The organism is Stenotrophomonas maltophilia (genome assembly GCF_023518235.1).
Taxonomy (GTDB): domain Bacteria; phylum Pseudomonadota; class Gammaproteobacteria; order Xanthomonadales; family Xanthomonadaceae; genus Stenotrophomonas.
The window spans coordinates 4,385,011-4,499,212 of sequence record NZ_CP090423.1 but is presented as its reverse complement, the minus strand read 5'-3'; the positions used below and the strand labels follow the sequence as shown (position 1 = coordinate 4,499,212).

Below are 114,202 nucleotides of genomic sequence, written 5' to 3'. Positions count from 1 at the left end.
CCGGCGCCACTCATGCAGTGGCCCGCGGCACGCTCACCAATCCGTTCCAGCTGCGTGTGTTCGACCTGCAGTTCGCGCTCAGCGGCCAGGACCTGGCCGATCTCTACCCGTTGCTGGGCATCGCCATCCCGCCCTCGCCGCCTTACGCCCTGGACGGACGCCTGAAACGCGACCACAACGTGTGGCGCTACGATGGCTTCACCGGCAAGGTCGGTGACAGCGACCTGGCAGGCAACCTTCAGTTCGAAGTGGGCGGCGCGCGGCCGCGGCTGACCGCCACGCTGGAATCCAGGCGCCTGGATTTCGATGATCTGGCCGGCTTCGTCGGCGCGCCGCCGAAAACCGGGGGTGGCGAAACGGCCAACGCCGAACAGAAGGCTGCGGCCGCCCGTGTCGCGGCCAGCAGCCGGGTGCTGCCGGATACGCCGTACAACCTCGGCAAGCTGCGCGCGATGGATGCCGATGTGCGCTGGAAGGCCCACCGCATCAATGCGCCGTCACTGCCACTGGATGACATGGATGCGCATCTGCTGCTGGACGACGGCGTGCTGCGCCTGGACCCGCTGAACTTCGGCGTGGCCGGCGGCGATATCCGCAGCACGATCCGCATGGACGCGCGCCAGGCGCAGATCAGCACCGCGCTGAAGGCCAGCGTGCGCGGCGTGCAGCTGGGCCAGCTGTTCCCGGACGCGAAGCTGGCCGAACAGGCCAAGGGCGGCATCGGCGGCGAGGTGGACCTGAGCGGCCGTGGCAACTCGATCGCCGCGATGCTGGGCAGCAGCAGCGGCAAGGTCGGGCTGGCGATGGGCCGTGGCCACGTCGGCAACCTGGTGATGGAACTGGCCGGGCTGGATATCACCGAATCGCTGAAGTTCCTGGTGACCGGAGACAAGCAGATTCCCCTGCGCTGCGCCTTCGCCGACTTCGGCGTGCGCGACGGGCTGATGACCAGCCAGGCACTGGCAGTGGACACCACCGACACGATCCTCATCGGCGAGGGCACGGTCAGCCTGCGCGACGAAACCCTCGACCTGCTGCTGAAGCCACGCCCGAAGGACAAGAGCATCCTGGTGCTGCGCTCGCCGCTGCACATCGCCGGCACGTTCAAGGACCCGTCGTTCCGCCCGGATTTCAAGGCGCTGGGCATTCGTGGCGCGGTGGCGCTGGCGCTGGGCAGCATCGCCCCGCCGGCGGCGTTGTTGGCGACGATCGAACTGGGGCCGGGCAAGGATGCCGACTGCGGCGGGCAATATGCGAAGTAGGAGCGTTCGTTCGCCGCGCCTCATTTTCCGCGCGTAGAGCCGGAGCAAGGCGACAAGCAGGACACGCCGTAAATACGTCCCTGTAGGCTCGGTCGGCGCATCCATGCGCCTCACGGTCCTGCCTGCCGCCTTGCTCCGGCTCCGGACAGTTTCCTGCGCGCGCGCAGCGAGAGCGAAGAAATTCAAAGTCAAAAGAAAAAGCAAAGTCAAAAGCTGTTGCCAACCAAGGTTGGCAGCTACCAAAGGCGAGGCACCGCGCATGTACGCACCGCGCCCGCGGAAATGTTTCCAGAGGCGGAGGGCATGGGCGTGCAGGACCGTTGGCGCCATGGATGGCGCCATCGAGCCTACAGGGACGTACTTGCGGCGTGTCCTGCACGCCCATGCCCTCCGCCTCTCCGACGTATCAGGAAGGCGCTGCTTCTGCTTCTGCACTTGCTGTTGGCGGGCCGGCGGGCCGCAGGCCCGCCAGCGAAAAACTCACCCGGCAACGATGTACTGCTGCAGATGATCCAGCTCGCGCCGCTGCGCATCGATCACCGACTTCACCAGGTCACCAATGGAAATCACTCCCAGCACCTGCGCGCCCTCCACCACCGGCAGGTGGCGGATGCGGTAATCGGTCACCAGCTGCAGGCAGTGCTCCACCTGCTCGCCCGGTGACACCGTCACCACCTGCGCGGTCATGATCTCGGCCACCGCCGTATCGCGTGAGGAACGATCGCGCAGCACGATCTTGCGCGCGTAATCGCGCTCGGACAGGATGCCGACCAGTCGCGGGCCATCCATCACCAGCACCGCCCCGATGCCCTTCTCCGCCATCAACCGGATCGCATCGATCACCGCCGCATCCGGCGCGACCGCATGTACTTCAGGAGACTTGCCGTCCAACAGTTGCCGTACCGTGGTCATCCGCCTGCCCTCCGAGGGTGGGTTGCAGGGTCGAGTCTGCCACGGCCGATGCTAGCCAGGCGTCAACCAGGTACAGCGGTCGCTGCTTGGACTCTTCATACAACCGCCCCAGGTATTCGCCGATCAGCCCCAGCGCGATCAACTGCACCCCGCCCAGGAACAGGATCACCGCCATCATCGTCGGCCAGCCGGCCACGCGATCCCCGTACAGCGCCGCCTTCACGATCACCCACAGACCAAAGACGAACGCCACTGCCGCCGTCGCCAGGCCCAGGTAGGTGGCGGTGCGCAGCGGTACCGTCGAGAACCCGGTAATGCCCTCCAGCGCGAAGTTCCACAGCCGCCACAGGCTGAACTTGCTGCTCCCGGCCACCCGCGCGTGGCGATGGTAAGGCACGGCAATGCGCTTGAAGCCGACCCAGCTGAAAAGCCCTTTCATGAAGCGGTGGCGCTCGCGCATTTCGCGCAGCGCGCTCAACGCACGCGCCGACAGCAGGCGGAAGTCGCCGGTATCGGCGGGAATCGGCGTGCGTGACAGGCGCCCCATCACCCGGTAGAACATCGCCGCCGTGGCGCGCTTGATCCAGGCCTCCCCATCGCGGGCCATGCGCGTGCCGTACACGTTGTCATGGCCCTCGCGCCAGCGCGCGACGAACTGCGGCACCAGCTCCGGCGGGTCCTGGCCGTCAGCATCGAGGATCATCGCCGCGCCTTCGCGCACCAGGTCCAGGCCGGCGGTCAGTGCCGCCTCCTTGCCGAAGTTGCGCGAAAGCCGCAGCGCCGAAACGCGCGCATCGCCCTCGGCCAGCCCGGCGATCACCTCCCAGGTGCCATCGTGGCTGCCGTCGTCCACATACAGGATGTGGCCGTCGAGATCGGGCATGCCGTCGAGCACCGCACACAGGCGCGGATGCAGCAGGGGCAGTGCCTGCGCCTCGTTGTAGGCAGCGATGACGAAAGTGAGCCGTTCGCGGGTCATGCCCCGATTGTACGTTGCATGGGCGCACGCCATGCGCCGGCCAGGCGGTACGCGCACTCAGTCCTCGGCCAGATACCCGGCCCCGCCCAGCTGGCGCGCCTGGCGCTGGATCCACGCCGCGCGGCGCTGCACATACGGCCCAGGCGCGGCCGCGTTGTAGCGCCGCGGTGCCGGCAGCACCGCCGCCAGCCGCGCGCTCTCGGCCGGGCTCAGGCGCGCGGCATCCTTGCCCCAGAATTTCTGCGCCGCCGCCTGCGCGCCATACACCCCATCGCCGAATTCGGCGATGTTGGCGTACATCTCCAGGATGCGCTGCTTGGGCCACATGGCCTCGATCAGCACGGTGTACCAGACCTCCAGGCCTTTGCGGATCCAGCTGCGGCCCTGCCACAGGAACAGGTTCTTGGCCACCTGCTGGCTGATCGTGCTGGCCCCGCGCAGGCGCCCGCCGCGGGCGTTGTGGTCGCGGGCCTTCTCGATGGCCTGCAGATCGAAGCCGTTGTGCTCGGGGAAGCGCTGGTCTTCCGCCGCCACCAGTGAAATCGGCAGGCTCGGCGCCATCTGGTCCAGGTCGCGCCATTGGTAATGCAGCCGGTAGGACCAGTCCGCCTCGCCCAGCGCCTCGCCGTAGCGCCACAGCATCACGGTGGACCCGGGCGGGTCGATGAAGCGCAGCACCAGCACCTGCAGGCAGCTGAACGCGGCCAGCAGCAGTGGCAGCCACAGCAGGTATTTCCAGCGCCAGCGCCGACGGCGCGGCGGCGGCGCCACGGCTTCTACCTTGTGCTGCTCTCCCCCTGCCCCCATTACTGGTGCATCCTTCTTCTGTCTGGTTGTCGGCGCATTATCCGGCAACCGCCCCCGTTTACGCGCGATGTGAGCCGATGACCGCCAACTCCGATTCCCTGATCCGCTTCCTGCTGCCCGACGCCGGTGTCCGCGGCGTGCATGTACGCCTGCAGGCCACCTGGCAGGAAATCCTGTCCCACGCCCAGTATCCGGATGCCGCCGCCGAACTGCTGGGCGAGGCCTGCGTGGCAGCCGCGCTGTTCACCGGCCACACCAAGATCGACGGCCGCCTGTCGATCCAGCTGCGCAGCAGCAGCGCCCTGCGCACCCTGTTCGCCGAGTGCACCGCGACCGGCACCCTGCGCGGCATCGCCCAGCTCAGCGACGGCGAAGACGCCCCGCGCGACCTGTCCGCCCTGGGCAACGACGCCATCCTCGCCATCACCATCGAAAACCCCGGGCTGGACCCGCGCGAACCGCAGCGCTACCAGAGTCTGGTCGGGCTGACCGCGCCGGAACTGGATGAAGCCTTCGAGGACTACTTCCGCCAGTCCGAACAGCTGCCGACCCGCCTGCTGCTGGCCGCCGACCGCAATGGCGCGGCCGGCCTGCTGCTGCAGAAGCTGCCGGGAGACGAGGGCGACGAGGACGGCTGGGCACGCGCCAGCGCCCTGTTCGAGACCCTGGGCAAGGCCGAACTCCTGGCCACCCCGGCCGAACAGCTGCTGCACCGGCTCTTCCACGAGGAGCACCCGGAACTGATGGGCGACAAGCCGCTGTCCTTCGCCTGCTCCTGCTCGCGCGAGCGGGTCGAGGCCATGCTGCAGTCGCTGGGTGAGGAAGAAGCACGCACCGCTGCCATGGACACCGGCGCGGTCGAAGTGCGATGCGAATTCTGCGGGCGTGAGTATCACTTTCCATTGACGGAGTTCGGCATACTGTTCCACGGCGCCAAGGGGGCAGTACCGGCGCCTGAACGGCTTCAGTAAATGGCAGTCTTGTACCTGGGGAGGATCAAGGCTTGTTAAGAATTCATAAACACCCTAGGATCGAGTTCCCGTCCCCACGGGAACTTCCGTTGTCCGTCCCTGTCTGAACTGGTCCGATGCGTACTTTCCTGCGTCTACCGCTGGCCCTGCTGATCGCCCTTGGCGCGATCACGGGCGTGCACGCGCAGAGCAAGGACACCCGCACCGTGCTGCCGGTGTGGAACAAGGGCAGCGGCAAGGTCGAGGCTCTGCTGTATCTGGAGCCGACCGGCGAACAGTCCGCCGGCGCCCGCTGGCACTTCGGCCGCAATTCACTGGACGCCGCTTTCGGTCTGTCCTCCGGCGATTCGCTCGGCCTGCTCTGCAACAGCAGCAGCGGTACCAGCATGAGCGGCCTGGCCAGCCATTGCATGCTGGCCAGCCTGGGTGATGACGACGACCTCAACAGCCGGCGTTTCACCGGCACCGCCGCATTGAACCGTGGCAACAGCCGCCTGGGCATCACCGCCGGCACCGGCCGCGAGACCCTGCCGGCGTGGCTGGCCGGGCCGAACAAGACCCCGTCGCTGCGCACCGAACAGAACGATCTGACCGTGTTCGCGCAGAAGAACATCGGCCGCGAAGGCTTCGTCTCCATCGCCGGCACCTACGCCAAGGCACGCCTGGTGCCGCTGGCCGACGCCTCGCCGGCACTGGTCGACCGCTGGGACAGCAAGAGCCTGAGCATCGGCGCCGGTTATGGCAATTTCACCGGCAGCATCATCGGCCGCGTCGTTGATGTGCCCGGCAAGCCGGGTAAGTGGGAAGGCCTGGGCATCGGCCTGACCTGGCGCACGCCGTGGTCCGGCCAGCTGACGGTCGGTGCCGAGAATGTGATCAGCCGTGGCAAGAATCCGTTCTCGCCGCGCAATGAAAGCAACGACGACGGCACCGTGCCGTACGTGCGCTACGAACAGGATCTCTGATCCGTTTCCACGGCCCTGGCCGTATCCCCGTTGTTCCCTGCCGGGCGCCGAAAGGCGCCCGTTGCGCATGTGCGCTGCATACCTTTCGCTGCATACCTTTCAATGCACGCGTCAAGGGCTTGGGATACCTGGAATAACGCGATGACATACTGCGGTACATATCAAACGTAACTTTTTTCATCATTCTGCGTTAACAAACGAGGCACGGCTATATAGCCACATGAGCAACTCATTGATTTCAATGAAATAAGAGGTGATTTACCAAAATCACAGACTTGATTAACACAGCTTTAATTCTTGGCGAGCGCCCGCTACTATCGGGTCAGCCTCGCGATTTGGGAGCGCTCTTTCGCTCCCCCGCCGGGCATAAACCCCAGCCAAGATTTCTTGGAGAGAGAGAGCCAATGAAACTCAAGTCCAGCCAGCTGCGTGACGCAGTTGTGATCGCGCTTGTCGCCGGTGCCAGCACCGCGACAGCCCACGCCCAGGAAGCCACCAACCTCGACCGTATCGAGGTCACCGGTTCGCGCATCCGCCAGGTCGACACCGAAACCGCACAGCCGGTGATGACCATCAGCCGCGACCAGATCGAGAAGCAGGGCTTCAAGTCGGTCGCCGACATCCTGCAGAACATCCCGGCCGCTGGTTCGCCTGCCATCAGCCGTACCTCCCCGCTCAGCTCGGGCGAAGCGGTCGGCGGTTACTACATCGACCTGCGCAACCTGGGTGCCAACCGCACCCTGATCCTGATCGACGGCCGCCGCCTGGGCATCACCAACGACGGCCTGCAGGACGTTGCCTCGATTCCGTCGGCGATGGTCGAGCGCATCGAAGTGCTGAAGGACGGCGCGTCCACCATCTACGGTTCGGACGCCATTGCCGGCGTGGTCAACATCATCACCCGCAAGGACTTCGAAGGTGCCGAAGCCAACGTCTACATCGGCCAGTGGGACCAGGGCGACGGCAAGCGCGAGAACTACGATTTCATCATGGGCTTCCGTGGTGAGCGTGGCTCGCTGACCGCTGGTGTCGAGTACACCAACGAAGATCCGGTGTGGGCCAAGGACCGCTGGTTCTCCCGCGACCGCTTCCCGACCGGCGAGAAGAGCGCACCGCGCCCGGGCGGCCTGTCCGGTACCTCGCAGTGGGGCCGTTTCGTCTACAACAACCAGCTCTACACGCTGCGCCGCGACGTTCCGGGCCTGGATCCGTCGCAGTTCTCCAGCTACCGCCTGGTCGACCCGACCATCGACGTCTCCAACCCGGCGCTGGCCTCGACCGTGTACAGCGGCATCAAGCGCAAGTCGGCCTTCCTGAACGGCCGCTTCGACTTCACCGACAACGTGCGCTTCGACACCAGCGTGCTGTACACCGACCGTGATTCGTTCGCGCAGAACGCGGGCTATCCGTTCTTCAGCGACGACTTCGCCCTGAGCGCCAATGGCCTGTCCGCTGACAGCGTGTTCAACCCGGTCGGCGAAGACGTCCAGTACGTGCGCCGTGGCTGGGAAGTGCCGCGCGAAGTCCGCAACAGCCTGACCACCACCCGCTTCACCGGTGTGTTCAGCGGCACCTTCCAGACCGGCGAGCGCTACTGGGACTGGGAAGCCGGCTATCTGTACAACCAGAACAAGGGCACCCAGATCAGCACGGGTAACCTGAACACCTACGCCGTTGGCCAGGCCACCGGCCCGTCCTTCATCAATGCCAACGGCCAGGCGCAGTGCGGCACGCCGGACTCGCCGATTCCGCTGGGTACCGGCCCCGGGTCGTGCACGCCGTGGAACCCGCTGATCGCCAACGGCTACAACGCGCCCAACAGCCTGGCCGATCCCAACGTCCAGGCCTACCTGTACCAGCCGGGCCAGGCGCTGTCGCGCACCACCACCAAGAACTTCTTCGCCAACATCGCCGGCACCATCGCAACCCTGCCGGCGGGCGATCTGGGTGTAGCGCTGGGCATCGAGCGTCGTGAAGAGAGCGGCTCGTTCTCGCCCGATGCACTGGCCCAGACCGGCATCTCGACCGATCTGGCCGCCGGCCCGACCCAGGGTGGCTACAACCTCAACGAAGCCTACCTGGAACTGCAGGTTCCGATCCTGGCCGACCTGCCGGGCGCGAAGGAACTGACCCTGACCGCGGCCACCCGCTACTCGGATTACGACACCTTCGGCAATACGCTGAACAGCAAGTTCGGCCTGAAGTGGAAGCCGATCGACTCGATCCTGGTCCGCGGTACCTGGTCGGAAGGCTTCCGTGCGCCGACCGTGGCTGACCTGTACGGCGGCATCTCGCAGACCTTCCCGAACTACACCGACCCGTGCGACACCAGCTTCGGCCCTGCGGCCGGCAATGCACGCTGCCTGGCCGATGTGCCGGCCGGCTTCCGCCAGCCGAACACCTCCTCCAGCGGTCCGGCCCCGGGTCCGGGCGAGGCCAGCAACACGCCGTTCGTCACCGGCTCGACCCCGGGCCTGACGCCGGAAACGTCGAAGTCCAAGACCATCGGCATCGTGTGGAGCCCGGGCTTCCTCAGCGGCTTCAACACCTCGCTGGACTGGTGGAACATCCGCATCGACAACACCATCGTTGCCGATACGCCGACCGACCTGCTGAACGACTGCTACCTGCGTGGCATCGAGTCGCGTTGCGTGGGCTTCACCCGTAACGCCAACGGCAACATCACCCAGCTGGACTTCGCGCTGCGCAACGCCGGCTACGTGGAGACCGAGGGCTTCGATTTCGATGTGAACTACCGCTTCGAAACCGGCTTCGGCAACTTCACCACCTCGCTGCAGAACACCTACGTCACCAAGAACGAGATCAAGTCGGACAACACCGACAATCCGCCGACCCAGCTGAACGGCTTCGAGGGCAACTTCCGCCTGCGCTCGAACCTGACCGTCAACTGGCAGCTGGACAACCTGTCGATCTCCTGGACCGCGCGTTACTACTCCGGCACCAAGGAAGACTGCTACTTCGACGACCGCTGCACCCTGCCGAACTTCAGCTCGCCCGATACCCTGGGCCAGATCACGCCGAAGAACGAACTGGGTTCCAACACCTTCCACGACCTGCAGGTGTCCTACAACCTGCCGTGGAATGCGACGGTGGCCGTTGGCGCCAACAACGTGTTCGACCACTGGTCGGCACCGGCCTACGCGCAGCCGAACTCGGGCTACTCGTACTACGGTGGCTACGACATCGGCCGCTTCGTCTACATGAAGTACCAGCAGAAGTTCTGATCGGTTGATTGATCGATGACTTCAGCAACGGCCCCGAAAGGGGCCGTTGTTCTTTGCGTGGCCCGCAGCGTGCGAAGGCCATCGGCCCCAGCAAAAAGGCCGCGGCAATGCCGCGGCCTTCTGGTGACCTCATCGTGTGGCGCTCATCCGTTCGGGATCAGCGTCTCGATCAGGTGCTCGACGTAGGCTTCGAAATCCTCACGCGCCTGCTTGGGCTGCTGCAGCTGCAACGACAGCTGCAGGAAGCCGACGTAGGCCGCATAGGCCAGGCGCGCACGGTGCCGCGCATCGGTCGAGCTGAGCCCGGCCTGGCGGAACGAGGCGACCAGATAATCGAGGCGGCGCTGCGAGACGCGGTCGATCACCGGCCGCACCATCGGATGATCCAGCGCCTTCAGCAGCTCGCTGTAGATGATGTGCGGCTGCACTTCATGCGCCACCATCTGGAACAGCTGGCGCAGGCGTACGCGCGGGTCCGGCACGTCTTCCAGGCTGCCGAACACCTGTTCCTGTTCGAACAGCTCCCAGCGTTCCAGCGCCGCCTGCAGCAGCGCATCACGCGAGGGGAAATGCCAATAGAAACTGCCCTTGGTGACCCCGAGACGGCGCGCCAGCGGCTCTACCGCGACGGCGCCGACACCTTGTTCAGCAATCAGATCGAGGGCCGCCTGGGCCCAGTCTTCGGCACTCAGGCGGCTGTTGCGGCCGGCGCGCGGTTCGCCGGCGGAAGCGTCAGGTTGATTCATGGGCTGATTTAACCATACGGCGGGGTTCGTTGCAGTACGCGGTTGCGGCCGAAACCGTCGCAGGGCCACGTGGAGCGCCTGCCGCGATGCACCATACTGCGCAGTATTGACTTCCCTTCGAAGCACTCCATACTAGCAAGTATGGTTACATCCCCTACTTCCGCTGCATTCCATGATCTGCGCCTGGACGCAGCCCATGGTGCGCGGCTGGCGGCCACCGCCAGCGACCACGGCCGCCGCGGTCGCGTGTTGTTCGCGCATGGTTTCGGCCAGACCCGGCATGCCTGGAACGCCACTGCCCGGGCCCTGTCCGCGGCCGGCCTGCAGACTCTGGCCTACGATGCGCGCGGCCATGGCGACTCGGACTGGAATGCCGCCGGGCTGCCCTACCACGGCGAACAGTTCGCCGATGACCTGATCGTGCTGGCCGGCGAGCAGCCGCGTCCGCCGGTGCTGGTGGCAGCCTCGATGGGCGGCCTGTTCGGCCTGCTGGCCGAATCACGCTGGCCGGGCCTGTTCTCGGCGATGGTGCTGGTGGACATCACCCCGCGCTGGGATACCGCCGGCGTCGAACGCATCCTGGCCTTCATGACCGCCCATCCCGATGGCTTCGCCTCGCTGACCCAGGCCGCCGACGTGATCTCGGCCTACATGCCGCACCGTCCGCGCAAATCCGAACAGTCGCTGCGCGCACTGCTGCGCGAGGACGATCACGGGCGCTGGCGCTGGCACTGGGACCCGCGGCTGGTGGCCGAACTGGCCCGCGACAGCGAACAGCACCAGGACGCGCTGGCCGAGGCCGCACGCCAGGTGAAGTGCCCGCTGCTGCTGGTCAGCGGCGGCCGCAGCGACCTGGTCACGCCGCAGACCGTGGCCGAATTCCTGGCGTTGGCGCCGCACGCGCGCCATGTGCAGCTGCCGCAGGCCACGCATATGGTCGCCGGCGATGACAACGACGCCTTTACCGCTACTGTGTTGGACTATCTGGACGTGTTGCCCGCAGCGGATGCTGCAGCTTCGTCCGCCACAAACGAGCACGTCACCGGAGCACGCTCATGAGCATCGTTCTTCCCTTCCTCGCCCTGCTGCTGGCAGGCGCGTTCGTCGCCTACCACCGCATGCGGCTGGTTACCTGGACGCTGATCAGCGTGGCCCTGCTGGCCGCCTGCTGGTTCATTCCCTACGTCAGCCAGACCGCCACGATTGTCGCCGCCGCCGTGCTGGCGGTGATCGCCGTGCCGCTGCTGCTGCCGTTCATCCGCAAGCCGCTGCTGACCGGCCCGATGATGAAGGTGTTCCGCAAGGTGCTGCCTCCGCTGTCGCAGACCGAGCGCATCGCGCTGGAAACCGGATCGGTCGGTTTCGAGGGCGAGCTGTTCACCGGTGATCCGGACTGGAACATCCTGCTCAACTATCCCAAGCCGCAGCTGACCGCCGAAGAACAGGCCTTCCTGGATGGGCCGGTCGAAGAGCTGTGCACCATGGTCAACGACTGGGAAATCACCCACGTCCACGCCGACCTGCCGCCGGAACTGTGGGCCTTCATCAAGAAGAACAAGTTCTTCGGCATGATCATTCCGAAGGAATACGGCGGCCTGGGCTTCTCCGCGCTGGCCCACCACAAGGTGATCCAGAAGCTGGCCTCGGTGTCCTCGGTGGTCAGCTCCACCGTGGGCGTGCCGAACTCGCTGGGCCCGGGTGAACTGCTGGTGCACTACGGCACCCAGGAACAAAAGGACCAGTACCTGCCGCGCTTGGCCGATGGCCGCGAAGTGCCCTGCTTCGGCCTGACCGGCCCGTTCGCCGGCTCCGACGCCACCTCCATTCCCGACTACGGCATCGTCTGCAAGGGCGAGTGGAACGGCGAGCAGGTGCTCGGCGTCAAGCTGACCTTCGACAAGCGCTACATCACCCTGGCCCCGGTCGCTTCGCTGATCGGCCTGGCCTTCCGCATGTACGACCCGGACGGCCTGATCGGCGATACCCGCGATATCGGCATCACCCTGGGCCTGCTGCCGCGCGACACCGCCGGTGTTGAAATCGGCCGTCGCCACTTCCCGCTGAACTCGACGTTCCAGAACGGCCCGATCCGCGGCAAGGATGTGTTCATTCCGCTGACCCAGCTGATCGGTGGCGCGGCCATGGCCGGCAAGGGCTGGAACATGCTCAACGAGTGCCTGGCCGTGGGTCGCTCGATCACCCTGCCCTCCACCGCCAGCGGCGGTGCCAAGGCCGGTGCTGCCGTGACCGGCGCCTATGCCCGCATCCGCAAGCAGTTCGGCCTGTCGGTGGGCCGCTTCGAAGGCGTGGAAGAAGCACTGGCCCGCATCGGCGGCAAGGCCTACAAGATCAGCGCGCTGTCGCAGGCCACCGCCGCCGCGGTTGACCGTGGTGACGTGCCGTCGGTGCCGTCGGCGATCGCCAAGTACCACTGCACCAACATGAGCCGCGAAGTGATCTCGGACATGATGGACGTGATCGGCGGCAAGGGCATCATCCTGGGGCCGCGCAACTTCGCTGGCCGCAGCTGGCAGGCCGCGCCGATCGCGATCACCGTGGAAGGCGCCAACATCATGACCCGCAGCCTGCTGATCTTCGGCCAGGGTGCGATCCTCTGCCACCCGTGGGTGCTGAAGGAAATGAAGGCTGCGCAGGATCCGGATACCCGTGCCGGCCTGCAGGACTTCGACCGCAGCCTGTTTGGCCACATCCGCTACGGCATCTCCAACGCCGTGCGTTCGTTCTGGTTCGGCCTGACCGGCGCACGTTTCGGTGCCGCCCCGGGCGACGCCTACACCCGCCGCTACTTCCGCAAGCTGGACCGTTACTCGGCCAACCTGGCGCTGATGGCCGACATCTCGATGATGACCCTCGGCGGCAAGCTGAAGTTCAAGGAGTCGCTGTCCGGCCGCCTGGGCGATGTGCTGAGCCATGTCTACATGACCAGCGCCATGCTCAAGCGCTACCACGACGAAGGCGCACCGCAGGCCGACCAGCCGCTGCTGGCCTGGGCCTTCCATGACAGCGTGCACAAGATCGAAGAGTCGCTGTCGGCCGCCCTTCGCAACTTCCCGATCCGTCCGATCGGCTGGCTGATGTGGGCGCTGATCTTCCCGCTGGGCCGTCGTGCCGAGGCCCCGGGCGACCGCCTGAGCCGCCGCGTCGCTGCCCTGCTGATGGCGCCGAACGAAGCGCGTGATCGTCTGGCCAGCGGCGTATTCCTGACCCCGTGCGAGAACAACCCGGGTGGCCGCATCAACAGCTATCTGAGCAAGGCGATCATGGCCGAGCCGGTGGAGCGCAAGTTCCTGAAGGCGCTGAAGAGCAAGGGCATCGAGGCGCTGGACTTCAAGGCGCAGCTGGACGAGGCCGTGGCCGAAGGCGTGATCACCCAGGACGAACGCAGCCTGCTGGAAGAGCTGCGCACGTTGACCCTGGACACCATCACCGTGGACGACTTCGACACCCACGAACTGCGCGCGGCCAGCTACTACGACCGCCAGCACAAGGACCCGCATTCGCAGGCGGCCTGATCGCCCGCGACACGCGTTGCCTTCGACGGCGGGCCTCGGCCCGCCGTCGTTCTATCCGACGACCGGAAATCCACCATGTCCACGCCCCTGCTTTCGCTCTACCACCGCCTGCAGCGCTGGCCCGCTGGCAACTGGCTGTTCTCGCGCGCGGTGTGCCTGAAGGCCCCCTACTTCGCCAGCATCGCGCCGCGCATCACCCGCCTGGAGCACGGCCGCTGCGAAGGCACGCTGGCCGACCGTCGCAAGGTACGCAACCACATCGGCACAGTGCATGCGATCGCGATGTGCAACCTGGCCGAGCTGACCGCCGGGCTGATGGTCGATGCATCACTACCCAAGGGCATGCGCTGGATCCCGAAGGGGATGCAGGTGCAGTACCTGGCAAAGGCGCGCGGCACGCTGCAGGCGGTGGCGCTGCCGGCGCAGCCGATCGTGGCGGCGGCCCAGGGTTACGCGCTGCCGGTGACGGTGAGTGTGCGCGATCGCGCGGGGACGGAGGTGTTCAGCGCGGTCATCGACATGTGGGTGTCGCCGGCGAAGTGAGGTTCCCGCGAACGGCGCAGCCCCTCGTGAGTGGACGCTGGAAGCGGGTCATGGGTTGGGCCGGAGGGCTGGGGCCAGGCGGGGACGCCGCAAGTACGTCCCTGTAGGCTTAGCCGCGCCATCCATGGCGCGGATACCCCGCCCGGCCCCAGCCCTCCGGCCTCTGACAGTTCCCTGCGGCGTCCACCCACGCAAGAGAAAAAAGAAGGGCAAGAGCAAAAGCAAAAGCGGCCCTTCGGCCGCTTTTTTCATGCGCGCAGAACCCACGAGCGCAGCGACCCGCTGTTGCCCTTGATCTTCTTTTTCTTCTCAGTGGGCTGGCCGCACACGGAAACTGTCAGGGGCCGGGCGGATGGGCTGGGCAGGGGTGTCCGCGGCATGGATGCCGCGGCCAAGCCCCCAAGGATGGGTTTACGGCGTCCCCTGCCCAGCCCATCCGTCCGGCCAAATCCACGACCCGCATTCCGCGACCCACCCACGAGGGGCTGCGCCGTTGGCAGGAAATCACGCCACCGCGCGAAGCAGCAGCGCCAGGATCGCCGGCACCGCCTGGATCATGAAAATGCGCCGGCTCACGCTGTAGGCGCCATAGCACCCGGCCACCACCACGCAGGCCAGCGAGAACGTCACCAGCACCGGCTGGTCGATTACCAGGCCCACCACGATGCCCGCCGCCAGGAAGCCGTTGTACAGCCCCTGGTTGGCTGCCAGCACGCGTGTGGTCTCCGCCTTCTCCGGCGTGTTGCGGAACGTCTTCAGGCCCAGCGGACGGGTCCACAGGAACATCTCCAGCACCAGGAAATACAGGTGAAGCATTGCGACCAGCACGGTCAACAACAAGGCAATCAAGCTCATATCAAGTCCGACCTCTGCAGGGAATTCCGATCAACGCTGCGTTGCTCCTTTCGGCACCCATCCCCTCCTGGGCGTGCCATCGGGATGGGGTAACGTCCACGGGCCCATCCCAGACTCTTCCAATGGCGAGAATTCTTCAACAGCCAGTGGCAGGAACTCGAACTTGCGCATATGCACCCTGGGATGCTCCGAGAGCTGCTCCAATGCGCCCCACTCCCGTCCCCCTTGTCCCGTGACCCGGACGATCGCAATCTGGACCCTGCGATAGCGACGGAGCAGGCGCGTGATGACGTGACAGCAATCCTCGCAGGGCCGTCGCTCTGTAAAGAGGTACACCACGCCTTCGATCCGCCTCCAGAACGAAAATCGATAAAGGCGCCGCATTGCCAGGTCGAAGTAGTTCAAGAGCAGGAATTCCGAGTCGTGATAGACCTTCTCGCTGCGCAGTTCCTCCGATCGCTTCTGCGCGATCCGCGATCGCGCTGCCGCCCGGGGGCTGTCCAAACGACGGGTGGGGCGCCTGAACGCTTGCTGGAAACGAGGCCGAAACCGCGGCGCAGTCAACTGGGGAACGCTGCTGAGCCATGATTCGGGCTCCAGATCGTTGCCTCTACGCAACACATTCAGCCTTCCCCGCCGCGTACAGGTAAGGACATCAAACTCCAGCTCCCGGCGGGCAACCTTGATCATCCTTGCCAACGCCCGGGAGCTTGGTCCAACCACGTCTGAGAGGATGAGCCGATCACCGAAGGGGCGCGCGGCAAAATTCACCAGCCCCAGATTGCCCTTCAGCGGCCTTCCAATACCCTCCTGTCCGGAGAGCGCGTCGGATATCAGCGTTCTCTCCAAAGCTCCCTTGCGAAGCCGGCTGACCAGGTCAAATGCATGGAATGCCCATGCTTCCAGCTGGTCTTCATCCAGCGCCTGCCGCTGCGCACTCCTGTTGGACATTTCCATCTCCCGCTTCCAATGCAATCAATGCAATCCATGATCCTGCCCGAGTCCGTCGGCTCGCAGCAGCGGCCCGCCATCGCCGGATCAGCGGTCGCGTGGCAGTTTCTTTTCTTCGCGCAGCACGCCAAACGCGGCAGCGGTCATGCACGCGGCCACCAGCATGCCGCCGATGAACACCACGTGCGAGCCGAACAATGACAGGCCCTTGTGCACCCATGCGAAGCTCAGGTCGGCACCGCGGTACACCACCGTGTCGATCGCCGCACCGGCCTTGTAGCGCCACTGCCGGTCCACACGGGTGTAGATCGTCTCGCGTGCCGGCTTGGCCAGCGCGAACTCGCTGGCGCGGGTCATCACCTGCACCACCGCCACCATCAGCGGCATCGGCGAGGCGGCCAGCGCCGAGAAACCGATCAGGATCGCGAAGCCGGGAATCAACAGTGCCGGGGCGATGCCGTGGCGCGACAGCAGCCAGCGGGTCAGCCCCAGCTGCATCAGCAGTGCCAGCGCATTCACTGCCAGGTCGATGCGTGAGAAGAACGCGGTGCTCGCTGCGGGATCGGTGAACGCCGCACGCACGATCGCAGCCTGCTGGTTGTAGAGCAGCGTTCCCACGCCCACACCGAATACCACCATGATCGCCAGCCAGCGCAGCAGGGGTTCGCGCACGATCAGTTTCAGGCCATCCAGCACACTGCCGCCCATCGGCTTTTCGCCCGATACCAGCTGCTGTTCGCGCTCGCGCAGCACCGCCCAGTGCCGCAGACGCCAGATGCACAGCAGGCACACCAGCAGGAATCCGGCCGAGACCAGCATCAGGTTGGCGATGCCCACGCGCTGCACCAGTGCGCTGGTGATGATCGGGCCAAGGAAAGCACCGATGGTGCCGGCCGCGCCGATGTATCCATAAAAGGCCCGGGCCTGCACGTTGGAGAAGACGTCAGCCATGAAGCTCCAGAACACCGCCACCGCGAACAGGTTGAAGACGGTGATCCAGAAGAAGAAGGCCATGCCGCGGCCCGGCACGCCGCTGTCGAACATCACGTAGAACCCCAGCAGGGTCACGATGAAAAAGCCGTACACCGCAGGCAGGAACACCCGGCGTGGGAAGCGGCTGACCAGCCAGCCGTACACCGGCTGCAGTACCAGCATGATCACGAACACGCAGGAGAACAGGAACTGCAGCACGAAGTCCTTCAGCGCGATGCCGTGGCTGGCGAACCAGGCAATCAGCACCGGCGGGAACACGGTTTCCAGATCCGCCGAGGCGGCCATGGCCTCGCGCACCGGGCGCAGCACGTAGTAGCCACTGAGCAGGCAGAAGAAGTACAGGAACGACCACCACAGCGCGGGCGACTCGCGCAGCGCCACCATCAGCCCCCGCAACGGCCCCTTGCCCGGCGTCGCGCTCACGCAGCGCCCCTCGCCCACAGACGGCGGTTGGACAGCGGCATGGCAGGCTCCGGGGCGGTGAAGCGCGTACGTTAGCCAATGCACTGCAACATCGCCAGCGCGGCACGTCATTCCCTCTGCAGAGAGCCCTCGCAATGGCCTCCGATGACACGTTCGGATACACACTTTCGGAGCGTCAAAATTCCAACTTTTTCAACGAGATGCGCATTCATCTTCGCTTTGTTTGTGCACAGGGGAAAAGCGGCGCTAGAATCGCCATCAGCAGTCGCGCACGGGTCCAACCGATGAAAAAGAACAGCCTGCGTCGTCCGATCCGTTCGGCGGCCACCGGTTTGCTGGGCATGTTGATGCCCGTTGCCTTGTCCACCACCGCGCAGACCCCGCCGGCGTTGCCACCGATGCCGGCCAACATCGAATCCGCTGCGGCCGGCGCCGTCGCCCACACCCAGCCGGCGGCGTACCGCACCGGCCTGGTGCCGCAGATGCAGGCCCCGGCGGCCGGCTTCAACGTCGCCAACATCGAGTCGATGGCGCAGCAGCTCACCTATGGCGAGCGCGTGCCGGGCATGGCGGTGGCCATCGTCCAGGGCGGCCGTGTGCTCAGCGCGCGCGGTTATGGCGTCACCGACGTCAACAATCCGCTGCCGGTCGATGCGCACACCGTGTTCCGCCTGGCCTCGTTGTCCAAGGCCTTTGCCGGCACCATGGCCGGTCTGCTGGTGAACGATGGCACGCTGCGCTGGGACAGCAAGGTCACCGACTACGTGCCGGGCTTCCGTCTGAACTCGCCCGAAGCCACCGACCGCCTCACCGTGGCCGACGTGCTCAGCCACCGTGTCGGCCTGCCCTACAACGCCTACGACCGCGACATCGAAGGCAACGCCGAGTACTACTCGCTGACCCAGAAGCTGGCCAACACCAGCCTGAAGTGCCTGCCGGGCGACTGCTACGCCTACCAGAACGTGGCCTTCAGCCTGATCGGCGACGTCGTCTATGCGGCCTCGGGCAGCTTCTACGAGCAGTCGGTCGAACGCCGCATCTTCAAGCCGCTGGGCATGAACGATGCCAGCCTCGGCCTGGCCGGCATCCAGGCCAGCTCGCGCTGGGCGCGTCCGCACGTGCGCAGCCGCAACGGCTGGGTTTCGCTGACGCCGAAGCCGACCTACTACCGTGTCGCCCCGGCCGCCGGCGTCAACGCCAGCGCCAGCGACATGGCGCAGTGGCTGCTGGCCCACACCGGCCATCGCCCCGACGTGCTGCCCGCACCGCTGCTGGCCACCCTGCATTCAAGCCTGATCAACACCCCCGGCGAGATGCGTTCGGGCTGGCGCCGCGAGCGCCTGCATTCGGCCGGCTACGCGCTGGGCTGGCGCACCTTCGACTACGCCGGCCACGATGTGGTGTTCCATGCCGGTGCGGTGCAGGGCTATCGCGGTCTGGTCGCGCTGGTGCCGGAACGCGACCTGGGCATCGCGATCATGTGGAACGGCGAAAGCGGCCTGCCCAGTGGCCTGCTGCCGACCGTGCTCGATTCGGCGCTCGGCCTGCCGGCGCACCGCTGGCTGGATGTCGATACCGACTTCGGCAGCGACAACCTGATGGCCGAGGGTGCAAGCCCGGCACAGCAGGACAAGCGCAAGGGTAAGGGCGCCTCGAGCAACCGCGCGGTGGCCTCGCCGCGCTGATCAGGCGGGCTCGGCCGCAGACATCAAGGGCGACCTGCGGGTCGCCCTTTTTCTTGTTGCTTTTTGTAGAGCCGAGCCATGCTCGGCTGACCGGCTGTAGAGTCGAGCTTGCTCGACTGATCCAAGCAGTCGAGCAAGCTCGACGCTCCCCATATCCGGCTAATGCGCGAAGTAGTGCATGCCACCATCCACCGGAATCACCGCGCCGGTGATGTAGCCGGCCAGCGGCGAGGCCAGGAAAGCCACCAGCGGCGCCACTTCCTCCGGCTCGCCAAAGCGCCCGATCGGAATGTTGCGCGCAATGAACGTGCGTCGGCTTTCCTCGGTAGGGTGCAGGCGATCGAGGATCTGCGGACTGTTGATCCGTCCCGGCGCAATCGCATTCACCGTGATGCCCTGCGCGGCCACCTCGGACGACAGGCCCTTGCTCCACAGATGCAGCGCCGCCTTCGCCGCCGTGGCCGCATTCACCGCGCGCGGCTCCATCGAACCACTGAAGTTGATCACCCGCCCCCAGCCCTGTGCCTGCATCGCGGGCAGCAATGCCTGGGTCATCCGCCGTGCTGCAGAGAAGTTCAGCGCCACAGCCTCCTCCCAGACCGCGTCGGCGGCATCCACCGTGGTCGGCCGCGAACCACCGGCCGCGTTGACCAGGATGTCCACCCGCTGCAGCGCCCCCAGGGCTGCGTCGGCGATGCGGCGCACGTCCCCGGCGTCGGTGACATCGCCGAGCAGGATGATCGGCGCCGCCGCACCCGCCGCTTCGATCTCTGCCGCCAGCGCCTGCAGTGGTTGTGCACGCCGCGCACTGATCGCAACGCGTACCCCCTGTGATGCCAGCCTCCTGGCGACTGCAGCACCGATGCCACTGCCGGCACCGGTGACCAGCGCGGTACGTCCTTCAAGATCCAGATCCATGATGTTCTCCCAATCGCCTGCCGGCACCTCCGGCGCGTGCCCTGCATGCTGTTTGATCACCCTCGATTGATAAACTCCGCGCAGGTTTCAGCATTCAACACCCGGAGTGTCAGATGAACCTGCTGGAGAGCATGCAGGTCTACGTGCTGATCGTGGACAAGGGCAGCCTGAGCGCGGCGGCGGAGGCGATGGACATCTCCGCCACGATGGCCGGCAAGCACCTGCGTGCACTGGAGGCGCGACTGGGCATGCAGCTGCTGAGCCGCACCACGCGACGCCAGCACATGACCGCGTTCGGTGAGGACTACTACACGCGCTGCCGGGAGATCCTGCGCCTGGTGGAAGAGACCGATGCACAGGCCCAGCACCAGCAGCTGGCGCCGGCAGGCACATTGCGCATCAGTGCACCGGTGATCTTCGGCACGCATGCGCTGGTACCGGCGCTTGCCGACTACATGGCGCGCTACCCGGAGGTGCAGGTCGAGGCGACACTGACCGACCGCGTGGTCGACCTCACCGAAGAAGGCTTCGAAGCCGCCTTGCGCATCGGCACACTGGCCGACAGCAGCGAGCTGGTGGCGCAGCCACTGGCGCCCTACCGGTTGATGATGTGTGCATCGCCTGGATACCTCGACCGGCATGGGACGCCGCACACAGCGCAGGACCTTGCCGGGCACCAGTGCCTTTCTTTCGAACCCACTGCGCTGGCCCAGTGGCTGCAGGCCGCACCTGGCGGGCTCGAGCGTGTGTCTGGCGGCCGGCTCCACATCAACAACGGCGAAGCGCTGCGCGCAGCAGCACTGCACGGGCTGGGCATCGTGCTGCAGTCGGCGTTGCTGCTGGCCGCGGACGTGGAAGCCGGGCGACTGGTGCAGCTGCTGCCCGGCCATGGCCACGCCGGCAGACCGATGCATGTGGTCTACGCCCACGACCGTTACCGCTCCACCCGCCTGCGCAGCTTCCTGGCGTTCCTGGCCGAGCGCTTCCCGCCGGAGGGCACCGCCTTCGGCACCGATATACGCCCATAAAAAAACCCCCTCCCCGCTGGGCAGCCGGGGAAGGGGGTTTCAGGATGCGGCTATCGGGAAGTACTTAGATCAGCGGCGCCGGGGTTGCCGGCAGAGCGACCGGAGCGGCCTTCTTCTTGCGGGCGGCCGGCTTGCGCTTGGCAACCTTCTTCGCTGCCTTCTTCGGGGCAGCCTTCTTGGTGGCCTTCTTCGCCGTCTTCTTCACTGCCTTCTTGGCGGTCTTCTTTACTGCCTTCTTGGCAGTCTTCTTTACCGCCTTCTTGGCGACCTTCTTGGCCGGCTTGCGGGCCGTTGCCTTCTTGGCAGTCTTCTTGGTGGCCTTCTTGGCTACCTTCTTGACGGCCTTCTTCGCGGTCTTCTTGGCAGCGGACTTCTTGGCTACCTTCTTTGCCGCCTTCTTCACTGCCTTCTTCGCAGTGGTCTTCCGGGCGACCTTCTTCGCAGCCTTCTTCACTGCCTTCTTGGCGGTTGCCTTCTTCGCGACCTTCTTCACTGCCTTCTTGGCAGCGGCCTTCTTCGCGACCTTCTTCACCGCTTTCTTGGCGGCGGGCTTCTTCTTCGCAGCTTTCTTGGTTGCCATGGGATGGCTCCTCGTCAGTGATAGGGAGTTGAAACGCCCAGGTGGATCAAACCCGCAGATGCTGCGTGCGGGGACCGCCGGCGCGTCAGGCGCGCCGTTACGGATGCGGCAATGCCTGCCTCGATCGGCGGAGCAGGCATTGGAACGGGAGTTGCCTTGCGTTTCTCCGGGGGAAGCGGGGCCATGTCCACCGTCATCAGGGTCGCGGTGGTCTTGAAGGGGCTGCTTCGCATCGGACGATTGATTCTGCGCACTCGGTTGGGCAGGCAAGGTCTGCTGAGGCGAAACCTAATCACGGTTTTTTTTACTGTCAACAACCCCCGCGAAAAATTTTCACATCCGCACCATCCCTGGCACCGTCCGCGCCACCGCGCTGCTGCGCCTGCAACGCCCCTTGAAGCGACGCACGCGCGCATCGTGCGCCATGACGTCGATCCAGACATTGAACAAAAAACACTTGAAATAAGCACTCTGCGCAGATAGGCGCAGATGCGGCACGACATCGCGCGTGCGTGCCCGATAGTCGCCCGCACCGCCGCCAACGCCAGCACAACGGCGCCGCAACGGGGGGCGAAAAGTTTTCACATCCGGACGTGCCGACGCGGGGTGGAAACGCGGTTTTGCGCAAAACTGCGCATGCCCATCGGCACCGTTCGTCCGCTCGCTGATACCGCGTCGAGGGTGTGCAGCGAACCGGCCGTCATGAGTCCGACGCGGCGCCAAAACAAAAACGGCCACCCGAAGGTGGCCGTGTCCGAACCGGAAAGCGACGACTCAGTGGTCGTCGTTCTCCAGGGCTTCGGCGTACGCGTCCGGGTCCAGCAGGTCGTTGACCTCTTCGGCGTTGGTCAGTTCGACCACGAACATCCAGCCTTCGCCGTAGGCATCTTCGTTGATGGTTTCCGGCTTGTCGGACAGGGCCGAGTTGACCTCGACAACCTTGCCGCTGATCGGGCTGTAGACGTCCGAGGCGGCCTTCACCGACTCGACGACGGCAATCTGTTCGCCGGCCTTGGCGTCGGCCCCGACTTCGGGCAGCTCGACATAGACCAGGTCACCCAGCAGGCCCTGGGCGTGGTCGGAAATACCGACGGTGACGCGGCCATTGCCTTCGACACGGGCCCACTCGTGGGACTTGAGGAACTTGAGGTCGCCGGGGATCTCGCTCATGGGACTGCTCCAGAGATATGCAGGGGTGGAAAAAACGGGGCTAGTGTAACCAACCGGCCGCCACTGCTGTCAGTGACGTCCGGCATGTTTGGATCAGGCGTCGGCAAGCACGCCGGGCTGGGCCTGGCCTTCGCGCACGAACGGGAACTTGACCACGCGCACCGGCACCTGCCGGCCACGGATGTCGACGGTGACATCACCCAGCTCGCCGGCCGGCACGCGGGCGAAGGCGATGCCCTTGGCCAGCGTCGGCGAGAAGGTGCCGGACAGGATCTCGCCCTGGCCGCCGGCGGTGGTCACCGCCTGGCCGTGGCGTAGCACGCCCTTCTCGTCCATCACCAGGCCGATCATCTGGCGTGCGTTGCCGGCGGCCTTCTGCGCTTCCAGCACATCGCGGCCGATGAAGTCGCGGCCTTCGTCCAGCGACACAGTCCAGGCCAGCGCCGCTTCGTACGGGCTGATCTCCTCGTCCATGTCCTGGCCGTACAGGTTCATGCCGGCTTCCAGGCGCAGGGTGTCGCGCGCGCCGAGGCCGGCCGGCTTCACGCCCGCCGCCAGCAGGCGGTTCCAGAACGCGACCACCGCGTCCTGCGGCAGCAGGATCTCGAAGCCATCCTCACCGGTGTAGCCGGTGCGGGCCACGAACAGTTCAACGCCATCGTCGGACTGTGCCTGCAGGGCGGCGAAACGGCCCAGCTTGGCCAGCGCGTCGCGGTCGGCGTCGCGCGCCAGGCCGATCACGCCCTGCCGTGCCTGCGGGCCCTGCACGGCGAGGATGGCCAGGTCCGGGCGCTGCTCGACGCTGACGCCGAACGGTGCTGCCTGCTCGCGCAGCCAGGCCAGGTCCTTCTCGCGGGTGGAGGCGTTGACCACCATGCGGAAGAAGTCATCGCCCAGGTAGTAGACGATCAGGTCGTCGATGACGCCACCGCGCGGATTCAGCATGCACGAGTACAGCGCCTTGCCCGGCACCTTCAGCTTGTCGATCGAGTTGGCCAGCAGGCGGCGCAGGAACGGCTTGACCTGATCGCCGCGCAGGTCGACCACGGTCATGTGGCTGACGTCGAACACACCGGCTTCGCGACGCACCAGATGATGCTCATCAAGCTGCGAACCGTAGTGGATGGGCATGTCCCACCCCCCGAAATCGACCATCTTGGCGCCGAGGGCGCGGTGGGTATCGTTGAGCAGCGTCTTCTGGGTCATGACCGGGTCCGGCAGCAGAGGAAACAAGAATCCCCATTATCCCAGATCGGTCGGCGGCAGGTGTGCCGCAGCGCAGCGGCGGAGCTGCAGCGCCGAGCCCACGCCCGGCTCCCGCACGAAGAGCAGCCGAGCGCGGGCTCGGCGCTACACGGGGCGGTCTGCCGCCTCGACCACCAGCGTGCTGCCCTGCACCGCCACCACCCGTACCAGGCTGCCGGCCTGCAGTTCCGGGCCGCTGACCTGCCAGTACGCGTCATCGATGCTGACCTTGCCCTGCCCGCCGACAATGCCCTGCTGCAACGGCACCACGCGCCCGACCAGCTGCTCGGCGCGGCGGTTGAGCAGGGGCTGGTCGCTGGGCCGCGCCCGTGATCTGCCCCAGCGCCGGTAACACTGGATCGACACCACGCTCAGCACCACGAAGGCCACCACCTGCCACAACAACGGAATGCCGCTGAACACGGCCACCAGCACGAACACGGCGGCCGCGCCGATGCCGATCCACAGCATGAACGCGCCCGGCGCCAGCGCCTCGGCGGCGAACAGCAGCAAGGCCAATGCGCCCCAGCCCACGACGTCCCAGCGCATGTCAGCCTCCGATCGGCGGCGGCCGCTTGCCCGCGGCCTTGTTGTTCTGGTCGCCCAGTGCCTGCTTGGCCAGTTCGGCCACGCCGGCGATCGAGCCGATCACACCGCTGGCTTCCATCGGCATCAGCACCAGCTTCTGGTTCGGCGAGCTGGCCAGCTCCTTGAACGCTTCCACGTACTTCTGCGCGATGAAGTAATTGATCGCCTGCACGTCGCCCTCGGCAATCGCCGCCGAGACCACCTGGGTGGCCTTGGCTTCTGCTTCGGCCAGCCGCTCGCGCGCCTCGGCGTCGCGGAATGCAGCCTCGCGGCGGCCTTCGGCTTCCAGCACGGTGGCCTGCTTCTCGCCATCGGCACGCAGGATTTCCGACTGTCGCGAACCCTCGGCTTCCAGGATCTGCGCGCGCTTCTCGCGCTCGGCCTTCATCTGCCGCGCCATCGCGTCGAGCAGATCGCGCGGTGGCTGGATGTCGCGGATCTCGATGCGATTGACCTTCACGCCCCACGGATTGGTGGCATGGTCGACCACGCTCAGCAGCTGGGCATTGATCACCTCGCGCTGGCTGAGCGATTCATCCAGGTCCATCGAACCGATCACGGTACGGATGTTGGTCTGCACCAGGGCGATCATCGCCACTTCCAGGTTGGCCACCTCGTAGGCCGCCTTGGCCGCGTCCAGCACCTGGAAGAACACCACCCCGTCCACGCGCACGGCGGCGTTGTCCTTGGTGATCACTTCCTGGCTGGGCACGTCCAGCACCTGTTCCATCATGTTCACCTTGCGGCCTACCCCGTAGACGATCGGGATCAGGAAGTGCAGGCCGGGGGTCATGGTATGGGTGTAACGGCCGAACCGTTCGACGGTCCATTCGTAGCCCTGCGGCACCATCCGCACCGCCTTGAACAGGATCACCACGGCCACGAGGGCCAGTACCACGGTAAAGAACATGGTCGGGAACATCGCGCTTTCCTTATCTATGACGTCCGGGCCCCAGCATAGCGCGTGAATGCGGCGTGCACACAGCGCTACCAGCGCACCCGGCCGCGCAGGATGTCGGCGAACATCACCCAGTCACCGATGAATGAGTACAGCGGGTGCCGGAAGGTGGCCGGGCGGTTCTTCTCGAAAAAGAAATGGCCGACCCAGGCAAAGCCGTAGCCGCACAGCAGGGCGAGCAGCAGCAGCATCGGCTGACCGCGCAGGACGGCGGCGGCCACCAGCAGCAGCACCATGCAGCTGCCGATGAAATGCAACCGGCGCGAGACCGGATGGCGGTGTTCACTGAGATAGAACGGATAGAACTCGCGGAAGCTGGCGAAGCGCGACATCGGCATGCTCCGGGGCCATGGTCAGGCCCATGATGCGCCTTTCGCGGCCCCTACGCTGCCGGTGTACATGGAACCGTCGAGCACGCCCTACGCTACGGTGCGGCGGCGCGCGGGCCGAACATGATCACCGCCATGCCGGCCAGGCACAGCGCGGCGCCGACCAGGTCCCAGCGGCTGGGGCGGATGCCATCGACCAGCCACAACCAGAACAGCGCGGTGCCGATGTACACGCCACCGTAGGCGGCATACACGCGGCCACTGGCGGTCGGGTGCAGCGTCAGCAGCCAGGCGAACAGGGCCAGGCTGGCCGCCGCCGGCAGCAGCAGCCAGGCGCTCCCGCCCTTGCGCAGCCACAGCCACGGCAGATAGCAGCCGACGATCTCGGCCAGCGCGGTCAGCAGGAACAGGCCGAGCGTCTTCACGCCTTTTCCGCTGCCTTGGCGTGCTGCCACAGCGCTTCCTGTGCATCCAGATCCAGTGCGGCCAACGTTCCGCCCTGCACTGCCGCCTGCGCTTCCATCGCCCGGAAGCGGCGCTCGAACTTGTGGTTGGCCCCGCGCAGCGCGGCGCCCAGATCGAGGTCGGCATGCCGGGCCAGGTTGGCACAGACGAACAGCAGATCACCCAGCTCTTCCTGCAACCGTGCCTTGTTGCCGGCAATGTCGCCGCGTTCGAATTCCTCGCGCAGTTCCTGCAGCTCCTCGGCGGCCTTGTCCAGCACCGGCAGCGGACCGGGCCAGTCGAAGCCGACCTTGGCCGCGCGCGACTGCAGCTTCACCGCCCGCTGCCATTCCGGCAGGCCGCGCGAGATGCCGGCCAGCGCGGAGGGGTCCTGCTCGCCCTTGGCCGCACGCTCGGCACGCTTGATCGCCTCCCAGTTGCGCATCACCCCGTCGGCGTCGTCGACGCTGACATCGGCGAACACGTGCGGGTGGCGGCGCTGCATCTTGTCGCTGATCGCGCGCGCGACCTCGGCGAAGGCGAAGGCGCCCTGCTCTTCGGCCATGCGCGCATGGAACACCACCTGCAGCAGCAGGTCGCCCAGTTCGTCGCAGAGATCGTCAAGGTCGCCACGGTCGATCGCATCGGCCACCTCGTAGGCTTCCTCGATGGTGTACGGAGCGATGGTCGCGAAGTTCTGTTCCAGGTCCCACGGGCAGCCACCCTGTGGATCACGCAGGCGCGCCATGATCGCCAGCAGGCGTTCCAGTTCCTGGGCAGCGCTGCCGGGGGTGGGGGTGTCGTGCGCGCTCATGCGGCCTCCAGGGTCAATCGGACAACCAGTCGCGCCATGGCAGGCTGGTATCACCAAGGGCAATGAAATCGCCGTTCAACAGGGTTTCGCGGCGGTTGTAGCGGAACGGCTTGCCGGTTGCCGCCGACAGTACCGCGCCACCGGCGGCGTGCAGCACGCACTGGCCGGCGGCGGTATCCCATTCGGAGGTCGGGCCCAGCCGCGGATAGACGTCCAGGCCGCCTTCGGCGATCCGGCAGAACTTCAGCGACGAGCCCTGGGCGATGGTTTCGATGCGCCCCATGCGCGCCAGCAGCGCCTCGGTCTGCGGCGAGCGGTGCGAGCGGCTGGCGGCAACCCGCAGCGGAGCGGTGGCCGGTGTGCGGGTGCGCAGCACGGTGTCGTGCAGGCCCTGGCGGCGATAGGCCAGCTCGCCGCGCATGGCGTGCCAGACGATGCCGGTGACCGGCGCCAGCACCACGCCGAACGCCGGTGCGCCTTGGTAGATCAGGGCGATGTTGACGCTGAATTCGCCGTTGCGCTTGACGAACTCGCGGGTGCCGTCGAGCGGGTCGACCAGCCAGTACGCGCCCCAGTGGCGGCGCTGCTCCCAGCCCACCTGCAGCGACTCCTCGGACAGGATCGGCAGGTCCGGGGTCAACTGGCGCAGACCCTGCTCGATGACCTGGTTGGCGGCCAGGTCGGCGGCGGTGACCGGGCTGTCGTCGGCCTTGACCTGCACCTCGAAACCATCGGCATACACCTGCATGATGGCCTGCCCGGCCTGCTGGGCGATGGCGATGGCGGTCTCGCGCAGGTCCGTGGTCAGCTTGATCATCGGCTTCCCTGCAGCCACTGCCGGGCGATGAACAGCGCCGCCAGCGAGCGTCCCTCGGAGAAGTCCTCGCGCAGCATCAGCTGGTCCAGCTCGGCCAGCTTCCACGGCACCACTTCCAGTTCCTCCGGCTCGTCGCCGGCCAGCTTCTCCGGATACAGGTCGCGGGCCACCACCAGCCACGACTGGTGGCTCATGTAGGTCGGGGCCAGGGTCATCGCGCGCAGCACGTCGACCCGACGCGCACCATAACCGGCCTCTTCCTTCAGTTCGCGATCGGCGGCCTGCTCGGGGCTCTCGCCGGCGTCGATCCGGCCCTTGACCAGGCCCAGCTCGTAGCGGTGCATGCCCGCTGCGTATTCACGCACCAGCAGCACGGTCTGGTCGTCGAGCATCGGCACCACCACCACCGCACCATGGCCGCGGCTGACCAGGCGCTCGAAGCGCCGGCGTTCGCCATTGGAGAACTCCAGGTCCAGGTGCTGGCGCTGGAAGGGGCCGTTCTCCTCGTCGGTGATCCGATGGATGATCGGCAAGCGACGGCCGCCACGGTCATCGTTCATGCGGAAACTCCGCGGCGGCCGGCGCACGCGCCGGGGCCGATAGAATGTGCAGGCAGCAACATGTTCATGAGCCCGAAATGCTAGCAGACCCAACCCCCTCCCCGCTGGCCCAGCACTGGCGGCAACGCGACCTGCAGGTGCTGTGGCACCCGTGTACGCAGATGCGCGAGCACCCGCACACCCTGCCGCTGGTGCCGATCGCCCGTGGCGAAGGCGCATGGCTGATCGATCACGATGGCAACCGCTACCTGGACGCGGTCAGCAGCTGGTGGACCAATCTGTTCGGCCACGCTGAACCGCGCATCGGCGGCGCCATCGCCGCCCAGGCCGGGCAGCTGGAACAGGTGATGCTGGCCGGCTTCGGCCACGAGCCGGCGATCACCCTGGCCGAGCGCCTGCTGGCGCTGGCGCCGCGCCAGCCCGGCCGCGCGCCGCTGGCCAAGGTGTTCTACGCCGACAACGGTTCGGCCGGCGTGGAAGTGGCATTGAAGATGGCCTTCCAGTATTTCCAGAACCGTGGCGAGTCACGGCGCACCCGCTTCGTCGCGCTGGAGAACGGCTACCACGGCGAGACCCTCGGCGCGCTGGCGATGGCCGACATCCCGCTGTATCGGCGCGTGTATGCCCCGCTGCTGGCCGAGGGCCTGTTCGCCCCCTCACCCGACGCTTACCTGGCCGAGCCGGGCCAGAGTGCCGCCGACCGTGCGCGGCAGGCCGCCGATGGTCTGGCCACGCTGTTCGACCAGCATCCGGGTGAGATCTGCGCGGTGATCCTGGAGCCGCGCCTGCAATGCGCCGGTGGCATGCGCATGCACGACCCGGTGTACCTGCAGCGGGTGCGCGAGCTGTGCGATGCACATGGCGCGTTCATGATCGCCGACGAGATCGCCACCGGGTTCGGCCGCACCGGCACCCTGTTCGCCTGCGAGCAGGCCGGGGTGATGCCGGACCTGATGTGCCTGTCCAAGGGCCTGACCGGCGGCTTCCTGCCGCTGGCCGCGGTGCTGGCCACGCAGGCGCTGTACGACGCCTTCCTTGACGATTCACGCGAGCGCGCCTTCCTGCATTCGCACAGCTACACCGGCAACCCGCTGGCCTGCGCCGCTGCGCTGGCGACGCTGGACATCTTCCGCGACGACGATGTGATCGCCCGCAACCGTGGCATCGCTTCGGTGATGGGCACGCTGGCCGCACCGTTCAACGACCACCCGCACGTGGCCGACGTGCGCCAGGCCGGGATGGTGGTGGCCTTCGAGCTGTCGCGCGACGGCAACAGGCGCACGCCGTTCGACCCGGCACTGCGGCTGGGCCTGCACGCCTACAAGGCCGCGTTGAAGCGCGGCGTGGTGCTGCGCCCGCTGGGCGACGTGCTGTACTGGATGCCACCCTACTGTGTGGATGATCAACAACTGGAGCTGCTGGCACATACCACGCTGGCCGCCATTGACGAGGCCATTGCATGCGCGTGACCCGCTGCCCCATCGACCTGCCGCTGCACAGCGGACAGACCGTGACCCTGCCCGAAGAAGCCGCCAACCACCTGGTCCGCGTGATGCGCCTGCGCGAAGGTGACAGCTGCGTGCTGTTCAACGGTGACGGCCACGACTACAGCGCGACGCTGACCGTGGCCGGCAAGCGCGAGGTGCAGGCGCGCATCGACGCGGTGCAGGCGGTGGACAACGAATCGCCGCTGGCGATCACCCTGCTGCAGGGCATCGCCCGTGGCGAGAAGATGGACCTGATCCTGCAGAAGGCGACCGAACTGGGTGTGGCAGCGATCATTCCGGTCAATGCCGAACGCACCGAGGTGAAGCTCGACGCCGCCCGCGCAGAGAAGCGGGTTGCGCACTGGAACAACGTGGTGACCTCGGCCTGTGGCCAGTCCGGGCGCGCACGCATCCCGCAGGTCGGTTCGCCGCTGTCGCTGGCGCAGGCGGCGACAGCGCTGCCGGCCCAGACCCTGCGGCTGACCCTGGACCCGCAGGGCGCGCATCGCCTGTCGACGCTGGATGCGGCGCCGGCCGGTGGCATCGTGATTGCGATTGGCCCGGAGGGCGGCTGGTCACCGCGCGACCGTGACCAGCTGGCGGCGGCGGGGTTCCAGGGGCTGCAGCTGGGCCCGCGCATCCTGCGCACGGAAACCGCAGGCTTGGCCGCGATCGCGGCGCTGCAGGCAACGCTGGGGGATCTGGGGTAACACCGATTCGTGGTGGTGCCGGCCGCTGGCCGGCATCCACGGGATCATGAGGTTGCCGGCCAGCGGCCGGCACTCCCGGGAATCCGGAACGCCTCCGGTAGCGCCGGGCCATGCCAGGCGGGTTCCCGATCAGGCGGCCAGCGAATCCAGCGCCGCTTCCAGCGCATCCAGGTTCGGCAGCAGCGCACTCTGCTCGCCCAGCAGCACGCGCATATGCACGATCTGCGGCAGGGTCTCCTCGGAGGCGTCGGCCAGCAGGCCGTCGCGCGGCACCGAGATCAGCTGCGGAAAATTCTGCGTCAGCAGTGCGTAGTACGGGCGCTGGACGTTGCCGCTCAGGGCCTTGAGCACCACCACCTTGTTATGACCGGCCACCGCCTCCTCGCCCAGCCCGGACAGGCGCGCGAACGACACCAGTGGCACCTGCCAGCCATGCCAGCCGATCTCGCCAACCAGCCAGCGCGGCGCATCGGCCACTGGCTGCACCGGCACGCGCGACATCATTTCCGCCACCGTAGCATTGGGCAGCAACACGCGCTCATTGCCGGCCTGGATCAGGACGCCGCGGATTTCATCATTGCTGGCATAGCTCACGGTGCTTCTCCGTTGTCGTCTTCCCCGCCCCAGCGCGCAGCAATCGCCTGCGCCAGCGCCTGTGGCTCGCCGGGCACACCGCCGGCGGCAACCACGGCCGTGGCTGCAGCCGGGTCATAGCAGCCTTCGCCAACCTGCCCGGCCACCCACGCACCGGCAGCGGCCAGATCCAGCGCCGGGCCGACATGGCCCAGGTCGGCACCGCTGAGCAGCACCAGCGCGGTGTGCTCGGCCGGCAGCGCCGCGATCGCGATGCCGTCGGCATCGGTCCGGAAATGCAGGCCATCACTGGCTACGTGTACGCCGATGTCATCGGCCAGAACGTGCACTTCGCCGGGCACGGCGCGCTGGCCGGCTTCTGCCAGCTGCACCGGCAGCGGCGACACCCGCGCCATCTGCTTGACCAGGTTGCCGTAACGGCCCCCATCAAGGCGCATATGCACCAGCACCGGCACGCTGAGCGTGGCCGGCAGCGCGCCGAGCAGGCGACGCAGCGCGTCGGGGCCACCGATGCCGGCCAGCACCAGCAACGATGCAGCGCGGGCGCCCACCGGCGCCGCCGCGTCCAGATCGACCAGGCTCAGGTGATCGGTATCGAATGCGGGCGATGCTTGTTCAGCCGCCGTGTCGCGCGAGCCGTCGGCAGATGCGTGGTCGCCCGAGGTGTCCTCGACCAGCGACCACGCGGTGTGGTCGAAGGAAATCGGCGGCGCCACCGGGAGCGCGGGCGTGACCTCCGGCGGCACAGGCAGCGGCGGTGCTTCAGGCAGTTCGGGCAGCACCGGCTGCAGTGCGGACAACGCCTGCTCCAGCGCGATCGGCTCGCGCAGCTGCGCCGGTGGCGAGTACAGGCCGTCCGCGGGCACCTCGTCGGCCCAGGTTGCGGCCTGGTCCAGGTGCGGCTGCAGGGCTTCCTCGCGCGGTGCCGGTGCAGGCGCCGGGTGACCCGGTTCCAGCTGCAGGCTCGGTTCTTCCTCTGCGCCGGGCGGCAGCACCTGCTGGTGGCCGTGCAGCTTGGCAGCCAGATGGCGGCCCCAGCGCTGCGCTTCCCAGCCGTCCCGGCGCGCGGCCAGTTCGGCTTCATCGAACACCAGCGTGAGGTCCGGCGCGGACAGCAGCGGCTCCAGGCGCTCCAGCGCATCCTCGATGGCGGCCTCCAGGGCAATCACCACGAACTGCGGATGCGCGGCCTGCAGCGCCTGCGGTTCCAGGCCGTTCGGATCGTCTTCCAGCACCAGCTGCACATCGGCGTGCGCCAGCGCCTCACGCAGGCGCTCGCGCGCCGCGCCAGGGCGGGCCAGCAGGGCAACGGCCGGAGCCGGATGGGCTTCACTCACGGACACGGGCGATCCCCAGCAGGTCGTACACGTTACGCATCAGGTCCAACTCCTGGTACGGCTTGCCCAGGTAGCGCTGGACACCAATCTCGAAGGCGCGCTGGCGGTGCTTGTCGCCGCTGCGCGAGGTAATCATCACGATCGGCACATCCTTGTAGCGCGGATCGGCGCGCATGGCGGTGGCCAGCTCATAGCCATCCATGCGCGGCATCTCGATGTCCAGCAGCATCAGGTCGGGCACGCGCTCTTCCAGCCGTTCCAGCGCTTCCACGCCATCGCGGGCGACGCTGACCTCGAAGTTGTGGCGTTCGAGGATGCGCCCGGTGACCTTGCGCATGGTCAGCGAGTCGTCCACCACCATCACCAGCGGCACCTGGCGCTCCTGGCGCGGCGCGTTGGCCAGCACCGGCAGCGTCGGGTTGGCCAGGAAACGGCGCACCAGCGGCGCGACGTCCAGGATCACCACCACGCGGCCATCGCCGGTGATGGTGGCGCCGTAGATGCCCGGTACCGAGGCGATCTGCAGGCCGACCGGCTTGACCACGATTTCGCGGTTGCCAAGCACCTGGTCGATCGCCACCGCAGCGCGCAGGTCGCCGGCGCGGACCAGCAGCAGCGGCACCTGGTCCTGGCCATCGGCACGCGCCGGGGCCTGCCCGACCAGGCTGCCGAGGTCGTACAGCGGGTAGTCTTCGCCGCTGTAGCGGTAGCTGCTGTCGGCCGCTTCGAAACGCTCGCGCGACAGGCGGCCGATACCACTGACCGAGGCCACCGGCACGGCGAAGGTGGTTTCACCGATCTGCACGAACACCGCCTGGGTGACCGCCAGCGTCTGCGGCAGGCGCAGGGTGAAGCGCACGCCCTGGCCACGCACCGACTGGATGTCGACCGAGCCGCCGAGCTGGCGTACTTCGTTGCGCACCACGTCCATGCCCACGCCGCGGCCGGCCAGCTGGCTGACCTGGTCGGCGGTGCTGAAGCCGGAGGCGAAAATCAGGTTGTCCAGTTCCTGTTCGCTGGGCTGCGCGTCGGCGCCCAGCAGGCCACGGTCGATGGCACGGCGGCGGATCGCTTCGCGGTCCAGGCCGGCGCCGTCATCGGCCACTTCCAGCACGATTTCCGAGCCTTCACGATGCAGGCGGATGGCGATCTCGCCTTCCTCCGGCTTGCCGGCGGCACGACGCTGTTCCGGCGCTTCCAGACCGTGCGCCACCGAGTTGCGCAGCATGTGTTCCAGCGGCGCGACCATGCGGTCGAGCACATTGCGGTCCAGTTCGCCGTGGGTGCCTTCCAGGGTCAGGTGCACCTGCTTGCCGGTGTCCATGCCGGACTGGCGGACCACGCGGCGCAGGCGCGGCACCAGGCCATCGAACGGCACCATGCGCGCACGCATCAGGCCGTCCTGCAGTTCCGAGCTGACCCGCGACTGCTGTTGCAGCAGCGAATCGTACTGCCGCGACAGATCGTCCAGCACACCCTGCAGGCCGCCAAGGTCGGCCGCCGATTCGTTCAGCGCGCGGCTGAGCTGCTGCAGGGTGGAGAAGCGGTCCAGCTCCAGCGGATCGAACTTCTGGTCGGCCTGGTCCTGCTCGCGCTGGTAGCGGGCGACGATCTGCGCCTCGGTTTCCAGGTCGAGGCGGCGCAGCTGGTCGCGCAGTCGCGCATTGGTGCGTTCCAGCTCGCCCATCGCGCCACGGAAGGCACCCAGCTGCTGTTCCAGGCGCGAGCGGTAGATCGCCACTTCACCGGCATGGTTGACCAGGCGATCAAGCAGGTCGGCGCGCACGCGGACCTGTTCCTGCTGCGGACGCGCGAGCGGATCTTCATCGACCACGCCCTCGACCGGCAGCGGTGCCGACAACGGCGCATCCAGCAGTGCCGGCACCGAACCTGCGACCGGTGCCGATGCGGTTTCCTCGACGCCGGTCGCGATGGCTGCGCTGGCAGCCGCCGCGGCTGCGGCGATATCGGTAGTGGTGCGGACCTCAAATGCCTCCACCAGGTCCTGCGCCGGCTCCACCACGCGATGGGCGCCGGTACGGGTCAACATCTGGTGCAGACGGTCGAAACCGCGCTCGAGCAGCTGCACGTCGCGGCGCTCGATCTCGGTACGGCCGGCGGCCACTGCTTCCAGCAGCGATTCGATGCTGTGGCCCAGATCGCCGATGGCGTTGATGCCGGCCATGCGCGCGCCACCCTTCAGGGTGTGCAGGTCGCGCTGCAGTCCTGCCAGCGCCTCCCGGTCCTGGGGTGCGTCGCGCAGCTCGCTGATCAGGCCATCGCAGTGGTCAAGCAGATCCTTGCCTTCCTCGACGAAGATGTCGACCAGTTCGCGGTCGTACACGCTGAAGTCGAGTGCATCGGCGCTGTCGTCCAGCGCCGGGGCGGCCGTGGCGGCGATGACCGCTGCGTCGATCGTGGCGGCGTCAGCAGACGGCAGGACCGGCACCAAGGCCTCAGCGGTGGGTGCATCAGCCGCCGGACGCGGCTGGCCTGGCGCCTCTTCCAGTTCGAAGAAGCGCACCGGCGCGAGGGTGTCCTGCGGTGCGTCTGCGGCGCTGTCTTCATCCACCGTGGCCGGGGACGGCTGGTCGGCGCTCTCTCCTTCACCGACCGCCGCCGCCCCGCCGACGTCCGCATCCTCGGCAAAGGCATCTGCCTCGCCCGGCGCGAGTTCGCTGGCCTGCAGGCCGAGCACGGGCCATTGCCCGTCGTCGGCCAGGGGCTGTTCTTCGTCGATCACGTGCAGGCCGGCCTCGAGCGCGGCTTCCAGCGAGACCGGTTCGGCAAACCCCGGCGCAGCCATTTCATCCTGCAGGCTCGACAGCTCGCTGTCGAGTGGCAGTGCAGCAGCGTCGTCGTGGCCTTCATCGTCGGCAACCTCAACGTCGCCGGGCGAACGCCTATTCAGGCCAATTGCGTCAACTTCGTCGACCGCGACAGACTCGTCCACATCGCGGTCATCCACCGGCAGCGCGCTGGCATCGAGATACGGCGAGAGGTCATCGATCACGGTCAGGTCAGCCGCGTCGACCAGCGACGCCGCGGGCGCTGCTTCCAGCACGTCTTCGGCGATGTCGGCATCGCTGCCCTGCACCTGCAGTGGATCGATCTCAATCGATTCATCGACGGCCGCCGAAGGCTCGCCCTCGGCAGGCTCCGACGGCCATGCAGCGTCGAAGTAGCGCGAGAGATCATCGCTGCCGGTCAGTTCGACGACCTGCAGATCGCTCTCCTCGACCGGCGCGGTGGTCTGCTCCGGCGAAGCATCGGCTGCAACCGGCTCCAGTTCCGGCGCGGCCTGCGCATCGACGTCGGCGTCCGCGTCCAGCGCCAGATCGCCCTCGTCCTCTTCCAACCCGGCCATCGGCCAACGCGCTTCGGGCAGCTCGCCGGCCAGCGCCAGCAGGCGCTGCACCAACGCCGGCTGCGGCGCGATGCGCGGCTGCTCGGCCTGCAGCGCCTCCATGGTGGCGGTGATCGCCTGCGCGGTGGCATCCAGCGCGGACACGCCCTCGTCTCCCGGCACCACGTCTGCGGCCAAGGCACGCTTGATGTACGACTCGGCACCGCCGGTAACCGCGGTGATTTCCGGCACCTCGGTCATTGCGAAGGCGCCGTTCATGGTGTGCACCGCACGCAGCAGTGCATCGCTGACCGGCTGCGGCGCGTGCTGGGCCGAGCGCAGCCAGTTCAGCAGCGTCGTCTGGTGCACCTCGACTTCGGCTTCGAGGATCTCGCGCAGCACGCTGTCGATATTGGCCGGCGTCCCCGCCGCTTCCAGCGCCGGGTCCGCCTCCGATCCGGGCTGCGTCGAAGCGATGGCTTCGGCCTCGAGCAGGCGGCTGATCTCATCCTCGCCCTCTACCTCGGCCTCGACCTTCGGTGCGACAGGCGCGGCCGCAACCGGCAGCGGCACGTAGAAGGTTTCCTCACCGGCACCCACGCGGTCGGCAATGGCCTGCATCGCCTGCAGGTCGACGCTGATGCGCTGGCCATGGCGCAACGCGGCGTTCAGCTGCGGCAGCGCGGCATGGGCATGATCGACCATCGCCAGCACCGCCGGCGAGGCCGGACGCGTACCCTCGAGCACGCGGTTGAGCATGCTCTCGATCTTCCAGGCGAACTCGCCCAGAGTGCGTGCGCCCACCAGGCGGCCACTGCCCTTCAGGGTGTGGAAGATGCGCCGGATCGGACGCAGCCGGTCGGTGTTGTCCGGCTGCATGCGCCACGCCGGCAACAGCGCGCCGAGGTTGGCCAGCTCATCATCGAACTCTTCAAGGAACACCTCACGGATGTCCTCGTCGATGTTTTCGGCATCGTCATCGAAACCGGCCTCGAAGCCGGCTTCGGTCGCGGCGCCGGCTCCGGCATCGGCCGGTACAGCCGCCGCCTGCGGGTCGAAGTCGGCCGCAGCCGCGCTCAGCTCGGCGAAGAACTGGGCGTCGGCTTCGCTGAAATCAATCGGGGCGATGGTGTCGATGTCGATCACCGACACCGCCGGTGCCGGCAGCCCGTCGGCAGCGGCATCAGCTACCGCCGCCAGTGGCACGTCGTCGACCGGCAAGGCGGCTTCGGCATCGACCTGCTGCAGCGGCACATGCAGACCGGTGTCGTCCTCCAGCGCCAGCGTCTCCATCGCATGCAGCGACAGCACGTCGTCGGCATTGTCCAGCGCGTCGGCGTCGAAGCGGAACACCACCTCATCGGTCGCGGCAGCCGCGTCGTGCTCGGCCATCACCGGATCGAACACGGGTGCGGCATCGATCGCGGCGACACGGGCTGCCGGTGCGGCAACCGCGTCGTCGGCCACCAGCGTGGAGACCTCGTCCTGCACCGGCAGCGGCGCTTCGGACAGCGTCCACTGCGGCGTGGCGTCCTGCCCGGCGTCGGCCAGCTCGAAGCTGACCGGATCAAAGCTGGCGAAGGTCGGGCTGCGTTCGTCGGAAGACGGCGCGAGCGGTTCGGCATCCGGATAGAACGGCGCCAGGTCCCATTGCGGCACCTCCGGTGCGGGCGCGCTGGAGGCAGCAAACACCAGCGGCGACTCGGCATCGGTCGTGGACGCCGTTGCGATGGCCGCGGCAACCGAATGGCCGGCAGCATCGAACATCAGCGGGTTGTCCGCCACCACCGGCGGCGGATCGAAGGTGAAGTCCGGCAGCGGCAGCGGCACCGCGCCCGGAGAGGGAGCGGCCTGCTGCACGGGGATATCAACGTGCTCCGGCTGCAACGGGCTGCCGTGCAGGTCGATCGGCTCGCGCTCGACCGCCTGCAGCGTGGCGGCCGCCGGTGCGCTGGCGGTGCGCTCGGGCAGTGGCCAGTAGCGCAGTGCTTCCAGGCTGCTGCGGGTGATTTCAAGAATGTCCTCACGGCCCGGCCGGCGGTCACGCAGGGCTTCGAGGTAGTACTCCAGGCTGGCCATGGCGTCGGCCAGGGTGTCCAGCTGGCGGCCACTGGGCACGCGCTGGCGGCCGATCAGTTCGGCCTCGATGTACTGCTGCACGCCGCGCAGGTAGTCGGCGGCGGTGCCCAGATCGAGCATGCGCAGCGCACCGGCGACATCGCCGAGCAGGCGCGGCACGTCCTGCAGTTGAGCATGGTTCCAGCTGGTTTCGATGAAGGCGACGAAGTGTTCGCGCGCCGCGGCGAAATTGGCGATGGCTTCGTGCGCCAGCACCTCCACCGTACGCCGGTTTTCCACTGCGCTCGGGTCGTCCTCACCACTGCCACCGGCGCCCAGGTGGGCGACCTGGTCATCCAGCGACGCATCGACGTAGAGCAGCGCGCCGGCGATATCCAGCAGCAGGCTCTCGTCGATCTGCTGGCGGCCCTCGACCACGCCACGCAGCGCGTCGCGCTGCTGCACGACCACGCCGCGGGCCACGCCCAGGCCCATCATGCCCAGCGTATCGGCCACCGCGCCCAGCTCGTTGGCCTGGGTCTGCAGCTGTTCCGGCGCGCCGCCGGTACGCAGGTGCAGGTCCAGCGCATCCTTGATGCGCAGCAGTTCTTCCTTCACCGCGCTGCCCACGGTATCGAGCAGCTCGCGGTTGCGGCCACTCAGGCTGCCACGGGCATGGTCCAGCTCGGCTTCGGTGGCGGTGATGCTGTCCGGCGCGAAGGCCAGCAGCACGCTGTCATGCACGCCCTCTTCGCCGCGCGCGGCGCGGATCTCGTTGAGCAGCGGCATCAGCACGATCGGGATGTCGCGGTGACCGTTCTGCAGACGCTCCAGGTAGTCGGGCAGCAGCACGCTGCCGCGCATCAGGGTCGCGCACGCTTCATCGCGATCGGACACATGGCCGCCGCCGATGGCGTTGGCCAGCTGTTCCAGCTCCTCGGCCACCATCGCCGGGGCGTACAGCTCGACCATGCGCAGGGTGCCCTGCACCTGGTGCAGATAGCCGGCGCAGATGCGCATGCGGCTGGCATCGGTCGGATCTTCCGCGTAGTACTCGACCTCATTGCGCACCTGGCGCAGGGTCTCGTCCAGCTCGGGCTTGACCCAGCCCAGCGCTGCGTGGCTCATCGCATCGCGCAGACTGCTCATGGACGCGCTCCGTTCGCCGCCGCGCGGAGGCCGCGCGAGTTCTGGCGTGGGGAATGGAAATGCTTCATCGAGGGATTCCTTGCTCGCCGCCCTGCCCGCGTCACGCCGGCAGCTTGAAGTCGGCGACCGAACGACGCAGGTCCGCCGCCAGCTGCGCGAGGTGGCCGATTGACTCGGCGGTCTGCCCGGCACCCTGCGAGGTCTGGCCGGTGATCTGCCGGATCACGCCCATGGTGCGGGTGATGTCCGACGCCGCGGCCGACTGCTGCTGGGCGGCGATGGAGATGTTCTTGATGAGGGTGTTCAGGGCGTTGGACACGCGCTCGATCTCGGTCAGCGCGGTGCCGGCGTCCTCAGCCAGGCGCGCACCGGACACCACTTCGGCAGTGGTCTGCTCCATCGATGTCACCGCTTCATTGGTATCGGCCTGAATGGCCTGCACCAGGTTCTCGATGCGTCGGGTCGCACCCGAGGTACGTTCTGCCAGGCGCTGCACTTCGTCGGCCACGACCGCGAAACCGCGGCCGGCTTCACCGGCCGAGGCCGCCTGCACGGCGGCGTTCAACGCCAGGATGTTGGTCTGCTCGGAAATGTCGTTGATCAGTTCCACGATCGAGCCGATTTCCTGCGACGACTCGCCCAGGCGCTTGATGCGCTTGGAGGTTTCCTGGATCTGGTCGCGGATCTGGTCCATGCCCTGGATGGTCTCGCGCACCACGCCGGCACCCTCGGCGGCGATCACCACCGAGCGCTGTGCCACGTCGGCCGACTCGGCCGAGTTGCGCGACACCTGTTCAATGCTCGCCGCGATTTCGCCGATGCGGTCCGAGGCCGAGGTGATCTGGTTGGCCTGGTGGCCGGCAGCCTCTGCCAGCTGCATGGCCGTGGCCTGGGTTTCCTGGGTGGACACGGCAACCTTGGCCGAGGTGTCGTTGATGGTGGTCACCAGGTGACGCAGTTCATCGACGGCGTAGTTGATCGCGTCGGCGATGGCGCCGGTCATGTCCTCGGTCACCGAGGCCTTGACGGTCAGGTCACCCTCACCCAGCGAGGAGATTTCGTCCAGCAGCCGCATGATCGCCTGCTGGTTGCGGCTGTTGAACTCCACCTGGGTCTGGTAGCGCAGTTCCTGCTCGCGTGAGCGGCTGCGCACGTTGGTGGAGACGAAGCCGATGATCGCGATCAGCGACAGCGCACCGGACACCACGCCGATCCAGAAGTTCGGGAACAGGCGGGTGTCGGACACCGAGCCGAACGAGGAGAAGGCATCGAACAGCTTGCGGCTGTCATCGAGCATGTGCGCCGAGCCCTGGCCCAGCGCGGTGGCCGCCGACTGCGCCGCAAACAGCTGGCGCGAGCTGGCCAGGATCGCATCGGCGTCCTGCTTCATGGCTTCCCACTTCTGCTGCGACTGCTCCAGGGCGGCCACGGCGGCGGCACCACGCACGGCGGTGATGCCCAGCTCCTCGTTGCCGTTGCGCAGGCCATCGAGCACCTGCGAGAACACGGTGATATCACGCGCCAGTGCATCACCGGAGGTCGCCGCGGCGCTGCCGCCGGCGCGCATTTCGGTCACGCGGCGGGCCATCGAACCGGCCACCACCACCTGCTGCAGTGCGCTGTACACCTGCGCCGACGGCGCACCGGAGGCGGACATCGCGCGCACCAGCTCGTTCAGCTGGGCCTGCAGGCCCGGCACTGCGCCGGTGAAGTTGTTGGCATTGCCGGCCAGGGCCAGCACCGCCGGCTCGCTGGCCACCAGCTGGCCGGCCTGCTTGCCCAGCGGCGCCCAGGTTTCGCCCAGTTTGGCGATGGCCCCGGACACGCCCGGTTCCTTGCCGTAACGGCCCTGCAGCGTCGACACATTCTGTTCGATCGCGTTGCGGGTGGCCTTGAAGGCGGTAAAGGCCTGGGCGTTGCCGCCGACGGCATCACGGCCCTGGTTGGCCAGCTGTTGCGACAGCACCTGCAGATCGGCGGCCTTGGAGCCGGCGTCGGCCAGGCGGCTGCCCTGCCAGGTGGCGACGCCGGTGTTGACGCCGAACAGGATCATCGATGCCAGCAGCAGGAACAACCAGAGGTTGCTGCCGCCCAGCCGCAGCTTGCCGGTCTTGGTGGCGTCCGAAGCAGTACTCATCGTTCAACCTCGATCTTCAATGCAGGGGGCGATGCCCGGCCTCAGGCCGCGGCTTGCCGGAATTCAGGGGTGCGCGACAGCAGCGAGAGCGAGAACACGCCCCAGTCATGGCCGTCGGCATGGAAGGCACGATCGACGAAGTGGCCATAACGCCCTTCGGCCAGCGTACCGGCCGCGATCTGCTGGTCCTGTTCGAAGCTGCGCTGGCCGAACAGTTCGTCGATGGTCAGTGCAACGTCGCCACCGGCCTGGCGCATGATCAGCACGCGCTGGCCTTCCTGCTGCACGGTGCGCGTGCCTTCCAGGAAGTACTTCAGGTCCACCACCGGGAACAGGTTGCCGCGCAGGTTGCCCACGCCCAGCAGCCAGGGCTGGGCACAGGGCACCGCGGTGACCGGCGGCATCGGCACGATCTCCACCACTTCGCGGAAATCGGACACCAGCCGGCGCTGGCCGACGCGGTAGCCCACGCCACGCCACAGGTCCTGGGCGAACTGGCGTTCGGGCAGCTGCACCGCATGGGCCAGGCTGCGCCGTTCGTAGGCTTCCAGGATGTCGAAGGGCGAGCGCATCAGGTCACCAGTTCGTTGATCCGCGCGATCAGTTCATCCTCGCGCGGCGGCTTGACGATGTAATCGGCCGCGCCCTGGCGCAGCCCCCAGGCCTTGTCGGTTTCCATCGCCTTGGTGCTGACGATGATCACCGGGATGTGCTTGATCGCCGCGTCACGGGCCATCGCCCGCGTCGCCTGGAAACCACTCATGCCGGGCAGCACCACGTCCATCAGCACCAGCTGAGGCACCTGGTCACGCACCAGCTGCAGGCCGTCTTCGGCGTTGTCCGCTTCCAGCACTTCGTGGCCGGCACGGCGCAGCCATTGGCTGAACACCGCGCGGTCGGTCGGTGAATCCTCGATCAGGACGATACGAGCCATTGTGCCTTTCCCCCCTGGTCAGGCGTTGACGTATGTGCGGATGGCACCCAGCAGTTCTTCGCGCGTGAAAGGCTTGGTCAGGTACTGCTCCGAGCCGACGATGCGTCCCCGCGCCTTGTCGAACAGGCCATCCTTGGACGACAGCATGATCACCGGGGTCGCCTTGAACAGCTGGTTGCCCTTGATCAGCGCGCAGGTCTGATACCCGTCCAGGCGCGGCATCATGATGTCGACGAAGATGATCTGCGGTTGCTGGTCTGCGATCTTCGCAAGCGCCTCGAAGCCGTCGGTGGCGGTGACCACCTCGCAGCCTTCGCGCTTGAGCAGCGTTTCCGCAGTCCTGCGGATGGTCTTCGAATCATCGATGACCATCACCCGGAGTCCTGCGAGTTCCCCGCCCGCAGTCGTGTTTTCAGTCATTGCCTATCCCCAAGCGAACGGCCCGATCTTTGGCGGGGGCCGCTACGAAAGCGTATCTATATCGCACTTTCCGCGCCCGCTTCAAGGCCGCCCCACCACGCGGGGCGTGGCGCCCTGCTGAACGTGACCGGGTTCGCAATGACTGCGCTGCCGCCAGGCGGACGCTGCGTTGCGGTGCGGCAGGCAGGCACGCGGGCGGCGTTGCCGCTACCATCAACGCCTTGCCTGACAGGTGCGCCCATGCCGTTGAACGTCATCGTGGTGATGGACCCCATCGCCCACATCAAGATCGCCAAGGACACCACCTTTGCCATGCTGCTGGAAGCCCAGCGCCGCGGCCATGCCCTGCACTACGTGCGGCCGGGCGGACTGGCCCTGGAAGGCGGCGTGGCGGTGGCCCAGACCGCGCCGTTGCAGGTGCGCGACGACCCGGCCGGCTGGTATGAGCTGGGCGCATTCAGCCGTACCGAATTCGGCCCCGGCCAGATCGTGCTGATGCGCAAGGATCCGCCGGTCGACGCCGAATACGTCTACGACACCCAGGTGCTGGACGTGGCCGCCGCCGCCGGCGCCTGCGTGGTCAACAACCCGCAGGGGCTGCGCGACTACAACGAGAAGCTGGCCGCCCTGCTGTTCCCGCAGTGCTGCCCGCCGACCCTGGTCAGCCGCGACGCCAAGGCGCTGAAGGCCTTCGCCCTGGAACACGGCCAGGCCGTGCTGAAGCCGCTGGATGGCATGGGCGGGCGCTCGATCTTCCGCAGCGGCCAGGGCGATCCGAACCTGAACGTGATCCTGGAAACGCTGACCGACGGCGGCCGCAAGCTGGCGCTGGCGCAGAAGTTCATTCCCGATATCAGCGCCGGCGACAAGCGCATCCTCCTGGTCGATGGCGAACCGGTGGACTACTGCCTGGCGCGCATCCCGCAAGGTGACGAGTTCCGCGGCAACCTGGCCGCCGGCGGTCGCGGCGAAGGCCGCCCGCTGAGCGAGCGCGACCGCTGGATCGCCGCCCAGGTCGGCCCGGAGATGAAGCGCCGCGGCATGCGCTTCGTCGGTCTGGACGTGATCGGCGATTACCTGACCGAGGTCAACGTGACCAGCCCGACCTGCGTGCGCGAGCTGGATGCACAGTACGGCCTGAACATCGCCGGCACCCTGTTCGACGCACTCGAGGCCGGCCTGCGCTGATGCACGCCGCGTCTGCCGTCCTGCCCCCGCCGCCACGCGAAGCGCAGCGGCTGGGGGCGACCATCGCGCTGTCGGTGCTGGTCCACGCGCTGCTGATCCTGGGCGTGGGATTTGCAGTGAAGGGCGACGCGCCGCTGGTGCCGACGCTGGAGGTGATCTTCAGCCAGACGCGCACCGCACTGACCCCGAAGCAGGCCGATTTCCTGGCCGCGGCCAACCAGGAGGGCGGTGGCGAGCATGACCGCGCGCAGCGACCGCGTGACAACCAGGCCGGCATCGTGCCGCAGGCGCAGGCGGGTCTGAGCCCGGTACCGCAGCAGCAACAGGCGGCCGCGCCCGTCCCGCCGACGCAGGCCCGCGTGGTCAGCAGCCGCAATGGCGAGGAAACGGTGGCCCAGGCCCAGGCCCGGCCGACACCTGACCAGCCCGAACCGGATGCGCCCCTGACCGCGCGCGAGCAACGCGATGCGGAGATGGCACGGCTGGCGGCCGAGGTGCATCTGCGCTCGGCACAGTACGCCAAGCGCCCGAACCGCAAGTTCGTGTCGGCCAGCACGCGCGAATATGCCTATGCCAACTACCTGCGGGCGTGGGTGGACCGTGCCGAGCGGGTGGGCAACCTGAACTATCCGGACGAGGCGCGGCAACGCCGGCTGGGTGGCCAGGTGGTGATCAGCGTGGGCGTGCGCCGCGATGGCAGCGTGGAGAGCAGCCGCATCCTGCGTTCAAGCGGGACGCCGTTGCTGGATGAAGCGGCGCTGCGGGTGGTGAAGCTGGCCCAGCCGTTCCCGCCGTTGCCGAAGACCGAAGATGCGATCGACATCCTGCAGGTCACACGTACCTGGGTATTCCTGCCCGGCGGCGAACTGCGCGACGACCGGTAGGGGTTTGTTGCCCGGGCCTGCGGCCCGGGACCCGCTGCGAAGCCAGAGCAACGGCAACAGCCAAAGCAGCGGTCGGGATGTTGGGCTTGGCGGGGCGGTGTGGGCTTGCAGGACACGCCGTAAACCCATCCATGGGGGCTCGATGGCGCCATCCATGGCGCCAACGGTCCTGCAAGCCCACACCGCCCACCTCTGACAGCTCGCGGCGCCTCATTGCTGTTGGTAGGTGTCGACCTTGGTCGACACATCCACGCCATGCGTGGATGCGAGCGAAGCGATCGGCTTTGACTTTGACTTTGACTTTTCTTTTTTTTGATTTTCCGTGGCGGACACGCACGGAAACTGTCAGAGGTCGGGCGGGGTGGGTTCGCGGGGGTGTCCGCGGCATGGATGCCGCGGCCAAGCCCCCATGGACGGGTTCACGGCGTCCCCCGCGAACCCACCCCGCCCGGCCAAGCGCGCAGCCCTCCAGTCGAGCAAGCTCGACTCTACGCAGTCGCCGCCACGAGGGGCTCAGCCGTTGGCCTTCGCCTTGGCCTCGCGCGCCGCCTGCTGCTCGACCAGGGTCAGCGCCACGTTGTCACGCAGGTAGGCCGGCTCGACCCACTCCGGTGCAATGGCCTCGCCACGCGCGAACGCCGGCACCGCCAGCGCCAGCACGTCCGATGCCCGCGGCAATGCCGTAGCGTCGAAACCGCGCAGGCCATCACCCAACTGCGCCACCAGCGCGCCGTCGGCCGCACCAAAGCCGGTGCCGACGCCATAGGCCGAAAGGCCATCGGGCAGCGCCACCGCATCCGGTGCACATACGCGCTCGGCATCGCGCGCCACCGGCAAGCCATCCACGCGCTCGAAGCGCGCCACATACAGTTCGCCCATCCGCGCATCGATCGCCGACAGGATCTGTGTTTGTTCGGCCGGCGCACGCAACGCCAGCACCTGCAGCGTCGAGACCGGCAGCAGCGGGCGGTCCAGCGCCAGTGCGATGCCCTGCGCAATGGCGATGGCCAGGCGCACGCCGGTGAAGGCGCCCGGACCACGGCTGAGCGCGATGCCATCAAGCTGGCGACGGCTGATGCCGGCCTCGGCCAGCAGCGCCTCGGCCCACGGCAGGCTCAGCTCGGCGTGCCGGCGCGGCGCGATCTCGAAGCGTTCCAGTACCTGCCCATCGACATGCAGGGCAACGGAACAGGCTTCGGTGGCGGTTTCAAAGGCGAGCAGTTTCATCGGATCAGGTCAGAACAGGGGGAACGTGGCACCGGGCGCCGGGTCCGCCGCAGGGGCGGCCGGTACGGCATCATCGGCCACGGGAGCCCATTGTGGCGCAAAGAAGGCCTGCACATCGGCCAGGGCACGGGTGCGGCGGAACGGTGGCAGCGAATCGAGGAAGACCCGGCCGTAGCCCCGGTTGAGCAGGCGCGGGTCGCACAGCACCAGCACGCCGCGGTCGCTCTCGCTGCGGATCAGGCGACCGACGCCCTGTTTCAGCGCGATCACCGCCTGCGGCAGCTGTTCGTCGCGGAACGGATTGCCACCCTGGCTGCGGATCGCCTCCAGCCGCGCCTCGTACACTGGGTCGTCCGGTGCGGCGAAGGGCAGCTTGTCGATCATCACCACACTCAGCGCCTCGCCGACCACATCCACGCCCTCGCGGAAGCTGGCCGAGCCCAGCAGCACGCCATTGCCCGATTCGCGGAAGCGCTGCAGCAGGGTGGCACGCGGCGCCTCGCCCTGCACGAACAGCGGCCAGGGTCCGTCACGCAACGCTTCGGCCGCTTCGCGCAGCGCACGGTGGGAGGCGAACAGCAGGAACGCCCTGCCCTGCGATGCCTGCAGGACCGGCCGCAACGCCTGGATCAGCGCGGTACCGAAGCCGCGTGCGGCGGGATCAGGCAGGCCCTCGGGCAGGTAGCACAACGCCTGCTCGGGCCAGTTGAACGGGCTGGGCTGCACCAGCGTGTGCGGATCATCCAGGCCCAGGCGCGTGGCGATGTGATCGAAACCACCGCCGACGGTCAGCGTCGCCGAGGTGAAGATCCACGCCGCGCGGCTGCGCTGGCGATGCTCGCGCAACGGGCCGGACACATCCATCGGCGTGCGCTGGCAGCGGAAACCACGCGGCGTCAGCTCGTACCAGAGCACATCGGCCGCACCTGACACTTCGGTGGGATCGGTGTCGAAATCCAGTGTGGGCTCGTCATCGCCCAGCCATCGGCTCAATCGCGAAACCGCTTCGCGCGCACGCGCATGGCAGGCATCGAGGCCTGCGGCCGCTTCGCGCAGCGGCCGCAGCGCCTGTTCCAGCGTCACCAGGCCGGCCATCACCGTATCGAAGCCCTCGCGCACCTGGGGCATCGCCAGCGCACGCCATTGCGTGCCGCGCGGCGGCAGGCCCTCCATCGCCGAACGCAATGCAAGCAGCGCCTGCTGCAGCTGATCGACCGGCTCCTGCAGGGCCGACTGCGCGCCGCCCACGCCGCGTGCCTCGGCCAGGCAGTCGCGACCCAGTTCCTGCCAGGGCCGCATGCCGAAGCCCTCGCCGAAGAACTGCGCGGCCAGCTCCGGCAACTGGTGCGCCTCGTCGATGACGAAGGCCTGCGCGCCCGGCAGCAGCTCGCCAAAACCGTCCTGCTTCAACGCCAGGTCAGCCAGCAGCAGGTGATGGTTGACCACCACCACGTCGGCGGCCTGCGCACGTTGGCGGGCGCGCACCACGAAGCAGTCGTCCCAGAAGGGGCAGTCGGTGCCCAGGCAGTTGTCGACGGTGGAGGTGACCATCGGCAGCAGCGGCGAATCATCGGCCAGCCCGTCCAGCTCGGCGATGTCGCCAAACTCCGAGCGACCGGACCAGGCCAGGATGCGCTGGAACTGCGCGGCCTGTTCGGGGCTGGAAAAGCGCGGTTCGCCGCGCGCCTGCTGCAGGCGATAGCGGCACAGGTAGTTCGCGCGCCCCTTCAGCAGCGCACTGCGCAGGCCGACCCCCAGTGCCTGCCGCACACGCGGCAGATCGCGGTGGTAGAGCTGGTCCTGCAGCGCGCGGGTGCCGGTGGAGATGATGGTGCGCAGGCCGGACAACAGCACCGGCACCAGATAGGCAAAGGTCTTGCCGGTGCCGGTACCGGCCTCGGCCAAAAGCAGGTCGCGCTGCTGCAGCGCATCGGCGATGGCTTCGGTGAGGCGCAGCTGGGCCGGGCGCGGAACGAACGCGTCCAGGTGCGAGGCGAGCGCGCCGCCGTCGCTGAGGGCTTGGCGGCTGGCATGGACAAGGTCGGACATCAGAGGGAAAGGATACCCGGCCGGGCGCTGCCCGGCACCCGTTTCAAGACAGAGCACCAGCAAAGGCAACGGCAACAGCGTGGTTCATGGCTCTGGGTTTCTACGTGCTGGGCGGGTCGGGAGGGGCAGGCAGGACACGCCGTAAACCCATCCATGGGGGCTCGATGGCGCCATCCATGGCGCCAACGGTCCTGCCTGCCCCTCCCGACCCGCCTTCGACAGTTTCCCGGTGACGGAGGGACGCGCTTCGTAGCGTCGAGCCTGCTCTACTGGCAGCTCGGAAGCGGTGGAAGGAACGGGAAAAGAAGATGGATTACTGCGAGCGCGCGCAGCGCGCGACCCGCTCTTGATTTTCTTTTTCTTTTCCGTGGCTGGCAGCACACGGAAACTGTCAGAGGCCGGGCGGGGTGGGTTCGCGGGGGTGTCCGCGGCATGGATGCCGCGGCCAAGCCCCCAAGGACGGGTTCACGGCGTCCCCCGCGAACCCATCCCGCCCGGCCAAGCGCAGCTTTTGCTTTCGGCGGCCAAGCAGCCAGCCACGAGGGGCTGCGCCGTTGGCTGGAAATTCAGTACCGCTTGATCCCCGGCACCGTGCAACCTTCAATCTGCGCATGCGCCGACACCGCGTTCTCCTTCTCGCCGCGCGCCAGGCGCGACTGCTCGATCGTCGCCCAGTGCCGGCGGCACAACGGACCGGTCTTCGAACCCAGATCCACCGCCTTGCGCGCAAATGTCTCCGCCTGCGCCCACTGGCCCTGCAGCAGCGCCAGCTCGGCACGCTCCTGCAGCACTGCCGGGTCGTCGGCCACGATCTGCAACGCATGGTCCAGGCTGCTGGCCGCACCGGCCAGATCGCTCGCCTGGCGCTGTGCCTGTGCGGTCAAGCGCAGATCCTCCACCTGCGAATCACGCAGCGGTTGCACCGACAACTCCTTGTCGTCCGGACCCGCCGCCGCCTCGACCGCCGCCAGTCGCTGCGCCGGGGTGGTGGTGGCGACCGGCTTGACCACCGGAGGTGCGCTGCTCACGCAGGCAGCCAGGGCCAGGCTGAGTCCAGCCACGGACAGCGGGTGCAACAGGTTTCGGATGTTCATCGGTTTCATCGGCTCGGAGGGGGAGTGGCCGCAGCCGGGGCTGCGGCAGGTTCTGCGGGCGGATCCGGCTTGCGATCCAGGCCGAACCAGCTGCGCCAGCCCCCGCCCTCACCTTCGGCACCCTCCTGGGCCTCGGGCGAAACGGCGGGCGCACACGGCGCATAGGCGGGCGCATAGCCCACCACGAACGGGAAGCGGCGTGCGCCGGGGCAACCGTCGTCGGTGCTGTTGATGCCCGTGGCCGCCACCGGCTGCCAGTCCAGCCCCTTGTTGCTGACCCGCAACGGCGCGCTCGGCAGGCGCTGGAAGATGCCCGACCACACCCGCATCGCGCCGGTGGCGCCATACAGCCCGGCCTGCTCGTTCTGGTCATTGCCGATCCAGATCACCGCCAGATGATCGCCGGTATAGCCGGCATACCAGCTGTCGCGGCCATCGTTGGTGGTACCGGTCTTGCCGGCCGGTTGCAGCCGGCCCAGCCCGTCGGCATTCAGGCGCTGCGCGGTACCGCTGGACACCACCTGCTGCAGGCCGACGCTGATCAGGTTGGCGGCGATCGAGTCGCCTTCCTGTGCCGGCGCCGGGGTCTTGTCATAACGCTTGAGCAGCTTGCCCTGCGGATCGAGCACGCCACGCACCGCATGCAGCGGCTGGATCTCGCCGCCGGACGCCAGGAACTGGTACAGCTGCGCCATCGCGTACGGGCTCTGGTCGGTAGAGCCGAGGATCACCGCGGGGTTCGCCTCGGCCTTGATGCCGGCCAGCACGTGGATCAGCTGGGTCACGCGTTCGGGGCCGACCTGCATGCCCACCCGCACCGTGGCCTGGTTGTAGGAATGGGCCAGCGCATCGATCAGGCGCACGGTGCCATGGCTGCGGTTGTCCGCGTTGCCCGGGCTCCAGTTGCGGCCACGGCCGAGCTGCACCGTCACCGGCGAATCGTCGACCCAGCTGGCCAGCGAATAGCGGTCCGGCTGCGCCAGCGCCAGCAGGTACACGAACGGCTTGAGCAGCGAACCCACCGGACGCTGCGCTTCGATCGCGCGGTTGAAGCCGACCTCGGAGACCTCACGGCTGCCGATCACCGCCAGCACATCACCGTTGTGCACGTCGGTCAGCACCATGCCGGCCTGCAGTTCGGGCCGACGCTTGCTCTCCAGCGATTTGACGGTACGGGTCACCGCACCTTCGGCATAGGCCTGGGCAGACGGTGACATGCCGCTCATCACGCTCAGGCCGGCGCCCTGCAGCGCCGATTCCGGATAGTCATGGCCCAGCTGGCGGCGGACCAGATCCACATAGGCCGGGAAGCGGTTGGCCGCAACCAGGCCCGGTGTCTTGGGCACGCCCAGCGGCGCCTTCAGGGCGCGCTGGTACTCGGCATCGTCGATCAGTGTCGCCTCGTGCAGCTTGCCCAGCACGAAGTTGCGGCGGTCCAGCGCGCGCTCGGGGTTGCGTCGCGGATCGTAGAACGACGGCCCCTTCACCAGGCCGATCAGCAGTGCGATCTGTTCGGTTTCCAGTGACTGCAGGTCACGACCAAACCAGAACTCGGCGCCGGAGGACATGCCGTGGATGGCCTGGCTGCCGCGCTGGCCCAGGTACACCTGGTTGAGGTAGGCCTCGAAGATGGTGCGCTTGTCGTAGCGCGCTTCCATGATCAGCGCGTACAGCACTTCGTTGAACTTGCGGGTGACGGTCTGTTCCTTGCCGATGCCGAGCAGGCCGCTGCGGGCCAGCTGCTGGGTCAGCGTGGACGCGCCCTGGCGGCTCTGGCCGCCGGAGCGCACGGTCACCCACACCGCGCGCGCGATGCCGGACAGGTCGATGCCGTGATGGCGGTTGAAGTCCTTGTCTTCCACAGCCTGCAGGCCGGTCACCAGCAGGTCAGGCGCCTCGTCCATGCGGATCAGGCGGCGTTCTTCCTGCTTCTGGCCATACAACGTGGCAATGCGCGCCGGGTCCAGCCGCGCGGCCTTCAGGGCCTTGCGGCTGTCGGCATCGCGCAGCGAGGCCACGCCACCGTCGGCCAGCGACAGTTCCACCCGGCGCGGGGCCACCCGGCCATCGACATCGTTGTAGCCGCGGCTGGAGATGACAAAGCGCCCGCCGTTCACCGCATAGGTGGCCGGCTCCTTGCCCTGCCCATCATCGCGGTAGGCCGAGGCCGCCAGTTCGGTCTTCAGCGTGGCCGCATCCATCGCCTTGCCGGGCGCGAGGACCAGCGGGCGCGCGTAGACCCGTGTCGGGATCTGCCAGCGCAGCTCGCCGAAGCGCTGGGTCACCTGTTGGTTCAGGTACAGCGTGTACGGAATCAGGAAGCCCAATCCCAGCGCGACCGCCGCCATGCTCCAGGTGATCAGCCGGCGCCGCCACAGCGGGCCACCGTCCTGCGGGTCGTCGTCGAAATCGTCGATGTCGTCGGAATCGTAGCGTCGGGGCACGGGAATGCGAGAATGTAAGGTCTGGCGAGTCTACCCCAGCCACTGCGGCTGGCGGATTCCCGCCGATTCCCCTGCTTAAGCTGGAGTTGCAACCGGATGGCGATGTCCCTGGCCGAGATCCGATACCTGATCAACCGCCTGAGCGGCCTGGCCCGGCGCAGTCTGGCCAGCCTGCGCACCCGTGGCTGGCGGGCGACCTGGCAACGCATCCGCGTCCATACCCAGCGCGCCGTCCCCGCCCCGCGCACGCCGCTGTACCTGCCACCGGCCCAGGCGTTCGCGCCGTTCGCGGTGCCGTTCAGCCAAACACCGATGGTGAGCATCATCATCCCGGTCTACAACCACGTCGAGCACACCCTGGCCTGCCTGCGCGCGCTGGCGGCGCATCCGCCGGCCGCCGCGTGCGAGATCCTGGTCGTGGATGACGGCAGCAGCGATGCCACCACGCACTGGATGCCGCAGGTGACCGGGCTGCGCTACGAGGTGCGCACGCACAACGGCGGCTTCATCGACGCCTGCAACGACGGTGTGTCGCGCGCACGCGGCCGCTATGTGGTGCTGCTCAACAACGATACGGTGCCGCAGCCGGGCTGGCTGGATGCCCTGCTGGACACCTTCGGCAGCGTGCCCGACGCCGGTCTGGTCGGCAGCCAGCTGCTGTACCCGGACGGCCGCCTGCAGGAGTCGGGCGGGGTGATCTTCGCCGACGGCAGCGGCTGGAGCTACGGGCGCTTCGAGGCCGCCGACGACCCGCGCTTTGCCAGCCTGCGCGACGTCGATTACTGCTCCGGTGCCGCCGTGATGCTGCCGCGTGCACTCTGGCAACAGCTGGGCGGCCTCGATACCCGCTACCGGCCGGCCTACTACGAAGACACCGATCTGGCCTTCAGCGTGCGCACACAGGGCCTGCGGGTGCTGGTGCAGCCGGCCAGCCGGGTGATCCACGACGAAGGCACCAGCAATGGCACCGACACCGGCAGCGGGGTAAAGGCCTACCAGGTGCGCAACCAGGCCATCTTCGCGGCCAAGTGGGCGGCCGAACTGGCCCGCCATCCGGCGGTCGGTGAAGTGCCTTCGCCGGCACTGCTGCTGCGGGGCCGCCGCCAGGTACTGATCCTGGACGAAGAAATCCCGCAGCCGGACCGCGATTCCGGCTCGCTGCGCCAGGTCAATCTGATCCGCCTGCTGCTGCAGGGCGGTGCCCATGTGGTGTTCGTGCCGACCCGGCGCGAGCACGCCGGTGCCGCCACCGAAGCGCTGCAGCGGATGGGCGTGGAGGTGTGGTACGCCCCCTTCCTGGACGGTGTGGCCGGCTGGCTGCGCAATCACGGCGCGCGCTTTGATGTGGCCCTGCTGGTGCGCCATCACGTGGCCCACGAGTGCCTGCCGCTGCTCAAGCGTTACGCCCCGCAGGCGCGCACCGTGTTCGATACCGTCGACCTGCATTACCTGCGCGAACGCCGTGGCGCCGAAGTCGCCGGCGATGCCACCCTGCTGCGTGCGGCCGAGCGCACGCGCAGCAGCGAGCTTGCGGTCATGGAGCAGTGCGACATCACCGTACTGGTCAGCGCCGCCGAGCGTGAGCAGCTGCAGGCCGATGCGCCCGGCGTGCGCGTGGAACTGATCTCCAACCTGCACGAAGTGGCCGGCGCCGGCGCGCCTTACAACCAGCGCCACGACCTGGTCTTTGTCGGCGGTTTCCGCCACCCGCCGAACCTGGATGGCATGACCTGGTTCATCGGCGAGGTGTTCGGGCGCATCCGCGAGCGCCTGCCGGAGGTACGCCTGCACTGCATCGGCGCAGCCGCACCGGAGGCATTGCGGGCGCTGGCCGAGCGCCAGCCGGGCGTGCAGATGCACGGGTTCGTCGAGGACATCACGCCTTACATGGACGGCGCGCGCATCGCCATCGCGCCGCTGCGTTTCGGTGCCGGCGTAAAGGGCAAGATCAATCTGAGCATGGCCCACGGCCAACCGGTGGTGGGCACCACCTGCGCGGTCGAAGGCATGCACCTGCATCCTGGCCAGGATGTTCTGGTGGCCGACGATGCCGCCGGCTTCGCCGAGGCGGTGGTGCGCCTGTACCAGGACCCGCAGCTGTGGCAGCAGCTGTCCGATGCCGGCTTGGCCAACGTGGCCGAGCATTTCTCGCTCGATGCGGCCCGGGCGACCGTACAGCGGGTGTTCTTCGCCTAATCGGCGCGTGCACCGGCGCGGCGCAGGCGGTCTTCGAACGCGGGCAGTTCGGCCAGGTCCGGTTGCAGCTGGCGGGCCTGTTCGGCGGCGTGGGTCGCGAACGCCACATCGCCACTGCCCAGCCGCTCGCTGCCGATTGCCAGCCAGCGCTGGGCCAGCCGCAGGCGCGCGGAGGGCAGACCGGAGGCGGTCGGCGACAAGGTCTGCCAGGCCTGCAGGCAGGCCCCCGCCGCCTGCACGCGGTTCTGCCGCAGGTTGTCGTCGTAGCAGCGGCGGCTGGCGGGCAGCAACCGCGCGGCGGCGGCCTTCACCCGTGCGTCCCGCGGCGCCAGCGACTGCGCCTCGCGCAGCGCGTCGAACGCACTGTGGCCGGGAGGACTGATCCACTGACCGGCGGCCTCGGCGCGCTCGATCCTGCGCAGGTGGTCGCGCAGCTGGCGCTCGCGCTGCGCAGTGCCCAGGCGGGGCTGCTGCAATGCGTGTTGGGCCTGCTGCGCGCGCGACAGTCGCTGCGCCAGCTGCTGCTGTGCCGCCGTGGACGCACCCAGTGCCGCCGCCAACGCCGCATCGCGCTGCGCGGCCTCGAACTGGAAGTCATTGGCCAGCGTCTGGCTGCGCGCCAACACCGCCTGCAGCGTCTGCTCGCGGCCGCGCTGGGCGTTGGCATCGTCCGGTGCCGCCGCCAGCACGGCCAGGAACCCCTCGGCCGCGGCGTCCAGCTGCTGCCGCCGCAGTGCGCGATGTGCCTGCTGCAGCCGCTGGTCCACGGCTCGTGCCAGCGCTTCCTGGCTGGCCGGCAGATCGGCATGCCCGGCATCGAACTGGCGTGCGCGCAGCAGCATCGCCGCCGACTCGGCCAGCGCCCCACGCGCAGCACGCGCGCGCGCCTGCTGCAGCAGATCGCTCAGTGCGTCCTCGCGCCCTTCCAGGGCCGGCAGGTTGTCCGGTTGCAGGGCCAGGATGCGCTGGAACAAGGGCAGCGCACTGCTGTCGCCGTCATCCAGCCGGCCCGCCGCGAAGGCGTTGCGCGCCTGCGCCAGCAATGCGCCGATACCCACGCCTGCACTGCGCCGCGCCTGCAGCTGGCGCGCCACGTCGTCGCCCTCTGCCTGCGGAACCTGCAGTTCGCGGGCCAACGCCAGCGCCTGCGCGCTGCCTTCCAGGTCGTCGCGCAGCAGCCGGTCACGCGCCTGCTGCAGCGCCGCCGCACCGGTACGCGCCAGGCCCTGGCGTGCCTGCAGGCGGTCACCATCAAGCGCCAGTGCGGCCTGGTAGCGCTCGCGCGCACCACTGCCATCCGCCTCGCTCAGGCGCCCTGCGGCCAGCGCACGGTCACCCTCGGCCAGCAGCTGTTCAATCTGTGGCTCATCCCAGAACCAGTCGGCCAGCGGTCCACGCAGCAGCACCAGCAACACGAACACCGCCAGCGCCGCGACCAGCGCCCAGCGCCAGACCCGGCGCGCATGGCGTGCCTGCAGCCACCACCAACGGCCTTCGCGGCGGACGCGGTCCAGCGCCGGATGTTCAGCGCCATGCGGGCGATGCGGAGGCTCGCGTTCCATGCGTGCAGGGTAGCCGGGGCAGCGTGAAGCTCAGCCGAGGCGACGCGCCTCGCTCACGCCCGGCAGCGCGTCCAGCTTGCCCAGCAAGGTCGACAACTGGCCGTAGTCGCTCACCTTCAGGCGCAGCCGCAGATGGGCCCGGCCGCTGTTGCGCACGTTGTCGCTGTGGATATCGAGCACATAGGCGTCTTCCTGGGCGATCAGGTTGGTGATGTCCTTCAGCAGCCAGCGGCGGTCGACCGCATCGACCACCACGTCCACCTCGTAGCCACCGCCGGCCTGACCCCACTCCACCGGCAGGATGCGCTGCGGGCTGGTGGCCGCCAGGCGGGCCAGCGCGGCACAGTCTGCACGGTGCACGGTGACACCCCGGCTACGGGTCAGGTAGCCGACGATCGGTTCGCCGGCCACCGGCTGGCAGCAGCGCGCCAGCTGCACCAGCAGATTGCCCACGCCCTGCACGGTGAACTTGGACTTGCCCAGGCTCTCGCGGCGCGCGGTCGGACGCGGCAGGGTCGGTGCGGGCGCCGGTTGGCTGGCCGCACGCTCTGCTTCCAGCAGCGCCCGGCTGACCTGGTTGGGGCCGGTATCGCCCAGCGCCACCTGGATGTACAGATCATCGACGCTGTCGGCATGGAATTTCTTCGCCGCCAACGCCAGGTCCGAGTGCTGCAGCCCCAACCGCTTGAGTTCGCGTTCCAGCAGCTCGCGCCCGGCCTGCACGTTTCGCGCGCGGTCCAGCTTGTGGAACCAGCTGCGTACCTTCTCACGCGAGCGGTTGCTGGCCAGAAAGCCCAGCGCCGGCATCAGCCAGTCGCGGCGCGGGTCAGCCTCCTTGCCGGTCAGGATCTCCACGCGGTCACCGCTGCGCAGGCGATAGGTCAGCGGCACGATGCGGCCATTGACCTTGGCCCCGCGGCAACGATGGCCGACCATGGTGTGCACCTGGTAGGCGAAATCGAGCGGGGTGGCGCCCTGCGGCAGATCCAGCACCTCATCCTTCGGGCTCAGCGCATAGACGCGGTCTTCGGTCAGCTCGGCATCGAGCGCGCCGGCCAGTTCGTTGCCCTGCCCGTCCTGGGCCTGCTCCAGCAGCTGGCGCATCCAGGTGATCTTGCGATCGAAGGCCTTCTCCGCGCCCTTGCCGCCTTCCTTGTACTTCCAGTGCGCGGCCACGCCCAGCTCGGCCTGCGAGTGCATCTCATGAGTGCGGATCTGCACTTCGATGGTGCGCCCTTCCGGGCCGACCACGGCGGTATGCAGCGAACGGTAATCATTGGCCTTGGGCCGCGCGATGTAGTCGTCGAACTCGCTCGGCACCGGCGCCCACAGCGCATGCACCACGCCCAGCGCGGCATAGCAGGACGCAACGTCGTCCACCATCACCCGCACCGCGCGGATGTCATACAGCTGGTCGAAGGCCAGCCGCTTCTTCTGCATCTTCCGCCAGATGCTGTAGATGTGCTTCGGGCGGCCACTGACTTCGGCCTTGATGCCCTGTGCGACCAGCTCGCGCGACAGCACCCTCTTGACGTTCTCGACGTAGCGCTCTCGGGCGATACGGGTTTCGTCCACCTCGCGCGCGATGCGCCGGTAGGTCTCCGGCTCCAGATGGCGGAAGGCCAGGTCTTCCAGTTCCCACTTCAGCTGCCAGATGCCCAGCCGGTTGGCCAGTGGCGCGTGGATGTCGCGGGTGAGCTGGGCCAGCGCCCGGCGCTGTTCCTCGTCCAGCTTGTCGGCCGCACGCATGCGCGCCAGCTGCCGGGCCAGCAGGATCGGCACCACGCGCAGGTCGCGGATGATCGCCAGCAACAGCCGGCGCAGGCCTTCGCTGTTGCGTCCCGCTTCGCGCCCGGCGTGCAGCGCCCACACCGGATCTGCCGCATCCTGGCCATCGAGCAGGCCCACCACGGCGGCCTTGTGTGCGCCCAGCGGCAACTGTTCCAGGCTGGCGCGCAGGCCGGGCAGATCGAACAACAGGGCGGCCACCACCGCGCCTTCGTCGGCCGACAGCATCGCCAGCGCATCGAGGGTGTCACCCAGCACCGACCAGCTGGCACGCATCTGCGGGTCGCATTCCGGCGCTTCCCAGTGCTCGCGCAGGGCCTGGCGCAGCGGAGCAGGCAGCACCGCTGCCGAGGGACGGTTCAACAAGGCATCCAGGCCGGGGACGGAAGCGCGGTTCACAGCATCGAGCAGGCAAGACAGAGACCCCTACACTAGCGCCGGCGCCGTTCAGGGACAATCACCGCGGCCACCATCACCCGGCATGAAGACATGCCGCTACACTCGCCAACACACCCAGGAGAGACCCGCCATGCCTTCGATTGCCCCGCGCGTCCGCCCACGGCTGCTGGCCTGTGCCGCCGTGCTGCTGTCCCTGTCCGCACCGGCACTGGCCCAGCGCACGGTGGAAGGCGACCTGCAGCAGCAGATGTCGCCGGCCGAGTTCCAGGCCGCCGGCCTGGACAAGCTCAGTGCCGCCGAACTGGCCTCGCTCAACCGCTGGCTGCAGGGCAAGGTGCAGGCCGCCACGACCCAGGCCGTCGCCACCGCACGCGAGGAAGGCCGCCAGGAAGTGATCAAGAAGAACCGCGGCTTCTTCGACTTCGGCAGCGACGAGCCGATCGAAAGCACACTGCAGGGCGAGTTCCGCGGCTTCGCCAAGGGCCGTCGCTACGTGCTGCAGAACGGGCAGGAATGGGAGCAGATGGACGCCACCCAGTTCTCCGGCAGCGCCAGGCAGGCGCCGAAGGTGAGCATGCGCCCGGGCCTGATCGGCGTGTGGTACATGAAAGTGGACGGCGTGAACGTGCAGCCGAAGGTGCGCCGCGCCAAGTAACGCCACCGCTTTCCGGTAGCGCCGGGCATGGGCCCGGCGCTACTACCCCGGAATCACGCCTGGCGCAGTGCCGCCACCCGCTGCGCCAGTTTCTTCGCCGAGATGCCGGTACGCGCACCCAGCTCCTGGGCGAACAGCGAAACGCGCAGTTCTTCCAGGTCCCAGCGCAGCGCCTGCCACTGCGGCCGCTCGCGCAACCCCTGTTGTTCGCCGGCGGCCAGCGCCTCCAGGAACGGATGCAGTTCCAGCATGCGCGCCTGGTCGCGCGGCGGGTCACGCTTGGCGCGTTCGGTGCGCAGGATCATCGCCTTCAGATAGCGTGGGTACTGCGCCAACGCGTCGGCCGGGGTGTCACGCAGGAAGCCGGGGTGGATCAACCCGGCCAGCTGCGCTTCCATGTCGTCCAGGTTGCCGCGCGCCCAGCCCATCAACGGCGCTTCCAGCATCGGCTTGAGTTCGGCCACCAGCGCCAGGATGCTCTCGGCCAGCTTCAGCCGCGACATCGCCTCGCCGAACAGGGCCTTGGCGGCATGCTCGCGACGCTGCTCGAAGGCAGTCGCCTCGCGGATGTCTTCCAGCCCCTCGGCCAGCACGGCGTTCATGGCCGCATCGACCAGGTCACCGCGCAGGCGCTCCTGCGATTCGATCGCCGCGTACAACAGGCCGGTCTTGGCGCCGACCGGCAACTGCTTGCGCGCCTGCTTGACCTTCTCGGCCAGCGCGATTTCCATCAGGCGGCGCACGCCCAATGGATGAGCCTCCTGCGCCTGCTGGCGGTCGGCGAAGATGCGCAGCGCCACGCTGTCGCCCTCGTCCAGCAAGGCCGGATAGGCCGGCACGCCCGCCTCGCCAGGCACCTGCAACGGAATCGGCGTGGCCGGGAAGCTGCGCAGCCCATCGGCCGCCATCTCGCGCCCGGCACGTGCGGCGAAGGCATCGCCGGCACGGCCACCGAACTTCGCGCGCAGGGCATCGAGGTCGCGCGAGGTCGCCAGCACCTTGCCCTGTTCGTCGCGCAGGCGCAGGTTCATGTGCAGGTGCGGTTCGATCGACTCCGGCTCGAAGTCGGTGGCCGCCACAGTGGCGCCGGTGGCCCGTGACAGGAAGCGCGCCAGTTCGCCGGTGATGGCATCGGCGCTGGGCTGCGGGAACGCTTCGAAGAAGGCTCGCGCGAAGTCCGGCGCCGGCACGTAGTTGCGGCGCATCGCCTTGGGCAGGCTGCGGATCAGGGCCGAGGCCTTGTCGGCCACGAAGCCCGGCGCGAGCCAGCCCAGCTGCACCGGGTCCAACGCGTTGAGCAGGTGCAGCGGCACATCCAGGGTCACGCCATCGTCGTCCGCGCCCGGCTCGAAACGGTAGTGCAGTGGCAACCGCGCCTGGCCCAGCGGCAGGTACTTCGGGTAGCGCTCCTGCTCGCTGCCCTCGCCGGGCAGCAGATCGGCCAGGCTCCAGTGCAGGGCCTTGCGCTGTTCCGGTGCCAGTGCCTTCCACCACGTATCCAGGCCTGCGGCCGAATGGATCTGCGGCGGCACCCGGTCCAGGTACCAGCGGGCCTGCCAGTTGTCATCGGCGACGATGCCGGCCCGGCGCAGCTTGGCTTCTTCCTCGCGTGCGACCTCCAGCACCTTCTGGTTATCGGCCACGAAGCTGGCGCGGGTGTTGATCTCGCCGGTTACCAGGGCCTGGCGCACGAAGATGTCGTGGGCCTCCACCGGTTCGATGCGGCCGTAGTGCACCGGCTTCTTCGGTGCCAGCACCAGCCCGAACAGGCTGATCTGCTCCGACGCCAGCACCTGGCCCTGCGCGCGCGACCAGTGCGGATCGAAGTGTTTGCGCAGCAGCAGGTGCGGCAGTTCGGCAATCACCCAGTCCGGCTCGATCGCGGCCAGGGTCATGCCCCACACTTTCTGCGTATCCAGCAGATTGGCCGCCAGCAGCCACGGCGGCGGCCGCTTGGACAGCGCCGAACCCGGGAACGGCAGGAAGCGGCGCTGGCGTGGTGCCTGGAAATCACCCTTCTCGGTGCGGTGGCCGATCTGCGTGGGCAGGCCCGCCACCAGCGCCCGGTGCAGCGTCTGGTAGGCGGCAGCGCGCACGCGCTCGCTGAAACCGCCGCCGGCGGGCGCCTGTTCCTTCTGTGCACGCACGGCCAGCGGCGCCGGCGCGGCCTCGGCCTTGCCTTCGCGGGCCAGGCGCGCAGCGCGGTGCAGCTGGCCACGGGTGGCCTTCACTGCGGCCGCGTCATCGCGCGCCACGGCCGGCGCACTGCTGCCGGCCAGCAACGGCGCCATTGAGGCCTCGCTGGTTTCCTCCTTCCAGCCCAGCTCCTCGCACAGCAGGCGCAGCTGGCGGTGCAGCTCGCGCCATTCGCGCATGCGCAGGAAACCCAGGAAATGACGACCGCACCAGTCACGCAGCTTCGATTGGGTCAGGTCTTCGTGGGCGGTGCGATACCCCTCCCACAGGCGCAGCACACCCACGAATTCAGAGCGACCATCGGCGAACTGCGCATGCGCGCTGTCGGCCGCACCGCGCGCCTCGGGCGGGCGTTCGCGCGGGTCCTGGATACCCAGGAACGAGGCGATCACCAGCATCGGCCGCAGGCAGCCGGCGGCCTGTGCAGCCACCAGCATGCGCGCCAGTTTCACGTCCACCGGCAGGCGTGCCATCTGCTTGCCGATGGCGGTCATGCGCCGCTCGGCATCGATCGCGCCCAGTTCGGTCAACTGCTGCCAGCCATCGGCCACCGCGCGCTCATCCGGCGCCTCCAGGAACGGGAAGTCCTCGATGCGGCCCAGGCCCAGCTGCAGCATGCGCAGGATCACCCCGGCCAGGCTGGAGCGGCGGATTTCCGGATCGGTGAATTCCGGCCGCGCCTGGAAATCAGCTTCGGCGTACAGGCGGTAGCAGATGCCTTCGGCAATACGGCCGCAGCGGCCCTTGCGCTGGTTGGCGCTGGCCTGCGAGATCGGTTCGATGTGCAGGCGGTCCAGCTTGTTGCGCGGGCTGTAGCGCTTGACGCGGGCAAAACCCGGATCAACCACATAGCGGATGCGCGGCACCGTCAGCGAGGTTTCGGCCACGTTGGTGGCCAGCACGATGCGCCGGTTCGGGCCCGGATTGAACACCCGGTCCTGGTCCTGGTTGGACAACCGCGCGTACAGCGGCAGCACCTCGGTGTTGCGGTACTTGCGGCGCTCCAGCGACTGGTGCGCATCGCGGATCTCACGCTCACCGGGCAGGAAGATCAGTACATCACCACGCGCGTCCAGGCGGGTGATTTCATCGATGGCCGACACGATGGCATCGTTCACCGTACGCTCGCCCTCCTGCTCGCCCTCGCCTTCCAGCGCGCGGTAACGCACCTCCACCGGGAAGGTGCGGCCTTCGACGCTGATCACCGGTGCATTGTCGAAATGCTGGGCAAATCGTTCGGTGTCGATGGTGGCCGAGGTGACGATCAGCTTCAGGTCCGGGCGCTTGCGCAGCAGCTGCTTCAGGTAACCCAGCAGGAAGTCGATGTTGAGGCTGCGTTCGTGCGCCTCGTCGACGATGATCGTGTCGTAGCTCGACAGCCAGCGGTCGCTGGCGATCTCCGCCAGCAGGATGCCGTCGGTCATGAACTTGATGCGGCTGTCTTCGCTGACCTTGTCGTTGAAGCGCACCTGGTAGCCCACCAGCTGACCCAGCTCGCTGTGCAGTTCCTGTGCCACGCGGCTGGCCACCGCTCGTGCGGCAATCCGTCGCGGCTGGGTGCAGCCGATCATGCCGGCCTGGCCACGGCCGGCGGCCAGGCACAGTTTCGGCAGCTGGGTGGTCTTGCCCGAGCCGGTTTCACCGGCAATCACCACCACCTGGTGGTCGCGGATCAGCGCGATGATCGCGTCGGCTTCACGCGCAATCGGCAGCTGCGGGTCCAGAGTAATGGACGGCTGCTGCTGCGCCCGCGCCTGCCGGCGCTGCACCGACGCCTGCAAGGCCTGCTCGAAGGTGGCAGCCAGCGCCGCATCCTGTGGCTTGGCCTGGCACCGCGAGAGCATTCCCAGCAAACGGCCCCGGTCGCGGCTCATGGCGCCGTCGATGGCGGCGCGCTGTTGGCGCAGGCGGGGCGATGGATTTTTATCGATAGAGTTCATCAATCGGTTCGTTCAAAACTTTGAAAGCGACCAGTCATCACGACCGGTTTATTGTGAAGGCCAACGATTCCACAAGGAGGAACCCCATGGCGAAGACCAAGAGCACGACCAAGGCCAAGACCGGCAAGCAGAAGCTTGCAGCGGCGGCACCGTCGGCGCCGAACATCGATATCGGGATCACCCAGGGCGACCGCAAGAAGATCGCCGACGGTCTGTCGCGCTTCCAGGCCGATGCGTTCACGCTCTACCTGAAGACGCACAACTTCCACTGGAACGTGACCGGGTCAATGTTCAACTCGCTGCACACCATGTTCGAAACGCAGTACACCGAGCAGTGGGCGGCACTGGACGACGTGGCCGAGCGCATCCGCGCGCTGGGCTTCAATGCCCCGGGCTCCTACCGGGAATTCGCTGCGCTGACCTCGATTGCCGAGGAACCGGGCCTGACCGACAGTGCGGACTGGCGTGAAATGGTACGCCAGTTGGTGGTCGCCAACGAAGCGGTCTGCCGTACGGCCCGTGAAGTGCTGGACGTGGCCGCCAAGGGCGACGACGCCCCGACCGAGGATCTGATGACCCAGCGCCTGCAGACCCACGAGAAGTACGCCTGGATGCTGCGTTCCCTGCTCCAGTAAGGGTTGGGGGTGGTTCGGCAAGGCTGCGCCCTGCACCCGCAGAGGCCGAAGCAACAGCAACGGCCAGAGCAAGAGCTGGTTTCCTGTGGGTTGGCGGGGTGGGTCCGGTTGCGGGAGACGCCGTAAACCCGTCTTTGGGGGCTTGGCAGCCGCATCCATGCGGCTGACACTCCCGCAACCGGACCCACCCCGCCCTTGACAGACCTCTGCGATCTGCCAGCAACGCCGCTGGGGTCGGATCCGTTTTCCGCAGGAAAACGGATCCGACCCCATTTCGTTTGTCGATATCTGACAGATGTGTCGACCAAGGTCGACACCCACCAACAGCACAAGGAATCTGTCAGAGGCGGGGCGGTGTCGGAATGCGGGGTGTCAGCCGCATGGATGCGGCTGCCAAGCCCCCAGGGATGGGTTCACGGCGTCCCCGCACTCCGACACCGCCCCGCCAACCCACGGATAGCCCGCTTTTGACGTTGACGTTGCCGTTGATTCGGCGGGTGCAGGGCGCAGCCCTGCCGAGACACCCCCGCCGGGGTAAACTAGCCGGATGGCTTCCCGTCCCGCGCACGACCTGCTCCAACGCGTCTTTGGATACGACGATTTCCGTGGTCCGCAGCAGGACATCGTGGAGCATGTGGCTGCCGGTCACGATGCCCTGGTGCTGATGCCCACCGGCGGCGGCAAGTCACTGTGCTACCAGGTGCCGGCCCTGCTGCGTGACGGTTGCGGCATTGTCATCTCGCCACTGATCGCCTTGATGCAGGACCAGGTCGAGGCCCTGCGCCAGCTCGGCGTGCGTGCCGAGTACCTGAACTCGACGCTGGATGCCGAGACCGCCGGACGCGTCGAGCGTGAACTGCTCGCCGGCGAGCTGGACATGCTCTATGTCGCGCCCGAGCGGCTGCTGACCGGTCGCTTCCTGTCGCTGCTGTCGCGCAGCCACATCGCCCTGTTCGCCATCGACGAAGCGCACTGCGTGTCGCAATGGGGCCACGATTTCCGCCCCGAGTACCGCCAGCTGACGGTGCTGCACGAGCGCTGGCCGCAGATCCCGCGGATCGCACTGACCGCCACCGCCGACCCGCCGACCCAGCGCGAGATCGCCGAGCGGCTGGACCTGCAGGACGCGCGTCACTTCGTCAGTTCCTTCGACCGGCCCAACATCCGCTACACCGTGGTGCAGAAGGACAACGCGCGCAAGCAGCTGACCGACTTCCTGCGCGGCCACCGGGGCGAGGCCGGCATCGTCTACTGCATGTCGCGGCGCAAGGTGGAGGAAACCGCCGAGTTCCTGTGCGGCCAGGGCTTCAACGCCCTGCCCTACCATGCCGGCCTGCCACCGGAAGTGCGCGCCAACAACCAGCGCCGCTTCCTGCGCGAGGACGGCATCGTGATGTGCGCCACCATCGCCTTCGGCATGGGCATCGACAAGCCGGACGTGCGCTTCGTCGCGCATACCGACCTGCCCAAGTCGATGGAAGGCTACTACCAGGAGACCGGCCGCGCCGGCCGTGATGGCGAAGCCGCCGAAGCCTGGCTGTGCTACGGCCTGGGCGATGTGGTGCTGCTCAAGCAGATGATCGAGCAGTCCGAGGCCGGCGAAGAACGCAAGCAGCTGGAGCGGGCCAAGCTCGACCACCTGCTGGGCTACTGCGAATCCATGCAGTGCCGTCGCCAGGTGCTGCTGGCCGGCTTCGGCGAAACCTATCCCCAGCCCTGCGGCAACTGCGACAACTGCCTGACCCCGCCGGCTTCGTGGGATGCCACCATTGCGGCGCAGAAGGCGCTGAGCTGCGTCTACCGCAGTGGCCAGCGCTTCGGCGTCGGCCACCTGATCGACATCCTGCGCGGCAGCGAGAACGAGAAGATCAAACAGCAGGGCCACGACAAGCTGAGTACCTATGCCATCGGCCGCGACCTGGATGCACGCACCTGGCGCAGCGTGTTCCGCCAGCTGGTCGCTGCCAGCCTGCTGGAAGTGGACAGCGAGGGCCACGGTGGCCTGCGTCTGACCGATGCCAGCCGCGCCGTGCTCACCGGCCGCCGGCAGATCAGCATGCGCCGCGATCCGGCCAGCAGCAGCACCGGGCGCGAGCGCAGTGCGCAGCGCACCGGCCTGTCGGTGCTGCCGCAGGACCTGGCCCTGTTCAACGCCCTGCGCGGCCTGCGCGCCGAGCTGGCACGCGAGCAGAACGTCCCGGCCTTCGTGATCTTCCACGACAGCACCCTGCGCAACATCGCCGAACAGCGCCCGACCAGCCTGGACGAACTGGCCCGGGTCGGTGGCATCGGCGGCACCAAGCTGAGCCGCTACGGCCCGCGCCTGGTGGAGATCGTGCGCGAGGAAGGGTAGCGCCGGGCCAACCGTGCGCTGGTACCCCTGTAGAGCCGAGCCCACGCTCGGCTGCTTCTGCGGGAACGGCAGCCGAGCGTAGGCTCGGCTCTACACTGGTGCGGGTCCAACCTTGAACACGCCATTCAGCCGGAAGTGCATCCAGGCCCGCTTGCGGCTAAATTGACGCCATGTCCCTCGCCTCGACCCTGCTCCGCGTCGTGCTCATGCTCAGCCTGTTGCTCAACGGGCTGAACGCGGCCATGGCCCGTGGACACGAGGACATGGGGCGGATGGCTCACGCCGTCGCGGCCGCCGTGGACGGCGGCGACGCCGACTGCCACCACCACGCCAGCATGCAGGCCGAGGAAGCGCCGCAGGCCAAGGCCCAGGCCCACGACGCCCACTGCCAGATCAAGGACTGCGTGCGCAGCTGCGCGCAGCATCCGTTGCTGGTGGTGCAGCCGTTGCCGTACCTGGCCGGTCCGGGCCTGTCGCTGGCACCGCAGCCGATGCCGGCCACTGGCCGCCCGGCGCCGCCACTGCCGCCCATCTCACGCCCTCCCATCGGCTGATTTCCCACGCACTGTGCGCACTGCGCACCGGAGCCGGCGACCTGCCGGCGTCTTTCCGTGTCTGGAGTCATCCTCATGAATACCCGTAATCCCCCCGGCCCGGGCGCCCTGCCCATGCCGTCGCGCCGCCTGTTCGTACAGGGCCTGGCGGCCGGTGGCGTGGTTGCCGGCATCGCCGCCGTCGGCGTGCCGCAGCGCGCGCTTGCCGCGGCCACAGCCACCCCACGCCTGGCCGGCGCCCCGGCCGTGCTCAGTGATACCCGTCTGGAACTGGCCATCGGCGAATCGCTGGCCAACTTCACCGGCCGCACCCGTCCGGCGATCACCGTCAACGGCTCGCTGCCCGCGCCGATCCTGCGCTGGCGTGAAGGCCAGACGGTGGATCTGTTCGTGCGCAACACGCTGGACCGCCACCCGACCTCGATCCACTGGCACGGTATCCTGCTGCCGGCCAACATGGACGGCGTGCCCGGCCTGAGTTTCAACGGCATCGGCCCCGGCGAGACCTACCACTACCACTTCGATCTCAAGCAGTCGGGCACCTACTGGTACCACAGCCATTCGATGTTCCAGGAGCAGGCCGGCCTGTACGGCGCGCTGATCATCGACCCGGCCGAACCGGCGCCGTACCACCACGACCGCGAGCACGTGATCATGCTGTCCGACTGGACCGACATGGATCCGGGCGCGCTGTTCCGGCGCATGAAGAAACTCGCCGAGCACGACAACTACTACAAGCGCACCCTGCCCGACTTCCTGCGTGACGTGAAGCGCGACGGCTGGTCGGCCGCGCTGTCCGACCGTGGCATGTGGGGCCGGATGCGGATGACGCCCACCGATATCTCCGACATCAATGCGCACACCTACACCTACCTGATGAACGGCACCGCGCCGGCCGGCAACTGGACCGGGCTGTTCCGCAGCGGCGAGAAGGTGCTGCTGCGCTTCATCAACGGCGCCTCGATGACCTACTTCGACGTGCGTATTCCCGGCCTGAAGATGACCGTGGTCGCCGCCGACGGCCAGTACATCCATCCGGTCAGCATCGACGAGTTCCGCATCGCCCCGGCCGAAACCTACGATGTACTGGTGGAACCGACCGGGCAGGACGCGTTCACCATCTTCTGCCAGGACATGGGCCGCACCGGCTTTGCCGCCGGCACGCTGGCGGTACGCCACGGGCTGCAGGCTCCGATTCCTGCGCGCGACCCGCGCCCGTTGCTGACGATGAGCGACATGGGGCATGACATGGGCGGCGGACATGCGGGGCACGACATGTCCGCGATGATGGGCATGGACCACGGCAGCATGGACCACAGCGCGCATGGCGGCGGCATTACCGCCAGCAAGGCACCGAAACACCCGGCCAGCGAGCGCAACAACCCGCTGGTGGACATGCAGAGCGCGGCCACCGAACCGAAACTGGACGACCCCGGCATCGGCCTGCGTGACAACGGCCGCCAGGTGCTGACCTATGGCGCGATGCGCAGCCTGTTCGAAGACCCGGATGGCCGTGAGCCCAGCCGCGAAGTCGAGTTGCACCTGACCGGTCACATGGAGAAATTCTCCTGGTCATTCGACGGCATTCCGTTCGCCAGCGCCGAGCCGCTACGGCTGAACTACGGCGAGCGCATGCGCATCGTGCTGGTCAACGACACCATGATGCAGCACCCGATCCACCTGCACGGCGTGTGGAGCGACCTGGAAAACGCACAAGGTGAGTTCCAGGTCCGCAAGCACACCATCGACATGCCGCCGGGCACCCGCCGCAGCTACCGCGTGCGCGCCGATGCACTCGGCCGCTGGGCCTACCACTGCCATCTGCTGTACCACATGGAAGCGGGCATGATGCGCGAAGTGAGGATCGAAGAATGAGCCGCTCACTGCTTTCCCCCAGCCTGCTGGCGCTGGGCCTGGCCACCGCACTGCCGGTGTTCGCGCAATCGCATGCCGGGCATGACATGGGCACGATGGACGCGCCGGCGAAGACTGCGACGACGCCGGCCGAACCGGTCGATCATTCGAAGATGGATCATTCGAAGATGGACCACTCGACCATGGATCACTCCAAGATGGACCACGGCGCGATACAGCCGGCGACGATGGATCATTCCGCGATGGATCATTCAACGATGGACCACGCCGCCATGGGTCACGGCGCACCCGCGCCGACCGAGCCGCGCGAGCCGATCCCGGTGCCCACCGATGCCGACCGCGCCGCCGCCTTCCCGCCGATCGCGCATGGCGCGATGGAGCACGCGCCGGAGATCAACAGCCTGCTGCTGATCGACCGCCTCGAACACTGGGATGGCAAAAGCAGCAACGGCCAGGCCTGGGAAGCTACCGGCTGGATCGGCGGCAACATCAACCGCCTGTGGCTGCGCACCGATGGCGAACGCAGCCGTGGCCGCACCGAGTCTTCATCGCTGGAGGCCCTGTACGGCCGTAGCGTGTCGCCGTGGTGGGACGTGCTGGTCGGCGTGCGCCAGGACTTCCGCCCCGCCGACTCGCGCACCTGGGCGGCGATCGGCATCCAGGGCCTGGCGCCGTACAAATTCGAGAGCTCGGCCACGCTGTACATGGGCTCCGGTGGCCAGGTGCTGGCCAAGGCCGAAGTCGAGTACGACGTGCTGCTGACCAACCGGCTGATCCTGCAGCCGCTGCTCGAAGCGACGGTAGCAGCCAAGGATGAACCGGAGTACGGCATCGGCCGCGGCCTGAACAAGGTCGAAGCCGGGCTGCGCCTGCGCTATGAGTTCAGCCGCCGCTTCGCCCCGTACATCGGCATCAGCCACGAGCGCACGTTTGGCGACACCGCCGACTACGCCGGTGACCACGCGCGCGACACGCGCTGGGTGGCCGGCGTGCGCATGTGGTTCTGAGCAGCGGATCGTGAGCAACCGCCAGCCCCGGCAAACGCCGGGGCCGGCTACACTGCGCCTCGTTCCATTGCAGGCCCCGCCATGTCGCTGCTTATCCGCCGCGCCACCCTTGCCGACGTCGACGCGTTGTCGGCCACCGCCATCGCCACCTACAACGAAACCTGGGGCGACTCGTATCCGCCGCAGGAACTGCACGATTTCCTGCAGGCGCACTACAGCCGCGAACCGCAGCGCGCCGAACTGTCCGACCCGCGCAGTGCGATCTGGCTGCTGTTGGACGGCGACAACGTGGTCGGCTACCTGGCCGCCGGTGCCAACACCCTGCCGCATGCCGAAGCCCGCGAGGGCGACATCGAACTGAAGCGCTTCTACATCCTGGCCGACTATCAGAACGGCGGCCACGGCGCGCGCCTGATGCAGGCGTTCATGGACTGGCTGGACCAGCCGCAGCGCCGCACCCTATGGGTGGGCGTGTGGGAAGAGAACTTCGGTGCGCAGCGCTTCTACGCGCGCTATGGCTGCAGCAAGGTGGGCGAGTACGACTTCATCGTCGGCGACACCCACGACCGGGAATTCATCCTGCGCCGCCCGTGACCGCGCCGTAGAGTCGAGCAAGCTCGACTCTACAGAAGCTACGCCCCTAGAAATCAAACAGCTCCGACAGGAAGCTGTCCTTCTTCTTTTTCTTGTACCCATGGCCGTACTGCTGGCCACGGTTGTCCTCGTAGCGCTGGCCCAGATGACGGGTATCACGGTGCATCACCGGCGGTGGTACCTGCTGCGGCTGCACCGGCGCGGGCGGCGGTACGGCGGCGGCGCCCTCGGTGGCGCGCTCGATGATCTTGTCCAGCTCGCCACGATCCAGCCACACACCTCGGCAGCTCGGGCAGTAATCAATCTCGATGCCATGGCGCTCGGCCATCTGCAGGGTCTGGGTCTTGCACACGGGGCACAGCATGGGCAGGGCTCCTGAAGGTCTGGCAACGACTCTACCTGCCCACGGATGACTGTGCGGCAACACATGACCGATGGCACAGGGACTTCCGGCGCGTGCGAGCGTCCCCGGCCGCCTTCCACACTGCACGCTGGTTCCGCAGGGAGTGCGTGCATGACCGTCCTGTCCCGCCTGCCCAGCGCCGCGCGCCTGCTGCTGGTGCTGCTCGGCGTCGGCTTGGGCCTGAATCTGCGTGATGTCGCTGCGGCCGCAGGTGCGCCGATTCCCGCCTTGCCCATGCCCTACGGCGGCAGCCTGCTCGACAACGCACTGGCCGTGCTGCTGGCGCTGCTGCTGGCCGCACTGCTGCGCCCGCGTGGGGTGGGCCTGATGGCCAGCTTGGGGCTGCGCAGCAACGGCTGGCGCGGCCCGTTGTGGGTGTTGCTGGCCAGCCTGCCGTGCTGGCTGGGCCTGGCGCTGCTCGGTACGCCCAACACCGCACTGACCGCCCTCGATGCGGCGATGCTCACAGTGCTGTTCCCGCTGGCCGAGGAAGTGCTGTTCCGCGGCCTTGGCTTCGTGCTGCTGGTGAAGCTCATGCGCGGCCCGTGGGCCCTGCTTGCGCTGCCGCAGGCGCTGCTGTTCGGCTGGGTGCACTGGCTCGGCTTCGGTGGCTTCGACGGCGGCGGCACTGCCCTGTTCGTCGGCGCGGTCATCGCACTGGGCGGCTTCATCTTCGCCTGGCTCGACCATCTGGACGGCGACACCCTGTGGTGCGGCCTGGTGCTGCACGTATCGATGAACCTGGCGTGGAATGTGTTCAGCCTGGATGACGCCGTCGCGCTCGGCTGGCAGGCCACCAGCCTGCGCATCGGCACCGCGCTGCTGGCAGTGGCGGTGCTGGCCTGGCAGGTACGCCGCCGGCGCCCGCGCCCGCTGTAACGCGCACTTAGCCTGGCGTGCACGCCGGGATCACCCCCGGCTTGCGCATACTTGCGCGCCTTTTCATTGCTGCTTTCCGGAGCTGTAGCGTCATGTTGCTGTCCAAGCGCCACGTTGAACCCCGCGTCCTGCTGATCGAGGACGCCGAGGAAACCCGCGAGCTGAGCCGTCTTGCGCTGGAAAGCCAGGCCTGCCACGTGGTGGGCGTGAGCTCGGCCGAAGCGGCACTGGGCCTGCTGGCGGCCGGTGAGCGTTTCGACCTGCTGTTCACCGATGTCAATCTGGGCGCGATCAGCGGTATTGAAGCTGCCAACCAGGTGCGCGGGCTGTACCCGCACCTGCCGATCCTGGTGACCTCGGGCATGGACCAGCATCAGGTACTGCCGCAGCTGCGCGATGGCATCCATTTCCTGCCCAAGCCGTACAACATGAGCGAACTGCTCGATGCCATCCGGCTGTGCTTCCGGCACGCCGATGTGGGCGTGTTGACCGGGCCGGACGCACAGGCGGCCTGAGGCCTTCATCCACGCGCATCCACGCATGGCGTGGATGGCACCCACGATCAACCGCTGCTGTACGGCCCGGTACCCGGAAACACCTTCAGCAGCGCGCGGGTGATCATGTCCGGGTAGACCGTGAAGTGATCCTCGTCATCGATCACCATGTTCTCCACCTTCAACGATCGCCCACTGCTGCGCAGCTGCTCGGCGAATTCGGCGTTGTGGCGCAGCATGTCGTTGCGGGTGAAGTAACGCGGTTCGGGCTTGACCGTTTCAAAGCTGCCCACTGACAGCACCACCGTAATCGGCTGCGCCGGCGCCTTGGCCTCGGCCTGCATGCGCGGCACCCGATGGTCGTCGAACCATAGCGACGGACTGGACAGGATGTAGGTGCGGAACATGTCCGGGCGCGTGGTCAGCACATAGGCACCAAACAGGCCACCATAGGAATGACCCGCATAGGCACGCCGCGCCGGATCGGTGCGGTAGCGCGCATCGATCATCGGCAGCACCTGCTCGGCGAGGAAATCGCGGTAGTGCGCCGCGCCGCCGTAGCTGACGTCATCGCTGTAGTCACGCGGATCGGTACGCGCCGGGTCGCTGGGCGTGTAATCGCGCGAGCGGCTCTGCTTGGACGTCAGGCCCTCCTGTGGCGGCAGCCCGACCAGGATGAAATCCTCCAGGTTCACGCCCTTCTGGCCCACCAGGTTGCGCACGCTGCGCACCAGCGGGAAGCTGTACAGCGCATCGGTTACGTACAGCACCGGATAGTGCTTTTCCGGATGTGCGGCGTAGTCGGCCGGCAGCGCCACCCAGACCGGGTAATCGCGGCCGACCGGATCGTGCACGCGCAGCGCTTCGGTATCCGGCAGCACCACGCCCGACACAGCAGCAGCCGGGCGCTCCTTCGCTTCACTCTGCGCTGCCGGTGGCGCCACCGACATCGCACAGCCACTCACGGCCAGGCAGGCCGCCACACTCCATCCACGCACACGCTGCATCCACACTCTCCCGTTGCGGGCGGCGCACCGGATGGCGCCGCTGCCGCATCCTTGCATGGTGCGCAAGCCGCTGCCAGTGCGGTCAGGGCGTGGCCGGCGGCGGTGCCGGGAACAGCGTGCGCAGCGCCTGCAACGCGGCCGGATGATAGATCGTGGCGTGGGTTTCCTCCGGCAGCGGCTGGTACTTCACCAACGGCGACGGCGACGCCTGCTGCAGCAGCGTGGCCAGTTGCGCGGCGGACGCAGCCAGCTCTGGCTGCCCACTGCTGGCCAGGAACACGCGCGGCTGCGCACGCGTCACCGCCGGCAGCTGCTTGGCCGCAGTACCCAGCATCGTGCCCCGGTTCCACCACAAGCTGGGGTCCAGCGCGATGTAGCTGTTGAACAGCGTCGGTTCCTGCAGCAGCGTCTCGACCACGAACAGGCCGGCCAGCGATTCGCCGATCAACGCACGCTCGTCGGTGGTCGGGTAGCGCTGGCGCACCTGTGGCATCAGTTCATCGCGCAGGAAGGTGCGGTAGGCCGCCGAACCGCCGATGCGCGGCGCGATCTTCTGGTCCTGCGGGTCCTTGCTGGGGCCGGTCATGTCGCGGCGGCGCTCGGTATTCTCGATTCCGACCAGCAGGAACGGGCGCATGCTGCCATTACCACTCAGCACCTGCACCAGCCCGGCCACATGCAGGAAATCCTCACCGATGCCGCCGTCGGGCATGTAGAGCACCGGCAGCGGCGTTTTCGGGTCCAGGCCCCACGGCTGCGGGCGGTAGACGTTGATGCGGCGGGTCTCGCCCAGCGCCTTCGACTGCACGGTGAAGGTCTCGCCGATGACCAGCGGCGTGGCCGGCGTTGTCTGCGCGGACGGCGCCGGTTCGGCGGCCATCAGTGGCGTAACGGAGACGGCGGACAATAACAGCGACAGCACGATGAGGCGCATGGGAAAACCCATCCTGGGAAAGATGCCGAGGATACCGCCCTGCCGCAGGCATTGGCGGCTTCGGCATGCTCAACACCCCTGCCAGATGCGTAGATCCACGCCATGCGTGGATGAATCACTGTAGAGCCGAGCCCACGCTCGGCTAGGCCTTGGTGCAAACCGCAGCCGCGCATGGCTCGGCTCGACAACGCATCCCCCCAACGTGGACGCCAGCGCCAAGGCGTCGCAAATGCACCGATATTTGAGGACATGACTCGCGGGTCGTGCCACCACTGCAGGCGAAAATCACGCCAACTATCCACGTGATACATCACGGCATAGTCGCCGCCGCCAGCAGATTTCGACATTTTCCAACGCGATTGACTGAGCACTAGAACGAACACGTCGCGTGCTGACGCTTGCTGCATCAGATGCGCCTGCGCCACCATTGTCGCGCGCCTTGGTTCCGCATTTCTCTTCGGAGAATCCTCATTGAAATCCAAGCGCGTGCGTAAACACCATGCAGCGCCACCGACAACGGGTGGCACCGGGCCTGCAAGCTCGCAATGACATTCACGCTGTTGTTTGCGCTCACCCGCCGACGCTGTCTTTGGACCGTGCCGACGGGTGATCCGTCGGCCTTCATGGCGGGCGGTGCGTGGGGGTCTTCGGGCCCGCCGGTTACTGCGTGATGTCATTCCGGCTTGCAGCCACGCATCGCCCGCCACCCGCCCTGCGCGGTGGCATTCCCACCCCAGCGCCGAGGAAGCCGACATGACCCAGCGTCCGCCCTATGCTTCAGATTCCGCCAGCGTCAACGATGACGACGACAACCCTTCGCCCGAACTGAGCACCTTCCTGGGCTGCCTCAGACGCATCCGCGCGGGCGAAGGCGCCGATGCCTTGCCCTGGCCTGAAACCAGCCTTTCCGCAGGGCGCGGGGTTGCCCTGTCGCGGGTGGAACGGGCCGCCATCGGCATGCTGACCGTGGCGGAAATGCTGCACGCAGCTGACCGTTGTCGATCGATGGCAACACCGGAACGCCATCTGGATGAGGGCGTGGTCGAGGGGCTGTTCTTCGCCGTCCGTGGGTTGGCGGAGCTGGTGTGCCGGGATGTGCGGCCGGGGTAGATACACCCGTGCCACGAACCGGCCCATACTGGGGCCGGACCGACCCCGAGTCCCATCAAAACCTACAAGGAGGTTTGCATGTTGAATGTCGTGATCGTTGCCGCGCTGGCTGCTGGCCCCGCTGCACCCGTACCGTACGCCGATTGCCTGCTCAGCAACATTCAGCCTGGCCTGTCCGATCGCGCTGTGCAGCTTGTGCAGCAGGCCTGTGCCGCGAAGCACCCCGACAGTTTCCTTGCCTCGCTGGAACTGGAGCGCACCTACAGCGTCCAGCGGCAGGCGCGGTTCGATGCGGATCGTGCCGCGGCCGAGCGGGCCGCCAACGCCGCAGCCTCTGCCGCACAGGCAGCAGCGGATCGCGAGGCGGCGCGAGCGCAGGGTGCCAAGGCCAAGTAGGGGTTGGCACAAGCAACAAAAAGGCACCGCTTGGCGGTGCCTTTCTGGATGACCTGGGTCATTGATGCAATGGTGGGCCGTGAAGGATTCGAACCTTCGACCAAAAGATTAAAAGAAAGCTGGCGCTTCCTTTGAAAGCAACCGGTTGCGCCGCTCTATTCTTCCGCCCATCAAGCTTGGAACCATTGCAGGCCCTCAGCTCACTCGACAATTTTTCCGGCGTCTCAAGCGATATGCACGGGATCCACGACCAAGACTCCACCATTTGACGCCGGTTGCCGAGCCGTTGGCGAACTGGTGTTCCGCGACGTACAACCATCGTGAGCGCGCGGTCGGGAACGGCAATGAGAAAGGCGCCCAGTTGGCGCCTCCTCACAATCCAGCGGCAATTCAGGAGCGCTGCACGTTGGAATCCAGCCATGCCTGCACGCCCTGCAACTCGGCCCCGATCTTCGCATTGAAGGTTCGCTCCACATCCCACGCAACGCCCCTCCCTTGGGCAAAGGCCGCGCGATACTTCCTTATCATGTTGCCCGGGTCGTTAGCCAGTTCCTGCATGAGCTGGGGTACACCCCAGATCGTCAGCTCGAAAGGTTCGCCGAACGCCTTCTGCAGAATATCCGGAAGGTCGCCGTAGCGGATGGTGTCACCTGCCAGATACACGATCTCGTTGCGGATCGCAGGTGTGTGGAACACGATGCGCGCTGTCATTGCGCCGATATCATCCGGCGTGGTCAAGGTGACAGCGTTGCTCGCCGAGCCCAGGGCGTTCACCTTATGCCCAATCAGGTCGACCACGCCGAAGTCGGGCTCGAAGAGGTAGCTGGTGAACATTCCAGTGGAGATGATCACCCAGTCCATCGCAGTCTGCGAACGCAGATATTCGCGCACGTCCAGCTGGGCGTCGAACAGATCCTGGGGGCCACCGCGCCCTATGGCATCGAAATCGGCACCGAACTGCCAAGGGAAGTAGCGGGGAATACCAGACTTCACCGCTGCACGTGCAACCTTCATTGGCGTATCGCGGCCTGCGGCATAGCCGGTGCATCCAATCACTGTGTCGAACTGCGCGAAGGTAGCCGCCAACGCTTCTACTGATTCAGTTACCAGATCGCCAGCAACGATATTCACCCCCAAGGCGCGGATTTCATCGACCACCCGCTGCTTCTCCGGCAATTCTGAGTCAATCGACGTCGCCCGGAGCATCACACTGATCCGTGTGCCTGGATGACCTACAGCCAAACGTGCAAGGTTCCGGATGACAGGCATTCCAAGCTCGCCTGCGCCGATCACCAGGATCGACCGAGAGGGGGTAGTGCTGATATGAGATGACATGGAAATCGCCTTGTGTGTGTACGATGGCGGCGATTCTGCTCGCCTAATGGCCCACACGTAAGAAGGCACATCGATGATACCGACCGCACCGTTCATGAGTCCGGAAGAACTCCTAAGGCACTCTCAAGCCATATGCGACGGGATGAGCGAGGACGAAGATGGACTGCGCCGGGAGGTTCTAGCGCACGCTGGCAGCCGCTGGTCCCTGGGTATCATCCATGCGCTTGGCGTGTATGGAACGCTGCGTCATGCCGAGGTCGCGCGACGGATGAAGGGGATCACCCAGCGCATGCTTACGCGCACCCTCCGGCAATTGGAACGTGACGGGTTGATCAGCCGGCAGGATTTCCACGAAGTACCGCCACATGTGGAGTACAGCATCACGGCGCTGGGCAAGGACCTTCTTGTACTGATGATTCCCATGTGGACATGGGTAGTGGCTCATGCGGAGGAATTCCACCAATGTCGGCAGAATTTTGATTCTTCAGACGGGAAATGAAGATATGGGCCAGCAGCGGCGCAGGCAGGTAGCTTCACCCACTGGGGGGATGCTCCAGCGCGTCATCACCGAGGTACTCGCGTCGGTCACATCCAACGCCAAGCGTTTGGCCTTGTGTGGGCTGCAACATCGGGGCGTCACCGAAGGCGCCGCAAGAACGCATGTGGTCACATCACCAAAGAGATGCGACAGCGATACGACCACGAACTGCCGGTGGTTCAACCGCCTCATAAGCCGCACGTGCTCGAGCGTGGAACCACTTAATTTTTCCGGAAATATGAAAAAGGCGCCTAAAGGGCGCCTAAGTCGTTGATGCAATTGGTGGGCCGTGAAGGATTCGAACCTTCGACCAAAAGATTAAAAGTCTTCTGCTCTACCGACTGAGCTAACGGCCCATTGCACTGCCCCAGCCTCTCGGCGGGGTGGGCATTCTACCCTACTTTGGCCGGTCGCGTGAAATCCCGGTATGTCTAGGTTGCCGGCCAGCGGCGGGCACTACCAGTGGGGGCTTAAACCTTTCGGGCTGGCGGCGCATCCCATCTGCGATCCTTTCCTGGAGCCATGGATGCGTCTGATCGTCAGCCTGCTTGCCGCCCTGCTGCCCTGTGCGGCCCTGGCCGCCCCGTCCCAGGTCGTCACCGACGACATTGCCCGCTTCTGGGCCACCTACGATGCGGTGCGCGCCGAGCCCGATGCCGAGCGCCGGGTGGCGCTGGTCCAGCAGCGCTACATCGACCCGGGCAGCCCCGGACTGCATGCACTGATGCAGGTGCGCCGCTACACCGCCCGCGAGTACGCCGAAGCCATGCAGGCGTGGCCACGCTTCTGGACCTCGGTGCGGCCGCTCACCGCCAACGCGCAGCAGGCCAGCGCCACGCTGGAGCGCGACCTGGTCGCGTTCCGTTCGCTCTACCCTGCCCTGCGCCCGGCCACCATCACCTATGCGGTGGGCGTGCTGCGCACCGGTGGCACCACGCTGGGCGACAAGGTGCTGATTGGCGCGGAGATGGCGCTGGGCGATGAGCGCGTGGACGTGAGCGAGCTGCCGGAGAAGATGCGCGACCGCCTGCGGATCTTCTACGACAGCCGGCCGGGTGCGAACAACGCGCAGAACAATCTGCATGAATACGTGCACACGCAACAGCGCGAGACCACCGGCAGCCTGGCGCAGTACGTGGTGCGCGAGGGTGTGGCCGAGTACGTGGCCGAGCGGCTGAGCGGGCGTCGGCCGGCGTTGCCGCTGTATGCCTACGGGCCCGCGCACGAGGCGGAAATCCGCACGCGCTTCATTGCCGAGATGGACGGGGACGACCTCGACAACTGGCTGTACAACAGCGCCCACAATCCGTTCGGGGTGAGTGATCTGGGGTACTACGCTGGGTATCGCATCGCGCAGGAATACATGCGGCGGCAGCCGGATGAGAAGGCGGGGATCGCGCGGATGATCGAGTTGGACTATGACGATCCGAAGGCGGTGCGGGCCTTCATCGGAGCATCGGGATGGTTGCCTGATGAGGCTGCCGGCCAGCGGCCGGCACTACCAGACTCCAGCCGCCGGTAGCGCCGGGATAGAGAGTGCGAACCAACGGTTCGCACCCACCATGATGGGGGCATCACCCCCATCACCTCAGGCGTACAGCGTGGGGTCGGCCACGCCGGCTTCGGCGAAGCCCTGCGCGCGCAGGCGGCAGGCGTCGCAGTGGCCGCAGGCGGCGCCGTTGGCGTCGGCGTTGTAGCAGGACACGGTCAGGCCGAAGTCCACGCCCAGGCGCACGCCTTCGCTGACGATCTGGCCCTTGCTGAGGAACTGCAATGGGGCATGCACCTTGATGCCGGCGCCTTCCACGCCCGACTTGGTGGCCAGGTTGGCCAGCGCCTGGAACGCGGCTACGAACTCGGGCCGGCAGTCCGGGTAGCCGGAGTAATCCACGGCGTTGACGCCGCAGAAGATGTCGTTGGCGCCGAGCACTTCGGCCCAGCCCAGGGCCAGCGACAGCATGATGGTGTTGCGCGCCGGCACGTAGGTGACCGGGATGCCGGCACCGCCGGCCTCGGGCACGTCGATGTCGTCGGTCAGCGCCGAGCCGCCGATGCTGCGCAGGTCCACGTCCACGGTCTTGTGCGCGACCACGCCCTGGGCCTTGGCCACGCGGGCGGCGGCGTCCAGTTCGGAGGTGTGGCGCTGGCCGTAGCGCACGCTCAGGGCATGCACGGCGAAGCCCTGTTCCTGGGCCATGGCGATGACGGCGGCTGAATCCATGCCGCCGGAGAGAAGCACGACTGCCTTCTTCATGGGTAAAACATCCGGTTGGGAGGGGAAAGCCAGCACGCTGTCCCGCGCCGGAGCTACATCAGGGAACGCTGCGCGGGCTCATCGACCCGGCTCGTCGTTCCACAGGATTTTATGCAACTGCATCTGGAAGCGCACCGGCAGGCGGTCTTCGACGATCCAGTCGGCCAGCTGGCGCGCGGTGATCTCGCCCTTGCTGGGCGAGAAGAACACCGTGCAGCGCTTGACCAGATCGTGCTCGGCCAGCAGGGCCTTGGCCCAGTCGTAGTCTTCGCGGCTGCAGATGACGAACTTGATCTGGTCGCGGGCGGTCAGCAGCGGCAGGTTTTCCCAGCGGTTGCGCGCCACTTCGGCCGAACCCGGGGTCTTGATGTCGACCACGCGCGATACGCGCGGGTCCACCGCACTGACGTCCAGTGCGCCGGAGGTCTCCAGCGAGACGTCCATGCCGGCATCGCACAGCTTCTGCAGCAGCACCAGGCAGCGCTTCTGCGCCAGCGGCTCGCCGCCGGTCACGCAGACGTGGCGCACGCCCTGGGCCAGCACCTCGGCCACGATGTCGTCGATGTCCCACCAGGTGCCGCCGTGGAAGGCGTAGGCCGTATCGCAGTACTGGCAGCGCAGCGGGCAGCCGGTCAGGCGCACGAACACGGTCGGCCAGCCGGCGGTATCGGCTTCGCCCTGCAGCGAGGTGAAGATCTCGGTGATCTTCAGGCGCGGCAGCGGCGACTGCACGATGTCGCTGGGGGTGGCGACGGCGTTGGACGGGGTAACGGCGGTCATGGCGGGCACTTCTTGGTGGGACACGTGGCGGGTGGGCTACCGTGGCCGGTAACGAACGCAGCCGAGCATGGCTCGGCTCTACAACAGCAACCGGACGGGTATGGCCCGGCGCTACCGGATCCGGGCGGCTTTGCCGTTCCGGAAACGAAAGCAGCCGAGCGTGGGCTCGGCTCTACAGGACACGTATTGTACGCCCGGTCAGGGGATCAGCGGATCTGCTTGCCGAGGCGAATGGACTGCAGGCGGTCCTGGGCGGTACGCGCGGCGTCCGAGCCCGGGTACTGCGCCACGACGGTCTCCAGCGTCTGCTGGGCCTGGTCGACCTTGCCCTCGCCATACTGCGACAGGCCGATCTTGAGCAGGCCGCCAGCGGCCTTGTCGTGGGTTGGATAGCGCGAGAGCAGTTCACGGAACTGGGTCTCGGCCATCGGGAAATTGCGGGTGGCGTAATAGCTCTCGCCCAGCCAGTACAGCGCGTTCGGCGCGTACACGCCGTTCGGGTACAGCTGCAGGAAGCTCAGGAACAGCTGCGCCGAGTCATCGTACTTGCCGGCCTTGAGCGAATCGAAGGCGACGTTGTAGGAGGTGCGCTCGTCGCCGGTGGCGGCCAGGCTGCCGGCATCGCCATGGACCGAAGGCGGCCGCTCGGAAGTGGCCGCCGCTGCGGGTTTTGCCGGGGCCGGGGCGGCCTTCGGCGCGCTCGCCGGAACGGGCGGCAGGGCCGGGGCGGCATTGCCCCCTTCCAACCGGTTCAGGCGGCTGTCCAGATCCAGGTACTGGTCCTGGGCGGACTGCTTGAGCTGGGCGTTGTCGTGCTGCAACTGCTCGATCGAGGCCTGCAGGCTGGTGACCTGCTGCCGCAGCTGGTTGATCTGGTTCAACAGGTCCTGGTTGGCACTGTTGTTGTACATCTGCTGCTCGAGCGCGCCGACACGATCGGCCAGGCTCTGTCGCTGTGCATGCGCCGGTGCGGCAGCCACGAGGGCTGCCGCAACGACCAGCATCAATGTGATGCCAATGCGCATGGATTACTGCGCGGTGTAGACGATTTCGACGCGACGGTTCTGCGACCAGCAGGACTCGTTCGACTCGGTGCAGACCGGACGCTCTTCACCGTAGGACACGACGGTCAGCTGCGAAGCCGAGCCACCGTTGGCCTGCAGGGCCGAGTTGACGCCGTTGCCACGACGCTCACCCAGGGCCTGGTTGTACGCGCGCGAACCGCGCTCGTCGGTGTGGCCCTGCAGGGTGATGCGCGAGGACGGACGGTCACGCAGGTACTTGGCGTGGCAAGCCATGATGGCCTGGAATTCCGGCTTCACGTCTTCCTTGTCCAGGTCGAAGTAGACAACGCGCTGGCGCAGGCAGGCGTCGGTGTCCAGGTCGCCCGGGCCGTACAGGCCGGAGGTCGACGGACCGGTCGGGGTGGTGGTCGAGGTGCCGGTGTCGACCGGAGCCTGCGGCTCTTCCTTCACCTTCTTCGAGCAACCGGCCAGGACGGCCACAGACAGCAGGGAAACAAGCAGAACGCGGGTGGACTTGTTCATGGCGATACCTTTGTGGCTCCTAGGCCGATGAGGGGTTCAAGACAGCGAAAATGTTAACACTCTTTTAGCGCTGAGTACGGTATGGGGACCATGCCGGCTCGCGCACATCACCATCGGCCAGGACCAGGCGCTGGCGAACCCGCGCATCGGCCGAAACGGCATACAACACACCACGGCCACCTTCGCGGGCGGCGTACAGCACCATGCTTGCGTTGGGCGCGAAGCTGGGCGATTCATCCAGCGAACCCGGGGACAGCGTGCTCCAGCGCGGCGAGCCCAGCGAGCTGTCCATCATCGCGATCTTGTAGCTGTTGCCCGAGCCCTGTGCCACGGCGATCTTCTTGCCGTCGTAGGACACCGAGGGCTTGGCGTTGTAGTTGCCCTGGAAGGTCACGCGCTCGGCGCTGCCGCCGCCGGCCCCGACCTTGTAGACCTGCGGACGGCCGCCGCGGTCGGAGGTGAAGTACACCGCGCTGCCGTCCGGCGCCCAGGTCGGCTCGGTATCGATGGCGAAGTGGTTGGTCAGCTGGGTCAGCTGCTTGCTGCCCAGATCCATCACGTAGATTTCCGGGTTGCCCGAACGTGACAGGGTCAGGGCCAGCTTGCGGCCATCGGGCGAGAACGCCGGGGCGCTGTTGATGCCACGGAAGCTGGTGACCAGCTCACGCGCGCCGGTGGCGATGTTCTGGATGTAGATGGCCGAATTGCCACGCTCGAAGCTGACATAGGCCAGCTTGCCGCCATCCGGGCTCCACGACGGCGACAGCAGCGGCTCGGCCGAACGCACGATGGTCTGCGGGTTGTAGCCATCAGAGTCGGCCACCATCAGCGCATAGCGCATGGCGTCGCCCTTGCCGCTGGCGGTCACGTAGGCGATGCGGGTCCAGAAGGCGCCGCGGATGCCGGTGATCTTCTCGTAGATGGCGTCAGCCATCTGGTGGGCGACATCGCGCATGGCATTGCCACGGGCGGTCATCGCCAGGCCCAGCAGGCGCTCGCCCTTGGGCACGTCGAACAGTTCGTACTCGACGCGGTAGGCGCCGGCACCGGCGTCGAGCACGCGGCCGACCACGATGTAGTTCTGCTTCAGCGCGCGCCAGGTGGCGAACTGGATGTCGCCGCCGCGCACCGGCTTTTCGACGATCTGCGCTTCGGGCAGCGTGCGGAACTGGCCGGAGCGCTCCAGGTCGGCACGGACCACCCCGGCGACGTCGGTCTGCGGTGCAGCCGCCGAACCCTGGTAGGGCATCGGCACGATGGTGATCGGCAGCGCGGAGGCATTGCCGCCGATGATGTCGATATCCAGCCCCTTCTGCTGCGCGACGGCAGCAAAGGGCAGCAACAGGGCCGCAAACACGGCAAGCCAGCGAGGCATCTTTTTCATGGAGCGCTCAATAGGGGGAAACCGGAACGAGGGATAGCAAAGCGGAAGTGAACCGCTTCGCAATCATGAACCAAGGGTACGTGAATTCCGGGTCAGTTCCAGCCCGTGTTCTCACGCACCGTTAACGTCGCGGCCACCCTGGGGTGGCCTGGGCAAGGGGCGACCGGGCGGCCGCCCTGCCCCGCCTCAGCGATCCTGGGCGGTAAAGGTGAAGTTGAGCGTGCGCGCGAACACCGACTCGAAGCCGCGGTACGGCAGCGGCTGCGCGTTGAGCACGGCGGCCTCGATCGAGCGCTTGCCGGCCTCGTCGTACGGGCAGCTCGGGCTGACCTTGGCCTGCATCACCGTGCCACCTGGGATCTGGGTGATGGTGATCTGGCAGCGCTGGCCCAGCGGCACCGTATCCGGGCGCACCCACTGCGACAGCACCTTGGCCTGGATCGCCGCGGCGTACTTGGCCGAAAGATCGTCGCTGTTGCCACCACCGCCGGCGGCCGGCTGCGCAGCACCACTGGCGCCGGCAGCGGCGGTACCGGCGGCATTGCGCGCGGCAGCCACCTGGCGCAGCTTCTGCTCGGCCAGCTTGGCTTCCTTCTCGGCCTGCTCACGCTTGGCGCGGATCTCGGCGATCTTCTTCTGCTTTTCCGCCTCGGCCTTGTCCGCGGCCTGGCGGGCCTGGTCGGCCAGCTTCTTCTTGGCGTCCTCTTCCTGCTGCTTGGCCAGGCGCAGCTTCTGCTCCGCTTCTTCCTGGCGCTTGCGTTCGGTCAGGTCGATCTGCTCCTGGCGGCGCTTGGCTTCCTGCTCCTGCTTGGCCTTCTCCTGCGAGATGGCCAGTGCGTTGGCCGCTTCCTGGTCCTTGGTATCCGGCTGCGCGACACGCTCCTGCGCCTGTTGCTGCTGCGGCGTCGGCGCGTCCTGCGGGCGCGGTTCGGGAATCGGCTGCGGCGGCGGCACGGTGTCTTCCGGCACCGGGATCGGCTCGGCCACCGGCGGCGGCAGGTCTTCCAGTTTTTCCGACTGGCGCAGGGCCTGGCGCGCGGCGGCGGCCTCGGACGCGGACAGCGCCAGGCTGGCTTCGACCGAGGGATCGCCGGCGGCGGCATCAGTATTGCGTTCGGGCGACCACAGCCAGGCGCCGATGAAGATCAGCGCGACCAGCAGATGCACCAGCACGGCCAGCGCCAGGGGCAGGCCCCAGCCGGGTTCGCGCTGCTGCGGGGGTGGCAGGGCGTCAGCGTGCATCGGTGGCCAGGCCTACCTTGTCTACCTTCGCGCGCTTGATCACATCCATGGCGGCGATGACCTTGTCATAGGCCACGGCGCGGTCGGCGGCGACGATCACGCGCACGCCCTTGTCCTGGGCGACGATGCCGGCCAGGCGCCCTTCCAGTTCCTTGGCCGACACCGCAGCCGGTTCCTTGGCGTCGGGCAGCTTCAGGCTCAGCTGACCGTCCTGGCGCACCGAGACGATCACCGGGTCCTGCTTGCTTTCCAGCGCCTTGGCGTTGGACTGCGGCAGATCGACGTCGAAACTCAGGGTGAGCAACGGCGCGGTGACCATGAAGATGATCAGCAGCACCAGCATGACGTCGATGTAGGGAACGACGTTGATTTCCGATTTCAGCTTGCGGCGCTTGCGGCGACCGATGGCAGCGGACATGGCTTGGACTCCCGGGTCAGGCGCTTACTCGTCGCCAGCGCTCTGGCGCTGCAGGATGGAGCTGAATTCTTCGGCGAAGGTCTCGAAACGCACCGACATGCGCTCCACGCGGGTGGTGAAGCGGTTGTAGGCCCACACCGCCGGAATGGCCACGAACAGGCCGATGGCGGTGGCGAACAGCGCTTCGGAGATACCCGGGGCGACGGCGGCGATACCGGCCTGCGCACCGCTGCTGATCATGTCGTGCATGGTCACCATGATGCCGAACACGGTACCGACCAGGCCCACGTACGGCGCGGTGGAGCCAATGTTGGCCAGCAGTTCCAGGTTGCGTTCCAGCTGGTCCACTTCGCGGGTGTAGGTGGTGCGCATGGCACGCTGGGCGCCTTCCAGCTGCGCGCGGCCGTCCAGACGGCGCTTGTCGCGCAGGCGGGTGTATTCGCGGAAGCCGGCTTCGAAGATCGCTTCCAGGCCGCCGACATTGCGGCTGCGGTCGGTGGCCGAGCTGTACAGCTTGCCCAGGTCGGCGCCGGACCAGAAGCGGTTCTCGAACTCGTCGGCTTCACGGGTGGCCTGCTTGAACACGCGGGCCTTGCGGAAAATGATCACCCAGCTGACGAACGAGCCGACCAGCAGCAGCAGCACGATGATCTTCACCGGCAAGCTGGCCTTGGCCATCAGTTCGAGGTAGTTGATGCCGCCGCCGGTGGTGGCCTGGGCAAGGGTCTGGGTCGCGGCGTTGCTGACATCGGCCGGCAGTGCCTCGGTGACCGTGGCCTGCAGGGCCAGGAGCGTTGCGATCATCCGTTGTTCCTCAAAGTTCGGATTCGGGGTGGAGGTGGGGTTGCAGCATGGCAAGGACGGCGTCGTCCATGCCACGCGGGCGGAAACTGGCCGCTTCCAGTGCGGCGATGCGGACCTGCGCCGACAGCAGCAGCTCGCCGTCGCGCAGGATCCGCTGGTTGAAGACCATGCTGGCCCTCTTCAGCTGGACCAGGGTGGCGCTCACCTGCAGGGTGTCATCCAGCCGTGCCGGCCTGATGAAATCCATCTGCATCGAGCGCACCGCGAAGATCATCCCGTGCTCGGCGCGCATGCGCTCCTGGCCGTAGCCCAGCGCGCGCATCCATTCGGTCCGGGCCCGTTCCATGAAGGCCACGTAGCGGGCGTGGTAAACCACCCCGCCTGCGTCCGTATCTTCCCAGTAAATGCGTGTCGGCCAACTGAATCGCGGCTCAACCGACATCGGGAACCTCCGCGAACAGGTCCTGCGGCGGGTTCTTCGGCTTCAGGCCCATGTGCCGGTAGGCCTTGTGGGTGGCCATGCGGCCGCGCGCGGTGCGCACCAGGAAGCCCTGCTGGATCAGGTACGGCTCGACCACGTCTTCCAGCGTGCCGCGCTCTTCGGACAGCGCGGCGGCCAGCGATTCGATACCGACCGGGCCACCATCGAAGTAGTCCACCATGGTTTTCAGCAGGCGCCGGTCGAGCTCGTCGAAGCCTTCCGGGTCGACCTTGAGCATCTTCATGGCGGCCTGGGCCACGGGCTCGTCGATGTGGCCACCGGCCTTGACCTGGGCGTAGTCGCGCACGCGGCGCAGCAGGCGGTTGGCGATACGCGGGGTACCCCGCGCGCGGCGCGCGATCTCGCCGGCGCCATCGGCGGTGCAGTCGATGCCGAGGATGGCGGCCGAACGGCGCACGATCCGGGTCAGCTCCTCGACGCTGTAGAACTCCAGGCGCTGGACGATGCCGAAGCGGTCGCGCAGCGGCGCGGTCAGCAGGCCGGCGCGTGTGGTGGCGCCGATCAGGGTGAACGGCGGCAGGTCGATCTTGATCGAGCGCGCCGCGGGGCCCTCGCCGATCATGATGTCGATCTGGAAGTCTTCCATCGCCGGGTACAGCACTTCCTCCACCACCGGCGACAGGCGATGGATCTCGTCGATGAACAGCACATCGTGCGGCTGCAGGTTGGTCAGCAGCGCGGCCAGATCGCCGGCCTTCTCGATCACCGGGCCGGAGGTGACCCGCAGCGCCACGCCCAGCTCGTTGGCGATGACGTGGCTGAGGGTGGTCTTGCCCAGGCCCGGCGGGCCGAAGATCAACACGTGGTCGAGCGCATCGCTACGGGCCTTGGCCGCTTCGATGTAGATCTCCAGCTGCTCGCGCACCGGAGCCTGGCCAAGATAGTCGGCCAGGCGTTTGGGGCGGATGCTGGCGTCGGCGGCGTCATCCTCGCGGGTGGCGCCGGCGCCGATGATGCGGTCGTCGGTCATGTGCTGATTATGCGGCAAAAGTACGGGTTTCGGCCGGGCTGCGCCCGGCACCCGCGGTAGTGTCGGCCGCTGGCCGGCAACCTCAACAGCAACAGCCGAAGCGGGCTTCCTGGGGAATGGCGGGGTGGGTCCGGTTTGCGGGGGACGCCGTCAATACGTCCATGTAGGCTCGGTCGCGCCATCCATGGCGCTCACGCCCCCGCAACCGGACCCACCCCGCCTTCGACAGATTTCTGCGATCTGTCTGGATGGCGTGGCCTGCTCTGCCTGCTCTTGGTGGGTGTCGACCTTGGTCGACATTCATCCATCCACGCCGCGCGTGGATGGATGGGTGGATGACTCAGGACATGGGGTCAGATCTCGACCTGGGCACCGAGTTCCACCAGGCGGTTGCCTGGAATGCGGAAGAAGCCCGTCGCCGGGGCGGCGTTGCGGTGCATCAGCGCGAACAGCTTGTCGCGCCAGATCGGCATGCCGCGGTTGGCGGTGGCGACGATGGTTTCGCGGCTGGCGAAGAAGGTGGTGTCCATCGGGTCGAAGTAGATGCCGCCGTGGTCGCACGAGCGCATCAGCGCCAGCGGCACGTCCGGGGTCTCCATGAAGCCGAAGCGCACGTACACCCGGTAGAACTCATCGCCCACCGATTCGATCTTCAGCCGCTGCCCTTCCGGTGCATACGGCACCGGCAGCGTGACCACGTGCAGGAACACGTTGCGCTCGTGCAGCACCTTGTTGTGCTTGAGGTTGTGCATCAGCGCGTGCGGGGCCACGCTCGGGTCGGCGGTGAGGAACACGGCGGTACCCGGCACGCGTACCGGCGGTGCCAGCATCAGGCCCGGCAGGAAGGTATCCAGGCGGATGCCGTCCTTGCGGATCTCATCACGCAGCAGCTCGCGGCCACGGCGCCAGGTGCGCATCATGGTGAACAGGAAGATGCCCAGCACCACCGGGAACCAGGCACCCTGCAGCAGCTTGGCGCCGTTGGCGATGACAAAGCCCAGATCGATGATGAAGAACACCACGCACAGCGGCAGCAGCCAGGCGCGGGCCTTCGGCCACAGCGAGCGCGCCACCAGGGCCAGCAGCAGGGTGTCGATCAGCATCGTGGCCGACACCGAGATGCCGTAGGCCACGGCCAGGTTGGACGAGCTGCGGAAGGCCAGCACCAGCCCGATCACCATCACCGCGATGCCCCAGTTGATGCCCGGGATGTAGATCTGGCCGATGGTGTCGTGCGAGGTGTGCTTGATGCGCATGCGCGGGATGTAGCCCAGCTGCATGGCCTGGCGCGAGACCGAGAACGCGCCGGTGATGACCGACTGCGAGGCGATCACCGCCGCCATCGTGGCCAGGATGATCATCGGGTACAGCGCCCACGACGGCACCGCTTCGAAGAACGGGTTCTTCAGCGCCTCGGGGTGGTTGAGCACCAGTGCGCCCTGCCCCAGGTAGTTCAGCACCAGGCACGGCAGCACGAAGAAGTACCAGGCGTGGCGGATGGGCTTGGCGCCGAAATGGCCCATGTCGGCATACAGCGCCTCGCCGCCGGTCACCGCCAGCACCACCGCGCCGAGGATGAAGATGCCGTGCCAGCTGTGCTCCATGAAGAAGCGGATCGCCCACCACGGGTTGAAGGCCTTGAGCACTTCGGGCGCATCGACGATGTTGTAGATGCCGATCGCCGCCAGCGAGATGAACCACACCGAGGTGATCGGGCCGAAGGCCTTGCCGATCTTCTCGGTGCCGAAGCGCTGCGCGGCGAACACCATCAGCAGCACCACCACGGTGATCGGCACGATGAACGCATGCAGGCCGGGGGCCGCCACCTCCAGGCCTTCGACCGCGCCCAGCACCGAAATGGCCGGGGTGATCACGCCGTCGCCGAAGAACAGCGAGGCGCCGAAGATGCCCAGGATGCCCACCACATACGCCGAGCGCGAGCCGTTGCGCAGGGTGCGCTGGGTCAACGCCATCAGCGCCATGATGCCGCCTTCGCCATCGTTGTCGGCGCGCATGATGATGGTCACGTACTTCAGGGTGACCACGATGTTCAGCGCCCAGAACGCCAGCGACAGCACGCCCAGCACGGTGTCATGGTCGCTGTTGAGCCCGTAGTGCGGCGAGAACGCTTCCTTCAGGGTGTACAGCGGGCTGGTACCGATATCGCCGAAGACCACGCCGATCGCACCGATGATCAGCGCCATGCCTCCGGCCGGAGGGGCGTGACCGTGGCCGCCGGGGGCGGTTGCGTGCGGGGTTTGACTGCTGGACATGGGACTCCTGGCGAAGCTCAGGCGGTTCGTTGAAGGGAGGGAAAGCGGCTCAGCGCAGGGCCGACTGCAGGGCCTTGCGGATCACGGTGGCCACTTCGTCGCCTTCATTGAAGGCGTCGCGGGCCATGCGCGCCGCTTCGGCCGGCTTGTAGCCCAGCTGCTGCAGCGCCACGGTGGCATCGGACAGCGGGTCGGCCGGGGCCGGGCCGCTGCCGCTGGGCAGCGCACCGCCGGCACCGAACTGGGCCGCGCGGTCGCGCAGCTCCAGCACCATGCGCTCGGCGGTCTTCTTGCCGATGCCCGGGATGCGGGTCAGCGCGGTGATGTCACCGGCCTGGACCATGCGCGCGAACTCTTCGACGGTGACGCCGGACAGCACGGCCAGCGCGATCTTCGCGCCGATGCCGCTGACCTTCTGCACATCGCGGAACAGGCGGCGCTCGCCCTCGCGGAGGAAGCCGTACAGCGAGACGCTGTCCTCCTTCTGCGCGTAATGGGTGTACAGGGTGACCTCGCGGCCGAGTTCGGGCAGGTCGTAGAAGGTGCTCATCGGCGCCTCCAGTTCGTAGCCCACGCCATTCACATCCACCACCAGCCACGGCGGCGCCTTGTAGGCGACGATGCCGCGCAGTCGACCGATCATTGCGTGCAGCTCCTCATTTGCGGCCCCACGCCTGGCGGGCACTGAGCCCCAGGCGGTTGGCCGTTGCCCTTACGTGGGCATGGGTGATCGCCACCGCCAACGCGTCGGCCGCGTCGGCCTGCAGCTTGGTTTTCAGGTTGAGCATGAGCCCAACCATGTGTTGAACCTGTTGCTTTTCGGCGCCACCGCGGCCCACCACCGCCAGCTTGATCTCGCTGGCGGCATATTCGTGCACCGGCAGGTCGCGCAGCACCACGGCCGAGATCGCCGCGCCACGGGCCTGGCCCAGCTTCAGTGCCGAATCGGGGTTGCGCGCCATGAAGACCTTTTCGATGGCCACTTCCTGCGGCTGGTACTCGCGGCACAGGTCGGCCAGGCCCAGCACCAGCAGCTTCATGCGCTGCGGGAAATCGTCCGCCCCCAGCAGCACCAGCGGCTGGTGGTGCACGTGGCTGACGCGGCCGGCGGCATCGACATCGATGATGCCGACCCCGGTCCGCTGCGAACCGGGATCGATGCCGAGGATGCGGGTCATGCCGCACTCCTGGCGGGGCAGAACGGGAGGCGCTGGCAGGCGTATGGGCTCATGACTGTCCGCGATGACCGTTCAACGGCCCGCGCCCAGGCCGTCGGTGACGGCTCAGGCGTAGGCGTCGGCGCCGAGTTCGGCGTTGGAATACACGTCCTGCACGTCGTCCAGGTCTTCGAGCATGTCCAGCAGCTTCTTCACCTGCTGGGCAACCTCGCCTTCAACCTTGATGTCGTTGTCCGCGCGGAAGGTGATCTCGGCGTGGTCGGCAACGTGCCCGGCGGCGGTCATCGCGTCCTTGACCGTGTTGAACGCGTCAGGACTGGTGACCACATCGATCGAGCCGTCGTCCGGATAGACCACGATGTCGTCGGCGCCGGCCTCGATGGCCGCCTCGGTGATGGCATCTTCGTCGGCACCCGGGGCGAAGCTGAGCACGCCCAGGCGCTTGAACATGAAAGCCACCGAACCTTCGGTGCCCATGTTGCCGCCGCACTTGCTGAACGCGTGGCGGACATCGGCCACGGTGCGCACGCGGTTGTCGGTGAGGCAGTCGACGATCACGGCCACGCCACCGGGGGCGTAGCCCTCGTAGCGGATTTCCTCGTAATCGACGCCTTCCAGTTCACCGGTGGCCTTCTTGATGGCGCGCTCGATCACGTCCTTGGACATGTTCACGGCCAGGCCCTTGTCCATCGCCACGCGCAGGCGCGGGTTGTTGTTGGGGTCGCCTCCACCGCCGCGCGCGGCCACGCCGATCTCGCGGATGATCTTGGTGAAAATCTTGCCACGCTTCGCGTCGGACGCGTTCTTGCGAGCTTCGATGGAGGGGCCTCTACCCATGGGTGCTACCGTCTGGCTGCTTCAGGATCAAGGCGCGGATTCTACCTGATCGGGGGCGGCAACCGTGTCTAGGCCCGTATTGTTGTAGAGCCGAGCCAATGCTCGGCTCAATGGGCCCGACGGAATGCAGCCGAGCATGGGCTCGGCTCTACAGCGCGGCCCCGCCCCCCCTGCCCCTATGCGGCGGCGGCGTCGCGGCTGTGGTCGAACTGGCCGTGGCGCAGGAAATGCGCGGTCTGCCGCGCGGCATCGGGCGATACCACCAGGCCGCTGTGGCTGGTACGCACCACGCAATGGTCGGCCAGCCCCGGCAGGCGGGTCTCGGCCAGCGCCACGGTGCCATCTGAGGCATCGTCGATGGCGCCCAGCAGGCTGCCCAGCCCATGCGGCACCGAGCCGGCGATCAGCCCGACCTCGGCCCTGCCCTTCCAGTCCGGCAGGCCATCGAGCAGCAGTTCGCTGCTGCGCCCCAGCGCCAGGCCCCAGCCGTGCTCGGACAGCGAGCGTGCGGTGCCACTGCCACGCAGCGGCGAGCCCAGGCAGACCACGCGCTGCACCGGCAGCTGCGGGGTGCGGCGCAGGGCTTCCAGCGCCAGCAGACCGCCCAGGCTGTGCCCCACCAGCGACAACGGGCCGGCGTCGGCCAGCCGCTCCAGCAACTGCGGCACGGCCACCTCCGGCCCTCCGAACACCGAGGAATAACCGAAGGTGTGCACCTGGAAGCCGCGCGCGCGCAGACGCCAGGCCAGCGGCCCGACCCACGCGCGGGCGTTCCAGATGCCATGCAGCAGCAGTACGGGGGGAGTCATGCAGACAGCCTGGCAGTCAGCGGGGCAGGAACGTAGGACGATTGGACACGCGTGAGTGGCAAGCGGCGGTGAACGTCAGGACGCGCGCGGTGCGCGGCGCAGGATGAACTCAAGGTCGTGGGTGTCACCGACCGGGAACAGGTATTCGCCGGCCTTCTCGAAACCATAGCGGGCATAGAAGCGCTGCGCGCCGAAGTTCTCCGACCACACGCCCAGCCAAAGCGTGCGCGGGCCGTCGTGTTCCAGCCAGGCAAGTGCGGTTTCCAGCAGGCGGCTGCCCCAGCCACAGCTCTGCTGGGTCTTGATCAGGTACAGGCGCTTGAGCTCGCCATCACCGGGTTTCACTTCCGGATGCGGCAGCCCGCAGGGGCCGGCGGCGGCATGGCCGACCGCCTCCCCGTCCAGTTCCAGCAGCCACACCGCGTAATCGGGGTGGGCCAGGATCGTGCGCTGGCGCTCGACCGTGTAGGCCTCCTCAAGGAAGGCCTGCAGGTCCTGCGGCGGATACAGATGGCCGAACGTTTCAGTGAACGTGCGCGCGGCCAGCGCCGACAGGGTCGGCGCGTCGTCCACGGTGGCGCGGCGGATCGAATACATGCAGGAAGTTGACGTCAGCTCGGAGGGCGGGTCAAGCCTTTTCCGGCGATTCCGCTGCTTCGTCTTCCTCGTCCTCTTCCTCGTATTCCTCTTCGTCCTCGTCCTCTTCTTCCTCGCCTTCCTCGTCCTCGTCGTACTCTTCCTCTTCGTCGTCCTCGTAATCCTCGACGCCGAAGTCTTCACCATCCCAACGGCCTTCGCCGTCGGCGACGAAGGTCAGGGCCATCGCCGCCGGGTTGGTTCCGACACGGACCAGCCAACCCCCGAACACACGTGCACGCTCGGTGACCAGGGTGGCCTCGGAGCCTTCATTGCCCAGCTTTTCCCACTCCAGCGAAAACGCAAACTCGGTCATTGCCTGGATCTCCTGATCAGTTGGTCTTGGGGCGAACCTGGATGTGCACTTCGGCCAGCTGCGTGTCGACGATCGGCGACGGCGCGTCGGTCATCAGATCCTGTGCACCGGTGGTCTTCGGGAACGGGATGACGTCGCGGATCGACTCGGTGCCGGCCATCAGCGCGGCGATGCGGTCGATGCCGAAGGCGATGCCACCGTGCGGCGGCGCGCCGTAGTTCAGCGCGTCGAGCAGGAAGCCGAACTTGGCGCGGGCTTCTTCGGCGCCGATGCCGAGCAGTTCGAACACCGCGCTCTGCATGTCCGGGCGGTGGATACGGATCGAGCCGCCGCCGATTTCATTGCCGTTGAGCACCATGTCGTAACCGCGCGAGACGGCGGTACGGGCGTTGGCGCGCAGGTCGGCGATATCGTCCACGGCCGGCGCGGTGAAGGGGTGATGCAGGGCGACGTAGCGCTGTTCTTCCTCGTCCCACTCGAACATCGGGAAGTCGGTGACCCACAGCGGTGCCCAGCCGTCGGCGACCAGGCCGAAGTCCTTGCCGGCCTTCAGGCGCAGCGCGCCCATGAAGTCGGAGACCTTGTTGTAGCCACCGGCACCGAAGAACACGATGTCACCGTTGCCGGCGCCGACGTGGGCCACCAGCGCAGCGAAACGCTCTTCGCTGAAGAACTTCTGGATCGGCGAGCTGACTTCGCCGTTGTCGGCGATCTTGATGTAGGCCAGGCCCTTGGCGCCGTACTTGGCGGCATGTGCGGCGTACTCGTCGATCTGCTTGCGCGACAGGGTGGCGCCGCCCGGAATGCGCAGCGCGGCCACACGGCCCTCGGCATCATTGGCCGGGCCGGTGAACACGGCGAACTCGCTGTCCTTGACCAGCTCGGCCACGTCCACCAGTTCCAGCGCGATGCGCAGGTCCGGCTTGTCCGAACCATAGCGGCGCATGGCCTCGGCCCAGGTCATGCGCGGGAAGCTGGCCGCCAGCTGCACGTCCACCACCTCATTGAAGATGGCGCGGATCATGTCCTCGACGAAATCCTGCACGTCGCGCTCGCGCACGAAGGCGAATTCCATGTCCAGCTGGGTGAATTCCAGCTGGCGGTCGGCACGCAGGGCTTCGTCGCGGAAGCAGCGCGCGATCTGGTAGTAGCGGTCGAAGCCGGCCACCATCAGGATCTGCTTGAACAGCTGCGGGCTCTGCGGCAGGGCGTAGAACTCGCCCGGGTGCATGCGTGCCGGCACCAGGAAGTCGCGGGCGCCTTCCGGGGTGGCCTTGGTCAGGATCGGGGTTTCGATGTCCTGGAAGCCGCGCGCGTCCAGGTGACGGCGCAGGGCCTGCACCAGCTTGATGCGGGTGCGCTGCATGCGCTGCATTTCCGGGCGGCGCAGGTCCAGGTAGCGGTACTTCAGGCGGGTGTCTTCGCCCGGGTTCTCATGGGCGTGGAACGGCAACGGCGCAGCCTTGTTCAGCACGGTGATGGCGGTGGCGATCACTTCCACCTTGCCGGTGGCGATCTTGTCGTTCACCGCGTGGCGCGCGCGCACCACGCCTTCCACCTGCAGCACGTCCTCATAACCCAGCGAAGCCGCCACGGCGAACACCTCGGCGTTGTCCACCTCCACCGTCACCTGCACGATGCCTTCATGATCGCGAAGATCGATGAAGCAGACGCCGCCCTGGTTACGGGCCACGTCGGTCCAGCCGGCGAGGGTGACAGTCTGGCCAATCAGGGTCTCGTCGACCAGGCCGCAGAAGTGGGTACGCATGGGGGGAAAGCTCCGCTGGAGAACGCCGGCACCGAAGGGGACCGGAAAGCCCCGTATTCTGCGGCCGAGGCCCCGGCCGGGGCAAATGTGCACAGTCACACCGGCTTTATCCGCCTGGTCCTTATAGTCGCCCACCACCTACCGTATGGGGATTTGCCATGAACCTGCCATCCCTGGCCAGCTTGGCCGTGACCCTCAGCCTGGGCTGCCTTGCCAGCGCCGCCCTGCCCGCGCCCGCCGCAAACGCGCAGAACGGCGTGGTCCGCTGCGAGAGCCAGAGCAACCGCGAACGGGTCTGCAGCACCGGCTGGCGCAATGCGCAGCTGGTCCGCCAGCTGTCCGGCTCGGCCTGCGAGGAAGGCCGCACCTGGGGCAGCCGCAACGGCAGCATCTGGGTCACCAATGGCTGCCGGGCGGAGTTCGTCGAGGCCCGTGGCGGCTGGGGCGGTGGCAACGGCGGCGGCTGGGGCGGCAACAACGGCGGTTCGGGCCAGACGATCCGCTGCGAGAGCCAGAACAACCGCGAGCGCAGCTGCCCGGTCGGCTGGCGCAATGCGCGCCTGGTGCGCCAGCTGTCCGGCAGCCCCTGCGACGAGGGCCGCACCTGGGGCGTGCGCAACGGCGCGGTCTGGGTCAGCAATGGTTGCCGCGCCGAGTTCACCGAAGCCCGCGGCTGGGGCGGCGGCGGTGGCGGCTGGGGCGGTGGCAACAGCAATTACTCGATCACCTGCAGCAGCAACAACAACCGCACGCAGAACTGCGACTGGGATGAGCGCCAGGGCCGCCCGGTACTGCAGCAGCAGCTGTCCGGCAGCGCCTGTCAGGAAGGCCGCAGCTGGGGCTATTCACGCGGCCAGGTGTGGGTGAGCAACGGTTGCCGCGCGCGCTTCGGCGTGCGCTGAGGGAATGGGCGCGGGTGCGCCCCTCCCATCGGTAGCGCCGGGCCATGCCCGGCGAGCACAGCGTTTGAGCAACGGCCGCCGGGCATGGCCCGGCGCTACCCGTACAGACGCCCCGCCCACGCCCGGCGTGAATTCATTGAGCGGGGGTCTTCTCGTCGCCCCAGGGCGGGGGCGGCAGGTCGACCGGCTTGGCCAGGTCGAACTGCACACGGAAACGGCGGCCGTCCGGACGGGTCAGCTCGTAGACGAAGGTCTGGTCCGGATCGATCTCCATCGCCCAGGTGTTGTGGGTCGAGGCCAGCATGTCGGCCCTGCGGAACATCGCCACCGAATCGGCATCAGCCGGGAACTGCTGGCGCCCGGCGGTCCCCGGTGGCGTGCTGTCGCCGCCATACAGGGTGATCGCGTCGGCGCTGCCATCCTGATGGCGATGGTCGTGCTTCAGCCGCAGCCCGGCCGGGGTGCGGGTCAGCACCCAGGTCCGCGAGTGGTCATCGCCCACATGGAAGGGGATGCGCAGCTCGTGGGCCGGGTCTGCGCAGCCGCGCACGTGCATGACCAGGCGCTGGCCGGCGAAGGGATCCTTGCCGGTCGGCGCGGGCGTGTCCTGCACCACCTTGCCTTCATAGGCCTGCCCGCAGTGGGCGGCGATCGCCGCCAGGAAGGCATCGGCCGGCGCGGTGGCCAGATCATGGGTGACCGTCTCGGCAGGCTGCGAACAGGCCGCAAGGCTGAGCAGGAGGACGGCGGCGGAGGCAACGACATTGAGTCTCATGCCCCAACCCTAACGGCCATGACCGATGGGCGCAAACCGTGCGCCTGCCCCGATCAACGGTCGGCAGACGGCGCTGCCGGCAATGCTTCGGTGGCCGCTACCGGTGCACTCCCGCCCTCGCCCGCCGGCTCCTGTTCCACCGGATCGACATCGAACGGGGTACGGAACACCAGCGACGGCAGCAGTGTGGTCAGCGCGGCATACAGCAGCAGCGCGCCGAACAGCACCGCCGGGATCTGGAAGCGCTCACGCATGATCGCCGCCAGCACCAGGGTGAAGATCAGCGTTGGCGCCAGCGCCAGCGACACCCGCAGGCTGCTGCGGAAGCTTTCGCCGAACATCACCCGGCGCTGCAGCCAGACCACACCGATGCGCAGCGGCAGCACCACCAGGGTGATCACGATGCCCAGCCCCAGCGCCTCGAAGCTGAGCGCTTCGCTGGGCACCTTGGTGCCGGCATTGAAGAAATAGAACGGCACGAAGAACGAGGCGAACAGGCGCAGCGCATGCAGGTTCTCGTGCGAGGCCAGCAGCGGCATGCGCTGGTGCAGCAGGCGCGCGACCAGCCCGGCGATGAACGCACCGACCAGGTAATACACGCCCAGCAGGTAGGTGATGTAGGCCGCCACCATGCCCACCATCACCAGCAGCGAGAACTCCGAACCGGGCGCGTGCGGCGCCACCCAGCGGCCCAACGCGATGAACAGCAGCGGCAGGCCGATCATCATCGCCAGCAGGGCCAGGCTGGACAGCGCCATGTGGCCCGGATCGCCGGCCTGCAGCACGACGAACAAGGCCGCCAGCGCCAGCAGCTCGCCGGCGATGGCCTTGCTGGTGACCCAGAACCGCTCGTCCTCGCTCAAGCCCAGCCGCGACAGCGAATCCATGATGAAACCGGTGGAGGGGGTCAGCAGCGCCAGGGCCAGCAGGCCGGCGGCCTGCCAGGGCAATCCGGCGTAGCGCCAGGCCAGCCAGCCCACGCCGAACAACGTTGCACTGCGGATCACCAGATGCGCCAGCAGCGGCCACATGCCCCGGCGCAGCGCCTGCAGGTCCACTTCCAGGCCGGCGAACAGGAACAGCGAGGAAATGCCCAGCGTAGCCAGTAGTCCGATCACCGCATCATGGGCCTGATCACCCAGCCAGAGCATGCCGATGATGCCGAACAACAGGCAGGTCAACGGGGCAGGCAGGCTGAAACGCTGCAATGCGCGTGGGATCACAAGCAGCGCGAAGATCAGCAGCAGGTAGATCAGTTCATGGCTCATGGGGTCTTCCGTGGGGTTGGAACGCGCGCAGGATGCGCGTCCATGACCGATCCGGCAAGCCGCCGATGAATGGCTCCCGGTTACCTCACCCGATCAGCCGATCGGCGATGCGCCCCACCTGCGCCAGTACCGCGGCCTGCTGCTCGTAGCTGATCTGACCGGCGCGCAGATACGCGGTCAGCACCCAGGGCGCACCACCGGCACGCGGCCACAGCACGGCGATATCGTTGCGCGCGTCTTCGCCATTGCTGCCGGTCTTGTCACCCACCCGCCAGCGCTTGCCCAGGCCGGCGCGCAGGCACGCATCGCCGGTTTCATTGTCGATCAGCCAGTCGGCCAGCTGTTGCCGTGATGCCGGTTGCAGCACCTGCCCCAACACCACACGCTGCAGCGAACCGGCCATCGCCGCCGGCGTAGTGGTGTCGCGCGGATCGCCTTCGGCGAAGCGGTTCATTTCCGGTTCCAGCCGATCGCTGCGGCTGACCGTATCGCCACTGGCACGCAGGAACGCAGTGACCGCCGGCGGGCCGCCGACCACGCCGAACAGCAGATTGGCGGCGGTGTTGTCGCTGGTGATGATCGTGGCCCGGCACAGATCGCGCACGGTCATGTCCTTGCCGGCGTGGCGCCGGGTGACCGGTGCGTGCGAGAGCAGGTCGGCCTCGCGCACTGGCACGCGCCGGTCGAGCAGCGCGGGGGCGCGCTCGGCCTGGCTGAGCACGGTGGCGGCCAGCATGCTCTTGAAGGTGCTGCACATCGGGAAGCGCTCATCCTGGCGATGGCCGACGCGGCGGCCGCTGGCGGTATCGAGCAGGGTCACCCCCAGACGGCCGGCGCAGGCCTTTTCCAGCGCGGCGAAATCAGTGGCGGCACTGATGGCGGCATCGGCCGGGGTGGCGGTAGTCGTCGCGGCCGCCGCGCGTGCCAGCAACGGCAGGGCGAGCGAGGAAGCAACGGCGGCACCACTGAACTGCAGGAATCGGCGGCGGGCGAGCATAGGGGTTCTCCTGGGGACAGATCGATTATTGGCGCCCCCTCCCGGGACGACCAGCGCAAAAAATCAGCGCCAGACATTAATTGAATTCATGCCTGTCGCATCCAACCCCTTAATTTTCCGGAATTGCCCGTTGTCGCGTTACGATCAGCCATCATTCCAGCTCACGACTGCGCCATGCTGCACCCTACCCTGCCGCTGAACGCCCTGCGCGCCTTCGAGGCCGCCGCCCGCCACCAGAATTTCACCCGCGCCGCGCTGGAGCTGTGCGTCAGCCAGGCGGCACTGAGCCATCAGATCCGTGGCCTGGAGGACCGTCTCGGCATCCGCCTGTTCCATCGCCTGCCGCGCGGTGTTGCCCTCACCGATGAAGGCGCGGCGCTGTATCCGGTGCTCAACGAATCGTTCGAGCGCATCTCGGCCAGCATCGCGCGCTACACCGGCGGCCCGGCGCGTGAGGTGCTGACCCTTGGCGTGGTCGGCACCTTCGCCACCGGTTGGCTGTTGCCGAGGCTGGCCGCATTCGAGGCCGCGCACCCGGACATCGAGCTGCGCCTGCAGACCCACAACAACCGCATCGATCTGGCCGGCGAAGGGTTGGATCTGGCGATCCGCTTCGGCGATGGCGACTGGCAGGGCCAGGCCTGCACCGCGATCCTCGACGCGCCGTTCGCGCCGCTGTGCGCACCGGCACTGGCGCGACGGCTGAAGCAGCCACGGGATCTGAGCGCGCTGCCGTTGCTGCGCTCCTACCGCAGTGACGAGTGGCCACGCTGGTTGCAGGCGGCGGGTGTCAGCGGCGTGGAAGCGCGCGGGCCGGTATTTGATTCCTCGTTGACGGTGGCAATGGCCGCCGCCGGTGGTGCCGGCGTAGCGCTGCTGCCGTTGCGCATGTTCGAGCAGGAACTGGCCGAAGGCCGTCTGCTGCAGCCATTCGGCACCACGTTGGAGCTGGGCCGCTACTGGTTGACGCGGCTGCGCTCGCGCACCGAGCGCGAGCCGGCCAAGCGCTTCCGCGAATGGTTGCAGGCCCAGGGCGCGTAGGTAGTGCCGGCCGCTGGCCGGCACTACCGGTCAGGATTCCAGCAGTTCCATCCACACCGCTTCGGCTTTTTCCAGCTGAGCAGCGGCAGTTTCGCGGTCACGACCGATCACCGCCATGCGGGTGGCATCGGCGTAATTGGCCGGGTCGGCCAACTGGCGGTCCAGCTCGGCCAGGGCGCCTTCCAGCTCGGCCACCTTGGCTTCGGCGGCGGCCAGCTTGTGCGGGTTCACCGGCTTTTTCTGCACCACCTGCGCCACCGGCGCGGTCTTGACCACCACCGGCTCTTCCACCTGCTCCATGCGCGCCTTGGTACCCTGCGCCTGCGGGCGGGTACGCAGCCATGCAGCGTAGGCGTCGAGGTCGCCATCGAACGGCTCGACCACGCCATCAGCCACGCGCCAGTAGGTATCGCAGACCAGGCCGATCAGGTGGCGGTCGTGCGAGACCATCACGATCGCACCCTCGAAGGTGGCCAGTGCTTCAGCCAGCGCTTCGCGCATTTCCAGGTCAAGGTGGTTGGTAGGCTCGTCCAGCAGCAGCACGTTCGGCTGCTGCCAGGCGATCAGCGCCAGCGCCAGACGAGCGCGCTCGCCACCGGAGAATCCATCGACCGGCTCGAATGCGCGGTCACCCGGGAAATTCCACTTGCCGAGGAAATCGCGGAACGACTGGTTCGGCGCGTCCGGGGCGATCTCGCGGAAGTGCTCCATCGGCGACTGGCCTTCGTGCAGCGACTCCACGGTGTGCTGGGCGAAGTAGCCGATCTTCAGGTCCGGGTGCGCCATGCGCTCGCCGACGATCGGCGCCAGCTCGCCCACCAGGGTCTTCACCAGGGTGGTCTTACCGGCGCCGTTCGGGCCGAGCAGGCCGATGCGCTGGCCCGCTTCCAGGCCGAAGCCGACGTTGTGCAGGATCACCGCGTCCTTGCCGTAGCCAGCTTCGACGTGGTTCAGGCGGATCAGCGAGAACGGCAGCTTGGCCGGCGGCGCGAACTCGATGCGGAACTCGCGCTCGGCGCGCACCGCTTCGGTGCCGGCCAGCTTGGCCAGGCGCTTCATGCGGCTCTGCGCCTGCGCGGCCTTGCTGGCCTGCGCCTTGAAGCGGTCGATGAAGCTCTGCAGGTGGGCGCGCTCGGCCTGCTCCTTCTCGTGCGCGATCTGCTGCTGGCGCAGCTGTTCGGCGCGCTGGCGCTCGAAATCGGTGTAGCCACCCGGGTAGAGCTTGGCGCCACCACCGTGCAGGTGCAGGGTGTGGGTGGCGACGTTGTCGAGGAACTCGCGGTCATGCGAGATCAGCAGCAGCGTACCCGGATACTTCAGCAGCCACTGTTCCAGCCAGTACACCGCGTCCAGGTCGAGGTGGTTGGTCGGTTCGTCCAGCAGCAGCAGGTCGCTGGGCATCATCAGCGCGCGGGCCAGGTTCAGGCGCACGCGCCAGCCGCCGGAGAACGAGGACACCGCGCGGTGGTGGGTCTCGGCCGGGAAGCCGAGGCCGTGCAGCAGCTTGCCGGCGCGCGCTTCGGCATCGTAGGCATTGAGCTCGGCCATCTTGGTATGAGCTTCGGCCACCGCCTCCCAGTCCTCGCGGGCGGTCGCGTCGGCCTCGGCGGCCAGCACCGCGGCCACCTCGATGTCACCGCCCAGCACGAAGCTCAGCGCCGGGTCCGGCAGTGACGGCGTTTCCTGGGCGACGCTGGCGATACGGACCTTGCCGGGCAGGTCGACGTCACCCTTGTCGGCCTCCAGTTCGCCCTTCACCGCCGCGAACAGGCTGGACTTGCCAGCACCGTTGCGGCCGACCACACCCACCCGGTAACCGGCGTGCAGGGTCAGGTCGACATTGGACAACAGCAGCCGCTCGCCGCGGCGCAAGGCGAAATTACGAAGGGAGATCATCGGGGGTGGGGTCCATATAACCGGATGGAATGTGCTGGTGAGCACTGTTCCTGCGACGCAATTCTAGCGTTAACGAATACTTGACGCGCCCCGGGATGCGCGGCGGCCGACGTTCCTCTCTCCCACGTCCTCACCGCGCGCGTCCCGGGCCCCCTCCCCAGGTCAGTGCCGGCCACGGCTAAATGGTTGCTGCTGCAACGTTTTTTCCGATGACCGGCATTTGACAGGCACTGAATATCCCGTTAATTCCTGTATTGCGCACCGCAACAACCGCCGTCCGCCTCACCCCCGTGATGTCGATTCCGGTGCCACCCCCGCCAACCGGAGCCCCATCCCGATGACCCGCAAGACCAGCCTGATCGCCGCCGCCGTCGCTGTCGCACTCGGTGGCTCTTCGTTCGTTGCCGCTGCCCAGCAGGCCGGCACCGCTGCCAATACCCTGGATACGGTGATCGTCACCGGCACCCGCGTGGCCGACCGCACGGTCGCCGAATCGCAGTCGCCGATCGACATCATCACCCCCGAAGTGCTGCAGTCGACCGGTACCAGCGAACTGGCCACCGCACTGTCGCGCGCCCTGCCCTCGCTGAACTTCCCGCGCCCAGCCCTGACCGACGGCACCAGTGGCGTGCGCCCGGCGCAGCTGCGCGGCCTGTCGCCGGACCAGGTGCTGGTGCTGGTCAACGGCAAGCGCCGCCACACTTCGGCGATGATCAACGTCAACGGCAGCATCGGCCGTGGTTCCTCGGCGGTGGACATCAACGCGATCCCGATCGCCGCCATCGAGCGGGTGGAAGTGCTGCGCGACGGCGCCTCGGCGCAGTACGGCTCGGACGCCATCGCCGGCGTCATCAACATCGTGCTCAAGGGCAGCGGCAGCGGCGGCAGCCTGGCAGTGGACTACGGCCAGTACTCGGCCGGCGACGGCAACAAGTACCAGCTCTCGGGCGATACCGGCGTCGAGTTCGGCAACGGCCGCGGCCGCGTGCACGTGGCCGGCCAGATCAGCCAGCAGGACGAGAGCAACCGCGCCGGCCCGTACCGCGGCACCACGCCGAACACCGGCAATTTCCCCAGCATCGGCCAGACAACCTTCATCGTCGGCGATCCGCGCGTGGATGCCACGGCGGCGTCGGCCAATGCCAGCTTCGATTTCAGCGACCACGTGACCGGCTATGCCAGCGCGCTGCTGAGCAACCGCGACATCACCTCGTTCGCGTTCTACCGCTCGCGCAACCATAGCGGGCAGAGCGCGCTGCTGGCGCAGACCTACCCGGACGGCTACGTGCCGGAAATCAACCAGTATTCCAAGGACCGCTCGCTGGTGGCCGGGGTCAAGGGCAATACCGACAGCGGCTGGACCTGGGACCTGAGCCTGAACCACGGCGAGAACACCCTGGACTTCCACACCCGCAACAGCATCAACTACAGCCTGGGCGCGACCAGCCCGCGCTCGTTCTACGACGGCACGCTGAAGTACCAGCAGGACATCTTCAATGCTGACCTGACCAAGTCGCTGGACTGGGGCCTGGCTTATCCGGTCACGCTGTCCTTCGGTGGTGAGTACCGCAAGGAGAAGTGGGACCAGAACCCGGGCGAACTGAACTCGTATACCGGCAGTGGCGCGCAGGGCTTCGGCGGCTTCACCCCCACCAATGAGGTGCATGCCGACCGCCACAACTACGCGGTCTACGCCGGCCTGGAAGCGGACCTGACCGAGAAGTTCTCGGCCGGCATCACCGGCCGCTACGAGGACTACTCGGACTTCGGCGACCGCTTCTCCGGCAAGCTGTCGGCGCGCTATGCGTTCACCGACAAGGTCGCGCTGCGGGCCACCGCCTCCAGTGGTTTCCGCGCGCCCTCGCTGGCGCAGCAGGGCTACCAGGCAGTGACCAGCCAGTTCCTCAATGGCGTATTCGTCGAGCGCGGTACCTTCCCCACCACCAGCCAGGCTGCGCAGGCACTGGGTGCCTCGCCGCTGAAGGCCGAGACCTCCACCTCCTACAGCCTGGGCCTGGTGCTGCAGCCGGTCGACCGCCTGTACATCACCGTCGATGCCTACCAGATCGACATCGATGACCGCATCGCGCTGTCGTCCAGCATCACCACCAATGCCGCCACCAGCGCGCTGCTGGGCACCCTGGGCCTGCCGCAGGTGACCGCGTTCTCGTACTTCACCAACGGCCTGGATACGCGTACGCGGGGCGTGGACTTCGTCTCCAGCTACACCGTGCCGTTCACGGCCAGCAGCCTGGAGCTGACTGCGGCCTACAGCTACAACGACACCGAAGTGCGCCGCGTCGGCGGCACCCCGGCGGTGTTCGGCACGCTGGGCCTGACCCAGTCGCTGATCGGCCGCGATGAGATCGGCCGCATCGAGGACAGCTACCCGCGCGACAAGGCGATCCTGAGCGGCACCTGGCGTTCGGACCACTGGGAACTGGGCCTGGCCGCTACCCGTTACGGCACGTTCACCGTGCGCAATTCGGCTACCGCGCTGCGCGACCAGACCTACGGCGACGCCTGGGTGGTGGACGCCTCGGCCAGCTACAAGCCGAGCAGCAACTGGACGCTGACCGTGGGCGCCGACAACCTGCTGGACAAGTACCCGGACCGCACCGAGGACCTGCAGAACTCCACCTTCGGCATGCTGCCGTACAGCAACTACTCGCCGTTCGGCTTCAATGGCGCGTATGTGTATGGGCGGATCAAGTACACCTGGTAAGCAGGGCCCGGCGCTTCGGTAGTGCCGGCCGCTGGCCGGCAACTCCCTGGTGGGGTCAGATCCCTTTTCCTGCGGGAAAAGGGATCTGACCCCATTCGCATTTAAGGTTTGCCGTATCTGGCCTCATCGGTGAAAATCGGGACACCCCCGATTTCCTGCGAGTGCCGATGCACCATGACACCGACCTGATCAACATCGTGGCCGTTGGCCTGGGGCTCGCCTTCATCTTCGGCGCGCTGGCCAACAAGCTCCGCTTGTCTCCCCTGGTCGGTTACCTGGTTGCTGGCATCTGCGTAGGCCCATTCACCCCCGGCTTCGTCGCCGACCAGGCACTGGCCAACCAGCTGGCCGAACTGGGCGTGATGCTGCTGATGTTCGGTGTTGGCCTGCACTTCTCGCTGAAGGACCTGATGGCGGTCAAGGCCATCGCCATTCCCGGTGCCATCGGCCAGATCGCCGTGGCCACCCTGCTTGGCTGGGGCGTGGCCTGGCTGATGGGCTGGCCGGCCCTGCATGGCGTGATCTTCGGTTTCTCGCTGGCCACCGCCAGTACCGTGGTGCTGCTGCGGGCGATGGAAGAACGGCGCCTGCTGGAAACCATGCGCGGCAAGATCGCAGTCGGCTGGCTGATCGTGGAAGACCTGGCCTGCGTACTGGCACTGGTGATGATGCCGGTGCTGGCCGGCGTGTTCGGCCCCGATGCGGCCAAGGAATCGCATTCGCTGGGCAGCGTGCTGGCCGACATCGGCTGGACCTTTGTGCAGCTGGGCCTGTTCGTGGCGGTGATGCTGGTGGTCGGCCGCCGGGTCATTCCGTGGATCCTTGAGCGCATCGCCGGTACCGGTTCGCGCGAACTGTTCACCCTGTCGGTGCTGGCGATCGCGCTGGGCGTGGCGTTCGGTTCGGCCATGCTGTTCGGTGTGTCCTTCGCACTGGGCGCGTTCTTCGCCGGCATGCTGCTCAACGAATCGGAGCTGAGCCACAAGGCCGCGCACGATTCGCTGCCGTTGCGTGATGCGTTCGCGGTGCTGTTCTTCGTCTCGGTCGGCATGCTGTTCGACCCCAACATCCTCGTCCAGCACCCGTGGCAGGTGCTGGCCACGGTGCTGATCATCATGTTCGGCAAGTCGGCGGCCGCGTTCTTCATCGTGCGTGCGTTTGGCCACCCGACCAGCACCGCGCTGACCATCTCGGCCAGCCTGGCGCAGATCGGTGAGTTCGCCTTCATCATCGCCGGCCTTGGCGTAGCGCTGCAGATCCTGCCGAAGGAAGGGCAATCGCTGGTGCTCGCTGGCGCGCTGGTCTCGATCATGCTCAATCCGCTGGTGTTCGGCCTGCTCGACCGTTGGCAGGCCAAGCAGGAGCAGTCGCCCCAGGCCGCCGAGCCCGAAGAGGCGACCGGCCCCTCGCGCGACCTGCATGACCATGCCATCGTGATCGGTTACGGCCGGGTCGGCAGCGAGCTGGCGCAGGTGCTGCGTGATCGCGGCGTGCCGGTGCTGGTGATCGATGACAACAAGGAACATGTCGAACAGGCGCACGCCAGGGGCCTGGCGGCAATCCGCGGCAGTGCCGCCGCCGACCGGGTGCTGGCCGAGGCCCACCCGGAGCGCGCCAAGATTGCAGTGCTGGCCATTCCGCAGCCGCTGGAGGCCGGTGAGGCGCTGGCCAAGCTGCGCGCGATCAATCCGGACCTGACCCTGCTGGCGCGCGCGCACAGCGATGCCGAAGTGAAGCATCTGCTGGAGCATGGTGCCGATGGCACGGTGATGGCCGAGCGCGAGCTGGCCTATTCGCTGGCGGAGATGATCATGTCCACACCGCCGTACCGGAATCTGGGGCAGCACAGCATCCCGGTGGTGTGAGGGTGGTGCGGCAGGGCTGCGCCCTGCACCCTGCCGAAACAACGGCAACGGCAACGGCAAAAGCAAAAGCTGGCATTCCGTGGAATGGCGCGGCGGGTCCGGTAGCGGGAGACGCCGTAAACCCGTCCCTGGGGGCTTGGCCGCGGCATCCATGCCGCGGACACTCCCGCAACCGGACCCACCCCGCCTTCGACAGATTCCTGCGATCTGCAGTAGATCCACGCCATGCGTGGATGCTGTTTGATGAACTGTCGGAATGTTCGATTCCGATGGTGATCCATCCACGCATGGCGTGGATCTACCAGGATTGATGCCGACCGTCGGCACATGGGGTCAGATCCGTTCTCCACAGGAGAACGGATCTGACCCCGGAAACAAAAAAATCCCCGGTCGACCCGCATCGACCGGGGATCTGGATCGCCACGTTGCCACGCCTTGGAGAGGCAGTTCCACCGTAGCGCATCGCGTGGCCGGTGGTGATCGCCTGTAGCGATATGCTCCAAGCGCGCGGCTATCAGGCGCCGGCCAGCGCCTGCTCCAGATCCGCACGCAGGTCACCGATGTGCTCGATGCCAATCGACAGCCGCACGGTGTCCTCGCTGACGCCGGCCTTGGCCAGCTCGGCCGCGTCCAGCTGGCGATGGGTGGTGGACGCCGGATGGGTGGCCAGTGACTTCGCATCACCCAGGTTGACCAGGCGGGTGAACAGCTTCAGGGCATCGAGGAAGCGCGCGCCGGCTTCACGGCCGCCGGGCAGGCCGAAGGTCAGTACGCCCGAGCCGTGACCACCGAGGTAGCGCTGCGCGGCGGCATGCTCGGGATCGTCGGCCAATCCCGCGTAGCGCACCCAGGCAACCTTGTCATGCGCCTGCAGGTACTGCGCGACGGCCAGCGCATTGGCATTGATCCGCTCCATGCGCAGGGCCAGGGTCTCGATGCCCTGCAGGATCAGGAACGCATTGAACGGCGACAGCGCCGCACCGGTATTGCGCAGTGGCACCACGCGCGCGCGGCCGATGTAGGCGGCAGGGCCCAGGGCTTCGGTGTAGACCACGCCGTGGTAGCTGGGGTCGGGCTGGTTGAGGCGGGCGAAGCGCTGGGGCTGTGCCGTCCAGTCGAAGCGGCCGGAGTCGATGATCGCACCGCCGAGGCTGTTGCCGTGGCCGCCCAGGTACTTGGTCAACGAATGCACCACGATGTCGGCGCCGTGCTCGAACGGGCGCAGCAGGAACGGCGTGGCCACGGTGTTGTCGACGATCAGTGGCACACCCGCAGCATGGGCGACCTCGGCGATCGCGGCGATGTCGGTGACGTTGCCGCGCGGGTTGCCGATCGATTCGACGAACACCGCCTTGGTGCGCGCGTCGATCAGCGCGGCGAACGCGGACGGATCGGACGGATCAGCGAAGCGCGCCTGGATGCCGTACTGCGGCAACGTGTGCGCCAGCAGGTTGAGGCTGCCCCCATACAACGCACTGGAGGCGACGATGTTGTCACCGGCTTCGGCGATGGTCTGGATCGCGTAGGTGATCGCCGCCTGCCCAGAGGCCAGCGCCAACGCGCCGACGCCGCCTTCCAGCGCAGCCAGACGCTGCTCCAGCACGTCGGTAGTGGGGTTCATGATGCGCGTGTAGATGTTGCCCGGCACCTTCAGGTCGAACAGGTCGGCGCCGTGCTGGGTGTCATCGAACGCATACGCCACGGTCTGGTAGATCGGCACCGCCACCGCGCGGGTGGTCGGGTCGGGACGGTAGCCGCCGTGCACGGCCAGGGTTTCCAGTTGCCACTGCGGGTCGCTCATTGCACCAGGCTCCATCCGGGGAAACCGCCACCATAGGCCAGCCACGGTCTGGCACTGAGAGCCACTGGCGATGACGTACGTACCGCCGGTTATCAGGTTGGCCGCGATACAGGCAGCCGTCATGGGCCGTTGCTAGGCTGCGCCGCCGGGCGCTCCTGCCCGGGCACGGAAGCCCTACTCATGCAGCCATTGCCCTGGACCACCCCCAACCACAGCTCGCCCACCCCGGTGCTGCTTGTCGAAGACGACCGCCGCCTGGCCGAGCTGGTCAGCGACTACCTGGGCGAACATGGCTTTGCGGTGCAGCACGTGGCCCGTGGCGACCTGGCCGGCGCGGCCTGCCGCCAGCAGGCGCCGGAGCTGGTGGTGCTGGACCTGATGCTGCCCGGCCTGGGTGGCATCGACGTGTGCAGGCAGATCCGCAGCTTCTCCGATGTGCCGATCCTGATGCTGACCGCCTGCGAGGACGATATCGAGCAGGTGCTGGGCCTGGAATCGGGCGCCGATGACTACGTGCACAAGCCGATCGAGCCGCGCCTGCTGCTGGCCCGCCTGCGCGCCCTGCTGCGCCGCCGCCACGGCAGCAGCAACACCGGCACGCCGTGCCGGCTGATGCATGGGCAACTGCTGATCGACCGCATGCAGCGCGAAGTACAGCTGCATGGCCAACCGGTCGAGCTGGGCACCACCGAATTCGAGATCCTGTGGCTGCTGGCCAGCCAGCCCGGCCAGATCCTGTCACGCGACCAGATCCTGCAGGCGGTGCGCGGCATCGGCTTCGATGGCCTGGACCGCAGCGTCGACGTCTGCATCGGCAAGCTGCGCCGCAAGCTCGGCGACGACGCACGCGAACCACGTCGGATCAAGACCGTGTGGGGCCGTGGCTACCAGTTCAATCCCGCGGCCTGGTCGGAATGAAGCGGCTGTTCCTGTGGCTTTGGTTCGTGACCGGAGCCTGCTTCCTGGTGTCGGTATTCTTCCTCAACCACCTTCTGGACGGCCTCTACACGCCGGTGCAGGATCGCGTTTTCGTCGAGCAGGTGCGTGGTCAGGTGTACGCCCTGCGCAGTGGCCTGGCCGGCCTGGATGCCGAGCAGCAGCGTGAGCGCCTCCAGCAGTGGCAGCCCTACTACGGCATCGCCCTGTCCCTGCTCGACAAACCTCCCGCACTCGACGCGCAGGAACAGGCGGCCGTGAAGGCCGATGGCTTCATCGTGCGCGATCAGTACCAGCAGGTGCTGCTGCCCATCGACGGCATCGGCGGCCGCTGGCTGCACCTGCGCCTGCCCGGCGCGGTGCAGATGACGACGTACATGACCATCGCGGCCTATCTCAGCATCCTGCTGCTGGTCGGTGCCTGCCTGTATGCCTGGGTGCGCCTGCTGTGGCGCGATCTCGAAGCGTTGCGCCTGCATGCCGACCGCATCGGCGCTGGTGATCTGCAGGCACGCGCGCAGGTCTCGCCGCGTTCGCAGATCCGGGTCATTGTCGACCACTCCAACCGCATGGCCGCACGCGTGGCCGAACTGGTGCAGCGCCAGCGCGACCTCACCCATGCCATTTCGCACGAACTGCGCACACCCATCGCGCGCGTGGCCTTCGGCCTGGACCTGATGCAGGACAGTGACGATCGCGAACGCCGTGAACGACTGGCACAGGGCCTGCACGGCGACCTGGCCGAACTCAACCGGCTGGTCAGCGAACTGCTGGCCTACGAACGGCTGGAGCATCCCAGCGAGGGCGAGCCGATGCAGCGGATTGAAGCCGACGACTGGCTGCAGGCCTGCCTGGCCGATGCGCGCCGTGATGCCGAACGTGCCGGCCTGGTGCTGCGCGTGCAGCCCAGTGCACTGCCGCGGGTGGAGGCCGAGCCACGCCTGCTGCAGCTGGCTCTGAGCAATCTGGTCGGCAATGCCCTGCGCCATGCGCGCTCGCAGGTGGAGGTGTCGCTGGTGGGGGTGGGCGGACGCGCCTGCCTGCGCGTGGACGACGACGGCCCCGGCATTGCCGAAGCGGATCGCGAGAAGGTGATGCGCCCGTTCACCCGCCTGGACAACAGCCGCAGCCGCGATACCGGTGGCTTCGGGCTGGGCCTGGCCATCGTCAGCCGTATCGCCCAGCGCCATGGCGGCGAGCTGCGCATCGGCCGCGCAACGCTGGGCGGCGCGCGCCTGGAAATGCACTGGCCGCTGGCTGCCAGCTGAACGCCCACGGGCGCGATTACAGTTGCTTACAACTCCCGCACAACTGCGGACGGATCGGTCGCCGGCGTATCGCCACGCTGGCAACCCTGCAGCACGCGCCGGATGCGCGCGCTGCTTTCCTCCCATTGCCGAGAGTTTCCATGTCCCAGCTTCGCCGTTCCCCCACCCTGCTCTGCCTGGCCCTGCTGCCGTTGTTCGCCGCCCCGATCGCCCACGCCAAGGATGACCACTGGACCTTCGAAGTCGCCGCCGGCGCCGGTGCGACCCCGCGCTACAGTGGCAGCAAGGAGTACCAGGCATCGCCCATGCTGTCCTTCGATGTCACCTCGCCGGGTGGCTGGTTTCTGGGCACCAGCGGCATCGGCTGGGGCACGTCCATCGGCGAGCACACCCGCGTGCGCGCCTATGTCGGTGCCAGCGGCGTCCGCAAGGACAAGGATTCGCTGCTCGGTGGTTCCGACTTCCTGCGCGGCATGGGCGATATCGATGCCCGTCCCCTGGTCGGCATCTCGGCTGGTTATACGCTGGGCGAAGCCGTGCTGAGCGGCTCCTGGCAGTTCACCCGCAAGGATGAGGACAAGGCCGAGAACGGTCTGGCCACCCAGCAGGTGCACCTGAATCTGACGATGCCGCTGTTCGACCTGGCCGGTGGCGTGGTCAGCGGCAGCGTCTCCACCGATTACGGCAACCGTGGCTACATGCAGACCTGGTACGGGGTCAGTCCGGAACAGGCCGCGCGCACCGGTTTTGCCGAACACAAACCGAAGGCCGGCCTGGTCAGCGCGGGTGTCGGCCTGAAGTGGAGCCACCGCGTGGGTCGCAATGGCAACTGGTACATCGCGGCCGAAGGCACGCGCCTGCTCGGCGACGCTGCCGACAGCCCGATCGTACAGAAGCCGAACCAGTTCGGACTGATGAGCGGCTACACGCACCGCTTCTGAGTGATCGCCGGGCATGGCCCGGCGCAGCCCGCGAACAACGGAGCGCTGCGCTCAGGCAGCGCTCCGTTGGGGGGTCACGCCTTGGCGAACACCAGATGGCCGCCGTCGTTGCCGACTTCGATGGTATCGCCGTTGACGAAGGCGCCGGACAGGATCTGCTGCGCCAGCGGGTTCTCCAGCTGTGCCTGGATTGCGCGCTTCAACGGCCGCGCGCCATACACCGGATCGAAGCCGACGTTGCCGAGCAGGTCGAACGCTGCGTCGGAGACCGCCAGCTTCAGCCCGCGCTCGGCCAGGCGCTTCTCCAGCCCGCGCATCTGGATGCGCGCGATCTGCTTGATCTGCTGCTTGTCCAGCGGGTGGAACACCACGATGTCGTCCAGGCGGTTGATGAACTCCGGGCGGAAGTGCGCCTGCACCACGCCCATCACCGCCGCCTTCATCTGCGTGTAGGCCTCCGGGCTGTCGTCGGCACTCATGTCCTGGATCTGGTGCGAGCCCAGGTTCGAGGTCATCACGATGACGGTGTTGCGGAAGTCCACGGTACGGCCCTGGCCATCGGTCAGGCGGCCATCGTCCAGCACCTGCAGCAGGATGTTGAACACATCCGGATGCGCCTTCTCCACTTCGTCGAGCAGGATCAGCGAATACGGGCGGCGGCGCACGGCCTCGGTCAGGTAGCCGCCTTCTTCGTAGCCGACATAGCCCGGAGGTGCACCGATCAGGCGGGCGACGCTGTGCTTCTCCATGAATTCGCTCATGTCGATGCGGATCATCGCGTCGGCGCTGTCGAACAGGAACTCGGCCAGCGACTTGCACAGCTCGGTCTTGCCGACACCGGTCGGGCCGAGGAAGAGGAACGAGCCGGCCGGGCGATTCGGGTCGGACAGGCCGGCGCGCGAGCGGCGCACCGCATCGGAGACGACCTTGATCGCTTCCTCCTGGCCGACCACACGGTTGTGCAGCACGTCTTCCATGCGCAGCAGCTTGTCACGCTCGCCTTCGAGCATCTTGTTGACCGGAATGCCGGTCCAGCGCGAAACGACCTCGGCGATCTCCTCGTCGGTCACCCTGTCCTGCACCAGCTTGAAGTCCTTGTGCTCGGCTTCCTGGGCCGCGGCCAGCTGCTTTTCCAGCTGCGGCAGCAGGCCGTACTGGATCTCGCTCATGCGCGCGAAATCCTGGCGGCGCTGCGCGGCTTCCAGTTCCAGCTTGGCCTGCTCGAGCTGTTCCTTGATCTTGGTTGCGCCTTGCAGCGCGGCCTTCTCCGACTTCCAGATTTCATTGAGATCGGAGAACTCGCGCTCCAGCGCTTCGATCTCGTTCTCCAGGTCGGCCAGGCGCTGGCGCGAAGCTTCGTCCTTTTCCTTCTTCAGCATCTCGCGCTGGATCTTCAGCTGGATCACCCGGCGTTCCAGGCGGTCCAGTTCCTCCGGCTTGGAGTCGATCTCCATGCGCAGGCGCGAGGCGGCCTCGTCCATCAGGTCGATGGCCTTGTCCGGCAGCTGGCGGTCGGTGATGTAGCGGTTGGACAGCGTCGCAGCGGCCACGATCGCCGGGTCGGTGATCTCCACGCCGTGGTGCACCGCATACTTTTCCTTCAGGCCACGCAGGATCGCGATGGTGTCCTCCACCGACGGCTCGCCCACGAACACCTTCTGGAAGCGGCGCTCCAGCGCGGCATCCTTCTCGATGTACTTGCGGTACTCGTCCAAGGTGGTGGCGCCCACGCAGTGCAGTTCGCCACGTGCCAGCGCCGGCTTCAGCATGTTGCCGGCGTCCATCGCGCCATCGGCCTTGCCGGCGCCGACCATGGTGTGCAGCTCGTCGATGAACAGGATGATCTGCCCTTCGCTCTTGGCCAGGTCGTTGAGCACGCCCTTCAGGCGCTCCTCGAATTCACCACGGAACTTGGCACCGGCGATCAACGCGCCCATGTCCAGTGACAGCACGCGCTTGCCGCGCAGGCCTTCAGGCACTTCGTCGTTGATGATGCGCTGGGCCAGCCCTTCGACGATCGCGGTCTTGCCCACGCCGGGCTCGCCGATCAGCACCGGGTTGTTCTTGGTCCGGCGCTGCAGCACCTGGATGGTGCGACGGATTTCTTCATCGCGGCCGATCACCGGATCGAGCTTGCCGCTCTCTGCGCGCGCGGTCAGGTCGATGGTGTACTTCTCCAGCGCCTGCCGCTGCTCTTCGGCATTTTCCGACTGCACGTTCTCGCCGCCACGCAGCTTGTCGATGGCCGCCTGCAGGCGGGTCTTGTCGGCACCGGCGGCGCGCAGCGCCATGCCCAGCGTGCCGCCATCGTCCAGCGCCGCCAGCACGAACCACTCGCTGGCAATGAAGGCATCGCCGTGTTGCTGGGCCAGCTTGTCGGTCTGGTTCAGCAGGCGGCCGAGGTCGTTGCCCATCGAGACGTTGCCTGCCTGGCCCGAGACCTTGGGCAGTGCGTCCAGCGCTTCGGTCAGGCGCTCGCGCAGCACTGGCACGTTCACGCCGGCCTGGGCCAGCAGGGGGCGCGTGCTGCCGCCCTGCTGGTCCAGCAGCGCGCTGAACAGGTGAGCCGGTTCGATGATGCTGTTGTCGCGGCCCACGGCCAGCGACTGTGCGTCTGCCAGCGCCTGCTGGAAACGCGAGGTGAGCTTGTCCATCCGCATTGCGAAACCTCATCGGTCATCAGGGCCGGCCCGCGCCGGCGATGCTGGAAAGATGCGGTTGCCCCACCCCGTTTCAAGGGTGACTGCGACTGCACCCCGAGGCCAGTCAGCCTGCGGCCAGCATGCCGTAACGGGTGTGGTCGGCGCGTTGATCCCGATCAGATCGCCCGGGCGGCGGGGCTCAATGGCTGATCGCGCTGCGGATCGCCCGCAGCTGCTGCTTGACCGCACGGGCCTGCGCCGGGTCCATGCGCAGCAGGGCCTTCTGGCCGATCGAACGCGACTGCAGGGCGCCATCGACGAAGCGGTAGCGGCCGCGTTCATCGCGCTGCACCGTCGGCGCCTGGGCCAGGTCCGGGGTGTCCAGCAGATGGTCGATCACTGCGACAAGACGATCGTTGAAATAGCCCTCGGGCCGGCCGAGCTCGACGTAGGCCTGCTGGATCAGCGGATAGAAGCGCTTGTACGCAGTGGCCGTGGCCGCCGGGTCGAGCGCAGTGAAGGCCTGCACGTAGGGCGCATAGCGCGCCGCGTTGCTGGCGGCGATGCGTTCGCCACCCTCGCCGGGCTCGACCTGCAGGTTGCCCGGCAGCGGCCGCGCGGCCAGCGCGGTCGGCGGCACGCTGGGCTTGTCCAGGTTGTCGATCTGGGTGACCAGGCGCTGGATCAGGTGGTCGCGCAGCAGCAGGGTCAGCGGGCCCTCGCCCTGGAACAGCTGGCTCAGTGCGCCCCAGGCAGCGGCATCGCTGTCAGCCAGCTTCGGCAGCGCCGGGTCGGCGGCGGCCTCGGTATCCAGCGGATGCCGGATCGGCGGTGGTGCTGGCGTGGTCTCTGTGGCCGCCGTCGGTTGCGACGGCGCGCTGGTAGAGGCAGGCCTCGATTGCACCGGCACCGGGACACCGTCTGCCAGGCTTTTCAGCTGATCGCGGAACAGCCAGCCACCCGCGCCACCGATCACCACCACACCCAGCACCCAGGGCCAGATCGCCTTTCCACTCTGCATGATGCAGTCCCTCGTTTTTCACCTGCATGGACAGGGTGTGACCCTGCCGATGGCAGCCGGTTCCCCGCGTGTTCTGCTGGCGTTCGGGTTCAGCCCGCGCACTCACGCCTGCTTTGCACCGGCTGCGCGAGGCTGTGGATCTCATCGTGTGGAGAGGCAGCCATGCAGTACGCGCTG

General features: G+C 67.4%; 97 protein-coding genes and 1 tRNA gene (2 of these 98 running past the window's edge). 36 read left to right on the top strand and 62 right to left on the bottom strand.

Annotated features, from left to right (window positions below):
* Positions 1-1,262: the 3' portion of an AsmA family protein gene (locus LZ605_RS20895; RefSeq protein ID WP_249843177.1), read on the top strand. The gene continues 712 nt to the left of window position 1, outside the view; the window shows 1,262 of its 1,974 coding nt (coding positions 713-1,974); its start codon lies beyond the left edge, outside the window; the stop codon is at positions 1,260-1,262.
* 480 nt (positions 1,263-1,742) lie between these two features.
* Here LZ605_RS20895 and LZ605_RS20890 read toward each other — a convergent pair whose 3' ends face one another.
* From LZ605_RS20890 to mtgA, 3 genes are read right to left on the bottom strand one after another with little or no spacing between them, the layout of a single operon-like run.
* Positions 1,743-2,174 (bottom strand): CBS domain-containing protein, encoded by a 432-nt coding sequence (locus tag LZ605_RS20890; RefSeq protein ID WP_107231242.1) that lies wholly within the window; start codon positions 2,172-2,174, stop codon positions 1,743-1,745.
* Complete coding sequence (locus LZ605_RS20885) at positions 2,134-3,153, bottom strand: glycosyltransferase family 2 protein (RefSeq protein ID WP_249843176.1); 1,020 nt, start codon at positions 3,151-3,153, stop codon at positions 2,134-2,136. Before LZ605_RS20885 ends, LZ605_RS20890 begins: the two co-directional genes overlap by 41 nt.
* A gap of 57 nt (positions 3,154-3,210) precedes the next feature.
* Positions 3,211-3,960: a monofunctional biosynthetic peptidoglycan transglycosylase gene (mtgA, locus tag LZ605_RS20880; protein WP_107231244.1), complete on the bottom strand. Its 750-nt coding sequence runs from the start codon at positions 3,958-3,960 to the stop codon at positions 3,211-3,213.
* A gap of 77 nt (positions 3,961-4,037) precedes the next feature.
* Here mtgA and LZ605_RS20875 point away from each other — a divergent pair, with 77 nt between their 5' ends.
* The 3 genes from LZ605_RS20875 to LZ605_RS20865 all read left to right on the top strand — a co-directional run bounded on the left by LZ605_RS20875 (position 4,038) and on the right by LZ605_RS20865 (position 9,141).
* Positions 4,038-4,931: an Hsp33 family molecular chaperone HslO gene (locus LZ605_RS20875; RefSeq protein WP_249843175.1), complete on the top strand. Its 894-nt coding sequence runs from the start codon at positions 4,038-4,040 to the stop codon at positions 4,929-4,931.
* Positions 4,932-5,047: 116 nt separating this feature from the next.
* Positions 5,048-5,896, top strand: coding sequence for a hypothetical protein (locus LZ605_RS20870; protein ID WP_249843174.1), 849 nt, complete (start codon positions 5,048-5,050; stop codon positions 5,894-5,896).
* A gap of 404 nt (positions 5,897-6,300) precedes the next feature.
* A complete protein-coding gene (locus LZ605_RS20865) occupies positions 6,301-9,141 on the top strand; it encodes a TonB-dependent receptor (RefSeq protein ID WP_249843173.1) in 2,841 nt (946 codons plus the stop codon).
* 143 nt (positions 9,142-9,284) lie between these two features.
* On the opposite strand, the gene LZ605_RS20860 is transcribed toward LZ605_RS20865, so the two are convergent.
* The gene (locus LZ605_RS20860; RefSeq protein ID WP_005418411.1) at positions 9,285-9,887 is read right to left on the bottom strand and encodes a TetR/AcrR family transcriptional regulator; all 603 of its coding nucleotides are present in this window, start codon (positions 9,885-9,887) and stop codon (positions 9,285-9,287) included.
* A gap of 141 nt (positions 9,888-10,028) precedes the next feature.
* Here LZ605_RS20860 and LZ605_RS20855 point away from each other — a divergent pair, with 141 nt between their 5' ends.
* The 3 genes from LZ605_RS20855 (at position 10,029) to LZ605_RS20845 (ending at position 13,963) form a co-directional block, all read left to right on the top strand.
* Positions 10,029-10,946, top strand: coding sequence for an alpha/beta fold hydrolase (locus LZ605_RS20855; RefSeq protein ID WP_249843172.1), 918 nt, complete (start codon positions 10,029-10,031; stop codon positions 10,944-10,946).
* Positions 10,943-13,420 (top strand): acyl-CoA dehydrogenase, encoded by a 2,478-nt coding sequence (locus LZ605_RS20850; protein ID WP_249843171.1) that lies wholly within the window; start codon positions 10,943-10,945, stop codon positions 13,418-13,420. The genes LZ605_RS20855 and LZ605_RS20850 overlap by 4 nt, the downstream gene beginning before the upstream one ends.
* A gap of 75 nt (positions 13,421-13,495) precedes the next feature.
* Positions 13,496-13,963, top strand: coding sequence for a hotdog fold domain-containing protein (locus LZ605_RS20845; RefSeq protein WP_249843170.1), 468 nt, complete (start codon positions 13,496-13,498; stop codon positions 13,961-13,963).
* Positions 13,964-14,467: 504 nt separating this feature from the next.
* Here LZ605_RS20845 and LZ605_RS20840 read toward each other — a convergent pair.
* The 3 genes from LZ605_RS20840 to LZ605_RS20830 form a co-directional block, all read right to left on the bottom strand.
* Positions 14,468-14,818 carry a DUF1304 domain-containing protein gene (locus LZ605_RS20840; RefSeq protein WP_249843169.1) on the bottom strand — a complete coding sequence of 117 codons (351 nt, stop codon included), beginning with the start codon at positions 14,816-14,818 and terminating at the stop codon, positions 14,468-14,470.
* Between the two features lie 30 nt (positions 14,819-14,848).
* Complete coding sequence (locus tag LZ605_RS20835) at positions 14,849-15,775, bottom strand: hypothetical protein (protein WP_249843168.1); 927 nt, start codon at positions 15,773-15,775, stop codon at positions 14,849-14,851.
* Positions 15,776-15,856: 81 nt separating this feature from the next.
* The gene (locus LZ605_RS20830) at positions 15,857-17,146 is read right to left on the bottom strand and encodes an NTP/NDP exchange transporter (protein WP_249844962.1); all 1,290 of its coding nucleotides are present in this window, start codon (positions 17,144-17,146) and stop codon (positions 15,857-15,859) included.
* Between the two features lie 323 nt (positions 17,147-17,469).
* Here LZ605_RS20830 and LZ605_RS20825 point away from each other — a divergent pair, with 323 nt between their 5' ends.
* Entirely contained in the window at positions 17,470-18,870 is a 1,401-nt protein-coding gene (locus LZ605_RS20825) for a serine hydrolase domain-containing protein (RefSeq protein ID WP_249843167.1), read from the top strand.
* 159 nt (positions 18,871-19,029) lie between these two features.
* Here LZ605_RS20825 and LZ605_RS20820 read toward each other — a convergent pair whose 3' ends face one another.
* Positions 19,030-19,788: an SDR family oxidoreductase gene (locus LZ605_RS20820; RefSeq protein ID WP_249843166.1), complete on the bottom strand. Its 759-nt coding sequence runs from the start codon at positions 19,786-19,788 to the stop codon at positions 19,030-19,032.
* A 113-nt stretch (positions 19,789-19,901) separates the two neighbouring features.
* On the opposite strand from LZ605_RS20820, the gene LZ605_RS20815 reads away from it, so the two are divergent.
* Positions 19,902-20,816: a LysR family transcriptional regulator gene (locus LZ605_RS20815; RefSeq protein WP_249843165.1), complete on the top strand. Its 915-nt coding sequence runs from the start codon at positions 19,902-19,904 to the stop codon at positions 20,814-20,816.
* A gap of 64 nt (positions 20,817-20,880) precedes the next feature.
* Here the strand turns inward: LZ605_RS20815 and LZ605_RS20810 are convergent, their stop codons facing one another.
* Positions 20,881-21,396, bottom strand: coding sequence for a hypothetical protein (locus LZ605_RS20810; protein WP_249843164.1), 516 nt, complete (start codon positions 21,394-21,396; stop codon positions 20,881-20,883).
* A 183-nt stretch (positions 21,397-21,579) separates the two neighbouring features.
* Here LZ605_RS20810 and LZ605_RS20805 point away from each other — a divergent pair, with 183 nt between their 5' ends.
* Positions 21,580-21,879 (top strand): hypothetical protein, encoded by a 300-nt coding sequence (locus LZ605_RS20805; RefSeq protein WP_146160184.1) that lies wholly within the window; start codon positions 21,580-21,582, stop codon positions 21,877-21,879.
* A 291-nt stretch (positions 21,880-22,170) separates the two neighbouring features.
* Here the strand turns inward: LZ605_RS20805 and gcvH are convergent, their stop codons facing one another.
* The 9 genes from gcvH to nudE form a co-directional block, all read right to left on the bottom strand.
* Positions 22,171-22,566: a glycine cleavage system protein GcvH gene (gene gcvH, locus LZ605_RS20800; protein WP_107231822.1), complete on the bottom strand. Its 396-nt coding sequence runs from the start codon at positions 22,564-22,566 to the stop codon at positions 22,171-22,173.
* Positions 22,567-22,659: 93 nt separating this feature from the next.
* Positions 22,660-23,772, bottom strand: a complete 1,113-nt coding sequence (gene gcvT, locus LZ605_RS20795) for a glycine cleavage system aminomethyltransferase GcvT (protein ID WP_249843163.1) — start codon at positions 23,770-23,772, stop codon at positions 22,660-22,662.
* Positions 23,773-23,916: 144 nt separating this feature from the next.
* Positions 23,917-24,360: an NfeD family protein gene (locus LZ605_RS20790; protein ID WP_249843162.1), complete on the bottom strand. Its 444-nt coding sequence runs from the start codon at positions 24,358-24,360 to the stop codon at positions 23,917-23,919.
* 1 nt (position 24,361) lies between these two features.
* On the bottom strand, positions 24,362-25,321 hold the full coding sequence (locus LZ605_RS20785) for an SPFH domain-containing protein (RefSeq protein WP_249843161.1): 960 nt from the start codon (positions 25,319-25,321) through the stop codon (positions 24,362-24,364).
* Between the two features lie 65 nt (positions 25,322-25,386).
* Entirely contained in the window at positions 25,387-25,689 is a 303-nt protein-coding gene (locus tag LZ605_RS20780; RefSeq protein ID WP_249843160.1) for a DUF962 domain-containing protein, read from the bottom strand.
* A 92-nt stretch (positions 25,690-25,781) separates the two neighbouring features.
* Positions 25,782-26,111 carry a YnfA family protein gene (locus LZ605_RS20775; RefSeq protein ID WP_107231818.1) on the bottom strand — a complete coding sequence of 110 codons (330 nt, stop codon included), beginning with the start codon at positions 26,109-26,111 and terminating at the stop codon, positions 25,782-25,784.
* Positions 26,108-26,944 carry a nucleoside triphosphate pyrophosphohydrolase gene (mazG, locus tag LZ605_RS20770; protein ID WP_249843159.1) on the bottom strand — a complete coding sequence of 279 codons (837 nt, stop codon included), beginning with the start codon at positions 26,942-26,944 and terminating at the stop codon, positions 26,108-26,110. The genes LZ605_RS20775 and mazG overlap by 4 nt, the downstream gene beginning before the upstream one ends.
* 13 nt (positions 26,945-26,957) lie before the next feature.
* Positions 26,958-27,761, bottom strand: coding sequence for a 3'(2'),5'-bisphosphate nucleotidase CysQ (gene cysQ / locus LZ605_RS20765; protein ID WP_249843158.1), 804 nt, complete (start codon positions 27,759-27,761; stop codon positions 26,958-26,960).
* Positions 27,758-28,321 (bottom strand): ADP compounds hydrolase NudE, encoded by a 564-nt coding sequence (nudE, locus tag LZ605_RS20760; protein WP_107231815.1) that lies wholly within the window; start codon positions 28,319-28,321, stop codon positions 27,758-27,760. Before nudE ends, cysQ begins: the two co-directional genes overlap by 4 nt.
* Before the next feature lie 77 nt (positions 28,322-28,398).
* Here nudE and bioA point away from each other — a divergent pair, with 77 nt between their 5' ends.
* The gene (gene bioA / locus LZ605_RS20755) at positions 28,399-29,790 is read left to right on the top strand and encodes an adenosylmethionine--8-amino-7-oxononanoate transaminase (RefSeq protein WP_249843157.1); all 1,392 of its coding nucleotides are present in this window, start codon (positions 28,399-28,401) and stop codon (positions 29,788-29,790) included.
* Positions 29,781-30,518 (top strand): 16S rRNA (uracil(1498)-N(3))-methyltransferase, encoded by a 738-nt coding sequence (locus tag LZ605_RS20750; RefSeq protein ID WP_249843156.1) that lies wholly within the window; start codon positions 29,781-29,783, stop codon positions 30,516-30,518. Before bioA ends, LZ605_RS20750 begins: the two co-directional genes overlap by 10 nt.
* 129 nt (positions 30,519-30,647) lie before the next feature.
* Here LZ605_RS20750 and LZ605_RS20745 read toward each other — a convergent pair whose 3' ends face one another.
* The 7 genes from LZ605_RS20745 to pilG all read right to left on the bottom strand — a co-directional run bounded on the left by LZ605_RS20745 (position 30,648) and on the right by pilG (position 42,493).
* Positions 30,648-31,112, bottom strand: coding sequence for a chemotaxis protein CheW (locus tag LZ605_RS20745; protein WP_249843155.1), 465 nt, complete (start codon positions 31,110-31,112; stop codon positions 30,648-30,650).
* On the bottom strand, positions 31,109-32,455 hold the full coding sequence (locus LZ605_RS20740) for a chemotaxis protein CheB (protein WP_249843154.1): 1,347 nt from the start codon (positions 32,453-32,455) through the stop codon (positions 31,109-31,111). Before LZ605_RS20740 ends, LZ605_RS20745 begins: the two co-directional genes overlap by 4 nt.
* Positions 32,442-39,002, bottom strand: a complete 6,561-nt coding sequence (locus tag LZ605_RS20735) for an Hpt domain-containing protein (protein WP_249843153.1) — start codon at positions 39,000-39,002, stop codon at positions 32,442-32,444. Before LZ605_RS20735 ends, LZ605_RS20740 begins: the two co-directional genes overlap by 14 nt.
* Positions 39,003-39,102: 100 nt before the next feature.
* Positions 39,103-41,139, bottom strand: coding sequence for a methyl-accepting chemotaxis protein (locus LZ605_RS20730; RefSeq protein WP_107231809.1), 2,037 nt, complete (start codon positions 41,137-41,139; stop codon positions 39,103-39,105).
* A gap of 41 nt (positions 41,140-41,180) precedes the next feature.
* A complete protein-coding gene (locus LZ605_RS20725; RefSeq protein ID WP_107231808.1) occupies positions 41,181-41,711 on the bottom strand; it encodes a chemotaxis protein CheW in 531 nt (176 codons plus the stop codon).
* A complete protein-coding gene (locus LZ605_RS20720; RefSeq protein WP_057498588.1) occupies positions 41,711-42,073 on the bottom strand; it encodes a response regulator in 363 nt (120 codons plus the stop codon). The genes LZ605_RS20725 and LZ605_RS20720 overlap by 1 nt, the downstream gene beginning before the upstream one ends.
* 18 nt (positions 42,074-42,091) lie before the next feature.
* On the bottom strand, positions 42,092-42,493 hold the full coding sequence (gene pilG, locus LZ605_RS20715) for a twitching motility response regulator PilG (protein ID WP_005418455.1): 402 nt from the start codon (positions 42,491-42,493) through the stop codon (positions 42,092-42,094).
* Positions 42,494-42,733: 240 nt separating this feature from the next.
* Here pilG and gshB point away from each other — a divergent pair, with 240 nt between their 5' ends.
* Both gshB and LZ605_RS20705 read left to right on the top strand, forming a co-directional pair.
* The gene (gshB, locus tag LZ605_RS20710) at positions 42,734-43,681 is read left to right on the top strand and encodes a glutathione synthase (protein ID WP_107231807.1); all 948 of its coding nucleotides are present in this window, start codon (positions 42,734-42,736) and stop codon (positions 43,679-43,681) included.
* Positions 43,681-44,565: an energy transducer TonB family protein gene (locus LZ605_RS20705; RefSeq protein ID WP_249843152.1), complete on the top strand. Its 885-nt coding sequence runs from the start codon at positions 43,681-43,683 to the stop codon at positions 44,563-44,565. The genes gshB and LZ605_RS20705 overlap by 1 nt, the downstream gene beginning before the upstream one ends.
* A 513-nt stretch (positions 44,566-45,078) precedes the next feature.
* On the opposite strand, the gene tsaB is transcribed toward LZ605_RS20705, so the two are convergent.
* The 4 genes from tsaB to mrcB form a co-directional block, all read right to left on the bottom strand.
* On the bottom strand, positions 45,079-45,792 hold the full coding sequence (tsaB, locus tag LZ605_RS20700; protein ID WP_249843151.1) for a tRNA (adenosine(37)-N6)-threonylcarbamoyltransferase complex dimerization subunit type 1 TsaB: 714 nt from the start codon (positions 45,790-45,792) through the stop codon (positions 45,079-45,081).
* Positions 45,793-45,801: 9 nt separating this feature from the next.
* Positions 45,802-47,841, bottom strand: a complete 2,040-nt coding sequence (locus LZ605_RS20695; protein ID WP_249843150.1) for an ATP-dependent DNA helicase — start codon at positions 47,839-47,841, stop codon at positions 45,802-45,804.
* A gap of 566 nt (positions 47,842-48,407) precedes the next feature.
* Positions 48,408-48,944 (bottom strand): hypothetical protein, encoded by a 537-nt coding sequence (locus LZ605_RS20690; RefSeq protein ID WP_107231803.1) that lies wholly within the window; start codon positions 48,942-48,944, stop codon positions 48,408-48,410.
* Positions 48,941-51,379, bottom strand: coding sequence for a penicillin-binding protein 1B (gene mrcB, locus LZ605_RS20685; RefSeq protein ID WP_249843149.1), 2,439 nt, complete (start codon positions 51,377-51,379; stop codon positions 48,941-48,943). The genes LZ605_RS20690 and mrcB overlap by 4 nt, the downstream gene beginning before the upstream one ends.
* A 96-nt stretch (positions 51,380-51,475) precedes the next feature.
* Here mrcB and LZ605_RS20680 point away from each other — a divergent pair, with 96 nt between their 5' ends.
* Complete coding sequence (locus LZ605_RS20680; RefSeq protein WP_249843148.1) at positions 51,476-53,575, top strand: glycosyltransferase; 2,100 nt, start codon at positions 51,476-51,478, stop codon at positions 53,573-53,575.
* Here the strand turns inward: LZ605_RS20680 and LZ605_RS20675 are convergent.
* Positions 53,572-55,137, bottom strand: a complete 1,566-nt coding sequence (locus tag LZ605_RS20675) for a hypothetical protein (RefSeq protein WP_249843147.1) — start codon at positions 55,135-55,137, stop codon at positions 53,572-53,574. The two genes, LZ605_RS20680 and LZ605_RS20675, sit on opposite strands and share 4 nt — an antisense overlap.
* A 30-nt stretch (positions 55,138-55,167) precedes the next feature.
* Positions 55,168-57,324: a RelA/SpoT family protein gene (locus LZ605_RS20670; RefSeq protein ID WP_249843146.1), complete on the bottom strand. Its 2,157-nt coding sequence runs from the start codon at positions 57,322-57,324 to the stop codon at positions 55,168-55,170.
* A gap of 130 nt (positions 57,325-57,454) precedes the next feature.
* Here LZ605_RS20670 and LZ605_RS20665 point away from each other — a divergent pair, with 130 nt between their 5' ends.
* Positions 57,455-57,979 carry a hypothetical protein gene (locus LZ605_RS20665; RefSeq protein ID WP_249843145.1) on the top strand — a complete coding sequence of 175 codons (525 nt, stop codon included), beginning with the start codon at positions 57,455-57,457 and terminating at the stop codon, positions 57,977-57,979.
* 53 nt (positions 57,980-58,032) lie between these two features.
* On the opposite strand, the gene hrpA is transcribed toward LZ605_RS20665, so the two are convergent.
* Entirely contained in the window at positions 58,033-62,115 is a 4,083-nt protein-coding gene (gene hrpA, locus LZ605_RS20660; RefSeq protein WP_249843144.1) for an ATP-dependent RNA helicase HrpA, read from the bottom strand.
* Positions 62,116-62,201: 86 nt separating this feature from the next.
* On the opposite strand from hrpA, the gene LZ605_RS20655 reads away from it, so the two are divergent.
* The 6 genes from LZ605_RS20655 (at position 62,202) to LZ605_RS20630 (ending at position 69,133) form a co-directional block, all read left to right on the top strand.
* Positions 62,202-62,750, top strand: coding sequence for a Dps family protein (locus LZ605_RS20655; RefSeq protein WP_006439098.1), 549 nt, complete (start codon positions 62,202-62,204; stop codon positions 62,748-62,750).
* A gap of 547 nt (positions 62,751-63,297) precedes the next feature.
* The gene (gene recQ, locus LZ605_RS20650; RefSeq protein ID WP_249843143.1) at positions 63,298-65,103 is read left to right on the top strand and encodes a DNA helicase RecQ; all 1,806 of its coding nucleotides are present in this window, start codon (positions 63,298-63,300) and stop codon (positions 65,101-65,103) included.
* Positions 65,104-65,273: 170 nt separating this feature from the next.
* Complete coding sequence (locus tag LZ605_RS20645) at positions 65,274-65,657, top strand: CopL family metal-binding regulatory protein (RefSeq protein ID WP_249843142.1); 384 nt, start codon at positions 65,274-65,276, stop codon at positions 65,655-65,657.
* Between the two features lie 75 nt (positions 65,658-65,732).
* Positions 65,733-67,532: a copper resistance system multicopper oxidase gene (locus tag LZ605_RS20640; RefSeq protein ID WP_249843141.1), complete on the top strand. Its 1,800-nt coding sequence runs from the start codon at positions 65,733-65,735 to the stop codon at positions 67,530-67,532.
* On the top strand, positions 67,529-68,539 hold the full coding sequence (locus tag LZ605_RS20635) for a copper resistance protein B (protein WP_249843140.1): 1,011 nt from the start codon (positions 67,529-67,531) through the stop codon (positions 68,537-68,539). The genes LZ605_RS20640 and LZ605_RS20635 overlap by 4 nt, the downstream gene beginning before the upstream one ends.
* A gap of 81 nt (positions 68,540-68,620) precedes the next feature.
* Positions 68,621-69,133: a GNAT family N-acetyltransferase gene (locus LZ605_RS20630; protein WP_249843139.1), complete on the top strand. Its 513-nt coding sequence runs from the start codon at positions 68,621-68,623 to the stop codon at positions 69,131-69,133.
* 46 nt (positions 69,134-69,179) lie between these two features.
* Here the strand turns inward: LZ605_RS20630 and LZ605_RS20625 are convergent, their stop codons facing one another.
* Entirely contained in the window at positions 69,180-69,497 is a 318-nt protein-coding gene (locus LZ605_RS20625) for a zf-TFIIB domain-containing protein (RefSeq protein WP_249843138.1), read from the bottom strand.
* Positions 69,498-69,647: 150 nt separating this feature from the next.
* Here LZ605_RS20625 and LZ605_RS20620 point away from each other — a divergent pair, with 150 nt between their 5' ends.
* Positions 69,648-70,415, top strand: a complete 768-nt coding sequence (locus tag LZ605_RS20620; protein ID WP_249843137.1) for a CPBP family glutamic-type intramembrane protease — start codon at positions 69,648-69,650, stop codon at positions 70,413-70,415.
* A gap of 92 nt (positions 70,416-70,507) precedes the next feature.
* Positions 70,508-70,930 carry a response regulator gene (locus LZ605_RS20615; RefSeq protein ID WP_057496965.1) on the top strand — a complete coding sequence of 141 codons (423 nt, stop codon included), beginning with the start codon at positions 70,508-70,510 and terminating at the stop codon, positions 70,928-70,930.
* 47 nt (positions 70,931-70,977) lie between these two features.
* Here the strand turns inward: LZ605_RS20615 and LZ605_RS20610 are convergent, their stop codons facing one another.
* Together LZ605_RS20610 and LZ605_RS20605 are read right to left on the bottom strand one after the other, a co-directional pair.
* A complete protein-coding gene (locus LZ605_RS20610; protein ID WP_249843136.1) occupies positions 70,978-71,916 on the bottom strand; it encodes an alpha/beta hydrolase in 939 nt (312 codons plus the stop codon).
* A gap of 82 nt (positions 71,917-71,998) precedes the next feature.
* Positions 71,999-72,850, bottom strand: a complete 852-nt coding sequence (locus LZ605_RS20605) for an alpha/beta hydrolase (RefSeq protein WP_249843135.1) — start codon at positions 72,848-72,850, stop codon at positions 71,999-72,001.
* 753 nt (positions 72,851-73,603) lie between these two features.
* On the opposite strand from LZ605_RS20605, the gene LZ605_RS20600 reads away from it, so the two are divergent.
* Both LZ605_RS20600 and LZ605_RS20595 read left to right on the top strand, forming a co-directional pair.
* Positions 73,604-73,960, top strand: a complete 357-nt coding sequence (locus LZ605_RS20600; RefSeq protein ID WP_249843134.1) for a hypothetical protein — start codon at positions 73,604-73,606, stop codon at positions 73,958-73,960.
* A 78-nt stretch (positions 73,961-74,038) separates the two neighbouring features.
* On the top strand, positions 74,039-74,356 hold the full coding sequence (locus LZ605_RS20595; RefSeq protein ID WP_249843133.1) for a hypothetical protein: 318 nt from the start codon (positions 74,039-74,041) through the stop codon (positions 74,354-74,356).
* Positions 74,357-74,746: 390 nt separating this feature from the next.
* Here the strand turns inward: LZ605_RS20595 and LZ605_RS20590 are convergent, their stop codons facing one another.
* A complete protein-coding gene (locus tag LZ605_RS20590; protein ID WP_249843132.1) occupies positions 74,747-75,691 on the bottom strand; it encodes an aromatic alcohol reductase in 945 nt (314 codons plus the stop codon).
* A 142-nt stretch (positions 75,692-75,833) separates the two neighbouring features.
* On the opposite strand from LZ605_RS20590, the gene LZ605_RS20585 reads away from it, so the two are divergent.
* Entirely contained in the window at positions 75,834-76,190 is a 357-nt protein-coding gene (locus LZ605_RS20585; protein WP_249843131.1) for a winged helix-turn-helix transcriptional regulator, read from the top strand.
* Between the two features lie 319 nt (positions 76,191-76,509).
* On the opposite strand, the gene LZ605_RS20580 is transcribed toward LZ605_RS20585, so the two are convergent.
* Positions 76,510-76,585 (bottom strand) — tRNA-Lys (locus LZ605_RS20580).
* A 170-nt stretch (positions 76,586-76,755) separates the two neighbouring features.
* On the opposite strand from LZ605_RS20580, the gene LZ605_RS20575 reads away from it, so the two are divergent.
* Positions 76,756-77,751: a DUF2268 domain-containing putative Zn-dependent protease gene (locus LZ605_RS20575; protein WP_249843130.1), complete on the top strand. Its 996-nt coding sequence runs from the start codon at positions 76,756-76,758 to the stop codon at positions 77,749-77,751.
* A gap of 66 nt (positions 77,752-77,817) precedes the next feature.
* Here LZ605_RS20575 and queC read toward each other — a convergent pair whose 3' ends face one another.
* The 18 genes from queC to aspS form a co-directional block, all read right to left on the bottom strand.
* Positions 77,818-78,483 (bottom strand): 7-cyano-7-deazaguanine synthase QueC, encoded by a 666-nt coding sequence (gene queC, locus LZ605_RS20570; protein ID WP_014038216.1) that lies wholly within the window; start codon positions 78,481-78,483, stop codon positions 77,818-77,820.
* Between the two features lie 78 nt (positions 78,484-78,561).
* Positions 78,562-79,263: a 7-carboxy-7-deazaguanine synthase QueE gene (gene queE, locus LZ605_RS20565; protein WP_049432735.1), complete on the bottom strand. Its 702-nt coding sequence runs from the start codon at positions 79,261-79,263 to the stop codon at positions 78,562-78,564.
* A gap of 206 nt (positions 79,264-79,469) precedes the next feature.
* Complete coding sequence (gene ybgF, locus LZ605_RS20560; RefSeq protein WP_107231783.1) at positions 79,470-80,288, bottom strand: tol-pal system protein YbgF; 819 nt, start codon at positions 80,286-80,288, stop codon at positions 79,470-79,472.
* 3 nt (positions 80,289-80,291) lie between these two features.
* Positions 80,292-80,810: a peptidoglycan-associated lipoprotein Pal gene (gene pal, locus LZ605_RS20555; protein WP_006386160.1), complete on the bottom strand. Its 519-nt coding sequence runs from the start codon at positions 80,808-80,810 to the stop codon at positions 80,292-80,294.
* Positions 80,811-80,874: 64 nt separating this feature from the next.
* On the bottom strand, positions 80,875-82,194 hold the full coding sequence (tolB, locus tag LZ605_RS20550) for a Tol-Pal system beta propeller repeat protein TolB (RefSeq protein ID WP_057496973.1): 1,320 nt from the start codon (positions 82,192-82,194) through the stop codon (positions 80,875-80,877).
* Between the two features lie 186 nt (positions 82,195-82,380).
* A complete protein-coding gene (gene tolA / locus LZ605_RS20545) occupies positions 82,381-83,436 on the bottom strand; it encodes a cell envelope integrity protein TolA (RefSeq protein WP_249843129.1) in 1,056 nt (351 codons plus the stop codon).
* Entirely contained in the window at positions 83,426-83,854 is a 429-nt protein-coding gene (gene tolR / locus LZ605_RS20540) for a protein TolR (protein ID WP_249843128.1), read from the bottom strand. Before tolR ends, tolA begins: the two co-directional genes overlap by 11 nt.
* Positions 83,855-83,878: 24 nt before the next feature.
* On the bottom strand, positions 83,879-84,658 hold the full coding sequence (tolQ, locus tag LZ605_RS20535) for a protein TolQ (RefSeq protein WP_006438802.1): 780 nt from the start codon (positions 84,656-84,658) through the stop codon (positions 83,879-83,881).
* A gap of 10 nt (positions 84,659-84,668) precedes the next feature.
* Complete coding sequence (ybgC, locus tag LZ605_RS20530; protein WP_249843127.1) at positions 84,669-85,100, bottom strand: tol-pal system-associated acyl-CoA thioesterase; 432 nt, start codon at positions 85,098-85,100, stop codon at positions 84,669-84,671.
* Entirely contained in the window at positions 85,090-86,130 is a 1,041-nt protein-coding gene (gene ruvB / locus LZ605_RS20525) for a Holliday junction branch migration DNA helicase RuvB (protein WP_107231780.1), read from the bottom strand. Before ruvB ends, ybgC begins: the two co-directional genes overlap by 11 nt.
* 353 nt (positions 86,131-86,483) lie before the next feature.
* Positions 86,484-88,403 carry a potassium transporter Kup gene (locus LZ605_RS20520; RefSeq protein ID WP_249843126.1) on the bottom strand — a complete coding sequence of 640 codons (1,920 nt, stop codon included), beginning with the start codon at positions 88,401-88,403 and terminating at the stop codon, positions 86,484-86,486.
* A 49-nt stretch (positions 88,404-88,452) separates the two neighbouring features.
* On the bottom strand, positions 88,453-89,046 hold the full coding sequence (gene ruvA, locus LZ605_RS20515; protein ID WP_249843125.1) for a Holliday junction branch migration protein RuvA: 594 nt from the start codon (positions 89,044-89,046) through the stop codon (positions 88,453-88,455).
* Between the two features lie 13 nt (positions 89,047-89,059).
* Positions 89,060-89,581: a crossover junction endodeoxyribonuclease RuvC gene (gene ruvC / locus LZ605_RS20510; protein ID WP_249843124.1), complete on the bottom strand. Its 522-nt coding sequence runs from the start codon at positions 89,579-89,581 to the stop codon at positions 89,060-89,062.
* A 105-nt stretch (positions 89,582-89,686) separates the two neighbouring features.
* On the bottom strand, positions 89,687-90,418 hold the full coding sequence (locus tag LZ605_RS20505) for a YebC/PmpR family DNA-binding transcriptional regulator (protein WP_107231777.1): 732 nt from the start codon (positions 90,416-90,418) through the stop codon (positions 89,687-89,689).
* A 176-nt stretch (positions 90,419-90,594) separates the two neighbouring features.
* Positions 90,595-91,227 carry an esterase/lipase family protein gene (locus tag LZ605_RS20500; protein ID WP_107231776.1) on the bottom strand — a complete coding sequence of 211 codons (633 nt, stop codon included), beginning with the start codon at positions 91,225-91,227 and terminating at the stop codon, positions 90,595-90,597.
* A gap of 75 nt (positions 91,228-91,302) precedes the next feature.
* The gene (locus LZ605_RS20495) at positions 91,303-91,824 is read right to left on the bottom strand and encodes a GNAT family N-acetyltransferase (RefSeq protein WP_249843123.1); all 522 of its coding nucleotides are present in this window, start codon (positions 91,822-91,824) and stop codon (positions 91,303-91,305) included.
* A gap of 31 nt (positions 91,825-91,855) precedes the next feature.
* Positions 91,856-92,179, bottom strand: a complete 324-nt coding sequence (locus tag LZ605_RS20490; RefSeq protein ID WP_249843122.1) for a DNA primase — start codon at positions 92,177-92,179, stop codon at positions 91,856-91,858.
* A 16-nt stretch (positions 92,180-92,195) separates the two neighbouring features.
* A complete protein-coding gene (aspS, locus tag LZ605_RS20485) occupies positions 92,196-93,947 on the bottom strand; it encodes an aspartate--tRNA ligase (RefSeq protein ID WP_249843121.1) in 1,752 nt (583 codons plus the stop codon).
* 158 nt (positions 93,948-94,105) lie between these two features.
* Here aspS and LZ605_RS20480 point away from each other — a divergent pair, with 158 nt between their 5' ends.
* Positions 94,106-94,849: a DUF3011 domain-containing protein gene (locus LZ605_RS20480; RefSeq protein ID WP_249843120.1), complete on the top strand. Its 744-nt coding sequence runs from the start codon at positions 94,106-94,108 to the stop codon at positions 94,847-94,849.
* Positions 94,850-94,982: 133 nt separating this feature from the next.
* Here LZ605_RS20480 and LZ605_RS20475 read toward each other — a convergent pair whose 3' ends face one another.
* The 3 genes from LZ605_RS20475 to blaL2 form a co-directional block, all read right to left on the bottom strand.
* Positions 94,983-95,624, bottom strand: coding sequence for a hypothetical protein (locus tag LZ605_RS20475; protein ID WP_249843119.1), 642 nt, complete (start codon positions 95,622-95,624; stop codon positions 94,983-94,985).
* A 53-nt stretch (positions 95,625-95,677) separates the two neighbouring features.
* On the bottom strand, positions 95,678-96,892 hold the full coding sequence (locus LZ605_RS20470; RefSeq protein WP_249843118.1) for a cation:proton antiporter: 1,215 nt from the start codon (positions 96,890-96,892) through the stop codon (positions 95,678-95,680).
* 85 nt (positions 96,893-96,977) lie between these two features.
* A complete protein-coding gene (gene blaL2 / locus LZ605_RS20465; protein ID WP_249843117.1) occupies positions 96,978-97,889 on the bottom strand; it encodes a L2 family extended-spectrum class A beta-lactamase in 912 nt (303 codons plus the stop codon).
* A 174-nt stretch (positions 97,890-98,063) separates the two neighbouring features.
* On the opposite strand from blaL2, the gene ampR reads away from it, so the two are divergent.
* Positions 98,064-98,930 (top strand): LysR family transcriptional regulator AmpR, encoded by an 867-nt coding sequence (ampR, locus tag LZ605_RS20460; RefSeq protein ID WP_249843116.1) that lies wholly within the window; start codon positions 98,064-98,066, stop codon positions 98,928-98,930.
* A gap of 30 nt (positions 98,931-98,960) precedes the next feature.
* On the opposite strand, the gene LZ605_RS20455 is transcribed toward ampR, so the two are convergent.
* On the bottom strand, positions 98,961-100,826 hold the full coding sequence (locus LZ605_RS20455; protein WP_249843115.1) for an ABC-F family ATP-binding cassette domain-containing protein: 1,866 nt from the start codon (positions 100,824-100,826) through the stop codon (positions 98,961-98,963).
* 337 nt (positions 100,827-101,163) lie between these two features.
* Between LZ605_RS20455 and LZ605_RS20450 the strand changes: the two genes are divergently transcribed.
* A complete protein-coding gene (locus LZ605_RS20450) occupies positions 101,164-103,551 on the top strand; it encodes a TonB-dependent receptor plug domain-containing protein (protein WP_249843114.1) in 2,388 nt (795 codons plus the stop codon).
* A 167-nt stretch (positions 103,552-103,718) separates the two neighbouring features.
* Entirely contained in the window at positions 103,719-105,416 is a 1,698-nt protein-coding gene (gene ybaL, locus LZ605_RS20445; RefSeq protein ID WP_249843113.1) for a YbaL family putative K(+) efflux transporter, read from the top strand.
* A gap of 514 nt (positions 105,417-105,930) precedes the next feature.
* Here the strand turns inward: ybaL and LZ605_RS20440 are convergent.
* Positions 105,931-107,217, bottom strand: coding sequence for an O-acetylhomoserine aminocarboxypropyltransferase/cysteine synthase family protein (locus LZ605_RS20440; protein ID WP_249843112.1), 1,287 nt, complete (start codon positions 107,215-107,217; stop codon positions 105,931-105,933).
* Positions 107,218-107,397: 180 nt separating this feature from the next.
* Between LZ605_RS20440 and LZ605_RS20435 the strand changes: the two genes are divergently transcribed.
* From LZ605_RS20435 to LZ605_RS20425, 3 genes are all read left to right on the top strand, one after another.
* Positions 107,398-108,135: a response regulator transcription factor gene (locus tag LZ605_RS20435; protein ID WP_249843111.1), complete on the top strand. Its 738-nt coding sequence runs from the start codon at positions 107,398-107,400 to the stop codon at positions 108,133-108,135.
* A complete protein-coding gene (locus tag LZ605_RS20430; protein WP_249843110.1) occupies positions 108,132-109,421 on the top strand; it encodes an ATP-binding protein in 1,290 nt (429 codons plus the stop codon). Before LZ605_RS20435 ends, LZ605_RS20430 begins: the two co-directional genes overlap by 4 nt.
* Positions 109,422-109,561: 140 nt before the next feature.
* Entirely contained in the window at positions 109,562-110,362 is an 801-nt protein-coding gene (locus tag LZ605_RS20425; RefSeq protein WP_249843109.1) for a MipA/OmpV family protein, read from the top strand.
* 74 nt (positions 110,363-110,436) lie between these two features.
* Here LZ605_RS20425 and clpB read toward each other — a convergent pair whose 3' ends face one another.
* Both clpB and LZ605_RS20415 read right to left on the bottom strand, forming a co-directional pair.
* A complete protein-coding gene (gene clpB / locus LZ605_RS20420) occupies positions 110,437-113,022 on the bottom strand; it encodes an ATP-dependent chaperone ClpB (protein WP_249843108.1) in 2,586 nt (861 codons plus the stop codon).
* Positions 113,023-113,203: 181 nt separating this feature from the next.
* A complete protein-coding gene (locus LZ605_RS20415; RefSeq protein ID WP_249843107.1) occupies positions 113,204-114,025 on the bottom strand; it encodes a DUF3014 domain-containing protein in 822 nt (273 codons plus the stop codon).
* A 162-nt stretch (positions 114,026-114,187) separates the two neighbouring features.
* Between LZ605_RS20415 and LZ605_RS20410 the strand changes: the two genes are divergently transcribed.
* Positions 114,188-114,202: the beginning of a glutathione S-transferase gene (locus LZ605_RS20410; protein WP_249843106.1), read on the top strand. Its footprint extends 696 nt past the window's final position; the window shows 15 of its 711 coding nt (coding positions 1-15); the start codon lies at positions 114,188-114,190; its stop codon lies off the right edge, out of view.

Excerpts from the sequence above, each read along its gene's own strand:
- hrpA (WP_249843144.1), bottom strand. The coding sequence starts at position 62,115 with ATGAACTCTATCGATAAAAATCCATCGCCCCGCCTGCGCCAACAGCGC.
- LZ605_RS20815 (WP_249843165.1), top strand. The coding sequence starts at position 19,902 with ATGAACCTGCTGGAGAGCATGCAGGTCTACGTGCTGATCGTGGACAAG.
- LZ605_RS20590 (WP_249843132.1), bottom strand. The coding sequence starts at position 75,691 with ATGTCATCTCATATCAGCACTACCCCCTCTCGGTCGATCCTGGTGATC.
- LZ605_RS20610 (WP_249843136.1), bottom strand. The coding sequence starts at position 71,916 with ATGCAGCGTGTGCGTGGATGGAGTGTGGCGGCCTGCCTGGCCGTGAGT.
- LZ605_RS20455 (WP_249843115.1), bottom strand. The coding sequence starts at position 100,826 with ATGATCTCCCTTCGTAATTTCGCCTTGCGCCGCGGCGAGCGGCTGCTG.
- LZ605_RS20655 (WP_006439098.1), top strand. The coding sequence starts at position 62,202 with ATGGCGAAGACCAAGAGCACGACCAAGGCCAAGACCGGCAAGCAGAAG.
- LZ605_RS20635 (WP_249843140.1), top strand. The coding sequence starts at position 67,529 with ATGAGCCGCTCACTGCTTTCCCCCAGCCTGCTGGCGCTGGGCCTGGCC.
- LZ605_RS20435 (WP_249843111.1), top strand. The coding sequence starts at position 107,398 with ATGCAGCCATTGCCCTGGACCACCCCCAACCACAGCTCGCCCACCCCG.
- gcvT (WP_249843163.1), bottom strand. The coding sequence starts at position 23,772 with ATGACCCAGAAGACGCTGCTCAACGATACCCACCGCGCCCTCGGCGCC.
- LZ605_RS20425 (WP_249843109.1), top strand. The coding sequence starts at position 109,562 with ATGTCCCAGCTTCGCCGTTCCCCCACCCTGCTCTGCCTGGCCCTGCTG.
- queC (WP_014038216.1), bottom strand. The coding sequence starts at position 78,483 with ATGAAGAAGGCAGTCGTGCTTCTCTCCGGCGGCATGGATTCAGCCGCC.
- LZ605_RS20415 (WP_249843107.1), bottom strand. The coding sequence starts at position 114,025 with ATGCAGAGTGGAAAGGCGATCTGGCCCTGGGTGCTGGGTGTGGTGGTG.
- gcvH (WP_107231822.1), bottom strand. The coding sequence starts at position 22,566 with ATGAGCGAGATCCCCGGCGACCTCAAGTTCCTCAAGTCCCACGAGTGG.
- LZ605_RS20735 (WP_249843153.1), bottom strand. The coding sequence starts at position 39,002 with ATGAGCAGTCTGCGCGATGCGATGAGCCACGCAGCGCTGGGCTGGGTC.
- ybaL (WP_249843113.1), top strand. The coding sequence starts at position 103,719 with ATGCACCATGACACCGACCTGATCAACATCGTGGCCGTTGGCCTGGGG.
- mazG (WP_249843159.1), bottom strand. The coding sequence starts at position 26,944 with ATGAGCGCGCACGACACCCCCACCCCCGGCAGCGCTGCCCAGGAACTG.
- tsaB (WP_249843151.1), bottom strand. The coding sequence starts at position 45,792 with ATGAAACTGCTCGCCTTTGAAACCGCCACCGAAGCCTGTTCCGTTGCC.
- cysQ (WP_249843158.1), bottom strand. The coding sequence starts at position 27,761 with ATGATCAAGCTGACCACGGACCTGCGCGAGACCGCCATCGCCATCGCC.
- LZ605_RS20785 (WP_249843161.1), bottom strand. The coding sequence starts at position 25,321 with ATGTTCCCGACCATGTTCTTTACCGTGGTACTGGCCCTCGTGGCCGTG.
- ruvA (WP_249843125.1), bottom strand. The coding sequence starts at position 89,046 with ATGATCGGTCGACTGCGCGGCATCGTCGCCTACAAGGCGCCGCCGTGG.
- ybgF (WP_107231783.1), bottom strand. The coding sequence starts at position 80,288 with ATGCGCATTGGCATCACATTGATGCTGGTCGTTGCGGCAGCCCTCGTG.
- tolA (WP_249843129.1), bottom strand. The coding sequence starts at position 83,436 with ATGCACGCTGACGCCCTGCCACCCCCGCAGCAGCGCGAACCCGGCTGG.
- LZ605_RS20475 (WP_249843119.1), bottom strand. The coding sequence starts at position 95,624 with ATGAGACTCAATGTCGTTGCCTCCGCCGCCGTCCTCCTGCTCAGCCTT.
- LZ605_RS20730 (WP_107231809.1), bottom strand. The coding sequence starts at position 41,139 with ATGAGTACTGCTTCGGACGCCACCAAGACCGGCAAGCTGCGGCTGGGC.
- bioA (WP_249843157.1), top strand. The coding sequence starts at position 28,399 with ATGCTAGCAGACCCAACCCCCTCCCCGCTGGCCCAGCACTGGCGGCAA.
- LZ605_RS20480 (WP_249843120.1), top strand. The coding sequence starts at position 94,106 with ATGAACCTGCCATCCCTGGCCAGCTTGGCCGTGACCCTCAGCCTGGGC.
- LZ605_RS20840 (WP_249843169.1), bottom strand. The coding sequence starts at position 14,818 with ATGAGCTTGATTGCCTTGTTGTTGACCGTGCTGGTCGCAATGCTTCAC.
- LZ605_RS20865 (WP_249843173.1), top strand. The coding sequence starts at position 6,301 with ATGAAACTCAAGTCCAGCCAGCTGCGTGACGCAGTTGTGATCGCGCTT.
- LZ605_RS20695 (WP_249843150.1), bottom strand. The coding sequence starts at position 47,841 with ATGTCCGACCTTGTCCATGCCAGCCGCCAAGCCCTCAGCGACGGCGGC.
- tolQ (WP_006438802.1), bottom strand. The coding sequence starts at position 84,658 with ATGATCGCAACGCTCCTGGCCCTGCAGGCCACGGTCACCGAGGCACTG.
- LZ605_RS20820 (WP_249843166.1), bottom strand. The coding sequence starts at position 19,788 with ATGGATCTGGATCTTGAAGGACGTACCGCGCTGGTCACCGGTGCCGGC.
- aspS (WP_249843121.1), bottom strand. The coding sequence starts at position 93,947 with ATGCGTACCCACTTCTGCGGCCTGGTCGACGAGACCCTGATTGGCCAG.
- LZ605_RS20585 (WP_249843131.1), top strand. The coding sequence starts at position 75,834 with ATGAGCGAGGACGAAGATGGACTGCGCCGGGAGGTTCTAGCGCACGCT.
- queE (WP_049432735.1), bottom strand. The coding sequence starts at position 79,263 with ATGACCGCCGTTACCCCGTCCAACGCCGTCGCCACCCCCAGCGACATC.
- LZ605_RS20890 (WP_107231242.1), bottom strand. The coding sequence starts at position 2,174 with ATGACCACGGTACGGCAACTGTTGGACGGCAAGTCTCCTGAAGTACAT.
- LZ605_RS20860 (WP_005418411.1), bottom strand. The coding sequence starts at position 9,887 with ATGAATCAACCTGACGCTTCCGCCGGCGAACCGCGCGCCGGCCGCAAC.
- LZ605_RS20855 (WP_249843172.1), top strand. The coding sequence starts at position 10,029 with ATGGTTACATCCCCTACTTCCGCTGCATTCCATGATCTGCGCCTGGAC.
- LZ605_RS20495 (WP_249843123.1), bottom strand. The coding sequence starts at position 91,824 with ATGTATTCGATCCGCCGCGCCACCGTGGACGACGCGCCGACCCTGTCG.
- tolB (WP_057496973.1), bottom strand. The coding sequence starts at position 82,194 with ATGAAAAAGATGCCTCGCTGGCTTGCCGTGTTTGCGGCCCTGTTGCTG.
- LZ605_RS20705 (WP_249843152.1), top strand. The coding sequence starts at position 43,681 with ATGCACGCCGCGTCTGCCGTCCTGCCCCCGCCGCCACGCGAAGCGCAG.
- ruvC (WP_249843124.1), bottom strand. The coding sequence starts at position 89,581 with ATGACCCGCATCCTCGGCATCGATCCCGGTTCGCAGCGGACCGGGGTC.
- LZ605_RS20440 (WP_249843112.1), bottom strand. The coding sequence starts at position 107,217 with ATGAGCGACCCGCAGTGGCAACTGGAAACCCTGGCCGTGCACGGCGGC.
- mtgA (WP_107231244.1), bottom strand. The coding sequence starts at position 3,960 with ATGGGGGCAGGGGGAGAGCAGCACAAGGTAGAAGCCGTGGCGCCGCCG.
- LZ605_RS20720 (WP_057498588.1), bottom strand. The coding sequence starts at position 42,073 with ATGGCTCGTATCGTCCTGATCGAGGATTCACCGACCGACCGCGCGGTG.
- LZ605_RS20835 (WP_249843168.1), bottom strand. The coding sequence starts at position 15,775 with ATGGAAATGTCCAACAGGAGTGCGCAGCGGCAGGCGCTGGATGAAGAC.
- LZ605_RS20490 (WP_249843122.1), bottom strand. The coding sequence starts at position 92,179 with ATGACCGAGTTTGCGTTTTCGCTGGAGTGGGAAAAGCTGGGCAATGAA.
- LZ605_RS20825 (WP_249843167.1), top strand. The coding sequence starts at position 17,470 with ATGAAAAAGAACAGCCTGCGTCGTCCGATCCGTTCGGCGGCCACCGGT.
- LZ605_RS20805 (WP_146160184.1), top strand. The coding sequence starts at position 21,580 with ATGTCCACCGTCATCAGGGTCGCGGTGGTCTTGAAGGGGCTGCTTCGC.
- LZ605_RS20870 (WP_249843174.1), top strand. The coding sequence starts at position 5,048 with ATGCGTACTTTCCTGCGTCTACCGCTGGCCCTGCTGATCGCCCTTGGC.
- LZ605_RS20845 (WP_249843170.1), top strand. The coding sequence starts at position 13,496 with ATGTCCACGCCCCTGCTTTCGCTCTACCACCGCCTGCAGCGCTGGCCC.
- clpB (WP_249843108.1), bottom strand. The coding sequence starts at position 113,022 with ATGCGGATGGACAAGCTCACCTCGCGTTTCCAGCAGGCGCTGGCAGAC.
- LZ605_RS20665 (WP_249843145.1), top strand. The coding sequence starts at position 57,455 with ATGCCTTCGATTGCCCCGCGCGTCCGCCCACGGCTGCTGGCCTGTGCC.
- LZ605_RS20605 (WP_249843135.1), bottom strand. The coding sequence starts at position 72,850 with ATGCGCCTCATCGTGCTGTCGCTGTTATTGTCCGCCGTCTCCGTTACG.
- LZ605_RS20675 (WP_249843147.1), bottom strand. The coding sequence starts at position 55,137 with ATGGAACGCGAGCCTCCGCATCGCCCGCATGGCGCTGAACATCCGGCG.
- LZ605_RS20600 (WP_249843134.1), top strand. The coding sequence starts at position 73,604 with ATGACCCAGCGTCCGCCCTATGCTTCAGATTCCGCCAGCGTCAACGAT.
- LZ605_RS20630 (WP_249843139.1), top strand. The coding sequence starts at position 68,621 with ATGTCGCTGCTTATCCGCCGCGCCACCCTTGCCGACGTCGACGCGTTG.
- LZ605_RS20875 (WP_249843175.1), top strand. The coding sequence starts at position 4,038 with ATGACCGCCAACTCCGATTCCCTGATCCGCTTCCTGCTGCCCGACGCC.
- tolR (WP_249843128.1), bottom strand. The coding sequence starts at position 83,854 with ATGTCCGCTGCCATCGGTCGCCGCAAGCGCCGCAAGCTGAAATCGGAA.
- ybgC (WP_249843127.1), bottom strand. The coding sequence starts at position 85,100 with ATGTCGGTTGAGCCGCGATTCAGTTGGCCGACACGCATTTACTGGGAA.
- LZ605_RS20520 (WP_249843126.1), bottom strand. The coding sequence starts at position 88,403 with ATGTCCAGCAGTCAAACCCCGCACGCAACCGCCCCCGGCGGCCACGGT.
- nudE (WP_107231815.1), bottom strand. The coding sequence starts at position 28,321 with ATGAACGATGACCGTGGCGGCCGTCGCTTGCCGATCATCCATCGGATC.
- LZ605_RS20595 (WP_249843133.1), top strand. The coding sequence starts at position 74,039 with ATGTTGAATGTCGTGATCGTTGCCGCGCTGGCTGCTGGCCCCGCTGCA.
- LZ605_RS20575 (WP_249843130.1), top strand. The coding sequence starts at position 76,756 with ATGCGTCTGATCGTCAGCCTGCTTGCCGCCCTGCTGCCCTGTGCGGCC.
- LZ605_RS20620 (WP_249843137.1), top strand. The coding sequence starts at position 69,648 with ATGACCGTCCTGTCCCGCCTGCCCAGCGCCGCGCGCCTGCTGCTGGTG.
- LZ605_RS20645 (WP_249843142.1), top strand. The coding sequence starts at position 65,274 with ATGTCCCTCGCCTCGACCCTGCTCCGCGTCGTGCTCATGCTCAGCCTG.
- LZ605_RS20500 (WP_107231776.1), bottom strand. The coding sequence starts at position 91,227 with ATGACTCCCCCCGTACTGCTGCTGCATGGCATCTGGAACGCCCGCGCG.
- LZ605_RS20680 (WP_249843148.1), top strand. The coding sequence starts at position 51,476 with ATGGCGATGTCCCTGGCCGAGATCCGATACCTGATCAACCGCCTGAGC.
- LZ605_RS20430 (WP_249843110.1), top strand. The coding sequence starts at position 108,132 with ATGAAGCGGCTGTTCCTGTGGCTTTGGTTCGTGACCGGAGCCTGCTTC.
- LZ605_RS20830 (WP_249844962.1), bottom strand. The coding sequence starts at position 17,146 with ATGGTGGCGCTGCGCGAGTCGCCCGCGCTGTGGTGGTCGTTCCTGTAC.
- gshB (WP_107231807.1), top strand. The coding sequence starts at position 42,734 with ATGCCGTTGAACGTCATCGTGGTGATGGACCCCATCGCCCACATCAAG.
- LZ605_RS20780 (WP_249843160.1), bottom strand. The coding sequence starts at position 25,689 with ATGTCGCGCTTCGCCAGCTTCCGCGAGTTCTATCCGTTCTATCTCAGT.
- LZ605_RS20505 (WP_107231777.1), bottom strand. The coding sequence starts at position 90,418 with ATGGGTAGAGGCCCCTCCATCGAAGCTCGCAAGAACGCGTCCGACGCG.
- ruvB (WP_107231780.1), bottom strand. The coding sequence starts at position 86,130 with ATGACCGACGACCGCATCATCGGCGCCGGCGCCACCCGCGAGGATGAC.
- LZ605_RS20810 (WP_249843164.1), bottom strand. The coding sequence starts at position 21,396 with ATGGCAACCAAGAAAGCTGCGAAGAAGAAGCCCGCCGCCAAGAAAGCG.
- LZ605_RS20470 (WP_249843118.1), bottom strand. The coding sequence starts at position 96,892 with ATGAGCCATGAACTGATCTACCTGCTGCTGATCTTCGCGCTGCTTGTG.
- LZ605_RS20615 (WP_057496965.1), top strand. The coding sequence starts at position 70,508 with ATGTTGCTGTCCAAGCGCCACGTTGAACCCCGCGTCCTGCTGATCGAG.
- LZ605_RS20625 (WP_249843138.1), bottom strand. The coding sequence starts at position 69,497 with ATGCTGTGCCCCGTGTGCAAGACCCAGACCCTGCAGATGGCCGAGCGC.
- LZ605_RS20640 (WP_249843141.1), top strand. The coding sequence starts at position 65,733 with ATGAATACCCGTAATCCCCCCGGCCCGGGCGCCCTGCCCATGCCGTCG.
- LZ605_RS20725 (WP_107231808.1), bottom strand. The coding sequence starts at position 41,711 with ATGCGCTCGCCCTTCGACATCCTGGAAGCCTACGAACGGCGCAGCCTG.
- pilG (WP_005418455.1), bottom strand. The coding sequence starts at position 42,493 with ATGACTGAAAACACGACTGCGGGCGGGGAACTCGCAGGACTCCGGGTG.
- LZ605_RS20690 (WP_107231803.1), bottom strand. The coding sequence starts at position 48,944 with ATGAAACCGATGAACATCCGAAACCTGTTGCACCCGCTGTCCGTGGCT.
- LZ605_RS20885 (WP_249843176.1), bottom strand. The coding sequence starts at position 3,153 with ATGACCCGCGAACGGCTCACTTTCGTCATCGCTGCCTACAACGAGGCG.
- pal (WP_006386160.1), bottom strand. The coding sequence starts at position 80,810 with ATGAACAAGTCCACCCGCGTTCTGCTTGTTTCCCTGCTGTCTGTGGCC.
- recQ (WP_249843143.1), top strand. The coding sequence starts at position 63,298 with ATGGCTTCCCGTCCCGCGCACGACCTGCTCCAACGCGTCTTTGGATAC.
- LZ605_RS20750 (WP_249843156.1), top strand. The coding sequence starts at position 29,781 with ATGCGCGTGACCCGCTGCCCCATCGACCTGCCGCTGCACAGCGGACAG.
- LZ605_RS20450 (WP_249843114.1), top strand. The coding sequence starts at position 101,164 with ATGACCCGCAAGACCAGCCTGATCGCCGCCGCCGTCGCTGTCGCACTC.
- ampR (WP_249843116.1), top strand. The coding sequence starts at position 98,064 with ATGCTGCACCCTACCCTGCCGCTGAACGCCCTGCGCGCCTTCGAGGCC.
- LZ605_RS20850 (WP_249843171.1), top strand. The coding sequence starts at position 10,943 with ATGAGCATCGTTCTTCCCTTCCTCGCCCTGCTGCTGGCAGGCGCGTTC.
- blaL2 (WP_249843117.1), bottom strand. The coding sequence starts at position 97,889 with ATGCTCGCCCGCCGCCGATTCCTGCAGTTCAGTGGTGCCGCCGTTGCT.
- LZ605_RS20790 (WP_249843162.1), bottom strand. The coding sequence starts at position 24,360 with ATGCGCTGGGACGTCGTGGGCTGGGGCGCATTGGCCTTGCTGCTGTTC.